A 111,994-nucleotide genomic window follows, 5' to 3' on the forward strand; every position below is an offset into this window, starting at 1 on the left:
GAAAACCCGCTGTTCTTCAAAGAAAACACCCGCATGTTCTACGGCGACGCAAAGGCAAGCCTCGACAAACTACTGCCGATGATCGACTAAGCGGTTCAGGATAAATATCGGAAAGGCGCCCCAGTGGGCGCCTTTTCTGTTTTTGATGTATCCTGAATTCAAAAGGAGGTGCCCGATGGAAAAAGTGAACGGCATAGGCGGGGTGTTCTTTCGCGCTCGTGACCCCGAGGCCCTGAGCGCGTGGTATGAAAAGCACTTGGGTGTAAATCACTATGTCCCAGAGCCATGGAAACAGCGCGAAGGGTACACAGTCTTCGCCCCGTTTGCGCAGGACACCGCGTACTTCGGAAGATCCGTGCAGCAGTGGATGATCAATTTCCGTGTCGATGATCTGGAGGCCCTGATAGCTCAGCTTGAGGCCGCAGGGATCAAGGTTGAAACTAACGCAGAGTGGGACAGTGAGGTTGGCAAGTTCGCGCGCATCCATGACCCTGAGGGCAACCCGATCGAGCTGTGGCAGCCAAATCAATGAGATAGCGGATTTGTATACTGTAGTATCCTTGTAAGTATGTGAAATAAAATGAGAATTGATGAATCTCATAGGTGTCGTATAGTGCCTCGGACGAAACGGAGCCCAAGATGACGCCGATAGATGACCATCCGCTGCGCTATGCGCTGGCTAATGAATTGCACGCCCGTCCGTTTCCGGTGGCGGCAATGCCCTGTACTGTGGTCTTTCTTGCGATCAAGAAATCTGTCGCCGCCGTCGCACGGGATCGCCGCGAGGATCTGGAGCACCTGATCGACCTTCTCGACCGCCACGGTGCACAGCATCCGCAGCCGGACGCCACGCACTATGCTGGGCAAATCGGCCGCCATTGGTTGAAGTGGGAACAACACACCGAGTTCGTAACCTATACGGCCATCGCCCAGAACGTCAGCGAGCGTGCGTTCAACCCGGCTGATTTTGAGGTTTTCCCCCCCGACTGGTTGATGGCCAGCCCCGGTCAGAGGGTCACGTCGGCCATGGTGCGTGTTGTCGAGCGCGAAGGCGACGAGGTGATCAAATCCAAGCTGTTGGATTGGTTCGAACCAGAAAGCCTGGCTGTAGCTCGGGTGCTGGATGACGCAGCTGTTTGTGCAAGTGATTTTCGTATTGATCCGGCAGGGCACATGCGGTTTGCGCTGTTTGTCGCGAATGGCACCGGTCGGCGCAGGACGGGACGGATCGTCCAGCGTTTGTGTGAGATCGAGACCTACAAGGCAATGTCCATGCTGGGTTTTGCGCGGGTCAAACAACTGATGCCTCGCATTGGAAAACTGGATGAAAAGCTGACGCGCCTGATGGGGCAGATGACCGACAATTCTGCCCAGCCCGACGAGTTGCTGCAGGACTTGCTGTCGACCTCGATCGAACTGGAAACTCTGGCTGCGCAGTGTTCGTTTCGGTTCGGAGCCACTGGTGCCTATGAGGCTATCGTAAATCAGCGGATTGAGGTCCTGCGCGAAGAGCGTTTTGAAGGCGGTCAGAACTTTGCGGACTTTATGATGCGCCGATACGACCCGGCGATCCGCACGGTGAAATCCACGGAACGTCGCCTGCAAGCCCTGTCTGATCGGGCCATCCGTGCAGGGGAATTGCTGCGAACCCGCGTCGATGTTGAGCGCAGCGCGCAGAACCAGGCCCTGTTGGAAAGCATGGATCGCCGCGCCGATCTGGCGCTGCGCCTGCAGCACACGGTCGAGGGGCTTTCCGTGGTCGCGATCAGCTATTACGCCGTATCGCTGGTCAGCTATCTGCTCTACCCCCTGACAGGTGCCGGGATCAGTAAAGGGATGTTAAGCGCAGCGGTGACGATTCCGGTTGTCCTGGCGGTATGGTTTGCCGTTCGCAGGATTCGAAAGCGGTTGGGGTAGATCCGTATTTGCCTTTGGACCCGCGCGCTGTACAACAAACGCGTTTGACACCTGGGTCGGGGAATTCTCTGTGATTGGAATCGTGTCGGCGTGGCGGGCAGTGGCCGCCATGTTCATATTGAATGGCGCACTGTTCGGCATCTGGGCATCGCGAATTCCAGCGGTTCGGGACAAACTGGACCTGACGCATGAGACGCTGGGATATGGCCTTTTGTTCATGGCGGCGGGCGCTGTGTGTTCTTTTCCAATCACCGGACGGCTAACCGACAGGTTCGGAGCGGTGGTCCTGACGCGGTACATTGCCGTTCTTTACACGGTTTCCTTGATCCTTCTGGCCCTCGCGGGTGGCTTCTGGTCGCTTGCGGCTTTTTTGTTTGTATTCGGGGCTTTCCACGGCTCGATGGATGTAGCGATGAACGCCTGGGCGGCTGAGGTCGAGCAGGCGTACACGAAACCCGTGATGTCATCATTTCACGCGATGTGGAGCCTTGGGGCAGGGTTGGGCGCCCTCAGCGGATTTGCAGCAGTGCAGATGGGGCTGACAGTGATCCAACACTTTTTGCTGGCGGGCGGGATCGTCGTTGGGCTGGCATTGGCATTGTCATGGGTACGCTGGACATCGCGCCGCGCGGCTGTGTCCGGAGGCAAGGTTTTTGCATTACCTTCAGGCGCATTGATCCTTGTGGGCTTCACCGCTTTGTGCGGAGCTTTGGGGGAAGGTGCTGTGGCGGATTGGAGTGCGATTTTCCTACGGGATGTGACCGACGCCGCCGAAAGCATTGCGGCCCTGGGTTATGCGGTATTCTCCGTGGCCATGGTTGCTTTCCGCTTGGCAGGCGGATTTGTCATTGCGCGCTTTGGACCGGTCGCGACAGCGCGATTTGGCGGGGCTTGCGCCGCTTTGGGTGTGTTCTGTGTTGTGTCCGCTGCCGAGGCAGGGTTGGCATTGGCAGGTTTTGCGATGATGGGGGGCGGATACGCGGTGATCATGCCGTTGGCGTTCAGTCGGGCGGCAAGTGATCCCAACGTGCCGCCGGGGCAGGCGATCGCCAGCGTCGCCACGCTGGGGTACGGAGGCCTGTTGATTGGCCCACCGCTTATTGGGTTTCTCGCAGAGATGCTTACATTGCGCATAGCATTCACGGCGTTGTTGCCGCTGGCCGTATTCATTGTCCTGTTGGCGGGTTCGTTGCGACCCGTCGAAACAGATTGAAGTCATGGCGGAGCCATAGCGGAGCAGCAGGCCGGAAAACCAACAGTTAGGAGACCAACATGCCGATCAAAAACCGGTTCGCCGAGTTGCAGGGTGAAATCACCGAGTGGCGACGCGATATTCATGAAAACCCGGAAATTCTGTTCGAAACCCACCGCACCAGCGCCCTGGTCGCCGAAAGATTGCGGGACTTTGGCTGTGATGAAGTGGTGACAGGCATCGGCCGAACCGGAGTTGTCGGCGTGATCAAGGGCAAGACGGACACAAGCGGCAAGGTGATCGGGCTACGCGCGGATATGGATGCGCTGCCGATCCACGAGGCGACCGGGCTGGACTATGCCTCAAAAACCGATGGCGCGATGCATGCCTGTGGGCATGACGGGCATACGGCCATGCTGTTGGGGGCCGCGAAATACCTGTCCGAGACGCGCAATTTTGACGGCACCGTGGTTGTGATCTTCCAGCCCGCTGAAGAAGGCGGTGGTGGCGGGCGCGAGATGTGCGAAGACGGCATGATGGACCGCTGGGGCATACAAGAGGTCTATGGCATGCATAACTGGCCAGGTCGTCCGGTGGGCAGCTTCGCTATTCGACCTGGGGCCTTTTTTGCGGCAACAGATCAGTTCGATATCACTTTCGAAGGTAAAGGCGGGCACGCTGCCAAGCCGCATGAAACGGTCGACACCACGGTAATGGCTGCGCAGGCCGTTTTGGCGCTGCAGACCATTGCATCGCGCAATGCCGATCCGATTGATCGTCTTGTGGTTTCGGTCACGTCGTTTGAGACGTCGTCAAACGCGTTCAATGTGATCCCCCAATCGGTGAAGATCAAAGGGACTGTGCGCACGATGAGCAAGGAAATGCGCGACTTGGCTGAAAAGCGCGTTCAGGAAATCTGCGCAGGTATCGCCACCACCTTTGGCGGCGCGGCCGATGTGACTTATTACCGGGGTTATCCGGTGATGGTGAACAGCGACGAGCAGACTGATTTTGCCGCGGATGTCGCGCGCTCGGTGTCTGGAAGCTGTGACGAAGCGCCCTTGATCATGGGCGGTGAGGACTTTGCCTTTATGTTGGAGGAACGGCCCGGGGCCTACATCCTAGTTGGCAATGGTGACACGGCTGCTGTGCATCATCCTGAATACAATTTTAACGACGAGGCAATTCCGGCTGGATGCAGTTGGTGGGCCGGGATCGTGGAACAACGGATGCCCGCGGCCTGATAAAGAGGTGGGGAGCGCGAGGGGCCAGCCCCTCACGCTCCCCGGGTTGTTTTTGGCCTGAAGGTGGACCCTTGCTGCGTCAGGCGAGGTTGAGTGTCTCGCACAAGGTGTTGATCACATCGTCCAACGCGGATTTCTGGAGATTTACGCAGGATTTCGCGCCAGCCTGCGCTTTGTCCAGCGCGGTGTCGTCTGACAACAAATTTGCAACGGCATCTGCGAGTTGCGGGGCGGAATTGACCTCGGTCGCGCCGCCGCTTTCGATCAGTGGCGCGAAGGTTTCCGCAAAATTGAAGTACCCCGGACCAGTGATCACAGCGGCACCAGCCTGTGCGGGCTCAAACGGGTTGTGACCGCCGATTTCCTTGAGCGAGCCGCCCAGGAACACGATAGGGCACAATGCGTACCACGTGCCGGTTTCGCCCAGTGTGTCAGCGACGAAAACTTGAGTCTGCGGCGCGATCTTGTCGCCCTTGGTGCGGAAGGCGGCAGACTGCCCGGCGGACTCCAGCAGACTTGCAACCTCTGACCGTCGTTCGGGGTGCCGAGGGATCAGCAGGAGCAGCAGATCGGGCCAGCGTTGCAACAGCTTGGCATGCGCGGCCAGAACCGTTTCCTCCTCACCTGCATGGGTCGAACTGGCGATCCAGACCGGGCGGTCGGCGATTTGAGCGCGGATATCGCTCAGCGTTGTCTGATCGACCGGCAGCGGGTCCGACATCGCCTTGAGGTTGGTGCCGGGCTGTACCCGATCGGGGCGTGCACCCATGTCGATAAGATTTGTCGCAGTATTGTCATTCTGGGTTAGGAACAGTGTGAAAAGGTCCAGAATAAATCGCGCGGTTTGGGGTCGCTTCTTCCATCCCTCGACCGAGCGATCCGATAGGCGCGCGTTGAGCAGCGCCAGCGGAACCTCGCGGCGAGAGGCTTCGACAATCAGGCGCGGCCAGATTTCGCTTTCGACGAAAATGCCAGCGTCCGGGTGCCAGTGATCCAAAAAACGCTTCACCGGTCCGGCTGTGTCCAGTGGTGGGTATTGGTGGCGTGCGCGCGGTGGCATTCGTTTTTCGATCAGCGCGGCCGAAGTTGGGGTTCCGGAGGTAATCAGAAACTCAGCCTTGGGCAGGCGTTCGCCCAGACGCTTGATGAGACTGATGACCGACAGAGTTTCGCCAACGCTGGCGGCGTGGAACCAGATCAGCTGCCCATCCGGGCGGGTTTGCGTGGCGTGGCCAAGGCGTTCCTGCTGGCGCGTTTCCGGAACGCCCGCCGCCTGCAGCTTGTTGCGAACCGTGCGCCATGCCAGCGGGGCCGCAACGGAAGTCAGGCCGCAATACAGCTTGTACAGCAGCGTTGGCTGGTCGGGGTTGTTTGGCACTTTAGCCGCCCGTGTGGCTCATGTGGCGGCTCATCTGGCCGTCGACGGCCTGACGGGAATAGTCGAAATCATGCCCTTTGGGCTTGAGGGTGATCGCGGACCTGATTGCCTCTTCCAATGATTTATCACTGTCGGGATGATCGCGCAGCGGGGCGCGCAGGTCGGCCATATCCTCTTGCCCAAGGCACATGTACAGCTCACCGGTGCAGGTCAGGCGCACGCGGTTGCAACTTTCGCAGAAGTTATGCGACAGCGGAGTGATAAAGCCGATTTTCTGGCCCGTATCCTCAAGCCGTACATAACGCGCAGGTCCACCAGTCCGCTCGGCCAGATCCGTGACGGAATAGTGTTTTTCATATTCCTTGCGCACATCTTCAAGAGACCAGTACTGGTCCAGGCGGTCTTCGTTTCCGATATCGCCCATGGGCATGACCTCAATCCAGGTCAGATCCATGTCACGCTCGGCACACCATTCAGTGATCTTTGGCAACTCGGGTTCATTGAACCCTTTCAAGGCGACCGCATTGATCTTGACCCGGAGACCGGCTTTCTGCGCGGCGTCGATCCCGTTCAGAACCTGTTTGAGCCGTCCCCAGCGGGTGACCTTGGCAAATTTATCCTCGTCCAGCGTATCCAGCGATACGTTCACGCGACGCACACCTGCGGCGTACAGATCATCGGCAAATCGGTGCAGTTGCGAACCATTGGTGGTTAGCGTCAGCTCTTTCAGTGCGCCGCTGTCCAGGTGTCGGGTCATCGAATTGAAAAATGTCATGATATTGCGGCGCACCAGAGGCTCACCGCCGGTGATGCGCAACTTTTCAACACCCATGTTCACAAAGGTCGAGCACATGCGGTCAAGCTCTTCCAGCGTCAGCAGGTCTTTCTTGGGCAGAAAGGTCATGTCCTCGGACATGCAATAGACACAGCGGAAATCGCAGCGATCCGTAACGGATACGCGGAGATAGGTGATGGCACGTGCGAACGGGTCGATAAGCGGAGCTGTCATGCGACATAGGTAAAGCTGCAACCGCCCTGCGACAAGGGCGAACTGCGCTTTGCGCTGGAACAGATGCGCGCAGGGCGATAGGTTTGCGTCATGAGATATGCGCTTTTGGCTTTTTGTGTTCTGGTGGCGGGATGTGACACCGTGCGGTCGACCACCGATCGTGTCTTTGGTGGTGACAAGCCCCCCGAAGAAGCAGAACCAGCCGTTGTAGAAGAGGTGGTCGAGCCGCAACCCGTTGCCGTTGCCGCCACTGGTTGGCTCGGTCCAAAAACCACGATTGCCGGTCTGGGAGATCCCACAACACCTGGTCGATGGCTGGAAACGTCTTTGGTGCAGACTGAATTCACCGGGCGCGTGGTTGTGCCGCGGACAGGCGCGCAGGCCTATATCACGCTGATTCCGGCATCCGGGCCAGCCGGGGGCGGCAGCCGCCTTTCGCTGGATGCGATGCGGGCCCTGCTGCTGCCATTTGATGAACTGGTTGAGCTGGAAGTTTATTCCAACTGACCTTTCAGATATTTACCGGCCTCTTTTCGCGCAAATGGCTTCATCGCGTCGCCGTGTGTTTTCAAAAAGGCAATGACCCGGTCCGGGTCGTGCTTGGACAATTCGCGCAGCCACCAAGCGACGGCTTTTTGAATGAACCAGTCGCGATCGGGCACGTAGCCTGCAGCCCAACCCAGAATGCGGTCTCGGCGTTGCAGGTCTTCCGGTTTGGGGTGGTTCTGTTTGGTCCAGGGCAGGGTCGCCACCAGCGCCGCGCGCCTGGTCCACATGTGGTCCGATTTTGTCCAGCTTTCCACCTGATCCAGCCGCGAAGGGTCGGCTGACAGGCGCTTTTGCATCGCCATGCAGGCGTGATCCGCCACGGCCCAGGCATCAAAATCCGGCAACCAGCTTTGCAGCAGGTCCCAAACGGCATCATCCGGTCGGATGCGCGCCTGTGTCAGCAGTTTTGCGGCGGCAAGACGTCCTTCGTGAATATTGGTTTGCCACAGCGCATCTGCGAGTTCGACGCGCGCTGCCAAATCCAACTCCTGTCGCCAGGTTTTGGTCAGATCATTCAGGATCGGGTTTGCCACGCCCAGATGGGGGCGGTCGGCCTTGTGGTAGGCCGCCATTTGTTCGGCGCGCTCGGGATCGGAATGGGCTTTGATCTGGTCCAGATAGGCTTCAATCATCAATAAACTCAGGGTCGGGTGCGCGTGGGTTTGCCATCAATGGTCTGATGGTTCTTTTCAACCCAGTAGGATTGGATCTGCTCGTCGGACTTGCCATCGACCCATTTCTGCATCGTGTCGCGTTCGGACTGATATTCCATGAACGGCACGGCATAGCCGCACGAAGTCTGGACCACATCGATATCCAGATCATAGATCTGACGCGCACTACGGTGATCGGGGAACAGGCCAGCCAATTCATCCCAGCCCTCATCCCCCACATGCAGCGTGCGCGCGGTGCCATACGTTCTCAGGATCATGGGACGGGTCGTGAACGAACACCACATCAGCGTCATGCGGTTCGCTTCAAGCAGATGACCGGCGGTTTCGTTGCCGCTGCCGGTCAGGTTCATCCAGGCAATCCGGTTCGGGCCAAGAACGCGCAGCGAATCCATGCCCTTGGGCGAGATGTTGACCCGTCCGTTGGGTGCCGCAGTGCCGACGAAGAACATGTGCTGTTCTTCGATGAATTTACGCTGCCCGTCGTCCAGTTCCGGAAATTGCTTGGCCATGTCTCACTCCACTGTAACCGATTTTGCCAGGTTGCGCGGCTGGTCTACATCCGTGCCTTTGGCCACCGCCGTGTGATAGGCCAGCAGTTGCGCAGGCACCGAGTAGAGGATCGGCGCCAGGCTGGGGTGTACATGCGGCATCGGGATGATGCTCCAGACGCCATCTTCAGCCTCGGCAATCCCGTCATCGTCCGAGACCAGAATGACCTTGCCCTTGCGCGCCATCACCTCTTGCATGTTCGACACCGTTTTGTCGAACACGGCGTCGCGCGGGGCCATGACCACCACAGGCATATTCTTGTCGATCAGGGCGATCGGTCCGTGCTTCAGCTCACCCGAAGCATACCCTTCGGCGTGGATATAGCTGATTTCCTTGAGCTTCAGCGCCCCCTCCATCGCCAGCGGATACATCAGGCCGCGACCCAGGAACAGAACGTCGCGGGCTTCGGACAGGCGCTGTGCGGACGTCTTGATGGCTGGATTCTGATCCAGCGCTGCATTCATAACCGTTGGCAAGCCGCGTAGCGCAGCATAGTGGTCGGCCAGTTCTTCGTCGGTCAGCGTACCACGATCCGCAGCCGCCTTGAGCGCCATCATCAGCAGAACGCTCAGTTGACACGTGAACGCCTTGGTCGAAGCCACGCCGATCTCAACGCCCGCATGGATGGGCAGGGCGATATCGCTTTCGCGGGCGATCGAACTTTCGGGGACGTTGACGACCGAGACGATCTTGTCCGCCTTGCCTTCGCAATAGCGCAGTGCCGCCAGAGTATCGGCGGTTTCACCCGACTGGCTGACGAACAGCGCCATCGTGCGCCCCGTGATCGGAGGTTCGCGATAGCGGAACTCGCTGGCGATATCGACCTCGACTGGCATTTGGGCCAATTGCTCGAACCAGTACTTTGCGGTCAGACAGGCGTAAAATGCCGTGCCACAGGCCACCATGGTCAACCGATCCAGTTTGGCGAAATCCAGATCGGTGCCAGGTAGCACCACCTGATCGCCGTTGCCGGGCAAATAAGACCGGATCGCGTCGGCAATCACCACGGGCTGTTCGGCGATTTCCTTAGCCATGTAGTGCTTGTGGCCATTCTTACCGGTCCGCGTGTGATCCAACTTGATCCGACGCGTTTCGCGGTTCGCCAATTCACCGCCTTCGTTACGAATCTCCAGAGAGGTCCGGGTCAGTATTGCTCGGTCACCCTCTTCAAGATAGGTGATACGGTCGGTCATCGGGGCCAGTGCGATGGCGTCTGAACCTACATACATCTCGCCATCTCCGTGCCCGATCGCCAGTGGAGATCCTTTACGCGCGGCGATAATCAGGTCGTCCTCTCCATCGAAAAGGAACGCCAATGCAAACGCGCCCTCAAGTCGATCGATCGTCTTAAACGCGGCTTGAATGGGTGAGAGGCCGGTCTTCAGATAGTGCTCGGTCAACAGAGCGACGGTTTCGGTATCGGTTTCTGTTGTAAAATCGACCCCATGTTCCGCCAGTTCTGCCCGCAGCTCACGATAGTTCTCGACGATACCGTTATGCACCACCGCCACTGGGCCGGCCTTGTGCGGATGCGCGTTGGTCACCGATGGTGCGCCGTGGGTGGCCCAGCGAGTGTGACCGATACCGGATTTTCCGGGCAGGGGGTCGTGCACCAGCAGATCGCTTAGGTTGACCAGCTTGCCTACCGCACGACGACGACCAAGCGTGCCAGCATTGACCGTGGCAATCCCGGCACTGTCATAACCACGATATTCAAGCCGTTTTAGTGCCTCGACCAAAGTTGGCGCGGCCTCATGCTCACCCAGTACACCTACAATTCCACACATAAATCAGGCTCCTCTGTCGCGGCGTGCCTTCTTCGCCTTCAACATCTCAAACAATTTGCGCGCATAGCCGGGCTTGTTGTCCTGCTTGGCACGTGCCACGGCCAGCGCGTCGGGTTCTACATCCTGCGTGACGACTGTACCTGTTGCGGTCATCGCGCCGTCACCGACAGAAACGGGGGCAACTAGCATAGTGTTGGAGCCGATAAAGACGTTCTGCCCGATAGTCGTCTGGTGCTTCATCACGCCGTCATAGTTACAGGTGATCGTCCCCGCGCCGATATTGGTCGACGCTCCAACAGAGGCGTCGCCGACATAGCTGAGGTGGTTGACCTTAGCGCCTTCAGCGATCTGGGCATTCTTTGTCTCGACGAAATTGCCGATACGGGTGTTTTCGGCCAGTTCTGTACCTGGGCGCAGGCGCGCGTAGGGGCCGACGATGGCGCCGCGGCTAACATGGCAGCCTTCCAGATGTGAGAACGCACGGATCGTCGCGCCGCTTTCGACGGTAACGCCGGGGCCGAAGACGACGTTGGGTTCGATCACCGTGTCTCGGCCTACGATCGTGTCAGCGGACAGATAAACCGTTTCGGGGGCCATCAGCGTCACGCCCAAAGCCAACAGCTCATTGCGCGCACGGGTCTGAAACTCGGCATCGGCCGCTGCCAGATCAGCACGAGAGTCCACGCCCAGCGTTTCAGCCTCATCGCACTTGATGGCAGTTGCCGACAGGCCGCGTGCGTTCGCCAGTGCCGCAATTTCAGTCAGGTAGTACTCACCCGACGCATTTTCATTGCTGACCGCGTCAATCAGTTCGAACAGCAATTCTGCATTGCAGGCCAATAGCCCGCTGTTGGTAAAGCGAATGGCGCGCTGTTCTTCGGTTGCGTCTTTGTATTCAACGATTTCGACCAGTTTTTCGCCATCCATGATCAACCGGCCATAGCGGGGCTGAACTTCGGCAATATCAAAGCCCAGCATGACCAGATCAAAGGATGCGCGCGCCTCAATCATACGCTCCAGTGTTCTGGGGGCGATAAAGGGTGTGTCGCCGTAAAGGACGATCACATCGCCATAGAAACCGTCCAGAGCATCCCGCGCCTGCGCAACTGCATGCGCTGTTCCAAGCTGTTCTTCCTGAACGACAATCTGCGCGGCTTCATCCTCGGAAGTGGCGGCTTTAGCAACCTCCTCAGAGCCGTGACCAGTGACAATAACGGTTCGTTCGGGTGACAGCACCGCACCGGCGCGCATCGCGTGTACCAACATCGGCGTTTGGGCAATCGGGTGCAAAACTTTTGGGGTATCCGAATTCATCCTGGTGCCTTTTCCGGCGGCAAGGATAACAAGGGCGATGGTCATAAAAACGATTTCTCTTTGTGTTTTGTTGCAGCCCGTTTTATCCGCTGAGTTCAAAGGCGCAAGCGGTTCGGGCATCAAACAAGATTGCCGTTTGCAACACTTATGGCGAAGACTCGCCGAATTAGGGGGCAAAATGCGTACGGTTATCTTCGATCTGGACGGGACCTTGGCCGATACATCGGGCGATTTGCTGGCCGCCGCCAACCACTGTTTTCGGCATATGGGGCATGGGGATGTGTTGGTTCACGGCGAAGATGCGGGCGTTGCGCTGCGCGGTGGCCGAATGATGCTGACCCATGGGTTGAAACGGGTGGGCGCTTATGACGATGCAACGGTTCAAGACTACTATCCGATGCTGCTTGAAGCGTATTCCGACGATATCGACACGCATACCCATTTCTACCCTGGCGCGCTGGATGTGGTGGAAGCGTTGAAGTCCGCAGGTTACGGGGTTGGCATCTGTACCAACAAGCCCGAGGCATTGGCCCATCAGTTGCTCACGCAGATGGGAGTGCGTGACCTGTTTGCCTCTTTGGTGGGTGCCGACACGCTGCCCGTGCGCAAGCCTGACCCGGAGCCGCTGCGCGAAGCTGCACGCCGGGCGGGTGGTCATCCTGATTTGTGTGTTCTGATTGGCGATTCCGACACTGACCGAAACACGGCCCGTGCCGCGGGTGTGCCGTCGGTATTGGTTACCTTCGGCCCGTCCGGCGATGATATGGCCGCGCTGGAACCCGAAGCCCTGCTGCACCATTTCAATGATTTGCCAAAATTGGTTGCAGAGTTGATTGGCGTGGCCGCGTAATCCCTTGACCCGAACGTTTTGCAGGACCAGAACACTCTTATGACCGAGATATTCACTGGCAGTTTCACCCAGCAGGAACCTATACCAGAAGAGGCGGTTGAGGCCGCGCTGGCGGTACTGCGCCACGGGCGTCTGCATCGTTATAACGTCGTACCTGGCGAATTGGGCGAAACCGCCCTGCTGGAACAGGAATTTGCCGCCCAGACAGGTGCCAAATACTGTCTGGCCGTGTCCTCGGGCGGCTATGCGATGGCAACGGCACTGCGGGCCGTGGGGGTCAACCCGGGGGACCCGGTGCTGACGAACACGTTTACTCTGGCGCCTGTGCCCGGATCTATTGCTTCGGTCAGTGCGCGCCCAGTTTTTGTGGGCGTGACCGAAGACCTTACGATTGATCTGGACGATCTCGAAACCAAGCTGGATCAGGCCCGCGTTTTGATGCTGAGCCATATGCGTGGCCATCTGTGTGACATGGATCGGCTGATGCAGATGTGCGATGCCGCAGGTGTCACGGTGATCGAGGATTGCGCACATACAATGGGGGCCGCGTGGCGTGGGCAGGTTTCGGGCCGGCAAGGCGCGATTGGCTGCTATTCTTGCCAGACCTACAAACACGTCAATTCGGGCGAAGGTGGCTTGCTGGTCACCGATGATGAGGAACTGGCGGCAAAGGCAACGATGCTGTCAGGGTCCTACATGCTGTACGAACGCCACCTTGCGGCACCTGGGCCAGAGGTGTTTGAGCGGATCAAGTATCATACCCCCAATGTCTCGGGGCGAATGGATAATCTGCGGGCCGCAATCCTGCGCCCGCAATTGCGCGATCTGGATCGGCAGATCGAACGCTGGAACGAACGCTATTTCGAAATCGAAAAAGGCCTGCGCGATACGCCGGGCCTGAGCGTTGTAGATCGGCCAGAAGCCGAGACGTTTGTCGGTTCCTCGATCCAGTTCCTGTTGCTCGATTGGTCGGCAGAGCGGGTAAACGAGGTTATCCAGCGCTGCGCGGCCCGGGGGGTCGAGCTTAAGTGGTTCGGCGGGGCCGAGCCGAACGGCTTTACGTCGCGCTATGACAGCTGGCGATATGCCGACAGCGCGCCGATGCCAAAAAGTGATCGAATCCTCGCCGGGATCGTCGACATGCGCGTTCCCTTGACCTTTTCGCTTGATGATTGCGCGCTGATCGCACGGATCATTCGGGCAGAGGTGAGCGCAGTGTATCAGTCGTAGTCCAATCGAGTGCGCGTGACGCGCACGCTTTATTTGTATGAAACCGCCGCCCCGAGCAGGGCGGCGGTTTGTTTTTGGGATGCCGTCGTTGACCCAATTCAGATTCGCTGCTATTTATTGAACAATTGTTCATTAATGCGAAAGGGGAGATCGCTTATGTTCACGGCGGCCATGCAATTTGATCTGGGCGAGGACGTGAATGCCCTGCGTGAAATGGTACACCGGTGGGCGCAGGAGCGGGTCAAGCCGATGGCGGGTGACATCGATGCCTCGAACGCATTTCCAAACGAGCTTTGGAAAGAGATGGGCGATCTGGGTTTGCTCGGCATCACTGTGTCCGAGGAATACGGTGGGGCAGGGATGTCCTATCTTGCCCACACCGTTGCGGTGGAAGAGGTTGCGCGGGCATCGGCCTCGGTCTCTCTGTCTTATGGGGCGCATTCGAACCTGTGCGTCAATCAGATCAAGCTGAACGGTAATGACGAGCAAAAGGCGAAATACCTGCCGCGCCTGATCTCGGGCGAACATGTTGGTGCGTTGGCCATGTCCGAGGCTTCCGCCGGATCCGATGTTGTGTCGATGAAGTTGCGTGCGGAAAAACGCAATGATCACTACCGGCTGAACGGCAACAAATACTGGATCACCAACGGGCCGGACGCGGATACGCTGGTCGTATATGCCAAGACCAACCCGGAGGCCGGATCGAAGGGCATCACCGCGTTTCTGATTGAGAAGGAGATGAAGGGCTTCTCGACCTCGCCCCATTTCGACAAGCTCGGGATGCGCGGGTCGAACACGGCCGAGCTGATCTTTGAAGATGTCGAGGTGCCGTTCGAAAACGTTTTGGGCGAAGAGGGCAAAGGCGTTGCGGTTTTGATGTCCGGGCTGGACTACGAACGTGTGGTTCTGGCCGGGATCGGGACCGGCATCATGGCCGCCTGTCTGGATGAGATCATGCCCTATCTGGCTGAGCGTAAGCAGTTCGGCAAACCGATCGGCAGCTTTCAACTGATGCAGGGCAAGATCGCGGATATGTACACCGCGATGAATTCCGCCCGGGCCTATGTCTATGAGGTTGCCAAGGCTTGTGACCGGGGGGATGTAACCCGTCAGGATGCGGCGGCGTGCTGTCTTTATGCTTCAGAACAGGGCATGTCGCAGGCGCATCAGGCTGTTCAGGCGATGGGTGGGGCGGGGTTCCTGTCCGACTCGGCGGTCAGCCGAATCTTCCGCGATGCCAAGCTGATGGAGATTGGCGCGGGCACCAGCGAAATCCGCCGGATGTTGATCGGGCGGGAACTGATGAACGAGATGCGCTGAGAGAAGAAAACGCTTCGCAGACGAGGGAACTGCGAAGCGCTTTCCTTGTAAGGATCAGAACTTATGAACGTAGGATACGCCGACAAGGAAGGGATCGATATCGGCTTTGCCGATCTTGGTTCCGTTCAGCTTGACGTCCGTGTCAATGTCGAACCAGCGTACGTTCAGACGGACAGCACCATTGTCCGAGACCATATAGTCCAGACCGGCTTGCAGCGAGACACCGAAAGAGTCATCAACCTTCAGATCACCCAGTGCGGATTTCTCGTCGAAGAAGATGGTGTAGTTCAGACCGGCGCCGACATAGGGCTTCCATGCGCTGTTGGTCGGGAAGTGATAGTTCAGCGACAAGGTGGGCGGCAGGTGCTTGACGGTTCCGGCCTCGGTGCTTCCGCCCAAGGTCACAGTGTGCTTGAACGGTGTCGCGGCCAGCAGTTCGATGCCCAGATTGTCACGGATGAAATACTCGGCGGTGAAGATCGGGCGGGTGTCCGAGTCGATCTCGGCCTTTTGTCCGGCCAACGTGCCATTGTCGGATTTGGGGTTGAGGTAACCGACACCGACACCGACGGTCCAATCCCCCTGCGATTGGGCAAAGGCGGGGGCGGCAAGCGCCACCAGCGCGGTGGAAAGTGTCAAAGCGGCGAGTTTGTTGGTCATGGTCTTGCCTTTGGTTCAGTTGATGAGATCGAATTGACAGCCGCGCGGTCCGCGCACTCTGATCTGCATCAAATTTGTGTGACAGGGTCATCGGAGGCTTCTCCGGTAAGGCCCTTGAAAATAAGGGAATTGCAGCGTGCCAGAAGCTAATCGCATACCGGGTTTGCGTTCAGCGGGGGGCTGGGACGTGCCATCTCGTTTGAACATGGCGCGCCAGTGTCTTGATCACGCACCGGATCAGGTTGCAGTGATCGACTTGACCGGAAGCGAAGAGCCGCGCGTCACCTACGGGCAGCTTGCTGAAATGACAGACGGCATCGCGCGCGCACTGTCGAAGAAAGTGCAGCCGGGTGATCGCGTGGGCGTGTTGCTCAGCCAGTCACCGTGGTGTGCGGCGGCGCATCTGGCGATCTGGAAAATCGGCGCGATCTCTGTGCCGTTGTTCAAACTATTCAAACAGGATGCCTTGCGGTCTCGGGTGGGCGACGCCGGAGCGCAAGTTGTGCTGACCGACCCGGACGGCGCGACGCTGTTAGGAGACTTGGCAGAACCGCTCATGGCGGACCAGATTGGTGAAGACGGGGGCGTTGTGCCTTTTGCCGACACCGGGCCAGAGGATCCGGCGGTGTTGATCTACACGTCCGGGACCACGGGCAGCCCGAAAGGCGCGTTGCATGGCCACCGGGTGCTGACCGGCCACCTGCCGGGCGTTTCGATCAGCCATAACAACCTGCAAGAGGGCGACTGCCTCTGGACACCGGCCGATTGGGCCTGGATTGGCGGGCTTTTCGATGTGCTGATGCCCGGTCTTGCGCTGGGAATCCCCGTAGTCGCCGCACGGCTGGATAAATTCACCCCAGAAGCCTGCGCCGATGTGATCGCGCGCGGCGGTGTGCGGAACGTGTTCTTTCCCCCAACGGCCCTTCGGATGCTCAAGGCCTCAGATCAGGCGATTTCCGGGCTACGCTCTGTAGCGTCGGGAGGGGAGCCGCTGGGGGCCGAGATGTTAGCCTGGGGGCAACAGGCGTTTGGTCTGACGATCAACGAATTCTACGGGCAGACTGAGTGCAATATGGTTGTCTCTTCCTGCTCAGATGACTTCCCGGTGCGGCCCGGCTGCATAGGCAAACCGGTCCCGGGCCACGAAATTGCGGTGATCGACGAGGACGGCAACCCGACCGCTGATGAGGGTGACGTGGCCATCCGGCGAGGCTCGGCCTCAATGCTTTTAGAATATTGGAACCGACCCGATGCGACGGCTGAGAAGTTCCGTGGCGACTGGCTGATCACCGGCGACCGTGGCGTTTGGGAGGGTGAGTACCTGCGTTTCGTAGGGCGCGACGATGATGTCATCACCTCGTCCGGTTATCGTATCGGCCCGGCAGAGATCGAGGATTGCCTGCTGACCCACCCGGCGGTGGCGACGGTCGGTGTGGTCGGAAAACCTGACAAGCTGCGGACCGAGATCGTCAAGGCATATGTGGTGTTGAAACCGAATGCTGCGGCTGAGGAACGAGAGTTGCAAGACTGGGTTAAATCCCGCCTTGCGCATTATTCTTACCCTCGTGAAGTGGCTTTTGTGCAAGAGTTGCCTTTGACCGTGACCGGAAAAGTAATCCGAAAGGAATTGAAACGTCGCGCGTCTGAGGAGGAATGCCATGCCGGATAAATCCAGCGTCAGAACGGGAATTGAATTTAGCGCCACCGCAATTGCGGTCATTGGCGCTGCATGGGCAGGCAAGGCGTATTTCGAAAACTGGATGCAGGACACAATCGATAAGGCGGTCGAAGACAAAATTGCAGTCATAGAGCAACTGCAACTGGCTGACCTTCTGGTTTATTATGGCTATCCGGACGAGGCCATCTCCGAACTCAAGCTGATCAGCGATAGAATTTCCGGTCTTGAAGGCGGCAACAAACGCAAAATTGCATTTTACGACAACTATTTGGACGCGGTTGCGCAGTCGGATAACACCTTGAAATACGAACCGGAAATCCGGTTGCTCAAAGATGTATTCAGCACCGAGATGCAGACCGACGGGTGGCATGACGAATACCTCGCATACGTCTCGATGTTCCTGCCGGAGGCCCGTGGAGACGATGCATTCTTTGATGCGCAGGTCATCGGGCGGCTTAACCTCGCGGTGCATCAGTACGAAGTCGAGAGCGACTTTGAGGGGCTGGAAAGTGCGTTCCATACCCTGGCGCTTGCCTATTTGTGTCGCGGTGACCAGGCAAGTGCGCAAGCCTCTATTGAACGTGCCGCCGAGATGCTGCCGTTCGACTATTACCTGATTTACCCGCTAATGGGCATTGACACGATTTCTGAGGATCCAGAGATCGAAAAGCTGAATGCTGTCTGCCCTCAAAACGTATCCCGAGGCTATGGCGAGCTTTTGCAGGAACTTGGCTCGGGTGAGAATCCATTTCGCGACCTGATAAGAGAGTACTCTGAATGAAGCTGCAATCTGCTGCTCTGCCTTCGTCTCAAGGTTTTCAACAAAACCGCGCGGCTCATCTGAACGCGTTGGCGCAAATTGCCGACGCCGCCGAGGCCGCTCGCATGGGCGGCGGCGAAAAATCCCGCGCACGGCATGAATCGCGGGGCAAGATACTGCCGCGTCGTAGGGTGGCGAACCTGTTGGACCCGGGGTCGCCGTTCCTTGAGATCGGCGCGACGGCGGCGCATGCGATGTATGGCGACGCCGCGCCCTGTGCCGGGGTCATTGCAGGGATTGGCCGGGTGCAGGGGCAAGAGGTAATGGTGGTGTGCAACGATGCCACCGTGAAGGGCGGCACCTATTACCCGATGTCAGTCAAAAAGCACCTGCGCGCGCAAGAGATTGCCGAGGAAAACCAACTGCCCTGCGTCTATCTGGTCGACAGCGGCGGCGCAAACTTGCCCAATCAGGATGAAGTGTTCCCCGATCGCGATCACTTTGGCCGCATCTTCTATAATCAAGCGCGGATGAGCGCGAAGGGCATCCCGCAAATCGCTGTGGTGATGGGGTCGTGTACGGCGGGTGGAGCTTATGTGCCCGCGATGTCGGATGTAACGATCATTGTCCGGGAACAGGGCACTATCTTTCTGGCCGGACCACCTCTGGTCAAGGCCGCGACGGGTGAGGTGGTCAGCGCCGAAGATCTGGGGGGCGGAGATGTCCATACCCGCCTATCCGGGGTGGCGGATTATCTGGCCGAGGATGACGCCCACGCGCTGGCTTTGGCGCGGCGGGCCGTCGGATCGCTGAACCGGCGCAAGCCACAGACGGTGGATTGGGCCAACCCCGAGGATCCGGCCTATGACCCCGAAGAAATTCTGGGCGTCGTCCCTGCCGATCTGCGCACACCTTATGACATCCGAGAGGTGATCGCGCGGCTGGTCGATGGCTCGCGATTTGACGAATTCAAGCCGCGCTTTGGTGAAACGCTGGTGACCGGGTTCGCTCATGTCAAAGGCTGCCCGGTCGGGATCATCGCCAATAATGGCGTGCTGTTTTCCGAGGCCGCACAGAAGGGCGCGCATTTTGTCGAGCTGTGTTCGCAGCGCAAAATCCCCTTGGTATTCCTGCAGAACATCACTGGCTTCATGGTTGGTCGCAAATACGAAAACGAAGGCATCGCGCGGCACGGGGCCAAGATGGTGACGGCGGTGGCCACCACCAATGTGCCCAAAATCACCATGCTGGTGGGGGGCTCGTTCGGAGCGGGGAATTACGGCATGTCAGGCCGGGCCTACCAACCGCGATTCCTGTGGACATGGCCGAACTCGCGCATTTCCGTGATGGGTGGAGAGCAGGCGGCGGGTGTTCTGGCTACCGTCAAGCGGGACGGGATTGAACGCCAAGGCGGAACTTGGTCGGCGGAAGAAGAGGCCGACTTCAAGCGCCCCACGCTGGAGATGTTCGAAGAACAATCCCATCCGCTCTATGCCTCAGCGCGGCTGTGGGACGACGGCATCATTGACCCGCGCAAAAGCCGGGACGTGCTGGCCTTGTCGTTGAACGCGGCACTGAATGCGCCGATTGAGGAGACACGCTTTGGCGTGTTCAGGATGTAAGATGAGCACCGACCTGGAAAACATAAAAGCGCGTTATCCCGATGCACAGACGTTCAAATTCGGCGACAGTGCAATCATGAGTGCCGAGCTTTTAGCGCTGGTTCGGGCAGGGCAAAAAACGGCAACCTGCGGCGCTCTGCGCGATTATCCCGAAGGCAGCCTTGATACCCCGGTTGTTGGGCGGCGCGATATTGCCCTTGAATGGGATGATCGCCCAGCATTGGTGATTGAGACGGTCGAGGTTTCGATCTGCCGCTATAGTGACATGACCGAAGACTTCGCCTTGGCCGAGGGTGAAAACGAAACGTTAGACGGGTGGCGTGAGGATCACCGGCGTTACTTTGAGCGTAACGGCGGGTTTGATCCCGAGATGGAATTGCTTTGCGAACGGTTCCGCCTGATCGAAGACCTGGTGGATAAGGGCTAAACTATGTTCAAAAAAATCCTGATTGCCAACCGGGGCGAGATTGCTTGTCGGGTAATAGAAACCGCTCAGAAAATGGGTGTAACTTGCGTGGCTGTGTTTTCTGATGCGGATGCGTCGGCCAGGCATGTGCAGATGGCGGACGAGGCTGTTCATATCGGTGGTGCGGCACCGGCTGAGAGCTATCTCAAGGGCGACGTGATCATTCAAGCCGCGCTCGATACCGGGGCGCAGGCGATCCATCCGGGTTATGGATTTCTCTCGGAAAACCCCGATTTCGTGGATGCGGTCGAGGCGGCTGGCCTGACCTTCATTGGCCCTTCGGCGGATGCGATCCGCAAGATGGGTCTCAAAGACGCGGCCAAGGTATTGATGGAGCAGGCGGGCGTGCCGGTTGTTCCGGGGTATCACGGCGACAATCAGGACCCCGAGCATCTGGCGGGTGCGGCCGACACGATTGGCTATCCGGTCCTGATCAAGGCCGTCGCGGGTGGCGGTGGCAAAGGTATGCGGCTGGTCGAACAGCCCCAGGATTTTACCGAGGCACTGGACAGCGCCCGGGGTGAGGCCCGCACTGCCTTTGGCAATGATGCTGTGCTGGTCGAGAAGTTCGTTTCCAAGCCCCGCCATATCGAGGTCCAGGTGTTTGGCGATGGCACCCATGCGGTGCATCTGTTTGAACGCGACTGCTCCCTGCAACGGCGGCATCAGAAGGTGATCGAAGAAGCTCCGGCTCCGGGCATGACTGTTGAGATGCGCGACGCGATGGGGCAGGCGGGCGTACTTGCCGCCGAGGCCATCGGTTACAAAGGCGCGGGGACGGTTGAATTCATCGTGGATGCCTCGGACGGGCTGCGCCCGGATCGGTTCTGGTTCATGGAGATGAACACACGTTTGCAGGTTGAACACCCGGTGACCGAGGCGATCACCGGCGTGGACCTTGTCGAATGGCAGTTGCGTGTTGCAGCGGGCGAGAGCCTGCCGAAGCAGCAGAGTGACCTGTCGATCTCAGGCCATTCCTTCGAAGCGCGGCTTTATGCCGAGGACGTGCCAAAGGGCTTTCTGCCCGCGACCGGTACACTGACCCATCTGCGCTTCCCGGCGGCATGCCGCGCAGATAGCGGCGTGCGTGCGGGTGATACGATCAGCCCCTGGTATGATCCGATGATCGCGAAGGTGATCGTGCACGGTCCCACACGCGCTGTCGCATTGGAACAATTGTATCGCGCCCTGAAAGGCACTGAGGTTGCGGGGACAGTCACGAACCTTCGCTTTCTTGGCGCACTGACGCGGCATCCGGGCTTTGCCGTCGGTGATGTTGATACTGGCCTGATTAGTCGCGATCTGGACGCGCTGGCCCGTGCAGAGCCGATCCCGGCGCCTTCGATCGTCGCGGCGGCGATGACGGCTTTGGATCTGGTGGATACAGATGAGGAAACAGGGTTTTCGCTGTGGGCACCGCTGCATCGCGCGGTCCAGTTGCGGGCAGGTGATGATATTGATCTGGACGTTCAGGTAGAAGGTCAGAACCGTCAGGTCTGGCAGGTCCGAGAGCAAACGATCCTTGCCCAGCGCGGTCCGGGCGGTTGGATGATCGACGGAGCCCCTATGCCGCGCGTGTCTGTCTCGGGTTCGCAGATCACAGTTTTTGAAAACTATGGTCAAGTCCTGGAAATTGTTGATCCATTGGACCGCGAAGCCGGTGCCGCTGGCGACACCAATGTGATTGAGGCCCCGATGCCGGGTCTGGTCAAAGCTGTCTTTGCGCAGGTGGGTCAAGCCGTGCAGGAAGGCGACCGGCTGGCAATCCTTGAGGCCATGAAAATGGAACATTCCCTGCTGGCCGCCCGTGACGGCATCGTTGCCGAAGTGCTGGCGGATGCCGGGGCGCAGGTCGAGGCTGGGGCCGCGTTGGTCCGGCTGGAGGAGGAATGAACTGTCCCCTTCTCGAACAACGTGGCACAGTCGGATCGAATGCGGCAATAAGAGAAGGACACAGCAATGGGTGAACGGGTCGAAATCTTCGAAGTGGGTCCGCGCGACGGTCTGCAAAACGAAAAGCGCGAAATTGCAGTGGCGGACAAGGTGGCGCTGGTCGATTGCCTGAGCAAGGCCGGTTTTAACCGCATCGAAGTGGCCAGTTTTGTCTCGCCCAACTGGGTGCCGCAAATGGCGGGCAGCGCGGACGTGTTGGCCGGGATCAAACGGGCCGACGGCGTCCGTTATGGAGCGCTGACACCGAATATGCAGGGATACGAAGACGCTTTGGCCGCAAAGGCGGATGAGATCGCGGTATTCGCTTCGGCTTCGGAAGGGTTCTCAAAAGCCAATATCAACGCGACTATTGAAGAATCCATCGACCGCTTTGCCCCGATTCTTGAAGCTGCGCGCCACATCGACCTGCCTGTACGTGGATATGTGTCCTGCGTGACTGATTGCCCCTTTGACGGACCAACACCGCCCGAGAAAGTGGCTGAAGTTGCGGACCGGCTGTTCTCGTTGGGATGTTACGAAGTATCGCTGGGGGACACGATCGGGCAGGGCACGCCCGACACCATTGCCCATATGCTGCTGGCCGTGCGCGAACGCGTTCCGATGACGCGGCTGGCGGGGCATTTCCACGACACCAACGGGCGGGCCATCGACAATATCGACGCTGCGCTGGCGCTGGGCGTTCGGGTGTTCGACAGCGCCGTTGGCGGTTTGGGTGGGTGTCCTTACGCGCCGGGCGCTGCCGGAAACGTCGCCACCGAAGCTGTTGTGGCTCATTTGGAGCGGCTTGGATATCAGACCGGCCTCGACCTTGCGGTCATTGAAGAGGCCGCGCAGATGGCACGCGCCATGCGATCCCAGTAAGGAGCGGACATGTTTGAAACGATTGCGGTGACCACGGACGCGCGTGGTGTGGCCACTCTGACTCTGAACCGTGCCGACAAGCACAACGCCATGTCGGCGCAGATGATCACCGATCTTACGCAAGCCGCGCACCAGCTTGGAACCGACGACGCCGTGCGTGTTGTTGTACTGACCGGTGCGGGCAAAAGCTTTTGTGCTGGCGGTGATCTGGGTTGGATGCAATCCCAGATGGCGGCAGAATCCGAGACCCGGTTTGTCGAGGCGCGTAAGCTGGCCGAAATGTTGCAGGCGCTGAACACGTTGCCCAAACCGCTGATCGGCGCGATCCACGGCAATGCCTTTGGCGGCGGCGTGGGCTTGGCGTCGGTTTGTGACGTAGCGATCGGAGTGGAAACGGTCAAAATGGGGCTGACAGAGACCAAGCTGGGGCTGATCCCGGCCACGATTGGCCCCTATGTCATCGCTCGCATGGGCGAAGCCCGCGCGCGGCGTGTGTTCATGTCGGCCCGGGTCTTCGAAGCCGCAGAAGCGGTAGAGCTGGGCCTGCTGGCCAGAATTGTGCCCGCTGCCGACCTGAATGATGCGGTTGAGGCCGAAGTCCTGCCCTATCTGGCCTGTGCACCCGGTGCGGTTGCATCGGCCAAGCAATTGGTGCGTCAACTCGGGCCCCGCATTGACGATGCTGTGATCGACCACACGATCCGCGAACTGGTCGATAGGTGGGAAACCGGAGAGGCCAAGGAGGGAATCGGCGCATTCTTTGAAAAAAGAAAACCTGCATGGATTAGTAAGGTTTAAGCGCCACTTGTGATGTGGCCGCGATTGTGTGGGTGACCTTCTGTGACAGAGCTTCGATAAGTCGAATATTAACCCCCTGTGCGTTTGTGTTCGGTTGACCCTCTGACCCCGCAGGGATAGAGAATGTCCAGTCAACACGCCAATTGACGGCGCTCCCTTTCAGGGTATGCGCAGGAAAGGAGCTGTACGTGGAAGACCTATTGCGGGAGTATCTCCCGATTCTGGTGTTTCTGGCCGTAGCTGTGGGCCTTGGAATCGTTTTGATTCTGGCGGCAGTCGTTCTGGCGGTCCGCAATCCCGACCCCGAGAAAGTCAGCGCATATGAATGTGGTTTCAACGCGTTCGATGATGCGCGGATGAAGTTTGATGTCCGGTTCTATCTGGTCGCGATTCTCTTCATCATATTCGACCTGGAAATCGCGTTTCTGTTTCCCTGGGCTGTCGGCTTCAAGGACATCAGCGATGTTGGCTTCTGGTCCATGATCGTGTTCCTGGGCGTTCTGACCATCGGCTTTGCCTATGAATGGAAGAAGGGGGCCCTGGAATGGGAGTGATGACGGGTGCAAACACCGCCGGCGTCGACAAAGAAGTCGCCACCCAGGCCCTGAATGCCGAGCTGCAGGACAAAGGGTTTCTGCTGACCTCGACCGAGGACATCATCAACTGGGCCCGCACCGGATCGTTGCACTGGATGACTTTCGGTCTGGCCTGCTGCGCGGTTGAGATGATGCACACCTCGATGCCGCGTTACGACGCGGAACGGTTTGGCATCGCGCCCCGTGCTTCCCCCCGTCAGTCAGACGTGATGATCGTGGCAGGAACCCTGACCAACAAAATGGCACCGGCACTGCGCAAGGTCTATGACCAGATGCCCGAGCCGCGCTATGTGATCTCAATGGGCTCCTGCGCCAATGGCGGCGGCTATTACCACTACTCCTATTCAGTCGTGCGTGGCTGCGACCGTATTGTTCCAGTGGACATCTACGTCCCCGGCTGCCCGCCGACCGCTGAGGCGCTGTTGTACGGTCTGATGCAGTTGCAACGCAAAATCCGCCGTACCGGCACCATCGTGCGCTGAGGAGGGGGTTGATGAGCGAAGCACTCAAAGAACTCGGCACCCAGCTGGAGTTGAAGCGAACTGATTGTGTTCTGTCCTGGGACGTAACCCATGGTGAGTTGAATGTAGATGTGGCGCTGTCGAACGTTGTGGAGTTCATTGAATTCCTGAAGTCTGACCGCAGCTGCCAGTTTTCCACGCTCGTCGATATCACCGGCGTCGACTACCCGGAACGGGCCAAGCGTTTTGACGTGGTTTATCACTTCCTGTCGATGTATCAGAACCAGCGCATCCGCCTGCGGGTCTCGATCCGCGAAGAGGACATGGTGCCCTCAATCGTGGACGTACATCCATCGGCCAACTGGTTTGAGCGCGAAGTGTTCGACATGTTCGGCATCTTATTCTCAGGCCACCCGGACCTCCGCCGCATTCTGACCGACTATGGGTTCCGTGGCTACCCGCTGCGAAAGGACTTCCCGACCACAGGATACACCGAAGTTCGCTATGACGAGGCCCAAAAGCGCGTTGTGTATGAGCCGGTGTCGCTAGTCCAGGAATACCGTCAGTTCGATTTCATGTCCCCGTGGGAGGGTGCAAATTACATCCTGCCTGGCGATGAAAAGCAGGAGGCGGAATAATGGGTGGCATCTGGTGGCTGATCCTGTCTGCGCTGACCATCATTCCGATGGTGAAGATATTGCCGTTTTTCGGGATCAATAAATTCTGGTGCCTTCTCTGTCTGGTTCCCTTTGGCACGATCGTGTTGCTGTGGTGGGTCGGGCTGAAACTGCAAGAGCTGGAGCGCCGATAAGATGCTGATGCTGCTGGGGGAACTGATCGCTTTGGGTGCGCTGGGGGTCCTGCTGGCAGGGGCCGCGGCCAAGGCTGCCGAGGCGGAAAAGGTCCGGGTTCGGGCTGATGCTAAAAAGAAACGGGGGCGTTGATGGACGGCTCAAGATACGATGACGGCAGCACGGACGCGCTGAGCGGAGAACAGAAGATCCGCAACTTCAACATCAACTTTGGCCCGCAACACCCTGCGGCACATGGGGTTCTGCGTCTTGTGCTCGAGCTGGACGGCGAGATCGTCGAACGCTGCGACCCGCATATCGGCCTGCTGCACCGTGGTACCGAAAAGCTGATGGAAAGCCGGACGTATCTGCAGAACCTGCCCTATTTCGACCGTCTGGATTACGTGGCACCGATGAATCAGGAACATGCTTGGTGTTTGGCCATTGAAAAGCTGACCGGAGTCGAGGTTCCGCGCCGGGGCTCACTGATCCGGGTGCTGTATTCCGAGATCGGCCGCATTCTGAACCACCTGCTGAACGTAACCACGCAGGCGATGGATGTGGGTGCTTTGACACCACCGCTCTGGGGCTTTGAAGAACGCGAAAAGCTGATGGTGTTCTATGAGCGTGCCTGTGGTGCCCGCCTGCACGCGGCTTATTTCCGTCCCGGTGGTGTGCATCAGGACCTTCCGCCGGAGCTGCTGGACGATATCGAGGCATGGAGCCATGAGTTCCCCGCCGTTCTCGATGACATCGACGGTCTGCTGACCGAAAACCGCATCTTCAAACAGCGTAATGCCGATATCGGTGTCGTGACCGAGGACGATATCCAGAAATACGGCTTCTCGGGCGTGATGGTGCGTGGATCGGGTCTGGCATGGGACCTGCGACGCGCGCAGCCCTATGAATGCTATGACGAGTTCGAGTTTCAGATCCCCGTCGGCAAAAACGGCGATTGCTATGACCGCTATCTGGTGCGTATGGAAGAGATGCGCCAGTCGCTGTCGATCATCCAGCAGGCCATTGTCAAAATCCGTGACTGCCCCGGTGACGTCCTGGCGCGCGGCAAGATCACTCCGCCGAAACGTTCGGACATGAAAACCTCGATGGAAAGCCTGATCCATCACTTCAAGCTTTACACCGAAGGCTTCCACGTCCCTGCAGGTGAGGTTTATGCCGCCGTCGAAGCCCCAAAGGGTGAGTTCGGAGTCTATCTGGTTGCAGACGGCACCAACAAACCCTACCGCGCCAAGCTGCGCGCGCCAGGCTTCTTGCACCTGCAAGCCATGGACCATATCGCCGGGGGCCACCAACTGGCTGACGTGGCCGCGATCATCGGGACAATGGATGTCGTGTTCGGAGAGATTGACCGGTGAGACGCCTTGTTTTGATCCTGGCGCTTGCAGCCGCCACACCGTTGCAGGCCGCCTCGACCCATCCGACGGCAAAAGTGCTTGGGGTGATGCGTGAAAACGGCTGCCAGCTGGATGTATCGCGCGCCGAGGAAGCCTTTTCTGCCCATGACCTGCGACCCGAAGATGTCAGCGCTGTGATTAATTCCTGGGCTGAACAGGGGGTGGCCGGGCTGGACGGTTCGACATTCGAAATTGCTCCGGCGATCTGCGGTGCGCATGGGCTTGCGCCAGAGGATACGGCGGGCCGTGCTGATGCGCTTTTTGATTTTGTGCGTCTGAACGGGTGCCGCATGGTCGAAGAAGAGGCCCAGATCAAGTTGCGCCCCGCCGGTTTCACACAGGCCGAAACGCCTGATCTGATTGCCCGCCTTGTCGATCAAGGCCGCGCGCATCAGGAAGACCCCTATGTTATCGTGATCGGAGATGCCTGCTAATGCTGCGCCGTCTGCACCCCGAACAACCTGAAAGCTTTGCCTTCACTGCTGCCAACCAGCAGTGGGCCACAGCACAGATCACCAAATACCCTGACGGCCGTCAGGCCAGCGCGGTTATCCCTCTGCTTTGGCGCGCGCAGGAACAAGAAGGCTGGCTGAGCCGTCCCGCGATTGAATCTGTCGCCGACATGCTGGGTATGGCCTATATCCGGGTGCTCGAGGTTGCGTCGTTCTACTTCATGTTCCAACTGCAACCGGTAGGAACTGTCGCGCATATTCAGGTCTGCGGAACGACCTCCTGCATGATCTGCGGGGCCGAAGACCTGATCGCGGTTTGCAAGGAGAAGATCGCTGCCAAACCGCATGAGCTTTCAGTTGATGGCAAATTGAGTTGGGAAGAGGTGGAATGCCTTGGGTCCTGCACCAATGCGCCGATGGCGCAGATAGGCAAGGACTATTACGAAGATCTGACCGCTGACAGTTTTGGCAAGATCATTGACGATCTGGCCGCCGGCAAGCTGCCGACACCGGGTCCGCAGAATGGCAGATACGCGGCGGAACCCCTGAGCGGTCTGACCAGCCTGACTGACCACGAAGCCGGAAAACCACAGTACAACGCCAGTGTCGAACTGGCCGAAGATCTTGGTGATACGGTCAAACGCATCGACGGGACCGAGGTTCCGATCCTGACGCCATGGCTGGGCAAAGACGGCAAGGCTGCGGCGACCAAGGCCGCGCCAAAGCCACCAAAGGCGCCGGCACCCGCCAAACCCGCCGTGAAGCAGGTGGAAGAGGCAAAGAAGGCCCAGATCAAAGAGGATCAGCCCGAAACTCTGACCGCCGCGCGGGATGGCAAAGCGGACGACCTCAAGATGCTGAAAGGTGTGGGCCCCAAGCTTGAACAGACGCTGAACGAACTTGGCTTTTTCCACTTCGACCAGATCGCTGCATGGACGCAGGAACAGGTGGCCTGGGTAGATGCGCGGCTGAAATTCAAGGGCCGGATCGAGCGGGACGGTTGGATCGAACAAGCAGCCCAACTGGCGACAGGCGAAGAAACCGAATTTGCAAAACGTGCCAAAGAAGACGGCACCTACGAAGACTGAATAGGACGGTGCCCGTTCGGGGCATCAAGGTGAGATGGACAAAGAAAAAGAACAGGCCATGGCCCGCAAGGGCCGACATATCGGGGTGGTCATCGCGGTGACCATGCTGTTGTGGCTTGCCATTTCGTTGTTCATCGGCCCTGCACTGGGATTGCCCGGGCGCTATGCGCTGCTGTTTGATTTCGCCGCTTTGGCGGGTTTCATCTATGCGGGCGTGAACATTTTTCAACTCTGGCGCATGCGTCAGGACAGCTGAAGGTAAGACACGATGCTGAAGGATCAGGACAGGATCTTTACCAATATCTACGGGATGCATGAGCGTACGCTGAAAGGCGCGCAGGCCCGCGGGCATTGGGACGGCACAGCTGGCCTGATTGGGAACGGGCGTGACTGGATCATCCAGACGATGAAGGACTCGGGCCTGCGCGGTCGCGGCGGTGCGGGTTTTCCCACCGGTCTGAAATGGTCGTTCATGCCCAAGGAAAGCGACGGTCGTCCGGCCTATCTGGTGGTGAACGCGGACGAATCCGAGCCCGGCACCTGCAAGGACCGTGAGATTATGCGCCACGATCCGCATACGCTGATCGAAGGCTGCCTGATCGCGTCTTTCGCGATGAATGCGCATGCCTGCTATATCTACCTGCGTGGTGAGTACATTCGCGAGCGTGAGGCACTGCAGGCCGCAATTGATGAGGCCTATGATGCTGGCTTGTTGGGCAAAAACGCCGCCGGTTCGGGTTGGGATTTTGACCTGTTTCTGCATCACGGGGCCGGGGCGTATATCTGCGGTGAGGAAACAGCCCTGATCGAAAGCCTTGAGGGCAAAAAGGGCATGCCGCGCATGAAACCACCGTTCCCGGCGGGGGCGGGCCTCTATGGCTGCCCGACCACGGTGAATAACGTGGAATCTATCGCCGTTGTGCCAACAATCTTGCGCCGTGGTGCGGATTGGTTCGCGGGCTTTGGCCGCCAGAACAATGCGGGCACCAAACTGTTTGCGATCTCGGGCCATGTAAACAACCCCTGTGTTGTCGAAGAGGCGATGTCGATCCCGTTTGAGCAACTGATCGAAACCCATTGCGGCGGCATTCGTGGCGGTTGGGACAACCTGCTGGCGGTGATCCCCGGTGGTTCTTCGGTGCCTTGTGTGCGCGGTGAAGACATGCGCGACGCCATCATGGATTTCGACCATTTGCGCAATGATCTGGGGTCCGGTCTGGGGACAGCGGCTGTAATCGTGATGGACAAGTCTACGGACATCATCAAAGCGATCTGGCGTTTGTCGAAGTTCTACAAACATGAAAGCTGTGGTCAGTGTACTCCTTGCCGCGAAGGCACCGGCTGGATGATGCGCGTGATGGACCGTCTGGTGCGGGGTGAGGCCGAAATGGAAGAGATCGACATGTTGTTTGACGTGACCAAGCAAGTCGAAGGCCACACGATCTGTGCTTTGGGCGATGCTGCCGCCTGGCCGATCCAGGGCCTGATCCGCAATTTCCGTGAGGAAATCGAGGATCGCATCAAGGCCCAGAAATCGGGCCGAATGGGCGCGATGGCGGCGGAGTGATCAAGTTGCATGATATCGGATCAAACCCAAACCAAGTTGAGATCAGGGAGTTGGAATAATGGAATCTTTTGCTGAGTATTCACATGCAATCGCATCCCTCGTGGTCTTTACGTTGATCATTCTGGCGCTTGCGCCGTTTTCCGCGCTGGCCAAACAGGGCAAGGGCTTGGCCCCCGGGGCAACGCCGGAACAGGACTATTCCGACAAGGCGTATCGCCTGAACCGGGCTTATCTGAACGGGACCGAGACGTTGCCGGCCTATGTCGCTGTCACGGTCGCGGCCATGTTGCTTGGGGTCAGCCCGTTCTGGGTGAACCTATTGGCATCGGTCGCTCTGATTGCGCGCATCGTCATGCTGGTTATTCACATGCGTGGTATTGGACAACCGCACAGCGGCGTTCGGTCCGTATCCTACGTTGTCGGATGGGCCTGCATGGTTGTGATGGGCTTCATGGCATTGGTGGCGGCGTTCTAATGGAAAAGAAAGGTACTTATCCGTTGACTGGATCAAAATTCAGGATGGGACGTGTGGTACTGACCGCCGCCTTGGGTGCTGCAGTTTTTGTCTCGGCCTGCGGCACATCGTCCAGTGACCGAATCCTCTTTGATGGCAAGGCCTTCCGGGCCAAAGCGAAAGCCGTCGACAAAAGGAACGCCCCGACGGATTTCACAGTTGTGGTGAACGGCGTGTCCGCGTCTTTGGATGGCGCGCGTGAAGCGGGACGGCACGAAGGAACCAAATTCTGTATCGACGCCTTTGGGACTTCTAAAATCAACTGGAAAGTCGGACCTGACACCGAACCGCAGAATTTGCGCATCACCGACAATAAATTGACCTTTGCAGGAACCTGCCAGCGACCATGAACCGGTTTTTCGCATATCAGAGCGTGACGCAGGGCGTGTTATTGAATAGCGCGCCAGTCCTGGATCGTTTTGGCCTGTCCAAGACGAAAGGATTTGTCATGTCTGGTGTGAAACTGCTTGCTGTGCTGTCTGTTCTGGCTATCCCGGCCACGGCCGACGCCAAACCCCCCTTGCGCGAAGTCAAAGAGATTGACGACGAACTCTATTACATCGCTATCGCAAACGAGATTTCGGATTACTGCCCGTCGATCAGCGGGCGCAGGCTGAAGGCGATTGGCGTGATGTGGGGGCTCAAGTCCAAGGCGAACAGTCTGGGGTATTCGGACGGCGAAATCCGCGCTTACGTGGAATCGGATGCCGAAAAGGACCGGATGCGTGCCAAAGGCGAGACGTATCTGGCCGCGAACGGTGTGTCTTATGACAATCCCAAATCTTTCTGCACGCTGGGGCAGTCAGAGATTGAAAGAAACAGCGCCATTGGCGTGTATTTGAGGGCGAACTAGACCATGTCTGACCTCCGCAAAGTGAATATCGACGGGCAGGAAATCGAAGTCGACGGTGCGATGACGCTGATCCAGGCCTGTGAGCAGGCCGGGGTCGAGGTGCCGCGCTTTTGCTATCACGAGCGTCTGTCGATTGCCGGGAATTGCCGGATGTGTCTGGTCGAAGTTGTTGGCGGCCCGCCGAAACCTGCGGCGTCGTGTGCGATGCAGGTGCGCGACCTGCGCCCGGGACCGGAAGGTCAGCCGCCAGAGGTCAAGACGAACTCGCCCATGGTCAAGAAAGCGCGCGAAGGGGTGATGGAGTTCCTGCTTATCAACCACCCGCTGGACTGCCCGATCTGCGATCAGGGTGGCGAGTGTGACCTGCAGGATCAGGCGATGGCTTATGGCATGTCGGGCTCGCGCTTCAAGGAAGCCAAGCGCGCCGTGGACGATCTGAATCTGGGGCCGCTGGTCGGAACCGCGATGACACGCTGCATCAGCTGCACCCGTTGCGTGCGCTTTACGACCGAGGTCGCCGGGATCACACAGATGGGTCAGACCGGGCGTGGCGAAGATGCCGAGATTACGTCCTATCTGAACGAGACGCTGAATTCGAACTTGCAGGGCAATATCATCGACCTTTGCCCGGTTGGGGCGCTGACTTCCAAGCCTTACGCCTTTACCGCCCGCCCGTGGGAATTGACCAAGACTGAATCCATAGACGTCATGGATGCGCTGGGGTCCAATATCCGGGTGGATACCAAAGGGCGCGAAGTCATGCGCTTTCTTCCGCGCAACCATGACGGCGTGAACGAAGAATGGATCAGCGACAAGACCAGGTTTGTCTGGGATGGCCTGCGTCGTCAGCGTCTGGACAAACCCTACGTGCGCGAAAACGGCAAGTTACGTCCGGCCTCGTGGCCGGAGGCGCTGACCAAAGCTGCCGAAGCGCTGAAAGGGGCGGAAAAACCTGCGGGTATCGTTGGTGATCTCGCTTCGGTCGAGGCCGCGTTCGCGCTGAAGCAATTGATCGAAGGGCAGGGCGGTGTTGTTGAATGCCGAACCGATGGGGCCAAGCTGCCTGCGGGAAATCGCGGTGCCTATGCCGGGACGGCCGCAATAGAAGATATCGACACAACCGAGCGTATTCTGCTGATCGGAACGAACCCGCGCGACGAAGCTCCGGTTTTGAACGCGCGTATCCGCAAGGCATGGGCACATGGGACCGAGGTGGCCTTGGTTGGGCAAGCGGCCGATCTGACCTACGCGTATCACCATATGGGCGACGACCGCGCGGCGTTGCAAAAAGTCGTCGATATGGGCGGCGATGTTGAGATCAAGGGCAAAGCCTCGCTAGTCATCGTCGGGCAGGGTGCGCTGTTTGAAGCTGACGGCGCAGCTGTGCTGGCCGCCGCGCAAACGATTGCAGCCAATACCGAAAGTGGATTGCTGATCCTGCACAGCGCTGCGTCTCGCGTGGGGGCGATGGATGTGGATGCCACCAACGAAGGCGGCATGGATGCGGTTAATGCGGCTGACGTGATCTACAACCTCGGCGCAGATGAGGTTGAAATCGGCGAAGGGGCCTTTGTGATCTATCAGGGCAGCCATGGTGATCGTGGCGCGCACCGCGCCGATGTGATCCTTCCTGGTGCCGCGTATACCGAGGAAAACGGCCTGTTCGTGAACACTGAAGGCCGCCCGCAACTGGCGATGCGTGCCGGGTTCGCCCCGGGTGAGGCGAAAGAAAATTGGGCTATCTTGCGGGCGCTGTCGGCAGAGCTGGGCGCTACGTTGCCTTTCGACTCGCTGGCGCAACTGCGCACAGCGTTGATCGAAGCCGTGCCGCATCTGGCCCAAATCGACCACGTGATCGAGAATGAGGTCCATCCGTTGGATGCTGGCCCTCTGGGTCAGGCAACGTTCCGCAATGTGATCAAGGATTTTTATCTGACCAACCCGATTGCACGGGCGTCGCAGTTGATGGCCGAGCTTTCTGCTCAGGCGCAGTCTCGGAATACCGGGAAGATTGCGGCAGAATGAACCAGACCCGTTTCATATCGCTTTCAGAAGCCAACATCGCTTGCGGTGCGGGCACCAGGGAACTGCGCATGAAACGCAATGAAAAAGGTAGCGCGATGGCTGTGGATGCTGTTTACACCTATGCGCCGACCCAACCGCAAGATGCGCAGGCACTTGGCCTGATCATCACCCGCGAAAAATTGAATACCCACGGTGTGAGGACCAATGGCTGATTTCTTTAACACCCCAGGCGGAATAGCCATCATCATTCTGGCGCAAGTGCTTGCAGTTGTTGCCTTCGTGATGATTTCGCTGTTGTTCCTTGTTTACGGCGACCGCAAGATCTGGGCCGCCGTCCAAATGCGCCGCGGCCCCAACGTGGTTGGCGTCTATGGACTGCTGCAATCGGTGGCCGACGCCCTGAAGTACGTGGTAAAAGAGGTGGTCATACCCGCCGGGGCCGACCGCACAGTGTTCATCCTCGCTCCGCTGACCTCATTCGTATTGGCAATGATCGCCTGGGCCGTGATCCCGTTCAATGATGGCTGGGTGCTGTCGGATATCAATGTCGCAATCCTGTATGTCTTTGCCGTATCCTCACTGGAAGTTTATGGCGTGATTATGGGCGGTTGGGCCTCGAACTCAAAGTACCCTTTCCTTGGATCATTGCGCTCTGCGGCTCAGATGATTTCCTATGAAGTCTCCATCGGTCTGATCATTATCGGCGTAATCATCTCAACCGGCTCGATGAATTTCGGCCACATTGTCGAAGCGCAGGACGGCCGGTTTGGGTTCTTCAGCTGGTACTGGTTACCGCATTTCCCGATGGTCTTCCTGTTCTTCATCTCGGCGCTGGCCGAAACCAACCGTCCACCGTTTGACCTGCCCGAGGCGGAATCGGAACTGGTTGCGGGTTATCAGGTTGAATACTCGGCCACGCCTTTCCTGTTGTTCATGGCCGGCGAGTATATCGCCATCTTCCTGATGTGCGCCCTGACCACGCTGCTGTTCTTCGGCGGCTGGCTGTCACCGATCCCCGGCTTGCCGGACGGAGTGCTGTGGATGGTCGCCAAGATGGCGTTCTTCTTTTTCCTCTTCGCGATGGTCAAGGCAATCACACCGCGCTACCGCTATGACCAACTGATGCGTCTGGGCTGGAAAGTCTTCCTGCCGTTCTCTCTGGTCTGGGTGGTTTTCGTGGCCTTTGCGGCAAAATTCGACTGGTTCTGGGGCGCGTTTGCCCGTTGGAGCGTCGGAGGATGAGGGTGCGACTGCAAAAGCTGTTAACGACTTCTGTGTGTATAGTTCTTGGCGCCTCAGCCCTACATGCTGCAGATGCCGAAATGGCGCGGGAAGCGAACTATTTGGAAACGGCACGCTCGTATTGTGCCGCGCAGACCGAAGCTCTGGAGCAGAACGCAAGTAACACCGCCAAGCGCTTGTCCGATGCTCTGATCGAGTGGGATTCTGAGTTTCCCGAAAGTCAGCACCGGGCCTTCAATAAGCTCGGAGCCTTGGCAATTGTGATGGCAGATCAGGCCATTGTGTTTCAATTGTGTATGGGGCAAATTTTCTCTGGTGAACCTGCCTCCGAAAAGTTAACGCATGCAAACAGGGCGATTTTAGAGCTTTCGGAATGTCTGTGGCCATCTCAGGAAGATCGAGACTTGATTGAAGAGATGGTTCTTTCTGTCCCCGCAGAAGACGAAGGCAATGGGTCTGCGTATCCTTCTGCCGATTTCGTCCTTAGTGGGGTGATCCAAGCCGAGTGCATGCGTTGGCTTGAAGCCCACCGCCGCGTACTGGCAATTCCGCCGGACGCCGAGGATACCACAGTCAGATTGGCGGCAATTCAACAAGACACATTCGCTAAGTGCGAGGAGAAATTCGAGCTGCCATTCGAGGGGAAATCGTAAACCATGACCCAAATCGACTACACTCGCGCCGCCAAATACTTCCTTCTTCAGGACTTCTGGGTAGGTATGAAGCTGGGGTTGAAGTACTTCTTCGCCCCAAAGGCCACCATCAATTACCCGCACGAAAAAGGCCCTCTCTCCCCACGATTTCGTGGTGAGCATGCCCTGAGACGTTACCCGAACGGCGAGGAACGCTGCATCGCGTGTAAACTCTGCGAGGCGGTCTGCCCTGCGCAAGCAATCACTATCGACGCTGAACCGCGCGAAGACGGCAGCCGCCGCACCACGCGTTATGACATCGACATGACCAAGTGCATCTATTGCGGTTTCTGCCAAGAGGCCTGTCCGGTCGATGCGATCGTCGAAGGTCCGAATTTTGAATTCGCGACAGAAACCCGTGAAGAGCTGTTCTACGACAAAGAAAAATTGCTCGATAACGGCGAACGCTGGGAAGCCGAGATTGCCCGCAATCTGGAAATGGACGCGCCGTACAGATGAGTGACACGCCCCAAAATCCGTTCGACCTGATGATGAAGCAGGCGCAGGACATGGCCAAGGCGATGAACCCGGCGATGGAGAATTTCTCGCCCAAGGGGTTCGAGGCGCTGTGGCCGACCATGCCCAAAGAGGTCATGGAAATGATGTTCGGCAACACCGTCAACAAGGACGGACTGGATGCCAAGACCCGCCTGCTGCTGACGCTGGCCGGACTGACTTGTCAGGGCGCGCAGGCGGATGCGGCGGTGCGTCAGACCGTGCGCCATGCGCTGGAGGCCGGTGCCAAGAAACAAGAGATCGTGGAAACGATCGGTCAGATGTCGGTCTTTGCCGGCATCCCGGCCATGACCCGCGCGCTGGAATTGGCGCAAGAGGTCCTGGGCGACAACGAGGATGAGGATCAATGACCGTCTTTGCCTTCTACCTGTTTGCCATCAGCGCCATCACCGGCGGGCTGTTTACGGTGATCAGCCGTCAGCCGGTGCATTCGGTGCTGTGGCTGATCCTGTCCTTCCTGTCTTCGGCGGGGCTGTTTGTGTTGCTGGGTGCCGAGTTCGTAGCGATGCTGCTGATCATCGTCTATGTCGGCGCGGTAGCGGTGCTGTTCCTCTTCGTGGTGATGATGTTGGACGTGGACTTTGCCGAGCTCAAGGCCGAGATGGCGCGTTACATGCCGCTGGCCCTGCTGATCGGCCTGGTCATCCTGATGCAGTTCGTCATGGCCTTTGGCGCATGGGACAGCGCACAGGGAGCAGCTAGCAACCTAGCGCAGCCGATCCCCACAGATCGCCACAATACAGAGGCGCTGGGTGTCATTCTCTACGATCAATACTTCCTTCTGTTCCAACTGGCAGGCCTGATCCTGCTGGTGGCCATGATCGGCGCCATCGTGCTGACCCTTCGTCACCGCAAGGATATCAAGCGTCAGGATATCGTCGGTCAGATGATGCGCGACCCGGCCAAGGCGATGGAGTTGAAGGACGTGAAACCGGGGCAGGGGCTTTAAGACGATGATCGGACTTGAACACTATCTTACAGTCGCGGCGACGCTGTTCGTCATCGGCATCTTCGGTCTCTTCCTGAACCGCAAGAACGTCATCATCCTGCTGATGAGCATCGAACTGATGCTGCTGGCGGTGAATATCAACCTCGTGGCGTTTTCCAGCTTTCTCGGCGATCTGGTCGGGCAGGTGTTTACGCTGTTCGTGCTGACCGTGGCGGCGGCTGAGGCCGCGATCGGGCTGGCCATTCTGGTCTGCTTCTTCCGCAACCGTGGCACCATCGCGGTTGAAGACGTCAATATGATGAAGGGGTAAGAGAACATGGAAACCACCATCCTCTTTGCCCCGCTGGTGGGCGCGCTGATCTGCGGGTTCGGCTGGAAGTTCATCGGCGAGAAAGCCGCCATGTGGACGGCGACGGGCCTTCTGTTCCTGGCCTGTCTGCTGTCCTGGATCGTGTTCTTCTCGTTCGACGGTGTGACCCAGCAGATCGAGATCATGCGCTGGATCGAAAGCGGCTCGCTGTCGACAAGCTGGGCGGTGCGTTTGGACCGGCTGACCGCGATCATGCTGATCGTGGTGACGACGGTTTCGGCGCTCGTGCACCTCTATTCCTTCGGCTACATGGATCACGATCCGCAATGGCGCGAGGGCGAGAGCTATAAGCCGCGCTTTTTTGCCTATCTGTCGTTCTTCACCTTCGCCATGCTGATGCTGGTGACAGCCGACAATCTGGTTCAGATGTTCTTTGGCTGGGAAGGTGTGGGTGTAGCCTCGTACCTGCTGATCGGGTTCTATTATCGCAAGCCCACGGCCAATGCGGCGGCGATGAAAGCATTCATCGTGAACCGGGTTGGCGACTTTGGCTTTGCTCTGGGCATCTTCGCGCTGTTCTTCCTGACGGACAGCATCAATTTCTCAGACATTTTCGCGTCGGCCCCTGCGCTGGCCGAAGAGAAGCTGCATTTCCTTTGGGGTGAGTGGAGCGCAATCGAGGTGATCTGCGTCCTGCTGTTCATCGGCGCAATGGGTAAATCGGCACAGCTGATCCTGCACACCTGGTTGCCGGACGCGATGGAAGGCCCGACGCCTGTGTCGGCGCTGATCCACGCCGCGACCATGGTGACGGCGGGTGTGTTCCTGATCTGCCGGATGTCGCCATTGATGGAATTTGCGCCGGGTGCCACCGGGTTCATCACCTTCCTAGGGGCTTCGACCGCGTTTTTTGCCGCAACCGTTGGCCTGGTTCAGACCGACATCAAGCGCGTCATTGCCTACTCGACCTGTTCTCAGTTGGGCTACATGTTCGTGGCCGCGGGTGTTGGCATGTACTCGGCAGCGATGTTCCACTTGCTGACGCACGCATTCTTCAAGGCGCTGTTGTTCCTTGGCGCAGGTTCGGTGATCCACGCGATGCATCACGAGCAGGAGATGACCGAATACGGCGGCCTGCGGAAGAAAATCCCCTATACATTCTGGGCGATGATGATCGGAACCCTGGCGATTACAGGCGTCGGGATCCCGCTGACCCAAATCGGGTTCGCCGGGTTCCTGTCCAAGGATGCAATTATCGAAAGTGCTTTTGCCGGCGGCACCGGATATGCCTTCTGGATGCTGGTGATCGCGGCGGCGTTCACGTCATTCTACAGCTGGCGTCTGATTTTCCTGACCTTTTATGGCGAAGAACGTGGCGACAAGCAAACGCATGAGCACGCGCATGAAAGCCCGATTACCATGCTGGTGCCGTTGGGTGTTCTGTCCTTGGGCGCGGTGTTTGCCGGGATGATCTGGTATGGCAACTTCTTTGGTCACACAGACAAGGTCGGCAAGTTCTACGGAATACCGGTGGCTGAGGCGTCCGAGCATGCAGAGGCCAGTGATCACGGTACTGCTGATGCGACCCATGGTGACGATACGCATGCGGATGAGGCGCACGCGGATGAAAGCCATGGTGATGACGCCGGACACGAAGAAAAAGCGGCTCACGGCGACGACCACCATTACGTCTTTGTGGGTGAGCCGGGCGAGGGCGCAATTTACATCGCGCCGGATAACCATGTTCTTGACGATGCGCATGCTGCCCCCAAGTGGGTCAAGGTTTCGCCTTTCGTTGCGATGTTGCTGGGCTTTGTGGTGGCTTGGTTGTTCTATGTTAGTGACGGGAAGGTCTATATTGCCGGATTCGAAGTGCGTCTGCATCGCGGTAATCTACCTGCGCGTCTGGCCGCCAACCAGCGTCCTCTGTACCTGTTCCTGCTTAACAAGTGGTACTTTGACGAGATCTATGACGCGGTTTTCGTAAAACCCACAATCGCCCTTGGCCGGTTCCTGTGGAAACGGGGTGACGGCAACACCATTGACGGTTTCCTCAACGGCGTGGCCATGGGTGTTGTGCCCTTCTTTACCCGCCTCGCTGGCAAGGCGCAGACGGGCTACATCTTTACTTACGCCTTCTGGATGGTTCTGGGTATCGCTGCCCTTGTCACCTGGATATCGATCGGCGGAGGCGCACACTAATGGATAATATCCTCTCCATCGTCACCTTTATCCCCGCTGTGGCAGCAGGCATTCTGGCCCTGTTCCTGCATGGCGAGGACGTGGCCGCACAACGCAATGCCAAATGGGTTGCACTTGTGGCAACCACGGTGACGTTCCTAGTCTCGATCGGCATTTACACGGGTTTTGATCCGTCCAACACCGGCTTCCAGATGGTGGAAGAAGGCGAATGGCTGCTGGGTCTGAAATACAAGATGGGCGTGGATGGTATCAGCGTTCTGTTTGTCTTGTTGACCACCTTCATCATGCCCCTGACCATTCTGGCCAGCTGGCACGTCACGGACCGCGTCAAGGAATACATGATCGCCTTCCTGCTTCTGGAGACGCTGATGCTGGGCGTGTTCATGGCGCTGGATCTGGTCCTGTTCTATCTGTTTTTTGAGGCAGGTCTGATCCCGATGTTCCTGATCATCGGCATCTGGGGCGGCAAAGAACGCATCTACGCCAGCTTCAAGTTCTTCCTCTATACCTTCCTTGGATCGGTGCTGATGCTGGTGGCGATGGTCGCGATGTATGCGGACGCGGGCACTACCGATATCGAAGCGTTGATGAGCCATCATTTCTCGTCCGAAGGGTTCAGCGTGCTTGGCATCTATGTTGTCGGCGGCATGCAGACGCTGATGTTCCTGGCGTTCTTTGCATCGTTTGCAGTGAAGATGCCGATGTGGCCGGTACACACCTGGCTGCCGGACGCCCACGTTCAGGCACCGACCGCTGGATCGGTCGTTCTTGCGGCGATCCTGTTGAAGATGGGCGGCTATGGATTCTTGCGGTTCAGCCTGCCGATGTTCCCGGTGGGCTCGGCAGTGATGACTGATCTGGTGTTGTGGATGTCGGCGATTGCTGTCGTCTACACCTCGCTGGTGGCGCTGGTGCAGGAAGACATGAAAAAGCTGATCGCATATTCTTCGGTCGCGCATATGGGCTTTGTAACCATGGGCATCTTTGCTGCGAACCAGCAGGGCATTGACGGCGCGATCTTCCAGATGCTCAGCCACGGGTTCATCTCGGCTGCGCTCTTCCTGTGTGTTGGCGTGATCTATGACCGGATGCATACTCGCGACATCGAGGCTTACGGTGGTCTGGTCATTCGCATGCCAGCCTATGCGCTGGTCTTCATGTTGTTCACCATGGCCAATGTAGGTCTGCCGGGCACCAGTGGATTCATCGGAGAATTCCTGACACTGATGGGAACCTTCCAGGTCAACACATGGGTAACAGCTGTTGCGGCTTCTGGTGTGATCTTCTCGGCAGCTTATGCGCTATGGCTGTATCGCCGAGTGGTCTTTGGCGATTTGATCAAGGAAAGCCTCAAGGCGATGACGGATATGAGCTCGCGCGAGCGGCTGATCTTTGCGCCGCTGATCGTGATGACCATCTTGCTTGGCGTCTACCCGTCGCTGGTGACTGATGTGATCGGCAACTCGACCGCCGCGCTGATTTCGAACTATGACATGGCTCTGGCCGCGGCTGAGGCCGCGACCCAGTCAGCCGCATCGCATTAAGGGGGCTTTGGAGACATGATCCAGGCTGATCTGACGATAATCCTGCCAGAGATTGTTCTGGCCGTATATGCGATGGCGGCGCTGTTGGCGGCTGTCTACACGACGAAAGACGGGCTGGCACCTTTGCTGGTCTGGACGACCGCTGGGTTGATGGCGCTGCTGGCGATTTGGATCGCGACCAACGGCGATGGTACCAATGTCGCGTTCAATGGCATGTTTGTCGATGACGGGTTCGCAAGGTTCTCGAAGGTGGCGATCCTGCTGTCCGCGGCGGCCATTCTGGTGATGAGCCAGGAATATATGGCGCGTCGGGATCTGCTGCGGTTCGAATTCCCTCTGTTGGTTGCGCTGGCCGCCGTCGGCATGATGATGATGGTCAGTGCTGGCGATCTGATGTCGCTGTACATGGGGCTAGAGCTGCAGTCACTGTCGCTGTATGTCGTGGCCGCGCTGCGCCGGGATAGTGCCAAATCGACCGAGGCCGGTTTGAAGTATTTCGTGCTTGGTGCGCTCAGCTCGGGCCTGCTGCTGTACGGTGCCTCGCTGGTTTATGGGTTCACAGGCACCACGCTGTTCTCGGGCATTATTCAAACGGTTCAGGATGGTGAGATTTCGGTTGGCCTTCTGTTTGGTCTGGTGTTCCTGATCTCGGGTCTAGCGTTCAAAGTGTCCGCTGTGCCGTTCCACATGTGGACACCGGATGTGTATGAAGGCTCGCCCACGCCTATCACTGCTTTCTTTGCCACAGCGCCGAAAGTGGCGGCCATGGCCCTGTTCGCACGCGTAATGCACGACGCTTTTGGTGGTGTGATCAAGGACTGGCAGCAGGTGATCGTCTTGCTCTCGGTCCTGTCGATGCTGTTGGGTGCGGTCGCAGCGATTGGCCAGCGTGATATCAAGCGGCTGATGGCGTTTTCGTCGATTGCCCATATGGGCTATGCGCTGATCGGACTGGCTGCGGGGACCGAGTTGGGCATCAAGGCTATGCTGATGTATCTGGCCATCTATGTGACGATGAATATCGGCACTTTCGCTTTCATCCTGATGATGGAGAGAGACGGCAAACCGGTCACGGACATCGACGCCCTACGCCAATATTCCAAACGCGAACCGGGCAAGGCGCTGGCGGTGCTGATCCTGATGTTCAGCCTGGCGGGCGTCCCACCAATGCTGGGCTTTTTCGCCAAATTCGGTGTCTGGCAGGCCGGCGTAAGCGCGGGCCTGACCGGACTTGTGATCGCCTCAGCCATCGCGTCTGTTATTGGTGCCTTTTACTATCTGCGGATCGTGTTCTACATGTATTTCGGGGCCGAAAACGAGGACCCGATCGAAACGCATTCTTCGCCAGTTCTGTGGGTTGCTTTGATGGGCTCTGCCGCGTTGATGCTGGTGGGCGTGTTCTATCAGTTCGGTATTGAAGGCGCGGCGGCAGCTGCGGCGGCTACTCTTGTCAACTGATCTGCGTAACACAACAGACTTGGGGGCTCGGTCAACGGACCGGGCCTTTTTGACATGACAGACTGGCCACAGGGATACGGCCTGCACGTGCTGCAAGAGGTCGACAGCACATTGAACGAGGCCACCCGCATGGCCCCGACCACGACCGGTCCGGTGTGGATCATGGCGCATCACCAAACGGCGGCGCGTGGGCGACGGGGTCGGGCATGGGCAAATCCCAAGGGAAATCTTGCCGCGACCCTTTTGATGCGGCCACAGGGAAATCCGAAACAGGCCGCACTGCGTAGCTTTGTGGCTGCGCTGGCGCTGTTTGACGCCTGCGTTGCAGTGACCGGACGGGCGACGGGCTTGTCGCTCAAATGGCCCAACGATGTATTGCTGAACGGCGGCAAACTGGCGGGTATCCTGTTGGAAAGTACTGGGCAGGGGCGCGGCGTCTCGCACTTGTCCATCGGCATCGGCGTGAACCTGTCAGAGGCACCCGGAGCAGATCAAGTAGAACCCAGCGCCGTCCGACCGGTTTCCCTATTGTCCGAAGCTGGAGCCAACGTAACGCCCGAGGATTTCCTGACCGAACTGGCTGTCGCCTATGCCAGATACGAGAACCAATTCGTGACTTACGGGTTCGAACCGATCCGGACCGCGTGGTTGGCCCGGGCTGCCAAGTTGGGTGAGGTCATCACCGCCCGTACCGCAGCGTCGGAAACGGTTGGAACCTTTGAAACGGTGGACGCAGGGGGCAACCTTGTCCTAAACACCGCCAAAGGCCGCGTCAGTATTCCGGCGGCGGATGTGTTTTTCTGAAGGAGGCTCAGATGCTTCTGGCAATTGATTGCGGCAATACGAACACTGTGTTCTCGATCTGGGACGGTGAAAAGTTTCTGTGCACCCTGCGCACATCGACCCACCACGCGCGCACGGCCGATGCTTACTTCACGTGGTATTCGACGCTGGTAAAACACTATGGGATCGAGGCTGAAATTACTGATGTGATCATCGCCTCTACCGTGCCGCGCGTTGTGTTCAACCTGCGGGTCTTTGCTGATCGGTTCTTTGGGTGTCGGCCGCTTGTCGTTGGCAAGCCCGACTGCTTGTTGCCGATGAATCCGCGTGTTGACGAGGGTACAGTGCCCGGCCCGGATCGTCTGGCCAACGCGGTCGCTGCGTTTGACCGGCATGGCGGCAATGTGGTTGTCGTGGATTTTGGCACGGCGACGAACTTTGATGTGGTTGCGGCGGATGGGGCCTATGTCGGTGGGATCATTGCGCCGGGCGTGAACCTTAGCCTCGAGGCGTTGCATCAGGGCGCGGCTGCCCTGCCGCATATTGATATCACCCGCCCTGAAAATGTGATTGGCACGAATACGGTTGGCTGTATCCAATCCGGCGTGTATTGGGGCTATTCCGGATTGATCGAGGGGCTGATTTCCCGGATCAAGGCGGAATATGGAATGCCGATGAAAGTCGTTGGAACCGGTGGGCTCGCGCCGCTGTTCGATCAGGCGGACGTGGGGTTTGACGCAATCGAAGATGATCTGACGATGCACGGGCTTACCGTGATACATCGCTATAACAAGGACAATGGCTCGACATGAGCAGCGAAAGATTGATCTACCTACCGCTGGGCGGTGCCGGCGAAATTGGCATGAACGCCTATGTCTACGGCTATGGCAAACCCGGTCAGGAACGGCTGATCCTTGTGGATCTGGGCGTGACATTTCCCGACATGGACACCACCCCAGGCGTTGACCTGATCCATGCCGACATTTCTTGGCTGCGCGAACGTGCCGACCGGCTGGAAGCCGTGTTCGTTACCCACGCACACGAGGACCACGTGGGCGCTGTGGCCCATTGCTATGAGGCGCTGGGTGCGCCTGTTTACGCACGGGCCTTCACCGCTAACATCGCGCGCCGGAAGATGGAAGAGCACGGACACCCCGAGGATGCCGTGCATACTGCATCGGCCTGGCCCGAACAGATTTCCGTTGGTCCGTTTAAGGTGGGTTTCCTGCCGGTCTCGCATTCGATCCCCGAAAGCGCTGCCCTGGTGATCGACACGCCAGAGGGGCGGATCGTACATACCGGCGACTTCAAGCTGGATGAAAACCCGATCGTGGGTGAGCCTTTTGACCCCAATCTCTGGGCCGAGGTTGCCAAGTCTGGCGTCAAAGCGCTGGTGTGTGACAGCACGAACGTGTTTTCCCCCCATGCGGGCCGCTCAGAATCCGAGGTCGGTCCCGAGATCACCAAGCTGGTTGAGGAAGCCAGCGGCATGGTTGTCGCCACCACATTTGCGTCGAACGTCGCGCGTGTGAAAACATTGGCCGAGGCGGGTGAACGGGCGGGGCGCTCGGTCGTTCTGCTGGGTCGCGCGATGCGCCGGATGATTGAAGCCGCGACCGAAACGGGCATTCTGACCAGCTTTCCACGCGTCGTCAGCGCCGAAGAGGCTGTGGACATGCCGCGCCAGAACCTGATGCTGATCGTCACCGGCAGCCAGGGAGAACGCCGCGCGGCCAGCGCGCAGCTTGCGCGGGGCAAATACCGCGGGTTGGAACTGAAAGAGGGCGATCTGTTTCTCTTCTCGTCCAAAACCATCCCCGGCAACGAGCGCGGTGTGATTTTCATCATGAACCAGCTCAGCGAAAAGGGTGTGGATGTGGTCGATGACAGTGCGGGCCTGTACCATGTGTCTGGTCACGCCAACCGTCCGGATCTTGAGAAAGTACATGGGCTGATCGATCCGCAGATGATCATTCCGATGCACGGTGAACATCGCCACCTGCGCGAACATGCCAAACTGGCCGAAGCTGGTGGGCGTACTGGTATTCTGGCCGTAAACGGAACCATGCTGGATTTGACAGGGAATGCGCCGCGAGTTGTCGACTATGTCGAAACCGGTCGGACCTATCTGGACGGCACGGTCAAGGTTGGCGCTCTGGATGGGGTGGTGCGTGACCGGATTCGCATGGCGCTGAACGGGCACGTCACTGTCACGGTCATTCTGGACGAAGAGGACGAACCACTGGGCGAGCCGTGGTGCGATACGATGGGTCTGTCCGAGATTGGATCGTCCCGTGCCGCATTGGTTGAAGTTCTGGAAGAAGACCTGAATCAGTTCCTGATGCGGGCCGACGCCAAAACCCTGCGCGACGATGACAAACTGGAAGAGGCAATACGCCGGATCGTTCGCCAAACAGCAAAGACCGAGATTGGTAAAAAGCCCGAAGTCACCACGGTAATCAGCCGCATGAAATAACGTGTCTGAGGGCCACTGGCCCTCAGTCTGCTTCTGGCATGGGATAACCGCGAAGCTTGAGGAAAAGGCTTTCCTCCTCACTGTTCAGAAAGAACGGAACAGTTTCAGGGGGCGTTGGGTCTGTCACCCGAGCAGCGATTTCGGCCAGCACCACTTCTGTAATGAACGGCAGGTCGAATTCGCGTGCCCGGTCCAGCGCCACCCATTGCAGATGTGACAGTTCGTCCGAGGCGTGGCTGAAATCATCCAGATCGCCCTGGATTGCAGTGGCGTCTGCCAGGAAAAAGCGTGCATCGAACCGGCGGGGTCGCCCAGGGGGGGTGACGGCACGAAAGACGAACTGAAGCGCTTGTGCCGATGGACGGTATCCCATCTGCGCAAACGTCGCCCAATCTTCGGTCCGCGGGCCCGCCCAATCACCTGGTTGGCCCAAAATCAGTCCGGTTTCTTCCCAAAGCTCTCGGATCGCAGCCGCCGCCAAGGCATTCTGCAGCCCGGCTTGTGATCGTTCCGCAAGGCGATCACAGCACACAGCGGGCAGATCAGTTGACAGTGCAACATCCGCATCAGACGCATCGACAGCGCCGCCTGGGAAGACAAACTTGTTGGGCATGAACGCGGCTTTTGCGCCGCGTTGCCCCATCAGGATGGATGGATTGGTCAGACGATCCCGCAAGACAATGACTGTCGCCGCATCGCGTATGGCTGTTTTGTCCACCGTCATCCGTTGCTCAACTTGCGGTCCAAGATCACGCGGACTGGCCAAAGCCGTGCATGCGACGAGCCCATTGATAGGCGACAACTGCCCCTTTCAATCGTGGCAGCAGGAATAGTGACAGGGCAGTACAGCCAAATGCTAAAACCAGGAACATCGTCAGGGGCTCAGGGCGCCAGTGGACATAAGACAAGTGCAGCGCCGGTGCCAGCAGGTGACCTACCAGAAGAATCGTCAGATAAGCCGGCCCGTCATCGGCGCGATGGTGAAACAGCTCTTGTCCGCAATTCGAACATTCGTTGTTAACCTTGAGGTAGCTGTGCAGCAGTCTGCCTTCGCCGCAATTTGGGCAACGGCAACGGAACCCTTTGACGAGTGCCGGCTTTGTCGGGCGTTCTTCTACATCGTGGGTTTCGATCGTCTGATCTGTCATGTTGATACTCGCGCGTTCCAATGATGAGGATATAACGCTTGTTTGTGGCTTCGGGAAAGGGGGTGCGTCGCTTTGCATCGCCAAGACGTTTCCAAAAAAGTTTCACTTCCTGCGACGGAATGGGATGCCTGTCCCGTTTGAACCTATGTAAGCAGCGGCAATGGCGCCGCGAAAACAAGGGAAAAACGTTATGAAAAGCGCCAAATTCATTCCGGCAATCATTGTGTCAGCACTGGCAATCACAGGCACATCTGTTTTCGCCGCAGGCGGTAAAGATCGCGAACCTGTGACCTTTCAACAGCTCGATGCGAACGATGACGGGCAGGTGACCAAGGAAGAAATGCAGGCTCATCGGAATCAGCGTTTCACCAATGCCGACACCGATGGCGACGGCCAGCTGAGCGTCGAAGAGATGCAGGCAGCAGGTCAAAAGAAGGCCAACGACCGTGTTACTAAAATGTTTGAACGCAACGATGCCAACAAGGACGGTTTTCTGAGCGAGGACGAGTTGCCCAAGCCGCGCCGTGCTGACAAGATGTTTGACCGGATCGACGCGAACGAGGACGGCGCTATCTCGGAAGAGGAATTTGCCGATGCAAAAGATAGAATGGGGAAGCGCCACAAGAAACATGGGAAAGCGGACACTGACGACAGCTGATGCGGGATGGAGGACCTGACCTCTGCTCCACAATACGTTCGCGGCGTGGATTACGCCGCGGACGAGTTGGGCGACGATGTGTTGCTCAGGCAGTTTGCCGATGGCGATGCCGCGGCGGCGCGCGTTCTCACCGATCGGCTTGCGCCGCGCAGCTTATCAGTGGCCCTTCGGTTTCTGGGCAACCGCGCCGAGGCTGAAGATGTGACACAAGATGCGATGATGCGCCTGTGGCAGATGGCACCCGACTGGGTACCCGGTCAGGCCAAAGTATCGACGTGGCTTTATCGCGTGACGCTAAATCTGTGTGTTGATCTGCGCCGCAAAAAGACGCCGGACCGGCTGGCGGATGTGCCAGAGCCAGCAGATGAAAAGGCCAGTGCAGCCGACCGTCTACAGGACGCAGCCCGAAAGGATGCACTGCAAATGGCACTATCACAACTGCCCGAACGTCAGCGGCAAGCTGTTGTTTTGCGGCATATTGAGGAATTGCCCAACCCCGAAATCGCTGGGATCATGGGCATTTCGGTGGAAGCGGTGGAAAGCCTTACGGCACGAGGAAAACGGTCGTTAGCGGCAATTCTGGCCGGGCGACGAGATGAACTGGGGTACGACGATGACTGACGACAAAGACAATCTGGATCTGTTGTTCGCCCAAGCCCGGCAGGATCGGCATGAGTTGCCGGATGATCTGGCTGTGCGCATTCTCACCGACGCGGAATCTGTTCGGCTGGGTCGCCTGAAGCCAGATGAGCCAAAGACAAACTCTCTTTGGGCGCGCCTTCTGGCCGGGTTTGGCGGCTGGCAGGGAATGGGCGGTTTGGTTGCTGCCAGTATGGCGGGTGTCTGGATCGGCTTTTCAGCACCGGCATTTCTGCCTGATCCTGCCAATTACATTTACGCGCAGGATGTTAGTTTCGTGGTCGCTGACCTAAGTCTGGATACGAGTTTTCTGGAGGACGCCGAATGAGCGATAGTCCCAAACCCAAAAACCGCTGGATGTCGATTCTGCTGGTCATCTCGCTGGCCTTGAACCTGTTGATCGTCGGCGTTGCCCTGGGGACCGCGCTGCGGGTCAAAGGTGGGGATCATGCAAAATCTCCGCCAGGTTTTGGTTCGGCGCTGTATCGTGCGCTGCCAAAGGAAGAGCGTAAAGCCATGCGGGGCGAGCTGTTCGATCGACACAAAAAGGGTGCACACAACCGATCCCAGGATTTTGCCCAACTCAGCACTGCTTTGCGGGCAAACCCCTTTGACGCAGTAGCGGTTCAGGCCCTGCTGGACCAACAAGCGCAGTCCATGGCGGACCTGCAGGATGCCCTGCAGCAAGAGTGGTTGGCCCGGGTTGAAGCCATGAGCGATGAAGAGCGTCTGGTCTATGCCGACCGGCTGGAGGAGGTTGTTAAACGAGGCCCGCGTGGCCACAAGAAAAAGGACTGAGGGCTTCAGGCAGCGCTCTGCCTGATCCTTACTTGATTGCGACCAGCCTTCTTGGCTGCATAAAGCGCAGTATCGGCGGATTTCAGCAACCGCTCCACCGGGTCACCAGGGGGCAGGGGCGGGATCGGTGCCGTCAGGCCGATGCTAATGGTGACTGGCACAGGGGCCGAGGTATCGGGCAGAGAAAAAGGTGTCTTGCTGATACAGTCGCGCAGGGTTTTAGCCAAATCCATCGCCCCAGCCTGAGAGCTGTCAGGCAGACCTATCATAAACTCCTCTCCCCCGATGCGCGCGACAAAACCCGCCGCGCCAACCGTGCGCTTCATGCGCTTTGCGGCCTCGGTCAAAACCTGGTCGCCGCTGACATGGCCAAAACGGTCGTTGATGGTTTTGAAATGATCCAAGTCTGCCAGCATGACAACAAAACCGTGACCGGTATGCGATGGTTGTCGTGCCATCTGATCCATAGCTTGCATAGCATAGCGACGGTTGTGCAACCCGGTCAGCGGGTCGACCCATGACTCGGCCAGCCCGCGCTTTAATGAGGCGCGCATTTGGTCCATTCGGGCCTTTCGCGCGATCTGGTTATCCAGATGTAGTTTAACCTCTTCGAGGTAGAACCCCCCCATACACACGGCGTCAGCGCCACGATCCAGCGCCTCGCTCGCCATTGTCGCATTTTCATCGGCCAGGACGGCGATCAATACGGTATGCCGAGTTGCCCCCCGTGACTTCAGGTCCGCCAACGTATTCAGGCCCGCAGCCGTCGTATCTATTTCGATTAGGATCGCGTCTGGCACTGGTCCCGACAGCAAAGCACGCATGTTCGAAGCTGCATGTGTGCTTAGGCTGTGATGCGATCTCTCGGACAACGCGGATTTCCACAATGTCCCGATCCGGGCGCTTTGGGTCAGTATGGCAACATGGGCCGATTTCGACGGCGTAATCAGCACAGTCGAGGGTTCTGCAAATCCGACTGGATGTGATCCGCCGCCCAGCTGAAGCTCCTGCGTATCTGCGCGCGCACGCAGCAGGCTGCGAACTCGCGCCAGGAGCAGGGTGTCCTTGAACGGGGCTGCCAACACGTCGTCCAACCCATCCGACAATGCCTGCAACCTTGCCGCCTTGTCGTTCTGCGGTGCGATTGCAACGACCGGTACATCGGCCAGTTCCGCATTGGCCATCACCAGTCTTTTGACGTCCGCAGCCGAGCCATCAGGCAGCGTTTGTGCCACCAGCACCAGATCGGGGCGCGTACGACTTAGCAGCCCGGCCAGCCCCTGCAGCTTTTCGGCCTGAACCACGTCATACCACGCCGCCGTCAGCTGAACTTTTAGCATAATGCGATTGGTCGAAGTCCCGTCGAGGACAAGAATGGTTCCCTGCACGGACATATCTATCACCGTTGATTGCATGCGTTGCCAAAGTGTTTATGAGTCTGGTTAACAAACCCTTTTCAAGTGCATACCCGAGGCCTCTTTATGCCGATCACCGCCCAATCCGCCGAAACGCTTGCCCTGAACGTCCTTGGCTGGCTGGTCGGGAATGACGAATTGCTGCCGATCTTTTTGGGCTCGACGGGTGCATCCACCGAGGATCTGCGGGTTCGCGCATCAGAGTCGGAGTTTCTGAGTTCGGTTCTTGAATTCTTGATGCTTGACGATTCGTGGGTGATCGCCTTTTGTGACGCCAATTCCGTGCCCTATGATCTGCCGGGTCAGGCGCGGGCTGTTTTGTCCGGTGGCGACGTTCACTGGACCTGATTCAATTCACTGACAGGAGCATGTAATGCCCATCGATGCGATCTTGTTCGACAAGGACGGAACACTGTTTGACTTTGCGGACACATGGGGTGGTTTCGGGCGCAGCGTGTTGGAAAAGCTGTCAGATGGCGACCAAAAGCGGGCTGCCGAACTGGGCCAGGCCATAGGGTTTGATCCGGTTTCGGAAGAATATGCTGACGACAGCATCGTGATTGCGGGGACCGTTGAAGAGATCGCTGTAGCCCTTGCACCCTATTTCCCGGATATGCCCAACGATGAGCTGATCGACATTCTGAACACGGAATCGGCTACGGCGACACAGGCTCCGGCTGTTCCACTGGTTCCCTTCCTCGATGCTTTGCGGCAGGCGGGCCTAAAACTGGGTGTAGCCACGAATGACGGGGAAATGCCTGCGTTGCAACATCTCGCCTCAGTCGGGATTCGCGACCACTTCGATTTTGTTGCTGGCTACGACAGCGGCCATGGGTTCAAACCCGGACCCGGGCAATTGATTGCTTTTGCGACCCATGTTGGCGTCGACCCGTCGCGCGTGGCGATGGTGGGGGACAGCCTGCATGACCTGCAGGCCGGGCGAGCTGCCGGAATGACCACAATCGGTGTGCTGACGGGGTTGGCGCCGGCCGAAGCGCTCGCGCCGATGGCAGATGTCGTGCTGCCGGACATCGGTCACATTCCCGCCTGGCTGGCAGAAAACTGATCCAGCTTCGGCTGAATTCGACTGTCCAAGTAATAAAACCGACAAACCTTGTCGCAGACAGAGCGGCCACTGGGCCGACTTCAGGGCTTGCTTGAAGAAAGCAAGTTCCGGAGGGATCCAATGGCTGACACACAGACTCGCAAACGGCGCGGAGGGGGACGGGCAGGTGCTGCAGCGCGCAGGGGCAGCGCGGTGATCGACCAAATGCCGTGGAACCCGCCGATCAATACCGACAAACCCACCGAACCGCTGGACCAAGCTGGCATCGAAGCGATCCACGAGGGGGCCATGCGCATCCTCGAAGAGATCGGGATCGAGTTCTACAACGAAGAAGCCCTCGGCATCCTGAAAGAGGCAGGCTGTACGATCAATGGCGACAACGTTCGTATGGGTCGTGACTTTGTGATGGAAATGGTGGCCAAAGCGCCATCAAAGTTCACGATCACGCCGCGAAATCCTGACAAGACGATTGAAGTTGGTGGCAAAACCCTGCTGTTCGGGAACGTGTCTTCTCCTCCGAACTACTGGGATCTTGAGATTGGTACCAAGGTGGCCGGAAATCGCGAGATGTGCCGGAATTTGCTGAAGCTGACACAGTACTTCAACTGCATCCACTTTGCGGGGGGCTATCCGGTCGAACCGGTCGATATCCACGCCAGCGTCCGACATCTGGACGTGCTCTATGACAAGCTAACGCTGACCGACAAGGCGATGCATGCCTATTCGCTGGGTAAGGAACGCGTTGAGGACGTGATGGAAATGGTGCGGATCGCTGGGGGTCACAGCCATGAAGAGTTCGAAGCGACCCCGCGGATGTATACCAACATCAACTCGACCTCACCATTGAAACACGACCATCCGATGATTGACGGCTGCCTGCGTCTTGCGCGGCGCGGGCAAGCAATTGTCGTGACGCCGTTCACATTGGCCGGTGCGATGGCGCCCGTTACGATGGCCGGTGCCGTCGCGCAATCCTTGGCCGAAGCGCTGTGCGCAATTGCGCTGTTCCAATATGTCCGGCCGGGAATTCCCTGTGTTATCGGGACGTTCACCTCCAACGTTGATATGAAATCGGGCGCGCCTGCGTTTGGAACGCCCGAATATATGCGCTCAACCCAGATGACCGGCCAAATGGCAAGATACTATGGTTTGCCGATGCGGTCTTCGGGCGTGTGTGCGGCGAACGTACCCGATGGGCAAGCTGTTTGGGAGACGTCGAACTCACTTTGGGCTGCTGTACAGTCGGGTACCAACATGGTGTATCACGCGGCGGGATGGCTTGAGGGCGGGCTGATTGCGAGCCCCGAAAAATTCATCATGGATTGTGAAATTCTGCAGCAAATCCAAAGGTATATGCAACCAGAAATTACAGCGACAGGCCCAGACGAAATCGCGCTGGATGCTATCAAGTCTGTCGGGAACGATGGCCATTTCTTTGGTATTCAACACACCCAGGACCGCTACACGACCGCATTCTACCAACCCTTCCTGAGCGATTGGAAAAACTATGAAGGTTGGGACGTGGCTGGCGGTATCTGGACCGCTGAGCGCGCCCACCACATGTTCAAGGAAATCGTAACCAGCTTTGAGCCCCCGCCGATAGATGACGGGATTCGCGAGGAGTTGGAGGACTTTGTTGCCCGCCGAAAGGCCGAGGGTGGCGCGCCGACGGATTTCTAATGTAACAACAGTGACTTCCAGATTGAGACTCTGTCGGATTGCCGTCAATACAACGTGTTTTTTGGCTATTTGTTAAGGATTATCTGTCCAGATTGGGGCGTAACCAATTTGGGGCATCTCATGCATGGTCTGATCAATCGGGCAATACAATCATTTGTTTGCGCGACTTATGGACAACCCTGCTGGCTGCGGGTGACCGAGGCTGCGGGCCTGGGTTTTGCCGAGTTTGAGGCAATGCTGCTTTATGACGATGCCATGACCGCGCAGGTTTTGGACGTGTTATGTGCTGACCTGAATCGTCCACGGGCCGAGATACTGGAGGATCTTGGGACCTATCTGGTGTCGCACCCCAATATGGAAGATTTGCGCCGACTGCTTCGGTTCGGCGGTGTGACATATGTCGAATTCCTGCACTCGCTGGATGACTTATCGGATCGTGCCCGCCTTGCAGTATCCGATCTGCGTCTGCCAATGCTGGAGTTGTGTGAGGTGTCACCGGCAGAATATCACTTGTACTGCTACCCCGGCCTGCCAGGCTATTCCAGCGTGATGGTCGGCGTATTACGGGCAATTGCAGACGATTATGGAGCATTGGCCATGCTGTCGCATGAAGGGCAGTCCGGCGACGCTGAGGTCATCACGATCGTTCTGATCGAAAGCGCGTTCGCCGAAGGGCGTCATTTCGATCTGGGGGCACGCAAATCATGATGCAAACCTCTGAACTCTCGGCTCTTTTGGACACGTTGTGCCCCATGTTCGTGATGGTGGACGACAAAGGCATGATCGTAAACGCAGGACCAACGCTGCAAAAGCTTCGCCCGGTCCATCCGATGCGGGGTCGCGGTTTTCTGGACGTTTTTGAACTGGTAAGACCACGAGAAGTGACAACGATTTCCGCGCTGCTGTCTCTGACCGGTGGCAAGGTGCATCTGAAGTTTCACGACGAACCCCGGACCGCGCTGACGGGGCTGATCGTGCCTTTGCCAAAAGGGAACGGGGCAATCATTAACCTGTCCTTCGGGATTTCTATCCTGGACGCAGTTCGTGACTATGCCCTGACCAGCGCGGATTTCTCTGGCACAGATCTGGCGATCGAACTGCTGTACCTGGTTGAGGCGAAAACGGCCGCGATGGAGGCATCGCGCTCACTGAACCTGCGACTGCAGGGAGCTATGCTGGCCGCTGAAGAACAGGCTGTGACAGACATGTTGACGGGGTTGAAAAACCGCCGTGCGATGGATGTGGTTCTCGGCCACCTGATCTCGGCCAATTGCGCTTTTGCGCTTATGCATCTGGACTTGGATTTCTTCAAAAGTGTCAACGACCGCCTTGGCCATGCGGCGGGGGACTTTGTGTTGCAACAGGCCGCATGCATTATGGAGGAAGAAACACGAACTGAGGACACGGTCGCCCGGATCGGTGGTGATGAGTTTGTTATCATTTTTAAAGGTCTGGTCGACGAAAGTGTCCTGTCTGACATAGCGGGGCGCCTGATCAGCAGGCTTTGCCAACCCATGATGTTTCAGGGTGCCCAGTGTAAGATTTCAGCTAGCATCGGAACGGCCTTGTCCACGCAATTCGGCACGCCGGATGCGGCAGAGCTGCTGAATGCAGCGGATCAGGCGCTGTACGAGGCAAAGCGGCAGGGGCGTTCGCGGCATTGTCTGTACTCGGCACTTGCGACCACTGGGCTGAAGCCGGCCAGTTCTCAATGACTTATGAATCCGCGCGGGGCGGGTATTTAAGTTAATCCAGCGCAATAGCCCGTGTCAGAATTTCCGCAATATGGCGCTTGATCGGGGGAAGCTCTCCGACAACCGGCATCACGTGGCCTTTGAACCGCGCTCGCTCTAGCTCCTGTGGCACGTCCTCCAAAACATGCCCGCCGGTGCAGGCAAAGAAGGGTAGGCACAGAGAGTGATCGCCAGCCCCGGTCGCGGCTTCGGCAATGGACGGGGCCTCTTCCACAAACCCGACGCGGATGGATTGGAAGGTCATGCACCGGGCCAGTTCCCTGGAAAACTCAATGGCGACAGCTGATGGATTGCGGCTACGGCCCGATCCATGTGCCGCCAGAACCAGATCCGTTTTGTCCGCGTCCCACCCCTTGCCCGATAGCGCATCCAGCAATGCGCCCGCAGCCAAAGCGGGGAGTTCTGGGTCAACGCCCAACGGGTCCAGAATTTGGATGTTTCTATCACCCAGACGCTTGGGCAGCGCACGTGTCACGAACCACCCCTTGGCCATAAAAAGGGGATAGATGACAGTGTCGTCGGGCAGTTCATCCAAACGAGCCTCCAGCATTCCAGGCGCAGCAAGCGTAGCTGAATGAACGCTGACGCCATCGCAATACGCATCGACCTCTGCCGCATAGGAAGCTAGCGCCGCTTCGGCAGGGGCCGGGTCCGAGGGTTGGCCGTGGGCGACGATCAGGGCGTGCGGCATTTAGGAGTATCCTGTGGCTTTTCAGTTAGGTGTGTCCGGCTGGTGCAAAGTCAATCCGTGGGACGTCACGCTATCCCAATAATGTCAGCCAAAGCCAGACTGTCAGGATCGAGACGCCGGTTCCGACCAGAACGGACGAGGCCGCGACCCGTTTTGCCCGTCCGTACATATTGGCAAAGATGTAAGCATTAAAACCGGGAGCCATCGCTGCCGTCAGCACGCCCGAGCGGAACAGGTCTTGCGGCAGACCAACTGTTGAACCGAATAACCAGACAAGACTGGGATGCAGCATTAGTGAAATCGCGCAGACAAAGGCGATGGCGCGCAGGTCACCTTCGGGCTTGTACTTCACAAGCACTCCGCCAAGCGCGAACAGCGCCCCGGGCAGGGCGGCGCGAGTCACAAGGCCCAGCGCTTCGTCCACGACCGCAGGTATGCCAATGCCTGACAGGTTCACGGCAAAACCCAGCGCGATGCCTAGGATCAGTGCGTTGCGGAACATGGCCGACAAGATGGATTTGACCATGCGGGGGCCACCTTGGCCGCGATTTCGAATAACCTCCATCACCGTGATGCCAACGCCGTAGCAAAAGGGTGAATGGAAGGCGATGATCGCATAGTTGCCGGTCAGGTTTTCGGGGCCAAAGGCGCGTTCGGTAATTGGCAGTCCCAAAAGGACAGAGTTCGAGAACAGACAGCAAAACCCGATGGCGACGCAATCTTCCCAATCACGGCCAAAGATCAACCGTGCACCGAACAGACCAGCAGTGAAACACAGGCCAGCTGCTGAGTAGAAGCTGACCAGAAGCCGGGGATCAAAACTGGCACTCAGATCCAGATGCGAGATTGCAAGGAACAGAAGGCATGGGATTGCAAAGCCCTGGGTGAACTTCATCAACCCATCGATGTGGATTTCCTTGAAATACCCCAACCGGGTCGAGGCATAACCTGCTCCGATCACAAGGAAAACCGGCAGAATGACGTCGATCAGACTTTGAAGCATGGCACCGCTTTGCAGGCTGGGCCGACGCAAAATTGCTGCGTCCCAGGTCGGTTGCGTGGGATCTTAAAGCGCCTGATGGATCACCATTCCGTCATAGGCTGGGGTGATGTTGTCGGCGGTTTCCGCATCAACGGTGGCATAATCCAGATCGATATGCATGTTGGTCAGGACCGCGCGCTTGGGGTTCAGTTGTTCGATCCAGCCTAGCGTCCTTTCCAGATGCGCATGGGTCGGGTGAGGTTTCCGACGAAGCGCGTCGATCACCAGGCAATCCAACCCTTCCATCATCGACCAGGCGTCGTCGTAGATTTCCGCCACATCCGGCAGGTACGCCAGGTTGCCCATCCGGAAACCAAGCGAGTCGATCGAGCCGTGGTTGACCTTGAATGGCTGGAACGGGATCGGGCCGCCGGGGCCGTCCACCTCGAACGGGCCGTCGATGGACTTCAGGTCAAGGATTGGCGGGTAGGGTGAACCTTCGGGCTGGACAAAGGCGTAGCCGAACCGTCCCAGCAAGGCGTTCTGCGTGTCGCCATCGGCCCACACGGGCACGCGCTCGCGCATATTGAACACAATCATACGCAGGTCATCGATGCCGTGGACGTGATCGGCGTGCGAATGGGTGTAGATAACACCATCCAGACGTCCGGTTCCGCTATCGAGCAACTGGCTGCGCATGTCGGGGGAGGTGTCGATCAGCACCGAGGTTGTACCGTCCGGGCCGTCCCGTTCCACCAGCATTGAACAGCGGCGACGGATGTTTTTGGGGTTCTTGGGGTCGCAATCGCCCCAATGCCCGCCCAGCCGGGGGACGCCGCCGGATGATCCGCAGCCAAGGATGGTGCATCGCAATTCGGTCATGCAGCCGCCTTGTAGGTCGCTGCTTTGGTGAACAACCGGTCAAAATTTGCCTGCGTTTGGGCAGCAAAATCGATGTAGTCCATCCCAAACACCGCGGCCCCTTTGAGCGCTGTGTGTGCGGTATAGGCGGGCTCGTTCCGCTTGCCGCGATACGGGGGAGGGGCCAGGTATGGCGCGTCGGTTTCAACAAGGATGCGGTCAACCGGGGCCCTGGCAAAGATATCGCGCAGCTCCTGGCTTTTGGGGAAGGCCGCGATGCCGGACATCGACAAATAGAATCCCAACTCAAGGGCGGCTTTGGCCAGTTCGGCAGAAGATGAAAAGCAGTGCATCACGCAGGAATAGGGCGCGTTGCGGTGTTCCTCGGCCAGAATGCGTGCCATGTCGTCATCGGCGGCACGGGCGTGAATGATCAAAGGCAGGCCAGTGCGTTGGGCGGCCTCAATATGCACCCGCAAGGATTGCTTCTGCGCCGCTGCGCTGTCGGCGGTATAGTGATAATCCAGCCCGGTTTCGCCGATACCTACAAATTTGGGGTGCCGGGACAAGGCGACGAGTTCATCGACCGATGCTATCGGCTCATCAGCGGCACTCATCGGGTGGGTGCCGGCAGCGTAGAAGACCGGCGCGTGGGTCTCGGCGATGGCGCGGACGGTTGGTTCGTTCCGCAAGCGGGTGCAAATTGTTACCATGCGGGTCACGCCAGCCTCGGCAGCATTGGCCACGATCTGATCCAGCTGACCTTCGAAATCGGGGAAGTCCAGATGGCAATGGCTGTCGGTGATTTCGGGCGTATTGCTCATCTGCTCTGACCGGCGGTTTCCTGTATCTTGAACACCGTATCTAGGACCAGAGCGGCAGGGTCAAGGTTCACCGCCTGCCCATGACGCGCACGTGCAGTGATCACCGCGGCGACCTCGGCCCATTTGCGGGCCTGCTGCGGTGAGGCAGACAGGCGGGCAAGGGTTTCTGCCTCGTTCGGAGCGGCCTCGGGCATCGGGGCCGCGCCGGTTGCACCGGTCAGCGCAAGCCGGGACAGGGCGACGTCGATCAACGTCAGTAACAGTTCAAACCGCTCGGCCGCGCCGCGTTGGGCAGCAGCCTCAGCCAAGGCCAACGCGCGCTGACGGTCCATTCGGGGCAGGGTGCCCAGAATGGCGATCAGCTCGGCGTAAATCTCAAGCCCGCCCATATTGATCAGGCGCACCGCATCACCCACGGATCCGGCAGCCAGTGCAGCCAAATGATCCGCCTGTCCCGGCATTTCTGTGCCGGTCTGAATAAGCGCGGCTTCCATATCCTCAAATCCCAGCGGAGACAGGCGCAGTGTCCGGCACCGTGACCGGATTGTCGGCAGCAGGCGCGACGGCTGGTGCGAGATCAGTAGCAAGGTAGTCCGGGCCGGGGGCTCCTCGAGCATTTTCAACAGTGCGTTGGCCGCGCTGACATTCATCTCATCCGCGGCATCCACAATCACAACGCGACGGCCACCGTCAGTCGAGGAAAGGCCGAAGAACTTGCCAAGCTTGCGGATATCATCAACCACAATCTCATTACGCAACCGCCCCTGATCGTTCAGAGATCGGGTAATTGCGGCCAAGCCGGGCTCGGCCCCAGCCTGAATACGGTGCGCGACGGGGTGTTCAGGATCGATCTCAAGGCTATCGGGCGGTGGCGGTGCACCAAATAGCCCGTCATCCTCAGTCGGAGGTGTTGCCAGTAGAAATCGCGCGATCCGCCAGGCCAGCGTCGCCTTGCCGACCCCACGTGGACCAGTAATCAACCAGCCGTGGTGCAGACGCTCAGAGGTATAGGCACTCAGAAAAGCCTGTTCCGCCGCGTCCTGACCAAACAGGCGCAGTGTCTCGCGCGGGTGTGGGGCACCGGGTGCCTGATCCGGGGTTGGGGTGTCGTCGCTCATCTACCGTCTATCGCAAAGCTTGCAGAACGATATCTGTCACATCCTGTGCAACACTGTCCATGTCCCGGTTACCATCAACCACGCGGAAACGGTCGGAATACTCATCCGCAAGGGCCAGAAACCCTGCACGCATCTGTTGTTGCAGATCCAGCCCGAAATCTTCGAACCGTTCTTCTGTTCCCTGACGCCCCTTGGCGCGGGACAGCCCGGTTTCGGGGTCCATGTCGATCAAAACGGTCATGTCGGGTTCGCGCCCGATCATCAGGTCGTGCAATTGATCGACCAATCCCCGCAGATCGCCGCGCGACAGGCCCTGATACATGCGGGTGCTGTCGGCGAAGCGGTCGCAGATCACGACTTTGCCCTCGGCCAGCGCTGGCCTGATCGTGCGTTCCAAATGATCCCGGCGGGCCGCCGTAAACAGCAGGATTTCCGTCTCTGCAGACCAGCGATCCGGGTCACCTTCCAGAACAATGCTTCGGATCTCTTCAGCGCCTGCAGATCCTCCGGGCTCGCGGGTCAGAACGACATCGTAACCGAGGCCACGCAAATGTTCGGCAAGCATTCGTGCTTGTGATGACTTTCCAGACCCGTCAATACCTTCGAAGGTCAGAAACAACCCTGCCTTCGTCACATCGCCTCCAGCGGATTGCCGATCACGTCTTCCAGAACAATACCGCCAACGGTTTTCATGCGCACGACAAAGCCGCCTACAGGCACGTCTTTGGCCGCGAACAGTGGGCGACGGATTTCGGGCAATCCTTCGGGTGTGATCACCAGCTCAGCCAGTTTCTGCCCCTTTTCCACAGGCGCGTTGATCGGACCTTCGTAGACGACCTCAGCTTTGACGTCCTTGTCATTGAGAACTGGGAACAACAAGGTCAGATCCCCTTCGGGCACCAGCCCAACAGTTTTTTCGGCGCCCATCCAAATCTGGGCTTCGGCTATCGGCGTTTCGGCGTCGGCAATGGTCCTCTCGACAAAATTGCGAAACGACCAGTTAACCACGGCCTCAGCCTCCTCTGCGCGACGGGCGGTGCTATCGAGGCCGGTCAGGACAAAGACAACCCGACGGTCGCCTTGCTTGGCCGAGCCGACAAGGCCGTAGCCTGCCTCTTGCGTATGTCCGGTTTTCAGGCCGTCGGCTCCGATCCCCAGTTTCAGCAGCGGATTGCGGTTACGTTTGTTAGAAGGCGCACGGCCATCAAACTCAAACTCTTCTTCTGCGAACAGAGGGTAGTATTCGGGGAAGTCGCTGATCAGCCGGTTGGCTAATACGGCAAGGTCATGGACCGACATCATGTGGCCCGCCGCCGGCCATCCGTTCGCGTTGGCGAAGTTCGAGTTGTCCATGCCCATCTGCTTGGCGCGCTGTGTCATGTAGCGGGCAAACCCGGCCTCGGTCCCATCGGGGCTTAGCGCCTCGGCAATCACCACGCATGCGTCGTTACCAGACAATACGATGATGCCACGCAGCAGATCCTCGACGCTGACACGATCCTGCGTGTTCAGGAACATGGTCGAGCCACCATAGCTCATGGCGTGTTCCGACACGGGCAAGGTTTCACCCAGGGTCAGGCGGCCATCGCGCAACGCCTCAAACGCGACGTAGAGCGTCATCAGTTTGGACATCGACGCAGGCGGCAGCGGCTGGTCTGCTTCTTTCGACAGCAGAACCGTTCCGGTCGTCTGATCGATCACATAGGCCGCGCGGGCGGTTGTGTCGAAAGCGTGGGCGGGCAGGGCAAACAGCGCCAGCCCGAGGGTCAAAACAGATGATCGCAGTGAGGACAGCATGGGGGCCTCCTAGGTTTCAATTTTTGACGGTGAACGCGTCGTTAAAGCCCAGGTCTTTGACATCGCGCTGCATGGCATTGCGTTCCGAGCGCGACGTGGCTGGGCCGACCAGGACCCTCCAGACCGTTTTGCCGTCCGAGGTTAGTTCTCGCACCTCGGCAGGCATTCCGTTGCGGCGGATCTTGTTGGCAGCACTATTGGCGTTGGTTTCAACCCCGAAAGTGCCAACCTGGACGAACGGTTTTGACAAGGACGATACCGAAGCCACCGTAGCTGCAGATGCGTCCGCTGTTGCGGCAGAGGGGGTTCCGGCCGGTGTGGGATCTGCCGCGTCAATCGCCGCAGCCGCGCCCGCGATCGGGTCCAGCGGCGTTTCGATGATTTCATCGGGCTTTTTCTTTTGCCACCATTTTCGTTTGGCCGGTTGTTCAGTCAGGGGGGTAACCTCTGGGTCCACCAGTGAAGCCGATGATGTTGCTTCTGCCGTCGTTTCGACCACCTCAGTTGCGGTGTCGGTCGCCGTATCGGTCGCGGCATCAGCGGCCACGGCCGCCGTGGCAGGTTTCTTGCGCTGCCACCATTTGGGCTTGGCCGGTTCTTCAGTCTCTGTGACGGTTTCGACCGCCTCGGCGGCTGTTTCCGACGCTGTGTCGGTTGCCGTGTCGGTCGCGGCATCTGCGGCTACAGCAGGTTTTTTGCGTTGCCACCACTTGAGCTTGGCTGGCTGTTCAGCTTCTGCGGCCTCACTTTCGGCGATGTCGGTCTTGGGCTCATCCGCTGCTGCGGTTTGCGTTTCTTCGACAGGGGTCTCTTCGGCTGCGGGCTTTTCTTCAACCGGCTCAGGTTTTGGCTCGGGCGCTTTGCGACGCAGGGCGACGACATCAACCTTTGTAGGCGCGCCAGCCAGAATGCCCAGTTTTTCGGCCGCAGCAGAGGAAAGCTGCAGTTCAGGACCCGGCAGGTTTCTTTCGCGACGGAACAACGCGGCGGTGATCGTTCTATTGTTCTTGGGGTTTTTGACGCGCACACGTTCAGGCTGTGTCACATCCGGGTGGGCAACCCATATTCCGCCCAAAGACGGGCGGCCGTCCCAAAGCCCGGGCTCAGACAGCTGAAACACCTCGGGCGCTTCGACATCATCTTTCGGGCTTCCGCTTGGAGTGGGGAAAAGGTCGGTCCGTCCGTCTGGTGCGGATTCGGAACTTTGGGTATCTGCCGAGACATTTTCGGGGGAAAGCACCTCATCGCAACCAGCCAAAACCACGGACACAACGGCCAAAGCCGCTAACGCTCGCGGATGTGCGCGTGTCTCTGTCGCTCGCTTCATCTTGTCATCCCTTGCCTGATTGGGCCTCGTTTCCCGAGACCCGCCGCCGATTACTGGTTCTGTATTGCCAGCCTGCTTCGGTCTTTCCTGCAGATCATAACGCGGCCAAAGTGTCATGGAAAGACCGCAGCGGGCGCTTCGGCAAGAATTCCCTATTTGGTCTTGCCACCGGTTCGCTATGGCCTTAGACCCGGCCCCACGCGGGGAGGTGGCAGAGTGGTCGAATGCGGCGGTCTTGAAAACCGTTGAACGTGAGAGCGTTCCCAGGGTTCGAATCCCTGTCTCCCCGCCACTCATACCTAGTTCACTTCAGCTGTGTTTTCTGACCCGGAATTGTGCCGCAATTCCCGTGCGTTGGCGCATGTGCTTTCAATCAGAGACAGAGCAGACCGTACACTCAGGGCGCAATTCCGGCCCTGGTCTCAATGGTGCATTTTGGCGGGGTCGCTTTGGGGCGAATTTCCCTGATACCCGGCAATTTACAGGGAAATTTCGCGAAAAGGCTCTGAGTTCCGTCATTTCTCGGGTCAGAACTGCATATTTTACAGAGGCTTATGCTGCAAATTCCCTAAAACGTTAAACAGGGAATTTTCTTGCGGGAACAGAGAATTGTGCCGACGGATCAGGGAGATCGAACCCCGTATCAGGGACGCCGGATCTGGAGGTGTTAGAAGCCGAACAGGCGCTCTTGCTCGGCCCAGTCAAGTGGGTGAGCCACGCTGACCAGGCGCTTGAGTGTGAGTTCGGGCGGCTGTGTGCCGTCGAGAATCGCGGCTTGAATCTTCGGTGAAAGAAACGCGAGCTGAGCACGGGTGCGGATGAAGGCGCCGGGGACGCGTTCGCGGCGTGCAATCTCCATCAGTTGAACTCCGGCTTTCAGATCGCGCGCCCAGCCATGGGCTCGGATCAGCATGGACCGGAGGTGGGGATCAGGTTGGGGTGCCATGTCTCCAGCGATGACCTTGGTCTCGACGCCGCGGCGGCGCAGATCGAAGGATGCTGTGATGTGGGTGAGATCTGGGTGCAGATGGTCGGCAGCAATGCAAATTGCGCTTGCCAGAGTTTTGGGGTTTAACTCGAGATCAATGTGTCCTCGTGCAATTTTGCCTTTGGTCAGAAGAGCAGCGCCGACCTGACCGGCTTGGCGTTGAAGCCGGGTTACTAAATCCGCAACTGAAGTCTGTACCGCCTCCGCTGACCCGGCCTCCGGCTGCGCCAGTACCTGATGCGCGGCGGCGGCGTCTTGCAGATGTCTGGCGATGACATCAATGACTGCGTGTTCCAGCGCCGGGCCGGGCAGTCGCCAGCCGGAGGTATCCTTGCCGCCCGAGATCAGCCGATTGGAGATGTAGTAGCGCAACCGTCGGCCTGTGCGCGTGGTGTGGGTTGGCGTCAACCGATCACCAGTTTCGTCCTGCAGCAGACCGGTGAGCCAAGCCCCGGGGTCAGTGGAGTGTTGGCGCTCATTGGGTGTAGGGTCTGCACGGGATCGCCGCGACGCTTGGCGCATTTTCTCCTGCACCCGGTCCCAAACGCCCTGGTCGATGATCGCCGGGTGTTGTCCGTTCCAGATCTTATCCTTGTGGCGGATTTTTCCGAGATAGACCGGGTTGCGCAGTAGGTAATAGATTTGGCCGCGTGAAAGTGGGCAATTCCCCTTCACGCTTCCATCCGTCCGAACAACGCGTTTTGACCGCAGGTCTGCTGCCGTTGCCCGTTCTTCTACTTGGCGCAGGCAACCCAGTTCGCCATAAACCCGAAAGAGATGCCGGACCGTTCTGGCCTCCTCCTCATTCACCACCAGCGTTCTTGCCTTCGGATCGGGGTGGCGATCATAGCCCAGGGGCAGGTTGCCACCCATCCAGAGCCCCTTTTTCTTCGACGCCGCTATTTTGTCGCGAATACGTTCGGCGGTGACTTCCCGCTCAAACTGAGCGAAGGACAACAGCACATTGAGGGTCAGCCGGCCCATGGACGATGAGGTGTTGAAGGCCTGTGTAACCGAGACAAAAGAACAGTTCGCCTTCTCCAACCGTTCGACCAGCTTGGAGAAATCGGCGAGCGATCGGGTCAGCCGGTCGATCTTGTAAACCACAACCATGTCGATACGCCCGGCATCGATCTCTTCAAGAAGACGCTGAAGGGCAGGGCGCTCTAGGGTGCCGCCCGACAGGCCACCGTCATCGTAGCGGACTGGCAATAAGGTCCAGCCTTCATGTCGCTGGCTGGCGATATAGGCTGCGCAGGCCTCATATTGCGCGTCCAGGGAATTAAAGTCCTGATCTAGACCATCTTCTGAGGACTTGCGCGTGTATATGGCGCATCGGATTTTGCGGCGCGGGCTCATTTGGCCCCCTTGCTGCTGAGCCCAAAGAAACGCGGCCCTGACCAATGCGCGCCGGTAATCTCTCGGGCGATGGCGGAGAGCGAGCGATAGGACCGACCGTTCCAAGTGAAGCCGTTCCCTGTCACATCGACCATATGGGTCACGCCATTCCACTCGCGCAGCAAGCGCCCGCCGGGTTTTAGGGTAGGACAGGCAGGCCGGGGCTTCTTCTCAGCGCCCTTGTCCAGCGTGGCTTTGAGCTGCCGGGTTAGCCCGCCATGACGGCGGGACTGCATCTCAAAGGCGATAAAACGGCGCAGGAAGGGTTGGCTGAGCATGGCCGGGGTGGGTTGATCAAACAGTTGTTGCCAAATCGTGACCAGATCCGATCGACCCATGGCGGCGAGATCGGCGACATCGCTAGTCGTGGTCATGACTCTTCTCCTGTTCCCACCGTCAGGTGATATGTGGAAGGCCCATGTGGTTTGTCGGATGTCCGCCGTTCAATTGTGACGCCTTTCTTCCGCAGACTGCTTAGAGCCGCTCGGACCGAATGAGATTGCCACCCTGTTGTTTTGCAGAACGCCTCAAGGCTGGCGCTACTCGGGCGGCGCAACAAGGCTTGTACCTTGTCAATTTTGGTTTGTTTGGATTTGGACATGTATTGTCTCCTCTGATCTTGGGTCAGCGAGATGCCGAACCCCGGTACCGAGGAGCGCCCGATTGGCTCGGGCGTAGAACCATTGGTGCGTGGTTTATAGCAACAGTCCAGCCCTTTCTGGAGCAGCCTCAGAAGGGGTGTGTTTTGCAGGGCGCTGCTGTTGTACCCCCGATTATTCGTCAACAATCTTAATTGGTTACGATTTGGTTACTTTTGGTTTGGGGGTTGCGTCTCGTATTGATGACACCTACATTTGGCTCAATCGCCCGGACTATCAGGGCGGGAAACTGCTCCCGCAGGCAGCACTCATTGGAAACACAGGTTTCCGCAGAGAGCATTCGAAGGGGCAACGAACCGGATCGATTGGTCCGGAGAGTTGTTAATCGTGCTCTCTCCGAATTCCCAACACGATCCTTTCTTGTCGACGCTAACGAGCGTCAAACGAAAGGAGGCGGTTATGCCTGCCAAGAAAACACAAAGTGACGTTCAGGCGTCCAACTCGCCGATCTGGATGGCGGACAAAGTCATCCAATCTCAGATCAGCCAGATCAAGCCCTACGCCTACAACAACCGCGTGCACGCGGCCAAGAATATCGACAAGCTGAAAGCGTCGGTGGCCCAGTTTGGCTTTGTCACCCCGATCCTGTTGGATGGTTCGGGCACAATCATCGCGGGGCATGGCCGCTATGAGGCCGCCAAGGCCCTGGGGTTGACGTCCGTGCCGACTGTTGTCGCGGATCACTTGTCAGACGCAGAAGTGCGCGCTCTGCGGATCGCGGATAACAAGCTGGCGGAATTGTCGGACTGGAACGAGGCGGCGCTGCAGATCGAGTTTGCCAAGCTGATGGATCTCAGCCTTGATGGCGAGCTCGATTTTGATCTGGATATCACCGGGTTCGAAACGCCGGAGATCGACATCATCATCGACGCTGCGAGCGAGGCTGCGGAGACCGAAGCTGAAACTGTAGACAACCCGGACCCTGCGGCACCTGTCATCACGCAGCCGGGCGACCTCTGGCTTCTCGGAGATCACCGCATCTTCTGCGGAGATGCCTTGCACGCCCAGAGCTACGACACCTTGCTGGAAGGCGCGACACCACAGATGATCTTCACTGATCCGCCTTACAACGTACCGGTCAATGGGCATGTCCGCTGTGGCACCGATGGCGCTCATCGCGAATTTGCCATGGCGTCGGGAGAAATGTCGGATAGCGAGTTCCGCGGCTTTCTTTCAGGCATGATTACCCATTTGTTTGGCCGTCTGCCAGACGGGGGCATTGCGATGATCTGCATGGACTGGCGTCACATTGAAGAGTTGATTGCGGCGGGCAAGGCAGGTGGATTGGACCTCATCAACCTCTGCGTCTGGAACAAGACAAACGGAGGCATGGGCAGCCTTTACCGCTCCAAGCACGAGCTGGTCGCAATCTTTAAGAAGCCCGGTGCTGCGCATATCAACAATGTCGAATTGGGCAAACACGGGCGCAACCGCACCAATATATGGGATTATGCCGGAGTGAACAGCTTTGGGGCAGAGCGCGAGGCCGATCTTTCAGATCATCCCACAGTAAAGCCAACGGCACTGGTTGCAGATGCCATCATGGATGTGAGCCATCGTGGCGATCTCGTGCTGGACGCCTTTGGAGGGTCCGGTGCAACCTTGCTGGCGGCTGAGAAGACCGGACGCTGGGCGCGATTGATTGAGCTCGATCCGGCTTATGTCGATGTCGCGATCCGCCGTTGGCAGAAGATGACCGGTGAGAACGCCGTGCACGCGGTGACAGGCGAGACGTTCGATGCGCGTTCTGCGGCAACCAATGCCACCTCAGAGCTGGAGGCGGATCATGTCTGCCGATACGAAGGACTATGAGGTGGGCTACGGCAAACCGCCCAAAGCAACCCAGTTCAAGAAAGGCCGCTCCGGCAATCCAAAAGGGCGCCCGAAAGGTGCTAATGCCAGCCTGAAACGCGAATTGGAAGCCAAGATCACCGTCCGCGAAGGCAACCGGGAAGCCCGGATTTCCAAGGCGGAGGCAATTGCCAAGCGGGTCACGGCCAGCGCATTGAAGGGTGACACGAAAATGCTGATGGCGCTGCTGAAGCTGGACACAGATCTGTTCAACACGAGTGACATGGAGCCGCAAGAAAGCGCCTGTGCGGTTGAGCCGGACAGTGTTGACTTTGATATCCTCCGGGATTTCTTTTCCGGCCAACTGGGCAGTGACGGCGGTCCTGAAGATGAGGAGGCGGAAGATGACGGCTCCTGATCCCAGAATGGTCCAGCAAGCCGCGCGCGAGGTTTGCCGGGACAATTTCTTTCCCTTCGTGTGGCGTGTGTTTGACACGCTGCACCAGGGGAGTGACCGCAGCTTTGATCCGGCCTGGCATGTGCGGGCCATGTGCCATGAGTTGGACAACGTTCGCGTCGGCGAGAACAAGCGGTTGATCATCAACATTCCGCCGCGTTGCCTGAAATCGGTCACCGTGGCCGTTGCATATGTCGCTTATCTTCTTGGGCACTCACCGAGCGCCAAGATTATTGTTGCCAGCTACGGGCTGGATCTGGCGCGCAAGCATTCCGAAGATTGTCGTCGGATCATGTCTGCGCGCTGGTACCGGGAAATGTTCCCTGAAACTGTCTTGGCTAAAAAGGGCAACACCTCAGAAGAAATCCGCACCACAAAGGGAGGCAGTCGCAAGGCTGTCTCCATCGGCAGTTCTGTTACTGGCCATGGCGCCGATTACATCATCATCGATGACCTGCTGAAAGCTGGTGATGCGGGTTCCGAGGCCGAGCTGGTCAAGGCACAGGAGTTCATTGAGGGGACCTTGCTGTCGCGCTTCGACAACCCGGCCGAAGGGCGTGTGGTTATGGTTGCACAGCGGCTGCACGAGATGGATCCGCCGGGTTATCTGCTCGAACGCGGCACCTATCGGCATCTGAATCTGCCTGCCATCGCCGAAGACCATGAAACGGTTCCTCTTGGGCGTGGAAGGGTCATGCGCCGCAAGCCGGGTGATCTCCTGTGCCCGTCGCGCCTGGATCAGAACACGCTGGATACCAAGCGTCGTGAAATGGGCGCAGCCGTGTTCAATTGCCAGTATCAGCAGAACCCCATTGCGCCAGACGGATCACCCTTGCGCTGGGAGTGGTTTGGCACCTACGAGACCATCGAAGATCGTCGTTGGTTCCAGCTGGTCGTTCAGAGCTGGGATACGGGCATGTCAGCGGATCCCCGGTCCGACTTCTCGGCCTGTACAACCTGGGGGTTCCGCGAAAATGCGTGGTATCTTATCGACGTCTGGCGCGGGCAGGTAGACTACCCAGACCTAAAAGCCAAGGCACTGCAGCTTGTTCACCGTTGGGAACCGGATCGCGTTCTGATCGAAGATGCTGCCTCAGGCAAACCTCTTTTGGACGAGCTGTTTCGTGATGACCGTCGGCGCTACGAACGCATTAAACCCGACAAGGACAAGGAAACCCGGTTCCAGTCCGCTTGCGGTCCTGTCGAAGAGGGCAAGGTGTATCTGCCTGCAGACGCACCCTGGCTGCCGGTATTCAAACGAGAGCTTCAGTCCTTTCCACGCGGGCGCAACGACGATCAGGTCGACAGCTTTGCCCATTTTCTGAACTGGTCCAAGGGACTGGGATTCTACCGGGCATTGGGCCGGGACCACCGGATCAACATCGAACGTCGGGAGCGCAATCGAGAGAGGGTCAGACGGCGGTAGAACCTCAGCGTCAAGCTTGAAAACTCGTTGAATAGTGCAGGGAGGGCCGATGTCGGACCAATCCTGAGAGCGGCCCCAATGACCGCTCGCAACCACAAACCAGTCTCATCGCTAATGCCGTCGGATGACTGCTTCGAGCCCAAACTAACGGATGCTGCGACACGCACGAAAGGCGGCTTACAAGCGCGGTATGCGATGCGATTAATAACTCTGATCAATAGGTCAAAGAGATAACATGATCGATCAAGAGCAATGAAAAAGAGTTCTCGCTACTTATGATAAGCTGATTAAACAGCGAGGGTTGCCGGGTGTACTTGTGAAACCCGTACGCGCGGAATGGTGTGGTCACGAAATGGCGGATCGTGACAAAAAAATCGCCCTATTGATCATCAAGGAGCTTCAGAAGAGATTTGCAGCGTCACATCTGCACGAACCAAAGATCCTGATACAGGGGTGCGGTGCAAAGATTTATCCCGGTGAAGCCATAGAACGGACCTCTAGTCTGACTGATCAGTCATAGATTTCTACCGACAGCGCATCCATCGCATATGAGGTTTCGATATTTGCCTGGCCGTCCACGTAATTGAGTGACTGGGACCTGCTCAGTGCCCGCATTTCCCCGCTTATCCAGACAGGCTTATATAACTCGTCGATTTCGAAGCCTTGTTCGTATCGCACATAAACCATCTGATTGGCTGGAGGTGGTGGTGTGTGAATGCAGGCTCCAACTGTCGGAACCAGAAGGAATTCGACCGCCTTCTGGTCGACAATATCCAGGGGAAGGAGATAGCCGGGAAGACGCACGTTCTCCCCCAAAAGGTCAAGGTTCGGTTCGCGCGCGGCAATCAACCGTTGGTTCATCACAATTTCGCGTTGTTCAAACAACCAATCTGGGTCAAGGCCTTGAGATACGAGGTCTTCGCGGATCTGAAACGCTTCGGCGCGCTTCTCGTCATCCGCAGTGTCCGCATGCAGAATCTCAATCCGATAAAGCATGGCCAACGCATTGACCTGAGAATACTCTAGGGTGGCAAAAGGATCGTGGTAAGGCCGCTCTTCAGGAAGGAGATCCTGCCAACTTATGTTGCGCGGATCCGCTGCTAGAAGAGGCCCCGCAATCGCAAAGGCGAATAAGATATTCAGAAAATGCGCAATGGTCTTCATTTCAGCGGATCCTTTTATTCAAAGCCGCACCGACAGTCCGTCTGATAGCGTCATACGGTACACCCTTAACGCAGGTATAATACTGGCAAGAAGACCAGAGCAGAAAACTAGGGCTATGAGAAGAACCTCGCGAAAACTCGGCAGGCCAACACCGATGCGAAGCCCAAAATTTGCGGCAAGAATCGGATCTATCACGAGCGTGAGAGCGCTGAGCGCGATTACTCCAAGCACGATGCCGGCCGACAACAATAAAACGGCTTCAAGCAAGATCAGGGAAAAGACGCCGGCTGGTGTTGCGCCCACGGATCGAAGGATCGCAAATTCACGCCGCCGGTTGTCGAGTGAAGCAGACAACATGACCACCATGCCGATCATTCCAGCCACTGCCACAGCGCCTGCCATCAGACGCAGCGCTGTCTCGGCCGTACTGGTAATCGACCAAAGCTGCAACAGCGCAACATTAGGAAGAACAGCGGTCAGTGCCTCGTCGCGATGGTCTGCCAGTTGCCGTTGAACTGAAAGCACCGCCGTTTTCTCCTCCAGCCCGGCAAAAATCGCGTTGATGGTCCCCGGTTCATGATCATGGCCATCGTGATCGTGCCCGTCAGAGGTCGTGACAGTTTGCCCCTCGTCTTCATGGCCGCTTCCGTGAGCATGACGGTCGTCATGTTCCTGATGCCCTTCTTCGTGCTCGTCGGGCTCGTCTAACTCCACATGGTCATGGTCTTCGTGTTCTCTGGCGACTTCTGGTACTTCGATCAAAACGAATGGGTCCGCAACCTCTGACGCAGGTTCTTCGTGCAAGGCGTCAAAACCCTCGAGTGAGACAAAAACCATTCTGTCGACGGCCGTCCCGGTATGCCCCAGCACGCCGGTCACTGTGAATGGCGCTTCGTCGTGCACATCAAAGGCGACTTCCCCTGAGCCATGGGCATTCACGATTTCAGTGCCTGACGTGTACCCGAAAGCCTGAGCAACTTCTGCTCCAATCACTGCACCATCTGGAGATTTAAACGGAACACCTTCAGCAAATATCAGTTGCCGGCCGCCACTATGACGAAAGTGGTCAAAATATTGCTCGGACGTTCCGATCACGGGATATCCACGGTGGTTGTCACCCATCATGATTGGCACTGCCCAGCTTATCTGGGGCAGATCTTCGATCATCTCGTAGCTATCCCAGCTGATACCAGCGCCAGTTGTGCCGACACCAAAAACCGTTGCCATCAGGATCTGCACATCGTTTCCGCGTGCCGCAATGATCAGATCGATCCCTGATGCAGAATTGGCAAAACCCGCTCGTGCCTCTGTTCGCAGTCGTTCAACCCCAACAATCAAAGCCACGCTCAAGGCAATGCTAAGAACAGTTAACGCAGCGATAAAACGGCGATTGAGAAGGCTTTTATAACAAAGATTGAACATCACGTTTTGCCTGCGTTCAGCATCGGCAAGTCAACGCTCCGATCGAATTGTTTTTCTAGGCTGCGATCATGGCTGACAAATAACAAACTCGCCCCTGATGCTTTGCATTCCTTCAACAACAACTGGACAAACGTGTCTTTCGCTTCCTCATCCAAAGCCGAGGTGGGTTCATCCGCCAAAACTACTTCAGGCGCCCCTATCAGAGCACGCGCCGCCGCAACGCGTTGTTGCTGCCCAACACTCAGTGCGCTGGCAGGTCGATCGATCAGCTCAGCATCCTCGAGACCCAGCTCACTTAGCAACCGTGTTGCGGTAGCTTTGGGGTCTGGCCCCGACCGATTGCGCCGTTGCACTGAAAACCGGCAGGGCAGCAACGTGTTTTCAAGCGCACTGAGCCAAGGCAAGAGATTAAAGACCTGGAAAACAATCCCCAAATGATCCACGCGAAAACGGTCACGATCACCTCCGGCCAAAGCCCCGACATCCGTGCCTGCAACGCGAACCGCGCTTTGCGGTACATCGATCACGCCAGCAATTGCCGAGAGCAACGTGGTCTTTCCGCTGCCACTGGGGCCTCTCATAAACACGCTTTGCCCGGCCTCAAGATCGAAGCTATCGACTGAGAGAACCGGGTCAGATTGACCGGGCCACCGAAACACCAAGGATTTGAGCTCTACAGTTTTCATTGATGACACAGATGCTTTGGCTTGGTTTTTCAAAGATAATTGAGCTTTTTAGTGATCCAGAAAAGGATCTCTGCCAAAACACCAATGGCTCCGGCTTTGTCTGTCTTGACCAAAGCTGTTCCTGACGTTCCAAATTGCAAGGAATTACTGTCTGCATCTGCAGGTAGTTCAACCAATACGATGTAGCTGGATATCCCGGCTAGTTCGCGCAATGAGGGAAGACCTGATCTTAGATCAACAGTACCTTCGACAGTTCCGACCGGAAAATCGGAAATACGGCCGGTAATTTCTCCACCGGGTTCCGTTCTAAATGCAAGCCGGATTTCGTCACCGACCGAGACATTAGCGCGACTAGATTGGGGCAGAGTAGCAATTACTGCATAGTCCCCAGGTTTGACAAAAGTTATTGCCCCTTGTAGCGGAGTGGCGCGGTTACCTGGTCGTAGTGATACAGCCGTGACAACGCCGTTTCCCGGCGCTTTTACAACTGTTTGCTCTAAATCCCAAAGAGCTTGCGCAAGTGTCTGTTCGGCCTCCACAACACCTGCGTCACGCCCGTCGATCTTCGCGGCGATACGTCGCTCAAGGCTTGTCTTCCGGGCTTCTGCTGCGCGGATATTCGCGGTCAACTGGTCGATGGTTGAGACGGCCTCTTGCAGTTGGAACGTGGTTGATGCCCCGCGTTCTTCCAAACGGATGATGTCATCGCGACGCTGAATTCCGAAAGTCAGCTGAGCAGTCAGGGATTCAATCTCGGCCTCGGCAGCTGATAAATCTGATACCAGTTGGTCGGCAGATGACTTTGCAGTTTCCAAGACAGCTTCGAGCCGGGAAACCTCGGCTTTGAAAACCTCATTATCTATCCGAAATAGGGTCTCGCCCTTTGCGACTTCCTGGTTTGGCTCCACAACGACTTCTGTAACCGTGCCCGCCACGTTCGGAGCAATATTCGTTGAAACACCCTGAATGGATACCGGGCCAGTCGGAGTTGTGTGGTTCAGCGCACCGATGACCACCAGAGCGATAACAGCGGCTACACCGTAAACTAGAGTTTTCCAGAATCCATTCCAGGGGAGAAGGTGAAACTTGGAAAAGACCAGCCAGACTATTCCAAAGTAGAGGCCAAGTACGATTAACAAGACTTCATTCCTTCGTGATGTTTCCAGAAAAGCTCGAACGACCACCCGAACTTACGAGTGATCGCCCTGTTTGTCATGATGACTTAGTTGTCACCTTGCTCTTCCAACACTTTGCGGTTGGCTTCACGATGGCGCCACGCCGCGCCCATACTCTCTTTCAGATTTTCGGGAAGCGCTTCCAGAGGAACAACAAGGTCGTCATCAACTGGCCACTCTGTCAGCAGCTCAGGATGATATCCCTCGGGATAGTACAGCTTAGGATCGATCTCCATATCGCGCACGTAGGGTTCTTGAATGTCTTCGCGCCGATGGGGTGGCTTCGGCACGATCAGCTGACCATTGCTAAAGTCAAACTGCGGTGCTCGTGAGTTTGGGAACTCGGGTAAGATGCCTTCTCGAACCCATATCTGATCTTTGGTGACGTTCACAACGATCCCGTCAGGCGCTCCAAAGTGATAGGGGCCTTTCCAGTGCTCTCGGATTTCCGCCACGGTTTCCTCGATCTGATAGGGGTCATAGCTCATGTGAGTGTTCATCAGAAGCCTGGGTTGCACCAAGTTGGCAATGTAGCCGGCCGCATAGCTGGGCGTGTGATGGGTATCGACGGTATACCGCCCGAGGAATGGCGGCACGCCTTGAACTCCGGATGAGATTTCGATGATTTCCTGCTGCTGTTCCGTGACGAAGACATCACAGCCTTTGGCAAAAGGAATATCGATCATGTTGGGTCGACCGTCACCTGTCCAGATGAAGCACATGCCATTCCAATCCATCCGGTATCCGGACGCACCGTCCTTGGCATGGCTTCTTTGCCAATGTGTGACTTTGACCCCGTCTTCATCATAGATCACGCCGCCATTGTCACGGAAATCAAATTCGTTGACTTCGATGTCCCAACCTTTGCCAACGGGAAAGACGCTGAACGCATCCCGGTGCCAGCCGGTCATCATTTTCATGCCTTCTACCATAGTTGCGGTGCCGTACTCCTTGGTGCGGCCGGATGGGCCGTGGACCGTCAACTGCTCGTGCCATCCACCTGCCCAGGTTCCAAACATCCACAGGTACGGCAGCCCACCAAAGTGGTCTACGTGCAGGTGCGTGATGAATACATCGGTAATTTCATTCAGTGCATATCCACTGGCAATGATGTTCGCTGGTGAGCCCTCACCAATGTCAAACATGAAGATCTTACCGTTACCCAACTCAACAAGAATCGCCGTGTTCATTTGCCCAGGGCGAATAAACGGGGCAGATCCCATGAAGATAATTCTCATCTCGTTGGGCTGTACATCTTCTGTGCGTGGGAACCAGTTCGCCGCACTTTTCAACCACGGTTGAGGAGAGATGCCCTCAAAGGTCAGACCCTCTTTCCAACGTCCCATTGGCACGCCGCCAGTCAGTGCAGCCTCAATATCTTCTTGGGATGAGGGCTCCTGTACCGGAGGAGCCTGACCGAACGCATTTGTGGCGAACAATGTCGCTGCGACGGCGAGTGCGCTGAGTGACTTAATTGACTTCCTCTGTCTGTCTTGCAGCATATTTTCAGTCCTTTGTTCGAGCCTGGGTGAATATGAGAACCACTTCTGAAATGGCTTTCGGGACAATCTCTGAATTGGTGAATCGAGAGAGATGCTCGGCGATTTCCTCGGCCAGCCCGTCTAGGCTTTCGGTGACAGGATCGATCAGACATGGTGACGTCTGCTCATTGACCTTCCGGACCCTCTCCAACTCGGCTGAGAGCAACTCGAAGTCACCGCAAAGTGCCTCGAACCCACGATGGTTCTTTCGCATGACTCGGATGCGGCTGATTTGGTCCGGAAAAGCGAGCTCTAGTAAGTTGATGTCCGTCATTGCCCTGGCGCCTAGTCCATCTCTGGGCACCAGGCTGAGGGCACATCGCGCAACGCGGAAGGGTTACACCGTGAAATTAGGGTGACATTCAAATATTCATTTGACAGTATGGAGTTGAAAATACAGAGAAACTTGAAGTTTCAGATGCCCGACAGAGAATTGACCCTTGATCCGGAACGTCACGCGACCCGTGTGAAGTACGCGATGAACCAGGTATTGGCGAGTGACATATTTGGCAAGGCGGAACGCCTTCGGAATTTTCTGAGCTACGTTGTCGAAGAAGCCATTGCGGGTAGATCCGAGGCTATTCTTGGCAAAACAATCGCTCAGGATGTTTACTTCAAGAGTTTTGCCAGTGATGACGGCCACATCAACGTTGTTCGTGTGGATGCGGGGCGGTTACGGCGGAAACTTCAGCAGTACTATGAAACGGCAGGTGCTGGGGACGATCTGCGCATTCACATTGATAGCGGCGGCTACGCGCCTTGGTTCGAGGACCGCTCTGGTACAATTCAGAGCAATGTCGATCATACGCCATTCAGGCCAAGATTACCCTGGCTGATTGGCATCCCTGCTGTCACCATAGCGATCATTGCTCTTGCTTACGTCTTGGGCGGGCGCATGGAACAGGTTGTTGATCTAAACCCAAAGACATCCGCGCGCTCACTTGAGCGACAGGCTCTATCCGCTAAATCACCTGCTGCAGTACAGGCGTCAAATTACTGCGATCAAGCTCGGGGCCTGCTCTTTCCAATCGCAACTATCGATAACCAGATCCTGGCCAGCGACATATTTAGAATGGCAATAAATGAGGCCCCCGATTTTTACTGTGGATATGCCGGATTGGCCCATAGTCTGGGAACCCAGGCTCTACTAACGCGAGGCGAGGAAGAGCGTGACGCGCTGATACTGAATTCAGGACAAATGGCACAGAAAGCTGTGGACATTGCGCCCTCAAACGGCTGGAGCCAATCGGCAATGGCATGGGTATCTTACGTTTCTCGCGACTATGACAGAGCATTGGAATATTCAGCACTCGCCCAGTCGCTTCGACCTAATGACGGAAACGTTCTGGACTTTCGCGGCGTGATACTACTGGTTATGGGTCGCTTTGAAGAAGCGTATGACGTCAGCGACCCAAGCCACCCCAGAGAGATAGGAAGTCATCGATTTGCCCACAGGAACATTCACGCGGTTGCCAGTTTTCACATCGGTGAGTTTAGGGAAGCAATCGCGTCTTTGAAATTTGCGAATGACAATGGTGACCCCGTCAGTGCACTGTCTTTGGTATTTTTGGCGGCTTCCTATCAAAGGTTGGGCGAATCCAAAGAGGCACATGCAACCTTGAATAAACTGAAACAGTCGTGGCCAGAGTTCAGGCCGGATCTTGTTCTAGCAGCATTTTATTCCAGTCCAAATCTATCGGACGAAGTGATTTCAGCCTTAACAGATGCGGGATGGCGGTTTTAAGATATTCCTTTTCGAGCCATGGTTGGAGACAGGCACATGTGCGTAAAGTGTGTTTTACCGCCAACACAAGAGAACATACCTTGGTAGTGTTAATGTACGCCGAAAGCGGTCATCGGAAATTGTTGTAGCTAACGGCAGATTTGTCCGCATAGCGGTCATTGACGATGCAATCGGCTGATGGTTGCTTTCACCAAAACCGGCCATTCGTACAAAGCGCAGCGACCGACGGCTTCGAGCCTAAAGTTACAGTTAACTAGTAACGGTGACGTTTTGGGTTTCACCGGACCGATCGTTTGAACGTTCTGGTCTCGATTCTAAAGTTTTCTTGGGGGCCACAGGTGATCAGGTCGCGTTGAATTCGACACAAGTACGCTGGTTGCGCTCACACCTGTTACGGCATTAGAAGCCCGGCTGCAATGAGGGGCGTAGAGTGACGGCGGGTAGGTATCGGTGATTCCTCGTTAACTGACAGCAATCTTAGATCGAGCGTGCCTTTCAAGCACTAAATGATATCGCGATCTTGGTTTCAATAATTGCCTTGACGTGACATGAACTAAGCTAACGGTATCCGCGCAAAGCCCTTGTTTGTAGAAGAAAGGAACGACTCATGACCTCAGCCAAACCAAATGTCGGCGCGCAAATCGAGCAAATGAGTTTTTTAAGGCTGGGGTCTGATGACCAGGTTACGATCGGTCAACAAAAAGACCGCTGGACCATGTTGTTTGTTTATCGAGGTAAGCATTGTCCACGCTGCAAGCGCTTTTTGAACAAGTTGAATGCGGCGCTGTCGGCATGGGCTGACGTTATGGACGTTATTGTTGTCTCTGCCGACACCAAAGAAAAAGCTGCGGCAGACAAAGCAGAATTCGGCTGGGATTTTGATCTTTGCTATGGAATGACTGAAGCGCAAATGCGCGCGCTTGGTCTTTACGTGTCATCGCCTCTATCTGATGCAGAAACGACGGGTCTGTTCGCCGAACCTGGCGCGTTTGCCATCCGTCCGAATGGAACACTGATGCTGGCCGATATCTCTAACGGCCCTGCGGCACGTCCCGATTTGGAAGAGCTTTTGGACGGCATGAAATTCAATATTGATAATGATCGTCCGGAACGAGGAACGGCCTGAGACCACCAGATCGCATGGCCTCGGTTACTCAAAATAGCCTGGGTGCGTCTTGTGGATGAAGTCGATAGTTTCGTCGAGGCGGGACAGGTGTGTTCTGACAGCGGCTTGCGCTTGATCATGGTCTCCTGCCGCCATGGCCTGTGCAATCTCTCGGTGATCGGCGAGGATGGCGTCTGCGGCACTGCCCTTTTCAAGACTGAGCATACAAAGCCGGTCAACCTTTTGCTTGGATTCTAGCATTACATCAAATGCCATCGGATTGCCGCTGAGCACGTAGATCAGTTTGTGAAAATCATAGTCCAGCGCGTGAAACGCCGATAGATCACCGTCACTGATCGCCTGCTCTTGTAAGGCGAGATTTTCCGCAAGTTTTGCTTCACGTGTTGCGTCCCAGACTTCCATTGCTCGATGGACGATCTCCAGCTCCACCGCCATTCTGACCAATCGCGCGAGAGCTACACGCTCCATAGAAAATCCTCGAACTACGGTCGCTTTTTGTGGTCGTATTAAGAGCAGATCTTCGTTGCTGAGCCTTGTGAATGCGTTGCGAACCGGTTGGCGTGATACGCCGAATCGGCTGGCTACCTCAGTTTCGGATAGTTTTGTACCGGGAAGAATTTCAAGCGAAACGATCTCGTCGTGTAGCGCTTCATAGACCGCATCGGTTGTGGTTCGTCTGACAATATTTTCCACGGTATGTTGCTCGCGCCCTCTATCTTAGTCACGTTTCAATTTAATGGTCCACTGTTAGAGCATTGAAATAAAATAATTATTCTACTTTATTTTGCTTGAGTGGACCAATGTAGGCCTGTCACCTATCAAATGCCCTGCGCTTTCGACTGTCAAGCAATCTGACATACTAAAAGCCTACAGTTGACATAACTTGGATACTAGTGTCCCTTTAGGGGCAGCAGCGATTCTGGTTCTTGGGGGAAATCGAAAGCTACGTGGCTTACGGTCTCTGAAATTCCATGAAAGCCAAATCCTGTCCAAAATTAATCGGGGAGGAGAACCCATGACTTTCACGAAATCGTTCTTTGCGACTGCGACCGCTGTGGCACTCATTGCAACGTCTGCTTCAGCCGACAACTGGCGCGCCTGGAACATCCACAACGACGGCCACCCAAACACAGCTGCGATGGACAAGTTTGCCGAACTGGTTGACGCAGCTACAGACGGCGAAGTTACCGTCGATGTGTTCCACGGTGGTGTTCTTGGTTCCCAACCGGACGCCCTTGAACAGGTTCGTATCGGCGCAATCGAGGTCGGTAACTTCAACCTCGGTCCCATTGGCCCAATGGTGAAAGAAGCTAACCTTGTATCGCTTCCTTTCATCTTTAAGGATGTGCCGCACATGTTCCGCGTGCTGGACGGCGACGCCGGTGAGGTTGTTTCGGCTGCGATGGGTGAAGCAGGCGTTCTGCCACTGGCATGGTTTGATGCCGGCGCGCGTTCCTTCTACAGCCAAAAGCCGATCAACACGCCCGCAGATGTCGAAGGTCTGAAAATCCGTGTGATGAACAACGATCTTTATACATCGATGATTTCAGCTATGGGCGGAAACCCGTCTCCAATGGCTTTCTCCGAAGTTCAGCAAGCACTGAAAACCGGCGTTGTTGATGGTGCGGAAAACAACTTCCCGTCGTTCAAAAATGTCGGTCACTATGAAGTGACCACAAATTATTCGTTGTCCGAGCACCTGATTATCCCCGAGTGCATCTGCGTGAACACGGCCAAATTCAATGCGCTGTCTCCTGAGCTGCAGGCCGCTGTGCGCGGTGCAGCAGAAGAAGCCGCACTGGTCCAGCGTGAGCTTTGGGCAGTTGGCTCTGAGCAAGCGCGTAAAGATGTTGAAGCGGCTGGCATCACGGTCAACGAAATTGCCGACAAAGGCCCATTCCAGTCCGCAATGGATTCGGTTTATGCAGACTATTTGGCTGCAAATCCTGACATGAAGGCGTTGGTGGAAATGGCGCAAGCCACTGAATAAGTTGTCTTAACAGTTCAACTTTGAGCGCCCGGCTCCGCCAATTGGATGCCGGGCGTTTTGTCTCAGAGGAAATCCAATGCAAGAGCCCGATACCCCACCTGCCGCCATACGCAAAATGGACAGGATTCTTGATCTGCTTGCACGAGCTTGCATGTTGCTGTCTGGCGTCGCCATTGTTGTTATGACAGCGATCTTTGCCTGGCTGGTTTTCGGCCGCTACGTTCTGAACAACACGCCCACGTGGGTCGAGCAGGTTTCACTGCTGTTGGTCATGGTTATCGCGTTTCTTGGTGCGGCTGCGGGTGTGCACAATCACACGCACCTCTCTGTCGTCGTGTTCCGCAATATAGTTCCGCCCTCTTTGCGAACGGTATTCGTCGTGGTCTCTGATGTCCTGATGGCAGGTTTCGGTGGCATGATGTTTTGGTACGGGATCGAGCTGACCATATTCAAATGGAACACCCTGATCCCGCTCATCCAATGGTCAGAGGGCTTGCGCTCCTTGCCACTGACAATCAGCGGCGCGTTAGTGTTCCTTTTTTCCACTGGCCATCTGATCCGCCTGTTTCTGGGCCGAGACGAACGCCAAGACAACATAGATCAGGGATAGTCATGGGACTCATGATTCTGTTGGGGGTTTTTGCCCTTTGTGTCATCATCGGTGCGCCAGTGGCATACGCCCTTGGTATCGCTGCATTGGCTTCCTTTTGGTTTGAAGGATTGCCGCTGTTTGTTGGATTCCAGCGTATCGTGTCGGGGATCAACGTCTTTTCCCTAATGGCGATCCCGTTCTTCATCTTTGCGGGCGAGCTTATGTTTCATGGTGGTATCGCGATCCGGTTGGTTCGGTTTGCGCAGGCCGCCGTAGGCGCTGTGCGCGGTGGACTTGGCATCGTCAATGTCTTCTCGTCCATGTTGTTTGGTGGCATTTCCGGATCGGCGATTGCCGATATCTCGGCCCTTGGGTCGATCCTGATCCCGGTGATGAAAGACAAAGGTTATGATGCCGACTATGCCGTGAACGTCACAGTGACGTCATCAATTGCCGGGATCATCATTCCGCCCAGCCACAACATGATCATCTTTGCCCTTGCAACGGGCGGTGCTGTTTCAATCTCAAAACTGTTTCTGGCTGGCGTTGTGCCCGGCGTCCTTATGTGTTGCTGCCTTGCAATTGCAGCGTACGTCGTAGCGGTCAAGCGTGGCTATCAGGCCGAGCAGTTTCCAGGTTGGACCGCACTTGCCATTGCTTTTGTGGGTTCGATTCCGGGTTTATTGACGGCCGTGATTATTGTCGGAGGGGTCTTGTCAGGCGTCTTTACGGTGACTGAATCCGGCGCGTTCGGGGCAATGTATGCCTTTGTCGTGACGCTTGTTGTCTATCGTAGCCTGTCCTGGGAAAACTTTAAAACTGCCGTTATCTCTTCGGTACGCACAACTTCTATGGTGATGATTCTGATCGCCTGTGCCGGTGCTTTTGCCTATATGCTGACGTTCAACCGGGTGCCGACGAAAACGGTCGAATTCCTGTTGGGTATCACAGAAAACCCGATCCTGATCTTGTTAATGATCAATGCTGTCCTGTTGCTTTTGGGGATGATCATGGACATGGCCGCGTTGATCCTGATCTGCACACCGATTTTCCTGCCGGTGATGAACATGCTGGGTATCGACCCGCTGCAGTTCGGCATGATCCTTTTGGTGAACCTCGGTCTTGGTCTTTGCACGCCGCCTGTCGGGACATGTCTCTTTGTGGGGTGTGCGGTTGGAAAACTACCGATGGAGAAAGCGGTCAAAACGATTTGGCCTTTCTACCTCGCCATCTTTGCCGCGCTCATGCTGATCACTTTTGTACCGGCAATATCGCTGACGCTGCCGAACCTGATCATTGGCCCGTAAATCAAAGGAGAATGTGGCGATGCTGACAATAAGACGCCTGGACATCGATGACGCGGGTAAGTTGATCGCAGGAGCGCGAGCCAAAGCGCAGGAAATCGGCGTGCCGATGTGTATTGCCGTCACAGATGAAAGCGGCAACCTCATCGCGTTTGAACGGATGGATGGTGGCAAGATTACCAGCATCATTTTGGCCATCGACAAGAGTTTCACTGCAACCGGTATCCAAAAAGGAACCGATGCTCTTGGTGAAGCAAATCAGCCTGGCATGGCCGCACACGGAATATCCTCAACGCTCGGCGGACGAATGGTGACCGTTGCAGGTGGCCTTCCCGTGACGGTCGACGGACAGGTGGTTGGCGGGATCGGTGTCAGCTCGGGTTCGCCAGCTCAGGATCTCGAAGTTGCACAGGCAGGGGTCACGGCGCTCTGCGAAGCCCAATTGGAAAGAGTTTAAGGAGTCAGATATGACAAAACCCGTCATCGGTTTCATCGGCCTCGGTCTTATGGGCGGTAACATGGCAAAGTGCCTGCAAAACAACAGTTTTGATCTGGTTGTTATGGGTCGGAACAAGGAAGCCGTCGCAGCCACTGTCAACCGCGGTGCTGTAGAGGTTACAACGCCACGCGAGCTTGCTGAAAACAGCGATATCGTGATGCTTTGTGTAACAACATCGGATGTCGTAGAAAGCCTGATCTACGGCGATGACGGCATCCTGGCAGGCATCAAAGATAGTGCTGTGGTCATTGACTTTGGCACCTCGATCCCAGCGTCCACACGCAAAATCGGCACAGACTTGGCCGCAAAAGGTGCTGGTATGATTGATGCGCCGCTGGGACGCACACCCGCGCACGCCAAGGACGGTTTGCTGAACATCATGGCAGCGGGCGATATAGCCACCTTTGAGAAGGTGAAACCTGTCCTGGATGTACTGGGGGAAAATGTCTTTCACCTCGGCGAACTGGGTGCGGGCCATGTGACCAAGCTCATCAACAATTATATGGGCATGACGACAGCTTGCACCATGAGCCAAGCCTTTGCTGTGGCTGAACGCTCAGGGGTAAACAAACAGCAGCTTTTTGACATCATGTCAGCTGGACCGTCCAATTCCCCCTTTATGCAGTTTTGTAAGAACTACGCGGTGGATGGTGTCAGCGATTTGGGGTTTTCGATTAACAACGCCAACAAGGATCTTGGATACTTCTTGAAGCTGGCCGAGGACGTGGGCACTCGTGCCGAGATCGCTGAAGGAACCGCGAACAACCTTCAGGCAGCAGCGGACGCAGGCATGGGCGACGGCAACGTGCCGGAAATCTTCGACTATTTTGCCAAGCTTTAGCGTCAGATCCATCAGTCACGCATAGCAGCACCAATTGAACGGGAAAGAGCAACCATGAGACTTCAGGGAAAGACCGCAATTGTCACGGGTGGTGGCCGCGATATCGGGCGCGCCTGCGCTGTCAAATTCGCCTCCGAAGGGGTAAATGTCGCGGTGAACTACTTCGCCAGTAGTGCCGGCGCCGAGGAAACCGTAGCCGAGATCAAAAAGATCGGTGGACAGGCGTTTGCAATGCAAGGCGACCTGAACAAACCCGAAGAGGTCGATGCGTTGATCGCCAAGACGGTCGATACCTATGGCAGCCTGAACATTCTGGTGAACAATGCCGGAGGTTTGATCGCGCGCAAGAAAATCGCCGAGATGTCGCTTGAGCATTGGCAGGCTGTCATGGATCTCAACCTGACCAGCACGTTTCTTATGGTCAAAGCGGCACTGCTGCATATGAAATCCGGGGCCATTGTAAACATCGCCAGTCAGGCGGGTCGCGACGGTGGTGGCCCGGGTGCGTCGGCTTATGCAACGTCAAAAGGCGGGGTCATGACGCTCACCCGTAGTCTTGCAAAAGAACTGGGTCCGGATATCCGTGTCAACGCAATCTGCCCAGGCATGATCGACACGGATTTCCATAACATCCATACTCCCGATGCAGGCCGTCGGGGGCTAGAAGCTGCTGCGCCGCTCAAGCGGCAAGGCCAGTCTCAGGACGTTGCGAACCTCGTGGCGTTTCTGGCAAGCGAGGACTCGGCTTATCTGACCGGGACCAATGTCGATATCAATGGTGGGATGCTGTTCTCGTGACCACTGCAGAACAGGTTACCTAATTGTCGAACGCTACCGTTTGCCAAACTTCGAAGTACTGGAAACCGGAATATGCGAATTCTCGCGATAGGTGAATGTATGGCCGAAATGGCCCCAACTGACGCGCCAAGCACGTATCAAATGGGGTTCGCCGGAGACACGTTCAATACAGCTTGGTATCTGGCCCAACTCACACCCGAAACGCCCTTGTCCTATTTTACAGCCGTCGGAGATGACGCCATCTCATCACGGATGCTGAGTGTCATGCGCGAAAGCGGGGTCAACACCCAGAAGGTGCGGATCGTGCCAAACCGTTCAGTGGGGTTGTATCTTATCACGCTAAACAACGGGGAACGCAGTTTTACCTATTGGCGCGGCCAGTCGGCCGCACGCCTATTGGCCCAAGACAAGCAAGCACTTGCCCACGCCATGACGCAATCTGATCTCATTTATTTCTCGGGCATCACTCTGGCAATCTTGAACCCTGAAGGGCGCGCTGCCTTGCTTGACGTTGCTCGGTCAGCGCGGCGTGCCGGAAAACGGATTGCCTTCGACCCCAATCTGCGCCCGCATCTTTGGGACAGCCCCTCTGAGATGACCGAGAACATCATGCAGGCGGCCGCCGTTAGCGATATTGCCTTGCCATCATTCGAGGACGAGGCACTTTGGTTCAGCGACATGAACCCCGCGGCCACTTTGCAGCGCTATGCAAGGGCGGGTGCAGAAACGATCGTTGTCAAGAATGGCGCAGAAACGGTCATTTTTCGTACTCGCGGCGCAGAGGGCTCTGTCCATGTTCCGCCTCTGGCCTCGGTTGTGGATACGACTGCTGCAGGCGACAGTTTCAACGCTGGCATTCTGGCGGGGCTGGCAACGGAAAAATCCTTACCTGACAGCATAGCACTGGCCTGCAAACTGGCAGGGCATGTCGTGCAAGGCAAAGGTGCACTTGTTCCCGTCAACCAAAGCCTGCTCGATAGTTGCCAACAGCCTTAGCAGAAGGATCCAGCCCTTGCCGAACCCTCAGCCTGCCGAAACGATCAAACTGCATCCGGATACGCTTGATCGCTTGTCAAAGGTCAGCACAGCGACTGTGGCCACGCTGCTTTACAAACGCGGTTATCAAAACGCCTATGTTCAAGGCGTTGCCCCATTGGGCAAGGGCAAGCCCTCCCTTGTCGGCCCGGCTTTTACACTGCGCTACATTCCTGCTCGGCCTGACACCGACCCGATCGAGGCGTTTCGTGAGCCAGATCACCCGCAGCGCGTGGCCGTGGAAACATGTCCTGAACGCGCGGTATTGGTCATGGATTGTCGGCAGGATGCATCGGCGGCCTCGGCAGGTTCGATCCTTTTGACGCGACTGGAAATGCGCGGAGCAGCGGGCGTTGTCACGGATGGTGGAATTCGCGACGCCGACGGTGCCGCAGCACTTGAGATGCCAGTCTTTGCTGCAAAACCGTCTGCCCCAACCAACCTTACGAAACATCATGCGGTAGATATCGGTTTGCCAATCGGGTGTGGCGGCGTGGCGGTCTATCCTGGTGACATCGTTCTGGGTGATGGCGATGGTGTCATGATTATCCCACGCCACCTCGCCGATGACATTGCGATCGAGGCAGGCCCAATGGAGCTGTTCGAACGCTTCGTTCTGGAAGAGGTGCGAAAAAGCACCCCCGTAATTGGACTTTATCCTGCAACCGACCCAGACGTTCTCGAACGATTTGAGGTCTGGCGCGCGCGGCTCTCTGACTGATGTCTGAATCGCTGCAATGTAGGTTTTGTCAGAAGAACTTGGCTTGAGGCGGGCAAGGGGGCATTCATAGCCTTTGTGGATGGAAAGACGATCACCATTTAAATGCTTCAAAACCAGTCCCGAGATCATCCGCTTTGCGGTGATGCTGTACATCCTTTCCCGCTCTCGCTTCGGAATGTCGAAGATCTGCTGCACGAGCGAGGCATCGACGTGCGCCACGAAACTGTTCGATTTTGGTGGCACAGGTTTGGCCCGATGTTTGCTGCTGATATAAGGCGGAAGCGTGTTCAGCTGCTGCGCGCGTTCTCCAAATGGAAGTGGCACGTTGACGAGGTTTTCGTGAAGGTAAATGGCAAGCGGCATTATATTTGGCGGGCCGTTTATCAGTAAGGCGAGGTACTGGAAGCTGTTGTCACCAAGCGCCAAAACAATGCTGCAGCATTGAAATTCCTTGAGAAATTGATGAAGCGACACGGCAAAGCGGAAACCATCGTCACGGATCGCTTTGCCTCATACAGAGCCGCTCTCAGAGAGCTTGGCGTTACCGAAAAACAAAGGACGGGCAGGTGGCTCAACAACTGCGTCGAGAATTCGCACCTGCCGTTTCGAAGACGCGAACGCGTAATGCAGCGGTTCATACGGGTGCGAAGTTTACAGACATTCGCCTCCGTCCATTCCTCCGTCTACAACCACTTTAACAAGGAGCGATCTCACCAGCAGAGATACATTCAAGCTGACCCGCGCCGCCGCCCTTAGCGAGTGGCGTCAACTTTGTTCCGGATAGGTTCGCGGTTTCCGCGACAAACTGAGGCTAGTTCGAATTAGTCGGAAAACATCTAGGGAAATCCGTTTTCGGTCGGGCGGGCAGCGCGACGCCATTTTTTGCGCCAGAAATCGGATCAATGACGGACGACGCCGCAGCTTAGGTTAAGAATTGCGTCCCTCGCGTGCTGATCCGATGCCAAGGATCAGGTCGGCGCATCGTTCGCCAAGCATCATGGCAGGTGCGTTTGTGTTGCCGGCGTTGATGTCAGGCACTGCGGACATGTCGCAAACCCGTAAGCGCTCGATCCCGCGCACACGCATTCTGGCGTCCAGCACTGCCATTCCGTCGCCGTCCCGACCCATTTTGGCAGTGCCCGCCGGGTGATAGTTGGTTTTTACGAATCTCTTACAATGTGCTCGCAGCGTCTGTTCGTCGTCCGCTATCGGAATGACGACTTCGCGAACCCTTTGAGCAAGCGGGCCCGACGTGAATGCCCGGCGAAAGAACCGCTGCCCCCGGATCATCTCTTGCATATCGTCTTCATGCTTCAGAAGGTTGGGCGAGACCACTGGCATGGTGTGAGGATCGGCCGAGCGAAGTCGGACCTCTCCGCGTGATTTCGGTTTGACCACGACGGTCGTAACGGTCAGGCCAAAGTCATCCTGCACCTCGTCCAGAGCGTCGCGATCCAGATAAACAATTGGCACGCAAAAGGCTTGGATGGTCGGTTCTCCATCAGGAATCGACGGATTGACAAACGCGCCGGCTTCGACTCCGGCGGAAGTCACCGGTCCGCTGCCGAACAGTTTGAACTGGATGCCGTTGCGAAGCATCCGCCAGCCCTCACCTTGTTTGAAGTATCCGTAGGGACCGTTGGCAAAGGCGGTAATTGGAACTTCGGGGTGGTCAATCAGGTTCTGGCCAACCCCCGGCAATGGGCAGATCACGGGAATACAGTGATCGGCAAGATGTGCATCAGGTCCGATGCCTGATAGCATTAGGATTTTTGGCGTCACCAGAGCGCCCGCCGCAACGACAACTTCACCATCGCACCGGACCGTGTGGGCTCCGCGTTTGTCTCGATACTGCACGCCGACGGCCTTATCGTTTTCGATGATGACTTTGCTGACCGTTGCGCCAAGCCGGATGGTCAAGTTCGGGTTCGTCTCGAGAGGGGCGAGAAAAGCATAAGCCGACGAACTGCGCTTACCGGCGCGATTGGTGAACTGATAGAACCCGACACCGCGCTGCGTTGCGCCGTTGAAGTCCGTGTTGAATGGTTCGCCAAGGGCCTGCACCGACTGAACGAACCAACGTGACATGTCGTCGATATGCCCCGGATCCGAGACCTGCACCGGACCGTTGCTGCCATGCAGGTCATTGTGAAGCCTGTTGTTGTCTTCCATCCTGCGGAAGTAGGGCAGCACATCATCCCATCCCCAGCCGACTCTGTCGTTGGTCTGTCGGAGCAGGTTTTCCCACGCGTCATAATCAGAAGGGCGGCCACGCATATAGACCTGGGCATTCACAGACGACCCGCCACCCAGCACGTTGGCCTGCGGAATGTCATGCACGCGACCGTCCAGGTGGTCCTGCGGTTCGGTCTGGTGGTAGGTCATGAACTTGGACCCGTTGATCATCTTGAAGATACCCGGCGGCATGTCCAGCAACGGATGGCGGTGCGAATGCCCGGCCTCCAGCACCAGAACCCTGCACTTGCCCTGGTTGACCAGTCGCGCTGCAGCGGCTGCGCCGGCAGAGCCGCCGCCGATGACGATATGATCGAAGGTTTCCGTCACGAGTTCGCCTTCAGGCCCGGCGTTTGGGTTCGCTGATCGAGTCGCGCTCCACCAGTTCGCATTCAAGCTTCACGAGAGGGTGTCGCTGACCATCCGTCGGACCGTGGAACAACTGTTCGATGACCCAGCGTCCCATCGCCCTAGTTGGAAGGATCATCGAGGTCAGGGGTGGCGACAGGTGTCGCGCGGTTTCGTCATCGTCGAATCCGATGACCGAGATGTCCTCGGGGATGGATAGGCCAAGTTCCTTGAGCGCCTCATAGCAGCCGATTGCCATTCGGTCATTCTGACAGAAAATGGCGGTTGGCGGAGAGGGCAGGTCCATCAATTCGCGCGTGGCAGCATAGCCTGCGCTGGGCAGCCAGTTGCCCTCGATGACCAAATCCTCGTCAAATGGGATGTCGGCGGAAGCAAGGGCGTTTCTGTACCCGGTCGTTCGCCCTGCGGCGCATTCCATGAACGGCTCGCCGGTGATGGTGGCGATTCGTTTGTGCCCCGCCTTGATCAGGGCGTTGGTCGCCGTATGTCCAGCGGCGACTTCACCGGGGATCACCGCAGGAAAAGAGAGGTCGTCGCAAAAGCAGTTCAGCAGCAGAACCGGGGTTGCGGTCTGCCTGAGGATTTCCGGAACGACCACCCGCCGGGTGAAAACGGTTGCGTAAATGATGCCCGCAACCTGTTGGTCGAGGAAATACCTAAGCGTTCTGGGTTCGACCTCGGGGTCGTTTTGGGTTTCTGCCAGCAATACAAGATTTCCCGTGTCCCGAACGGCCTGTTTCACGCCATTAAACGCGTTTACCATTTCGGGGCTCGACGCCAGATCGTCCACGACAAAAGCGATGGTGCCGTCTAACGCCGAGGGCCGAGGCGCGCTGTTCTGTGGTTTCCTGAGTTGAGAGGGCATGGCGTATCCAAGCGTGTTGGCGGCGTCCAGGACTCTTTGCTTTGTGTCCTCGGAGATTTTGACGGAATCGTTCTTGTTTAGAACCAGCGATACTGTCGTCTGTGAGCACCCGGCGACGCGTGCAATATCATGCATCGTTATGCGCTGCCGGCCCGCGACTCGTCCCACGCCCCTGTGCTGCCCGGCCTTGTTCGCTTGATCGTTCATCGCTCAACCTTTTTGTTCGCTTCCTTTTTATCGACAATACGGAGGACGCGCAACTAATATTAGTGAATAGTAATTAATATTAGTGTTGACGAAATAATATTATTAGTGTTTTGATCGATGGTGGGGTCGCCAATGTGGTCTGACCGAGTAAGCGCGGGAGGCGAAATTGCGGTCTGTAGTGGGGGAGTTGGGTCAGGTGGTTCGGCATTCGATGTTCATCGATGGCCGCTTTACCGACTCTGACGCGGACACGGTTGGTGTCGAGAACCCTGCAAATGAAGAGATCGTTGCGCAAGTTCCAGATGGCGGTGCCGCTCATGCGGATGCGGCCGTCGAGGCGGCCCATCGTGCTTTTGGCTCGTGGTCCTCGCGCCCGGCGATCGAGCGGGCGCGACTGGTTCAGCGGTTGGCCGAAGCCATCCGGATTGACGCCGGGCGTCTGGCCGCTCTGATCACGGTCGAGCAGGGCAAACCCATCACGCAGGCCCGAAGTGAAGTTGATGCCGCTGTTACCTTTCTTTGCCATGCGGCTGAAGAGGCCCGGAGGATTTCGGGTGACATAGTGGCATCGGACAACAAGTCCGAGGAAATCCAGATCCGGCGTCATCCTTATGGCGTTGTTGTTGCGTTGACGGCTTGGAACTATCCGCTGGCATTGGCCGCCAGGAAAGTCGGGCCTGCGCTGGTCGCGGGCAACACTGTTGTTCTGTTGGGACACGAAATCACGCCGCTGTCCGGTCTCGCGATCGCCGAGCTTGCCGAAAAGGTCGGGTTTCCGCCCGGTGTTCTGAATGTTCTGACAGGCAAGGGGCCGGTGGTAGGGCAGCGGTTGGTCGAACACCCCGATACCTCACTGATCACAATGACCGGCAGCACACGAGCCGGTAAAGAGATTTTTCGCGCCGCGGCCGACCGGATCAAGGTTGTCCGGCTCGAGCTTGGCGGCAAGGCGCCGTTCATCGTGATGGAGGATGCGGATATTGACGCTGCTGTTTCGGCCGCCATTGCCGCCCGGTTTGCCAATTGCGGCCAGATTTGCACCTGCAACGAGCGTATGTATCTGCATCGCGGTATTTCGGATCAGTTCTTGGAAAAATTCGTGACAGCAGCCCGCGCATTGTCGATCGGAGATCCGATGGAGGACTGCGACCTGGGGCCCAAAGTCAGCAAGGTCGAAATGACCAAGGTCGCCGAAATCATCCAGCGCAGCATCGCCGAAGGTGCCACGGTCCATCTGGAAGGCGGGCCTTTGACGGACGGCGCGCACCGCGAAGGGCACTGGATGTCCCCAACGGTTCTCGAGGTCTCCGACAACGGCAATGCCGCGATGCAGGAGGAGGTCTTTGGACCCGTGGCGACAGCCATGCGAGTCGATGATTTTGATCAGGCGATAAGTTTTGCGAATGACACGTCATTCGGGCTGTCCGCCTATCTCTTTACGGCATCGCACCGGCGATTGATGGAGGCCCCGAGCCGTTTGAAGTTCGGCGAATTGTACCTGAACCGCTCCAATGGTGAGGCCGTACAGGGATTTCACACCGGTTGGGGTTTGTCCGGGGTTGGGGGCGAAGACGGCGCGTATGGCTTCGATGGCTATCTGAGGAAACAGACGACTTACATGAATTGGGCATGACCTAAAACTCGCGGTCAAAACGGAGGCGACCGCACCAATGGAGGAGGAATAACCATGAAACGCAGAACTCTTTTGATCTCGACGGTTGTCGCGGGTGCGCTGTTGGGCACGACTGCGATAGCGCAGGATCTGCCACCGCTTGAGCAGAAGGATCGCTACAAGGTCGGCTTTGCGCAGATGGAGTCGAACAATCCGTGGCGCATTGCCGAGACAAAATCGTTCCATGACACGGCCGAGGCCTGCGGCTGGGACCTTATCGCGACGGATGCAGCCGGATCTGCAGCAAAGCAGGTTGCGGATGTGGACAGCATGATCGCCCAAGGCATCGACGTTCTGTTCCTGCCCCCGCGGGAAGAAAAGCCGTTGATCCCAGCCGTTATGAAGGCCCGTGCCGCGGGAATCCCGACCTTTTTGGTGGACCGCTCGGTTGATCCGGCCGTTGCCAAGCCGGGCGAGCATTTTGTGGCGTTCCTTGGGTCGGATTTCATTGATCAGGGCAACCGTGCCGCACAGTGGCTGATGGAGAATTTCGACGGCGACAATGGCGTCATCGTCCAGTTGGAAGGCACGACTGGTTCTTCACCTGCAAATGACCGCAAAAAAGGTTTCGACGACGCGATTGCAACGGATGACCGCTTTGAGATCGTGGCTTCTCAGACCGGTGACTTTGCGCGCGACCTGGGTCGTCAGGTGATGGAAACCCTGCTGCAGGCGCACCCCGATGTGAACGTGGTCTACGCCCACAATGACGAGATGGCAATCGGTGCGATCCAGGCTCTGGAACTGGCCGGTCGCAAGCCTGGCGAGGACGTGACCATCGTTTCGATCGACGGGACACGCGATGCACTTCAGGCTATTATCGATGGCAAGATGGGGGTGACGGTGGAAAGCTCACCCTTCTTCGGCCCTCTGGCTTGTGAAGTCATGAATAAATACGCGGCTGGCGAGGCGATCCCGGAATGGGTGAAAGTCGAAGATCGCATCTTTACCAAGGACAATGCGGCCGATCACATCGACGAAGCCTATTGATTCTCCCTGGTGGGTGGTGCTGGCCTGTGGTCGGCGCCACCTGCAAGCAATCGGAGGAAGACATCTCATGAATGCGCTCGTCTCGATGTCGGGAATTGAAAAGTCCTTTGCCGGCGTGCCGGCACTTAGCCAGGCCAACCTGGAAATCGCGCCCGGCGAGGTTCATGCGCTGATCGGCCAGAACGGTGCGGGCAAATCGACGATGATCAAGGTTCTGACCGGAGTTTACGATCGGGATGCCGGCGACGTTCATCTGGCGGGTGTGCCAAGCCGCATTTCCACTCCGCGCGAAGCGCAGGAATCCGGAATTGCCACCATCTATCAAGAGCTCAACCTGGTGCCGCTGCGGTCAGTGACTGAAAACATCATCATGGGGTACGAACCCAAACGTCTCGGCTTTCTGGTCGACTGGCGCGAGGGCAACAGGCGCGCACGCGAGGTTCTTACGCGCTTTGGCATAGATATCGACGTGACCGAGCCGCTAGGAAATTTCTCGACAGCGATCCAGCAGTTGGTTGCGATTGCGCGGGCTGTTTCGCTGGATGCGAAACTTGTCATCATGGACGAACCCACGTCGTCGCTGGATGCCAGCGAAGTCGAGGTGCTGTTCGGTGTTGTGCGCGAGTTGAAGAAACAGGGCGTGTCTGTTCTTTATGTTTCGCATTTCCTCGATGAGCTGTTCCAAATATGCGATCGAGTCACAACGATGCGAGATGGGCGCACCGTCAGAACGCGTAACGTCCAGGATACGACCAAACTGGAAATGATCGCGGACATGCTGGGCCGCAACAAGGATGAGATCGCGGCAGACGGTTTGACGGACTTCGCAGGTGCCAAGGCCAAGAAAGGCGATATCGTTTTGCGGGCGGACTCTGTTTCAACAGGCCCGCGGCTGACGCATTTCGACCTCACTCTCCACCGCGGGGAAATCGTTGGGCTGGGCGGATTGCTGGGCTCAGGCCGGACCGAGGCGGCGCGCGCTTTGTTCGGAGTGGACGGGAAACGCAGCGGCGCAATCGAGTTGCATGGCGTGGTCGGGCAACCGTCCGGACCGGGTGACGCGATCGTAAACGGCGTCGGCTTTCTGACCGAAGATCGCAAGGCCGAAGGGATCATTCCAGACATGTCCGTGCGCGAGAACATGACGCTGGCCCTGCTGCCGAAACTGGCCAGTCGTGGTCAAATCGACTTTGCCCGCGAGCGCGAGATTGTTCAGGCCTTTATCGACGATCTGGGCATCAAGGCGGCGCATATGGACCAACCCATTCGCGAATTGTCCGGCGGCAACCAGCAGAAGGTGCTGCTTGCCCGTTGGCTGGCGACGCAGCCCGACATCCTGATACTCGACGAGCCGACCCGAGGCGTGGATGTTGGCGCCAAGCGAGAGATCCAATCGTTCATTCGGTCTTATGTCGAGAAGGGGTTTGGCGTCGTTCTCATCAGTTCGGAATTCGAAGAACTGGTGGAAGGCGCCGATCGCATCGTGGTCATGCACGAGGGACGCTCGGTCAAGGAACTGACCAACCCCGGGGTCACCGAGAACATACTGGTGCGCGCGCTTGCGCATCATGAAGAAGGAACTGGTTCATGGAACGCGCAATGAAGTTGCCGCAACGGGTCGCATCAATGACCTTCCGCTTTCACGGCGGCATCGCCGCGTTAGTCGCCCTGCTGGTGTTCAACGCGTTTTTCACACCTAATTTCCTGCAACTGCAAACCCTGTTCGTAAATATCAGCCAGGTCGCTACGATCGCCATCGTGGCCATGGGGATGACGCTGGTAATCGCCACGGGTGGGATCGATCTGTCGGTTGGGGCGGTCATGGCGCTGGCGGGGGCGCTTGCTCCGTTGATCTTTCTGTCGGATCTGGGCTCTGCCAATCCGATGCTAGGCGTCACTTTGGCCATTGTCCTGCCGCTGTTCATTGCGGGGCTATGCGGGGTATTCAACGGCGTGATGGTTGCCGTGTTGAACGTGCAGCCCATCGTTGCGACGCTCATTCTCTTCATCTCTGGTCGCGGTATTGCCCAAGTCCTGACGAACGGGAACTTGCAGACGTTTTCAAACCCTTCATTCAGTTATCTTGGAACTGGAAAAGTGCTTGGATTGCCGTTCCAGGGCTGGCTGGCGCTGGCCATTGCCTGTGTGCTGTTTTGGGTGATCACCAGAACCACATGGGGCCGTTACTTGCTGGCCATAGGGGGCAATGAACGCGCGGCCTATCTGTCGGGTGGTCCCGTCCGACGGGTCAAGATCGGGGCCTATGTCATCTGCGCGGTGCTTGCGGGCCTAGCCGGTTTGATCGTGGTTGCAATCAACTCGGCCTCGGACGCCGCGCGCAACGGCAATCTGATGGAGCTTGATGCCATCGCGGCCGCGGTTGTTGGCGGGGCTCTTTTGCAAGGCGGGCGAGCGCCGATCTTTGGTGCCATACTGGGTGCCGTCATCATCCAGTTGGTCAAATATACATTGTTGGCCAACGGGGTAGAGGACGAAGTTGCACTGATCGCCAAGGCCGTCATCATTATCCTGGCCGTTTGGGTCCAGCAGTTTCGGAGGGCTTAATCGATGTTGGATGAAACGGCTTTTGACTTGCGAAAATACCTTCGGCGTAATTCGGCCTCGGTGACGGTTTGGATCGCACTGCTGGCTTTGATTCTGTTCGGGCTGATGCGCTATGACAACTTTGGCAGCGCCTACAATTTCTCGTCTTTCCTGAATTACAACGCGATGTTCATCGCGATTGCGCTGGGCATGTGTTTTGTGATCATGACCGGCGGGATTGATCTGTCGGTCGGATCAGTGGCGGCCTTTACCTCGGTTGTTGCGGCCTATCTCAGCCCGTATGGGATTCAGGTTGCGTTGCCGGGGGCCGTTCTTGCCGGGGTTGGTTTCGGGGCGATCAACGCCTTTTGCATAATCATCCTTCGGATCCCGCCCTTCATCGCCACGCTGGCCACCATGCTGGCCGCAAAAGGCGGCGCATTGGTGATTTCGGGCGCCCAGACAATTTCGGTCGATTGGGGGTCGAACTTCACCAAGCTTGGCATGGGGCAGGCGTTTGGCCTGTTTCCATGGGCAATCGTCATCGTGGCCGGACTGACTCTGGCACTTTGGCTGGTGCTGGAAAGAACCACCATCGGGCGGACCGTCTTGGCGATCGGTGGCAGCGAGGATGCCTCGAACCTCATGGGCCTGAAGGTCAATCGCGCCAAGGCTTTTGTCTACCTGCTGTCGGGTGGCTGTGCGGGGCTGGCCGGAGTCTTTCTGGCCTCGGGTTTTGGAGCTGGGCAACCCCTTGAAGGCATCGGATGGGAATTGTCAGCTATCGCTTCCGTGGTTGTAGGCGGCACTTTGTTGACGGGTGGGATGGGATCGATCCCTGCGACGGTCGCCGGCGCGTTGTTGCTGGGGCTGGTTTTCAACGTTCTAAACTTTGAAAACGGTCAGGGCACCATCAGTTTCAGTGCCTATTGGCAAATGGTCATACGTGGAGGCTTTCTATTTGCGGTCATCCTTTTACAGTCTCGGGTTATTGCCAGGCAGCAGAAGGTCTTGGGTTAATGAATCGCATAGAAAGTGTATCAGCGCGGCTGTTCAACGTTCCGCTCGCAGAGGTCCTGGTCGACGCCAAACATGGGGATCACACGTTTTTTCAATTGATCACGGTCACCATTCAAACCTCGGATGGGGTCGAGGGGGTCGGGTATACCTATACCGGGGGCAAGGGTGGTCACGCCATTCTGGCGATGATCAAGCATGACCTGTCACCGTTCCTTGTTGGACAAGACGCCGAACAGATCGAAAGCCTGTACGATGCCATGCAGTGGCACGTGCACTACGTCGCACGGGGCGGGATCGCCTCGTTTGCCATCTCGGCCGTGGATATTGCACTGTGGGATATTCGCGGCAGAACGCAGAATGCGCCATTGTGGCAGATGGCCGGTGGAGCGTCGAAAAGGTGCAAGGCCTATGCCGGCGGGATCGACCTGAATTTCTCGTTGGAGAAACTGCTGCGTCAGACCGAAGGGTACCTTGCGCGTGGGTTCAACGCAGTCAAGATCAAGGTCGGTCAACCAGACCTGGCCGACGATCTTGCACGTGCCCGGGCGGTGCGCGAGATGCTGGGGCCGGACCGGTTCTTCATGGTCGATGCGAATTACTCTATGAGTGTCGAACAGGCCATCGTCGCTGCCAGAGGGTTCGCCGACTGCGATATCCTGTGGTTCGAGGAACCGACAATTCCAGACGACTACAAAGGTTATGGCCGAATTGTCGAAGCGACGGGCGTTCCCCTTGCCATGGGTGAAAACTTGCACACCATACACGAATTTGAATACGCCTTTGATGACGCGAAACTGAGTTTTATCCAGCCCGATGCCTCAAACTGCGGTGGAATCACCGGCTGGCTGCGCGTGGCCGCGCTAAGCGCACAACACGGCATTCCGGTTTGCAGTCATGGGATGCAGGAACTGCACGTCAGCCTTGTTTCTGCGCAACCCAACGCAGGGTGGCTGGAAGTACACTCATTTCCGATAGACCAGTACACGACCCGTCCGCTGGTTGTGGAAGACTGTCTGGCCGTAGCCCCGGATACCCCGGGAACCGGAGTGGAGTTCGACTGGGAAAAATTGAATGCGGAACACAAGGAGATGCAATAATGACGACCCAGACGATCTCTGCGGCATACTACAGGGGCGATAAGAGCTTTGCTGTAGAGCAAGCCCAAGCGACTGCTCCGGGCCTAGGCGAGGTTGCCGTTCGCGTTGCCTATTGCGGGATTTGCGGGACGGATATGCACGTCTACCACGGCAACATGGATGCCCGCGTCGGCCTGAACCGGGTGATTGGGCATGAGATGTCAGGTGTCGTCGAAGCGGTGGGCGAGGGCGTCGATACGGTCGAACCCGGCCAGAAGGTCGTTGTCCGACCGCTTGATCACTGCGGAGAATGCCCAGCTTGCAAGCGGGGGCATCAGCATATCTGTCAGAATCTCAAGTTTCTCGGCCTCGACACCGATGGCGCGATGCAAGAGATCTGGACTGTTCCGGCCCACACGTTGCACGTTCTGCCGGATGACTTGCGCATGGATCACGCGGCGCTGATCGAGCCGGTTGCCGTTGCCTGCCACGATGTGCGGCTGTCTGACCTGCAACCTAGAGAGGACGTTGTCGTTATCGGCGGCGGCCCGATTGGCATCCTGGTTGCCATGGTTGCGCGGGACGCGGGTGGAAATGTCGTAATTTCCGAAGTGAATCCGAACCGTCTTGCGATAGCTGAAAAACTTGGCTTTGACACGATCAACCCAACCGAAACCGACCTAGTGTCCACAATCAATGCGCGCACGGGCGACAAAGGGGCAGATGTGGTTTTCGAGGTGTCAGGAACGCAGCCCGGTGTCGATGCAATGACCGCCGTTGCCGCGACTCGGGCCCGGATCGTAATGGTCGCGATTCATGCTCAAAAACCTCAGATAGACCTGTTCCAGTTCTTCTGGCGAGAGCTGCAACTGATCGGTGCTCGGGTCTATGAGCCAGAGGATTACGAGAAAGCCATTGCAGTTGTCGCCTCGGGCGGAGTGGACGCGGATGTTGTGATCACGGACGTCAGCCCACTGGCAGACATTCAGGCCGCGTTCGAAGCACTGGATCGCAGCCCAACCGCGATGAAAAGCCTGATCGAAGTAGGACCGCGTTCATGAGTGTTTTGCAAAGTTTCGACCTGACGGGAAAGACGGCCCTTGTGACCGGGTGCAAACGCGGTATCGGGCGCGGTATGGCCGAAGCATTGGCATCGGCCGGAGCCAATATCATCGGAGTGTCCGCCTCGCTCGAGCTGTCTGGCTCGGATGTCGAAAAAGCCGTGACGGCGATGGGACGCAATTTCCGGGCCTACCAATGCGACTTCTCGGATCGCGCCGCGCTGCATGGGTTCATTGATCAGTTGAGGGCCGACGGACAAATCTTTGATATACTTGTCAACAATGCCGGCACGATCAAACGCAAACCTGCCGCCGAACACCCGGACGACTGGTGGGACGAAGTGATGGAGGTGAACCTGTCCTCGCAGTTCGTTCTGTCACGCGAGATCGGCAAGGACATGCTGGCGCGCGGCTCGGGGAAGATCATCTTCACTGCATCGCTGCTGACATTTCAGGGCGGCATCACCGTTCCGGGCTATGCGGCCTCGAAAGGCGGGATTGGACAGCTGACCAAAGCCTTGGCCAACGAATGGGCCGGGCAGGGCGTAAACGTGAATGCGATCGCGCCTGGCTACATCGCGACTGACAACACCCAAGCCCTGCGGGATGATCCGGTCCGGTCGAAGTCGATCCTGGAACGAACACCCCAAGGCCGTTGGGGTACGCCCGTTGATTTTGCCGGACCGGTGGTCTTTCTGGCCTCTGCTGCGTCGGACTTCGTCAACGGTGAAATCCTTGTAGTCGACGGGGGCTGGATGGGGCGTTAGCACTGACAACGCTCCATGTCATCCAAGGCATCACGTCCCGATGTAGTGCACCTTCAATCGGCGTGCATTGGGTGCTTCCCGATGTTCGAACAGGTACAGGCTTTGTACGCGACCCAGCGGAAGCTGCCCCTGTTCGACCGGGATCGATACCTGAGTTTGCGTCAACAGCGCCCGCAGATGCGATGGAGCGTTGTCGTCCTCGGTCGGGCGGTGGTGATACTTGCCTGGTGACTTGGGTACGAGTTTCTCGAAGAACGTCTCGATATCCTTGAGCACTTCGGGATCGGCATTGGCCTGCACCAACAGCGCGGCACCGGTGTGGGCGCACCAAAGGGTCAGCAAGCCCGAGAAAAATTCGTGTTCGAACACCGCACGCTGAACGATCCCGCTGATGTCGATGAGGGATTTGCCCGGCGTTTCAATGGACAGGTCAAAAAACTGTTGTTTCATCCAGCAGGCCCTTTCCTTGATTTCACGCGAACGCGCCCAGCTTTCTACATCTCACTTGGCATTCAGCAATGGGGGTCAAACTTTTGATTTTGAACGCATATTGACTGCATTTTCATGCAAACAGGCTTTTAAACTGGTCCACACACAGACGAAAACCATCTTCGAAGTTCCCGTTGCCGGGTTGATAAACGCTTTCGAAAGAAATGACGCCATCATAGCCGTCGGATCTGAGCGCGTCCGCGATGGGTTGGAACAAAGGCGCAAGCTGACCTTCCCCCATGCGGCGCACTTCCAGCGTTGCCCGCGGCGTGTCGACCTTTACGTCCTTGATGTGAATGTGACCCAGGTAGCCGCCGCGCAGTTCTTCATAACCGTCTGGGTATGCCAGTTCATGGCACCAGCAGTTGTTTCCGGGGTCCCACAGCACTTTCAAAGAGTCTTTTGCGTCTAACTCGTCAATCAGCTTGCGGGCTGTATAGTTGGAATTGACCAGCGTGCCGTTTCCGGTTTCCACGACAAGCGTCACGCCCTCAGCTCTTGCCAGTTCAACCGCCGGCGCGATCAGCGGCGGCATCGAGTCCCATACCCCATGCGCCACGTTCCACTTCTCGGCGCCGTTTTTTCCCCAGAGTATCTGCTCTTTTCGTTGCGTCATGATCCGAACCAGCGGAGACGCAACAACATGCGCCATGTCGATCACGCGTTTCAAGGCGTCCATATGCCGAGTGTGCAGGTCGTCGCCGGGCTTGTTGGCAGCAGTCATCCCCGCAAAGATATGGCGCGACAGACACGACACAGGCTTGCCCCGGTCGCGCAAAAGCGCGTCGATCTCGGCAATTTCCTGCGGGGAATGGTCTCCGACCTCTGAATCGCCAACGAATTGAAGCTCTGCATAGTCCAGACCGAATTCGTCCATTACGTCCACGGCATGCCGCAGATCGCGGGAAATGCCGTCGCAAATTACACCTAATTTCATGTCCGGTCCCCTCAGCGATGCAATTCTGCGCCAACGATCTCTTCGATGACGCGAGTACACACCCAGTTGTCGCCATTCGGGTACTTGGTTTTTCCGGCGTGAAAGATCTGCATTGCGGATGACGCTGTGTGCATGGGAACGCCCAATGCACCGGCCAGTGCTAGAGAGATCGTCAGGTCCTTATGCATGGTTGCGATATGACTACCGGTGGCTTCGAACTTGCGATCAATGATGTTTTCAAGGGCGGTATTCACGACGCCGCACCCCGCGCTGGATGAGGAGAACACATCAAGCAATGCCTGACCGCTGACACCGGCTTTGGCCGCCAGGGCCGCAGCCTCGAATGTGGCGGAAAAGATCGATCCGATAAGGGATTGCAGGCAGGCTTTCACGGTTTGCCCGTCGCCGGCGTTTTCTCCAACCCGATGAATGGTTGCCGACACTGCCTGCATGACTTCGGCATTTTGGTCCAGCACATCCGCAGCGCCGGCAGCCATCATCGTCAATGTGCCGGTCTGCGCGCCGGGAAATCCACCCGAGACCGGAGTGTCGATCAGGTGGATGCCTGCGCCCTCCATGTCTTGCCCGATAGCGCTTGCTTCGGCCGGGGTAATGGTCGCCGACAGGATGACAGTTCCGCCTTTGGCCATGTTCGCAACCAAGCCATTTTCACCCAGAATGACATCGCGGGCCTGATCTCCGTTCATCACCATGACAAACACAGCGGCGGCGTGACGGCCGACCTGCCCCACGCTGTCCTTGGCCAAGCCGCCCATGTCGGTAAATGCCTTCATGCGCGTCTCGCTCAGGTCGAAACCTGATGTTTCAAAGCCATTCTTGATCAGGTTCTTGGCAAGGCCGCTGCCCATGTCGCCAAGACCGATTACGCCTGCAGTTTTCATAAATAATCCTCCCGTTTTCCGCCATCTCCGTATGGCAGACGTTTCGAAAAATGATGCCCAATCGCATCGGTTTTCGCGGGAGTTTCACGCGTCTTGAACAGACGTCGGGCGAGTCCGGAAGACACCCCGCTGCCCGTATACGTAATGTAAGTAAACGAAGAATGCGGCGCGCAGGCAAGCAAAGAAGTGTTGCGGGTGGAAAGAAACTGTCTGATCCGACGCGTTAGGAAAACGCCGCCATGATGCCGCGCAGTTCCGCCAGCCCGCGCATTCGTCCGATCAGCGGATAACCGGGAGTACTGTGTCCGCCCAGATCGCTCAGCAGTTCTTGTCCGTGGTCAGGCCGCATCGGAATTTGCCAGTCGCCACGCCCTTGGGATTTGCGGCGGCGCTGTTCGTTCATCAACTCGCGAATGGTGCCGACCATGTCGGTGTCGCCCTCCAGATGCGGGGCCTCAAAGAAGTCTGGCTTCTGGCTGTATGACCCCGCGATGCGTCTGGTGTTCCGCAAGTGAACAAAGTGAATCCGGCCGCCATGTCTACGCACGAAGTCCGGCCCATCGAATTCGGGGGACACTCCCAGCGAGCCGGTACACAACGTTGCGCCGTTCGCCTGCAAATCAACCGCATTCAGAACGGCGCCGTAGTCATCGGTGCTGGACATGACCCGCGGCAGACCGAGCAACGAGAACGGCGGATCATCCGGATGACAGCACAAGCGTAGATCTAGTTCTTGGGCCTCTGGGGCGACCTCGGAAAGGAAGTCTATGAGGTTTGCGCGAAGCTGGTCACGGCCTATGTGCGCATATGTCCGCAACAAAGAGCGTACGTCCTGCACGCTCCACTGATCGTTGGCGCCGGGCAGCCCCGCAGTGACATTGTGCTGCAACTGGGCTTTGGATTCATCCGACATGCGCAAGAAACGATCCTTGGCCGTTTGCTGGACGTCGCTGGAATAGTCTTCCGACGCACCTAGACGTTCGAGAATATATATGTCGAATGCAGCAAAATCGGTCAGGTCGAACAGCATGGCCGTTCCGCCATGCGGCTGCGGGGCGCGAAGGGCGGTGCGTGTCCAATCCAGGATTGGCATGAAGTTGTAGCAAACGACTTTGACTCCACGGGCGGACAGGGCTCTGAGGCTGGACTTGTAAGCCTGGAGATGTTCGGCCATGTCTGTGGATTGCGTCTTGATCGCCTCGGAGACGGGCAGGCTTTCGACAACGTCCCAACTGTACCCGTCAGCGGTCAGAACGGCCTGCCGGTCGGCGATGCTCTGTTCGTCCCAGGGCTGTCCCGGTGGGATGTGATGCAGCGCGGTGACAATGCCCTGAACCCCGACTTGATGGAGATCGACCAGGGCGATCGGATCTTCGGGTCCGAACCAACGCCAGCATTGTTTCATGGCAGCCATCCTTCATACAGAGGGTGATCGGGCTCGATGGGAAGGGCAACACGCTGCCCGGTGCGCGCCGCGTGATAAATCGCCGTCACAAGGCCGATGGACGCAGCACCGTCCTGCAGTGTAACGACTGAATTTGCCTCGGACCGTAGCGCCTTGCCGACTTGGGTAAAGAACCCTTCGAAACCTGTTGGCTCCATAGCGGAGGCGGCAAGAGCGTCGTCGATAGTGGCTTGATTCAACGGGTCCCGCGCGACGAATGTCCAAGGCATTTGACCCGGGGCATAGGGTTCCGTGCCAGAGGTGGCGGTCACTTTTTCAAAGACGAACCGCAGGCGGGTTTCGTCCTTAGCGGCGCCTAGTGTGATGTTGCTTGTGCACAAAGCTCCAGAAGTCATGCCAAAGCAGATCGCAGCGCAGTCTTCCGTCTCGATCGGGTTAACTCGCGTTGTGGCCATTGCGGACACCCAGGCGATATCACCCGCAATATGAGTCAGCAGATCATGGTTGTGGATGGCATGGCCCAGCACTGCGCCGCCGCGTTCACCGGCCCATGTTCCCCGCCACGGCACCGCGTAATAGTCTGCCCCCCGGGACCAATGAGTTTCAAGCGCGGCAGTTTGGACCGCTCCGGTGAGGCCTGAACGTTGCAACTGGCGCAATTGGGCCAGTGACGGGCCCCACCGGTATTGAAAGACCGGAAACACATGCTTGCCCGTGCTGCGGGCGGTTTCCGTGATCCGATCTACATCCTGCATAGAGGTCGCAAGGGGCTTTTCGCATACAACGTGTTTTCCTGCGGCCAGTGCCGCAAGGGTGGTCGGTACATGCAGATGGGGTGGCAGGCAGTTGTCGATGACATCAATCGCCGGATCATCCAGAGCGTCTTGAATGTTGGTCAGTGCTTGAAAATCCGAGTTTTGTCGAATCTGCTCGATCCGGTCCGTATTCTGGTCGACGACGGCGGCTACGCGGAAGGTGCGGTCAAGCCGTTCCAGTGCGCTCAGATGTTGCGCACCGATACCTGCGCCAAGGATCGCAACGTTGATCATTTTCGTTCCGCCATTTCCTGTGCACGCAGCGCCAGTTCCATGACCGTAAAGCAGTGGGTCTGCGCCATTGCGGTTTCGGTCCGGTTACGGACGTCATCGGCGAGGCGCGAAAAGTAGGGAAGGTCGGCGTTGGTTGCGTCGATCTTTTGGCAGGTTTCACCATTGACGAGGATCAGATGGTCTGTTCCCGAGGCACCACCCACATCGACGTATTTCCGCAACTCGATATAGCCTTCGGTGCCTAGGATCGTCAGGCGACCATCCCCCCAGTTTGGCAAGGCATCCGGAGTGAACCAGTCAACCCGGATGTACCCGGTGCCATTCTCGCTTCGAAGATTGAGCTCTCCGAAATCCTGCAATCCGGGATCATTGGGGTTTGCGTAGTTCGCTACATAGGCGTTTGTGATTTCTGCGGTTTTCGAACCTGTGTAGTGCAAGAACTGATCGATCTGATGCGAGGCTATATCGGTCAGAATGCCGCCATAGCGGTCACGCTGAAAAAACCATTCCGGCCGGGTTGCGCGGTTCAATCGGTGCGGGCCAAGTCCGACCGTCTGGATCACGCGCCCGATGGCACCGGCCTCGATCAACTCGGTCGCCCGGGTGCTGACCGGCGTTTCAAACCTTTCGGAAAAATCCACCGACCAGATTCGACTGGTGTCCGCAACCGCCCGTTTGATCTGGTAGAGTTGCTCGAACGACGTGCAGCCCGGCTTGTCGCTCATGACATCCATACCGTTCTGCATGGCACGGATCGTCAACGCGGCCCTATCTGCCGGAATTGCGGAAATCAGCGCCAAATCCGCCCCGCAGGCTAAAGCGTCTTCCAGTCGGGCCAATCGTGGAATATCGGGAAACCTTTTGACGTAGCCCGCCAGCGTTTCGGGTTCGCCTTGTGTCCAATAGCCAACGCAGTCCACGCCGATTTTGCGCATGTTTTCCGTCATGCCATAGATATGGCGGTGGTCCAGGCCAAGGGCGACGCAGGTTAGGCTCATGAGATGACTCGTGTTTTCTGGCCGGTTCGATTGGCGATCTGCATCGCGTCTATGACGGCGTGGGTCAAAAGGGCACTGCGTCCGGTGGCCATGGGTCGCGTTCCACCGGCGAGTGCGTTGGCAAAATCCTCTATGACCGCCTGGTGCCATTCATGGGTGAACGCCATGGGATCGGCCCCGCCGCCTGTGGCGGACGTTTCGCCAACCGTGGATTTCTGACCGTCGAAAGTGGTCAAGGTCAGAACACCTGATTCCAGATGCGCTTTGGCGTGCGTGCCCTGGATCGTGATAGATTCAGCGGCCCCGGGATATACGGCGGTGGTTGCCATCAACGTTCCCACCGCGCCGTTATCCATTTCAAAGATTGCACCTGCCCAATCCTCGGCCTCGAGATCGTGCAACGGAGTTTTTCTCATCATGGTTTGAATGTCCGAGATCGGCCCCAGCAGCCACATCGCGAGGTCAAGCGTGTGGATTGCCTGCGAAATCATGACACCGCCTCCGTCGCGTGCATAAGTGCCGCGACCTGGCTCGTCATAGTAGCTCTGATTGCGCCACCAGGGGACATGGATTTCCACCGTGGCGATCGCGCCCAACTCACCCTGTACAATGGCTGATTTCAGCGCCTGCGAGGCGGTGCGAGCGCGGTGCTGAAAAACGATGCCCAGCAGCACGCCAGACACCTCGCACTGCTCGACTATGGCTGTCGCGGCGCCCAGCGTTCTTTCGATAGGCTTTTCCATTAGGATCGGTTTCGAAGCGGTCGAAAGAACCCGCACCAACTCTGTGCGCTGATCAGGCGGGGTAGCGATGATCGCAAAGTCGACGTTTGAGTCGTTTGCGATTTCCTCAACCGAGCTGAACGCGCGGGTGTCGTTTCGCTGCGCGAACTCAGCTGCTTTTTCAGGATTGCGCCCTAGGACGCCAGCAAGATTGAGACCTCGCTCCGATGCCTGAATGGCAGCAACATGCGTTCCCGAAACCATCCCCAAACCAATCAGCGCAATATTCATTCATTCCCCCGGATCACCCGGTCAGTCTGCGGGTTCGAACGGGAAAGATGCAACCATTAAAAACTGTGTTAACAATTGCGGGCAGCAGTATCGGAGGCAGAATTGACTGGTAATTTGAATGGGATGGCAGAAGGCCTGTACCTGGGCATCAAGGACCTCCCGATCGTGTCTCCGCATGGTCACTGCGATCCGGGGTGGTTCGCAACCGATGCGCCGTTTCCCAATCCGGCAGAGCTGCTGGTGGTTCCCGACCATTACGTGTTCCGAATGCTCTATTCGCAGGGTGTTCCCTTGTCCGAACTTGGCGTTGGGGAAGAGGGGCGAAAGAATGATCCTCGCGACGTGTTTCGCACCTTTGCCGAGCACTGGCATCTGTTTCTGGGAACGCCATCCCGGATCTGGGTGAACTACGTGCTGCATGAAACGCTGGGCGTGTCTGAGGAGTTGTCTTCACGCACAGCAGACCTGATCTATGATAAGATCGCCGAAAAGCTGGCGCGACCCGAATTTCGCCCGAGGGCTTTGTTCGACAAGTTTGGGATCGAGGTTCTGGCCACCACGGATTCCGCTCTCGACGGCCTCGCGGAGCATCGGGATATCCGTGCAAGCGGTTGGGGCGGGCGAGTTATTCCGACGTTCCGCCCAGACGGGGTTTTGGATGGGGCAGACCCGGAGTTCGTACAGAACCTGAACAAGTTGGCCGAGCTGACAGGCTGCGATCTGGGCAGCTATGATGGCTACCTCAATGCGCTGCGAATGCGGCGGGCTTATTTCATCCGGCTGGGCTGTACGGCTACCGACCACGGTATCGAACGTGTGCAGACCGAGTGGCTGGAAGACCCGGATGCGCTGTACCAACGGCTGAGACGGCGGGAAGGGGCCGAACAGGATGCTCGCCGTTTCTACGGGCATATGCTGATCGAAATGGCGCAGATGTCTGTCGATGATGGTCTAATCATGCAGATACATGCGGGCAGCAAGCGCAACACGAACGACGCGGTAATGCGGGACTTCGGACGGGACAAGGGGGCTGACATTCCAATCGCGATGGATTGGGTCACGGGCCTTGAGGCGCTGTTGAACCGGGTCGGAAACTCGCCGGAACTGCGGATCATTCTCTTCACATTGGACGAAAGCACCTATGCCCGTGAACTGGCGCCAATGGCGGGGCATTGGCCGTGCCTTCGGATCGGGCCGCCTTGGTGGTTCCACGACAGCCCAGCCGGGATTGCGCGGTATTTCGATCAGGTCGTTGAAACGGCCGGATACTACAATCTGGCCGGATTCAATGACGACACGCGGGCTTTTCTGTCCATTCCAGCTCGTCACGACCTGTGGCGACGAGGTGTTTCTATTCATTTGGCCGAGCAGGTTGCGCGCGGCTATTTCGGCCGGGACAGTGCCGAGCATCTGGCGCGATTGCTGGCGGTCGATCTGGCGAAACAGGTTTACGGGTTGCAAAGCTAGATGGGTACCATTCTTCACTTCGGTCTTGGAAACTTCGCCCGGGCGCATTTGCTGGACTACACCGATCAAGCGGGCGGATGGGACGTTGTCGGCGTTAGCCTGCGTTCATCCTCGGTTCGGGATGGATTGGCCGGCCAGGGTTTCGAGTACGATTTGTGCGTACAGGGGCAGGGCGTCCGGCGCATAAAAGCTCTGCGGGACGTTCTGGTCGCGCCCGAGGATCGCGCCGAGATTCTCAATGTGATGGCGGATGCCGAGATCATCTCGGCGACCGTCACCGAAAAAGGTTATCACTTGGACGCAGCGGGCAATCTGAACCTTCAGGACCCGGCGATTGCTGCCGATCTGGCGGGGCAGGGGCCCGCAACGCTGATCGGGTTTCTCGCTTTTGGCCTCGCGGAACGGCGCAAGCCAGTGACGGTGCTAAGCTGCGACAATCGCATGGAAAACGGCAAAACGCTTGAAACGGCAGTTGCCGATTTTGCAAATGCAGCCGGTCTGGACGTGAATTGGGACGCAGTTCGCTTTCCCAACGCGATGGTCGACCGGATCACCCCGGCTACCACGGACGCCGTTCGCGCAATCAGCGGCGATCCTATGGCTGTTCCAACCGAGGCGTTCTCGGAGTGGGTGGTCGAGGACAATTTCGTCGGGCCACATCCGGATTGGCCGGGCGTGCAACTGGTCGATGACGTGGCCCCGCACGAGATGCGAAAGCTACGCATGTTGAACGGTGCCCATTCCCTCTTGGCTTATGCCGGGTTGGAGCGAGGCCTGACCTACGTTCACGAAGCGGTTCAAGACCCGGTTTTGCGCCCGCTGGTTACCGAGTTGATGAAGGATGCGGGCGCAACGCTGCCCGCAGCACTGCAAGTACAGGTTCCGGACTATGCCGAGGCTTTGTTGCGCCGCTTTGAAAACCTCGAGCTGGCGCACCGTCTGGACCAAATCGCGATGGATGGCAGCCAGAAGCTGCCGTATCGGTTTGTTCCCACACTCCGTGAGACCGGCTCTCAGGCGGTGATCGCAGGGATGCGGGCCTGGATCTCCTTTTGCATGTCCGAGATCGCCAAGGGCAGGACGCTGAACGATCCTTGCGCGTTGGAAATCGCCTCGGCTGTCACACAGCCAGATCCGGTAGTGCCGCTTTTGGACCTTGTTGGCGCTGAGGATCTCGCGTCACTTATCCGGGAGTGATCGCGCCGCGGAACTGAACAACGGTGGACGCCAGATTGTGTCCGGCCATCAGGGCCTTGGCCTGCGATTTTCCTGTCAGCAAGGCTGCGAGGTACCCACCGTTGAAACTGTCGCCCGCCGCTGTAGTATCCAGCACGTTTTTGGCAGGCTCATAGGTTTGGTCAATGTTCTGACCAATGGACAGAGGGCCATCCTCTCCGCGTTTCAATGCACCGACACCGTGATGATCGGTAAAGCGTGCCGCCACTTGATCCGCGCATTCCCCGAACAGTGCCATCTCGTCGTCGATAGATGGTAGGGCAATATCTGCACGCTGCCAAAGCCGTTGGTTGATCTGCCGGGCGTGTTCGGCGCTGTCCCAAAGACGCGGACGAAAATTGCTGTCATAGACCAACCGGACTGAAGAGCCTTCGAGCCAGTCCAGAAGCGCAAGCCTTACTGAATGCGGAAGAATGGCCACGGAAATCCCTGACAAGTACAGCACGTCGTAACCTTTCAGCGAGCTGAAGTCATGATCGGCAAAAAGCTGGCGGGCGGCCGCCTCGCTGCGCCAATAGGTGAAGCTGCGTTCACCGTCCGCAGAGGTCGTGATCGCGTATAGTCCCGGAGAAGCGTTGGGAATGATGCGGATGCCGGATGTCCCGATGCCATGGCTGGCGACAAAGTCCGCGATGCGCCCTGAGAACGGGTCGTCGCCCAGACATGTCACATACTCCACCTGCAGATCAGGAGCCGCGCGGTGCATGTAGATGGCTGTGTTCAGCGTATCCCCCGCGACGCCCACCTTCGCGCCGGTCTCCAGCATGGACAATTCGATCATTGCTTCGCCGATGCAGGCAATTCGCGTCATTTCTTTTCTCTTTTCCAGATGATGAGCCCGGCAACCATGATCAGCGCAGCCCCTGCCAACGTGAATGCGTCCGGTACAGTGTCAAAGAACAGATAGCCCCAGATCGCAACGTAGATCAGGAACGAATAGGTGAATGGCATCAACTGGTTCGCCGTTCCGAACCGATGCGCGTTAGTCAGCAGTTGATGCCCGCACCAGCCAAAGACGCCAAGGCTAATCAGGACTATCAGACTCCAGGTGTTTTCCGGCTGGACCCAAAACCAGATGGCGAAGGGCAGCAGGACCACCGTCCCGGTAAGCCCGAGGTAGAATTGCATGGTATCCACCGCAACAACCCCGGACAGCCTGCGCGTCATGATCGAATACAAGGCCAGCGCAGTGGCGTTATAGACGATCAGCAGCATGGTCGGATGAAAGGCCGAACCAAACGGCCGCACGACAACCAACACCCCCAGAAAGCCCAGGATGATAGCCGCCCAACGCCAAGGTCCCACTCTCTCCTTCAAAACGAAAACGGACAGGAAGCACACGATGACCGGGCTTGAGAACATGATTGCCGACACGACGGTCAGAGGCAAAAACCGCAAGGCATAAAAGTTGAAAACGGTCGCCGAGATCAGCAGTAAGGCCCGGCTAATGACCTGCCATGGATGGTCGGTCTTGAATCGGCTGGCCTCAATCCCGCCTTTGGCGATCACACCCACAGAGATCACAAAGTGCCCCGCGTAGCGCATGAACGCCAACTGAAATGCCGGCACGCCGGCCAACGCCAACCACTTGGCCCCAAGGTCTACCAGCGAAAAGAACAGCCACGCCGTCAGCATCAGCACGATGCCAAGGCGCGGCAGGTCCGCATTGGGGTTGGCGGTGACAGCCATCGATCAGGTGTTGAAACGCTTGACGTAGTAGTCAACCATCTGGCTGACCATGTCATCCGCCTGACCGTGGTCGCGCGCGTCATTCAGCGCTAAAAGCGCCCCCTGCGACATCACGCTGGTAACGCCTGCTTCGCGCGCCATGCGGTCATAATACCCAAGGTCTTTCGCCGCGTTCTTGATGGCAAAGGCCAGCTGGTTTGGGTCATTCTCGACGCTGTAGGCTTTGACGAAATCCATCATTCCGGAATGCAGCGGCCCAGCGGCCATAACGTCATACACCTGCTTGCGGTCAACTCCGGTGATATCTGCCATGGCGAAGGCTTCGGCCATCGCGTTTGCGACGGTCATTCCGAAGAAGTTGTTGATCAGCTTGATCGTGTGTCCCGAGCCAACGGGGCCAAGGTAGAAAACGTTTTCGCCCAAATCCTTCAGTGTCGGCTCGGCCTTGTCAAAGGCAGCCTTGTTGCCGGACGTCATAATGTTGAGCTTACCTTCTAGCGCGTGCGAAGGCGTCCGACCAAGCGGCGCATCCAGGTAGCTTCCGCCAGCTGCGGCAACCTCCTCGGCCAAGGCGCGTGTGCTGCCTGGAAGCGAGGTGCCAAAGTCGATGACGATCGCCTCGGGTTTCAATCCCGCGATCACTCCATCTGCGCCGCGCATACGGCTTTCGACCTGTTCCGAGGTGCCCATGCACAACATCACGATGTCGCTGGCTTCAGCCAGTTCTTGGGCGTTTTGCATCTCGCGGGCGCCACGGTCAATCGCGGCGTCCAGGTATGTGCGGTCGCGGTTTCCCAATACAGCGACCGAGTATCCTTGGTCCAACAGTCGGCTCACCATGGCTCCGCCCATTAGTCCCAAGCCGATAAACCCGATTGATGGTTTGCTCATTGGTTTCCCTTTCCGTGAATGTGTCTGGTTTTCATTCTTGTGTCTGGCGCGTGCGGCTTTGCAGTTTGAATGCTCATATTGCCCGACGGATAATCATTGGTCTTTGGGTGGTCCGGTATTTTGCCGGGCCGCATGTCAATCAGGCCGGCGCCCGCGCTCGAGCTGTTCGCGCCTTCAGCCCCTGTTCGATCCATGATGTGACCTCGAGCGTCCGGGCTGCATCCTCGACATCGATTAATGGAGGGACGCCGTTGATCACGTCAAGGAAGTGATCCAGTTGCGCTTCAAGCGGTGCGCGTTGTTGTTCCGGTCGTGTAAGTTGGTTTTTTTGGGCCGCAGTGCCCCAATCCTTTCCACGCCACAGAGTCATGGAGGGAAAACTCACAGCGCCGCTGGTTCCCGTGATCCACATCATGTCCTGATGGGTCGTGCCGATGTTCGGGTTTTCGCCGGTTCCGGCTTCAAACCCCCAAGGGCTGGGTGCGGTGTCGGCAAAACTGATAGTGCCCGTCGCGCCGTTTTCGAACGCAATCGCAACAGCCCCGCTTTCTATCCGATCCGATCCGCGGATCGACGCGCCAGGCAGGGCGACGACATCCGAGATTTCCCCGATCACAAAGCGCAAGACATCGATATCATGCACCAGATTGATCATGACTGGACTGCCATCGGAAGTCCGCCAGTTCTGTTCAAAATAGCTCTCGGGTTTACGCATGGCCCACAGCAACGAGACGTTGATGACTTGTCCGATCGTACCTTGCTTGATCACTTCTTTCAGGCGCTGCAAGGTTGTGTGATACCGCCGATGGTGGCCTACAAGGCTGCGGACATCGGCCTTGCGAACGGCCGCCCTAAGGCGCTGGGCATCATCGACCGATGCGGCAACCGGCTTTTCGATCAGCATGTGCCAACCGCGGGATGCGGCCAGAATGCCATGTTCGGCATGCAGGCGGGTCGGCGTCGCGATGATGACGCCATCCACCGGGCCCTTCACCTCGTCCATACTGGCAAAACGCGGCGCGTCGATCTGGATCGAGCCATCTGGATCGGCCAACCCGACCAACACGCAGCCGGGGTGCTCGATCACGGCGCGCACGTGGCGGATACCGATCAATCCACCGCCGGCTACAAGGATCCGTTTCACATCACCGCTCCGATTTGCCAGGGAACGAATTCGTAGTCGCCCAGGCCCTGCGCCTCGGACTTGGTTCGCGCGCCCGAGGCGACTTGGAGCAGCCGTCGGTATATTTCC

115 protein-coding genes, 1 tRNA gene and 2 pseudogenes (1 of these 118 cut by a window edge) are annotated in these 111,994 nt (G+C 57.4%); 76 read left to right on the forward strand and 42 right to left on the reverse strand.

The genetic code is table 11. The annotated features are described in order from the left end of the window. Positions 1-175 precede the first annotated feature (175 nt). From AC2FIB_RS16005 to AC2FIB_RS16020, 4 genes are all read left to right on the forward strand, one after another. Complete coding sequence (locus AC2FIB_RS16005) at positions 176-532, forward strand: VOC family protein (RefSeq protein ID WP_496736372.1); 357 nt, start codon at positions 176-178, stop codon at positions 530-532. Between the two features lie 107 nt (positions 533-639). Next, positions 640-1,917, forward strand: coding sequence for a DUF3422 family protein (locus tag AC2FIB_RS16010; protein WP_496736373.1), 1,278 nt, complete (start codon positions 640-642; stop codon positions 1,915-1,917). 70 nt (positions 1,918-1,987) lie between these two features. Then, positions 1,988-3,130 (forward strand): MFS transporter, encoded by a 1,143-nt coding sequence (locus AC2FIB_RS16015; protein WP_496842383.1) that lies wholly within the window; start codon positions 1,988-1,990, stop codon positions 3,128-3,130. 59 nt (positions 3,131-3,189) lie between these two features. After that, on the forward strand, positions 3,190-4,353 hold the full coding sequence (locus AC2FIB_RS16020; RefSeq protein WP_496842384.1) for a M20 aminoacylase family protein: 1,164 nt from the start codon (positions 3,190-3,192) through the stop codon (positions 4,351-4,353). 79 nt (positions 4,354-4,432) lie between these two features. Here AC2FIB_RS16020 and AC2FIB_RS16025 read toward each other — a convergent pair whose 3' ends face one another. Both AC2FIB_RS16025 and moaA read right to left on the reverse strand, forming a co-directional pair. Beyond that, the gene (locus tag AC2FIB_RS16025) at positions 4,433-5,731 is read right to left on the reverse strand and encodes a 3-deoxy-D-manno-octulosonic acid transferase (RefSeq protein WP_496842386.1); all 1,299 of its coding nucleotides are present in this window, start codon (positions 5,729-5,731) and stop codon (positions 4,433-4,435) included. A 1-nt stretch (position 5,732) separates the two neighbouring features. Continuing rightward, positions 5,733-6,740: a GTP 3',8-cyclase MoaA gene (gene moaA / locus AC2FIB_RS16030; protein WP_058274374.1), complete on the reverse strand. Its 1,008-nt coding sequence runs from the start codon at positions 6,738-6,740 to the stop codon at positions 5,733-5,735. 90 nt (positions 6,741-6,830) lie between these two features. Here moaA and AC2FIB_RS16035 point away from each other — a divergent pair, with 90 nt between their 5' ends. Continuing rightward, complete coding sequence (locus tag AC2FIB_RS16035; RefSeq protein WP_496842387.1) at positions 6,831-7,247, forward strand: hypothetical protein; 417 nt, start codon at positions 6,831-6,833, stop codon at positions 7,245-7,247. Here AC2FIB_RS16035 and AC2FIB_RS16040 read toward each other — a convergent pair. Genes AC2FIB_RS16040 through glmU form a run of 4 tightly spaced genes read right to left on the reverse strand, consistent with a single transcriptional unit; the run spans position 7,235 to position 11,658 of the window. Further along, positions 7,235-7,921: a DNA alkylation repair protein gene (locus tag AC2FIB_RS16040; RefSeq protein ID WP_496842388.1), complete on the reverse strand. Its 687-nt coding sequence runs from the start codon at positions 7,919-7,921 to the stop codon at positions 7,235-7,237. The two genes, AC2FIB_RS16035 and AC2FIB_RS16040, sit on opposite strands and share 13 nt — an antisense overlap. Positions 7,922-7,929: 8 nt before the next feature. Then, complete coding sequence (locus AC2FIB_RS16045; RefSeq protein ID WP_496724457.1) at positions 7,930-8,472, reverse strand: pyridoxamine 5'-phosphate oxidase family protein; 543 nt, start codon at positions 8,470-8,472, stop codon at positions 7,930-7,932. Positions 8,473-8,475: 3 nt separating this feature from the next. Beyond that, complete coding sequence (glmS, locus tag AC2FIB_RS16050) at positions 8,476-10,299, reverse strand: glutamine--fructose-6-phosphate transaminase (isomerizing) (protein WP_496736388.1); 1,824 nt, start codon at positions 10,297-10,299, stop codon at positions 8,476-8,478. 3 nt (positions 10,300-10,302) lie between these two features. After that, positions 10,303-11,658, reverse strand: coding sequence for a bifunctional UDP-N-acetylglucosamine diphosphorylase/glucosamine-1-phosphate N-acetyltransferase GlmU (glmU, locus tag AC2FIB_RS16055; protein WP_496736390.1), 1,356 nt, complete (start codon positions 11,656-11,658; stop codon positions 10,303-10,305). A gap of 133 nt (positions 11,659-11,791) precedes the next feature. Here glmU and AC2FIB_RS16060 point away from each other — a divergent pair, with 133 nt between their 5' ends. From AC2FIB_RS16060 to AC2FIB_RS16070, 3 genes are all read left to right on the forward strand, one after another. Next, positions 11,792-12,463: an HAD-IA family hydrolase gene (locus tag AC2FIB_RS16060; protein ID WP_496736392.1), complete on the forward strand. Its 672-nt coding sequence runs from the start codon at positions 11,792-11,794 to the stop codon at positions 12,461-12,463. 39 nt (positions 12,464-12,502) lie between these two features. Next, a complete protein-coding gene (locus AC2FIB_RS16065; protein WP_496736394.1) occupies positions 12,503-13,693 on the forward strand; it encodes a DegT/DnrJ/EryC1/StrS family aminotransferase in 1,191 nt (396 codons plus the stop codon). Positions 13,694-13,849: 156 nt separating this feature from the next. After that, on the forward strand, positions 13,850-15,013 hold the full coding sequence (locus AC2FIB_RS16070; protein ID WP_496736396.1) for an isovaleryl-CoA dehydrogenase: 1,164 nt from the start codon (positions 13,850-13,852) through the stop codon (positions 15,011-15,013). Positions 15,014-15,067: 54 nt separating this feature from the next. On the opposite strand, the gene AC2FIB_RS16075 is transcribed toward AC2FIB_RS16070, so the two are convergent. After that, on the reverse strand, positions 15,068-15,673 hold the full coding sequence (locus AC2FIB_RS16075; RefSeq protein WP_496724467.1) for an OmpW/AlkL family protein: 606 nt from the start codon (positions 15,671-15,673) through the stop codon (positions 15,068-15,070). A gap of 205 nt (positions 15,674-15,878) precedes the next feature. On the opposite strand from AC2FIB_RS16075, the gene AC2FIB_RS16080 reads away from it, so the two are divergent. The 34 genes from AC2FIB_RS16080 to AC2FIB_RS16245 all read left to right on the forward strand — a co-directional run bounded on the left by AC2FIB_RS16080 (position 15,879) and on the right by AC2FIB_RS16245 (position 45,745). Then, the gene (locus tag AC2FIB_RS16080; protein WP_496842429.1) at positions 15,879-17,342 is read left to right on the forward strand and encodes an AMP-binding protein; all 1,464 of its coding nucleotides are present in this window, start codon (positions 15,879-15,881) and stop codon (positions 17,340-17,342) included. Next, positions 17,332-18,132 (forward strand): hypothetical protein, encoded by an 801-nt coding sequence (locus AC2FIB_RS16085; protein ID WP_496736397.1) that lies wholly within the window; start codon positions 17,332-17,334, stop codon positions 18,130-18,132. Before AC2FIB_RS16080 ends, AC2FIB_RS16085 begins: the two co-directional genes overlap by 11 nt. After that, positions 18,129-19,733 carry a carboxyl transferase domain-containing protein gene (locus AC2FIB_RS16090; RefSeq protein ID WP_496736399.1) on the forward strand — a complete coding sequence of 535 codons (1,605 nt, stop codon included), beginning with the start codon at positions 18,129-18,131 and terminating at the stop codon, positions 19,731-19,733. The genes AC2FIB_RS16085 and AC2FIB_RS16090 overlap by 4 nt, the downstream gene beginning before the upstream one ends. A gap of 1 nt (position 19,734) precedes the next feature. Further along, entirely contained in the window at positions 19,735-20,160 is a 426-nt protein-coding gene (locus AC2FIB_RS16095; protein ID WP_496736401.1) for an ASCH domain-containing protein, read from the forward strand. Between the two features lie 3 nt (positions 20,161-20,163). Next, entirely contained in the window at positions 20,164-22,092 is a 1,929-nt protein-coding gene (locus tag AC2FIB_RS16100) for an acetyl/propionyl/methylcrotonyl-CoA carboxylase subunit alpha (RefSeq protein WP_496736403.1), read from the forward strand. 66 nt (positions 22,093-22,158) lie between these two features. Next, positions 22,159-23,013, forward strand: coding sequence for a hydroxymethylglutaryl-CoA lyase (locus AC2FIB_RS16105; RefSeq protein WP_496736405.1), 855 nt, complete (start codon positions 22,159-22,161; stop codon positions 23,011-23,013). Positions 23,014-23,022: 9 nt separating this feature from the next. Beyond that, a complete protein-coding gene (locus AC2FIB_RS16110; RefSeq protein ID WP_496736407.1) occupies positions 23,023-23,811 on the forward strand; it encodes a crotonase/enoyl-CoA hydratase family protein in 789 nt (262 codons plus the stop codon). A gap of 188 nt (positions 23,812-23,999) precedes the next feature. Continuing rightward, the gene (locus tag AC2FIB_RS16115) at positions 24,000-24,365 is read left to right on the forward strand and encodes an NADH-quinone oxidoreductase subunit A (RefSeq protein WP_058274389.1); all 366 of its coding nucleotides are present in this window, start codon (positions 24,000-24,002) and stop codon (positions 24,363-24,365) included. Continuing rightward, positions 24,356-24,889, forward strand: a complete 534-nt coding sequence (locus tag AC2FIB_RS16120; protein WP_037307875.1) for a NuoB/complex I 20 kDa subunit family protein — start codon at positions 24,356-24,358, stop codon at positions 24,887-24,889. Before AC2FIB_RS16115 ends, AC2FIB_RS16120 begins: the two co-directional genes overlap by 10 nt. Positions 24,890-24,900: 11 nt before the next feature. Beyond that, positions 24,901-25,506, forward strand: a complete 606-nt coding sequence (locus AC2FIB_RS16125) for an NADH-quinone oxidoreductase subunit C (protein WP_113788460.1) — start codon at positions 24,901-24,903, stop codon at positions 25,504-25,506. Continuing rightward, positions 25,506-25,679 carry a hypothetical protein gene (locus tag AC2FIB_RS16130; RefSeq protein WP_496736409.1) on the forward strand — a complete coding sequence of 58 codons (174 nt, stop codon included), beginning with the start codon at positions 25,506-25,508 and terminating at the stop codon, positions 25,677-25,679. The genes AC2FIB_RS16125 and AC2FIB_RS16130 overlap by 1 nt, the downstream gene beginning before the upstream one ends. Position 25,680: 1 nt before the next feature. Further along, positions 25,681-25,812: a hypothetical protein gene (locus tag AC2FIB_RS16135; RefSeq protein ID WP_267885496.1), complete on the forward strand. Its 132-nt coding sequence runs from the start codon at positions 25,681-25,683 to the stop codon at positions 25,810-25,812. Then, complete coding sequence (locus AC2FIB_RS16140; RefSeq protein ID WP_282154006.1) at positions 25,812-27,035, forward strand: NADH-quinone oxidoreductase subunit D; 1,224 nt, start codon at positions 25,812-25,814, stop codon at positions 27,033-27,035. The genes AC2FIB_RS16135 and AC2FIB_RS16140 overlap by 1 nt, the downstream gene beginning before the upstream one ends. Next, positions 27,032-27,508, forward strand: coding sequence for a hypothetical protein (locus AC2FIB_RS16145; protein WP_496736412.1), 477 nt, complete (start codon positions 27,032-27,034; stop codon positions 27,506-27,508). The genes AC2FIB_RS16140 and AC2FIB_RS16145 overlap by 4 nt, the downstream gene beginning before the upstream one ends. Further along, a complete protein-coding gene (gene nuoE, locus AC2FIB_RS16150) occupies positions 27,508-28,614 on the forward strand; it encodes an NADH-quinone oxidoreductase subunit NuoE (protein WP_496736413.1) in 1,107 nt (368 codons plus the stop codon). The genes AC2FIB_RS16145 and nuoE overlap by 1 nt, the downstream gene beginning before the upstream one ends. Before the next feature lie 34 nt (positions 28,615-28,648). After that, positions 28,649-28,870 carry a DUF5337 domain-containing protein gene (locus AC2FIB_RS16155; protein ID WP_058274396.1) on the forward strand — a complete coding sequence of 74 codons (222 nt, stop codon included), beginning with the start codon at positions 28,649-28,651 and terminating at the stop codon, positions 28,868-28,870. Between the two features lie 12 nt (positions 28,871-28,882). Next, positions 28,883-30,181, forward strand: coding sequence for an NADH-quinone oxidoreductase subunit NuoF (gene nuoF / locus AC2FIB_RS16160; protein ID WP_496842390.1), 1,299 nt, complete (start codon positions 28,883-28,885; stop codon positions 30,179-30,181). 58 nt (positions 30,182-30,239) lie between these two features. Continuing rightward, a complete protein-coding gene (locus AC2FIB_RS16165) occupies positions 30,240-30,656 on the forward strand; it encodes an MAPEG family protein (RefSeq protein ID WP_109310434.1) in 417 nt (138 codons plus the stop codon). Positions 30,657-30,700: 44 nt separating this feature from the next. After that, the gene (locus AC2FIB_RS16170) at positions 30,701-31,045 is read left to right on the forward strand and encodes a hypothetical protein (protein ID WP_472724657.1); all 345 of its coding nucleotides are present in this window, start codon (positions 30,701-30,703) and stop codon (positions 31,043-31,045) included. Next, positions 31,042-31,548: a DUF5333 domain-containing protein gene (locus tag AC2FIB_RS16175; RefSeq protein WP_496736417.1), complete on the forward strand. Its 507-nt coding sequence runs from the start codon at positions 31,042-31,044 to the stop codon at positions 31,546-31,548. Before AC2FIB_RS16170 ends, AC2FIB_RS16175 begins: the two co-directional genes overlap by 4 nt. Positions 31,549-31,551: 3 nt before the next feature. Further along, positions 31,552-33,573, forward strand: a complete 2,022-nt coding sequence (gene nuoG / locus AC2FIB_RS16180; RefSeq protein ID WP_496736419.1) for an NADH-quinone oxidoreductase subunit NuoG — start codon at positions 31,552-31,554, stop codon at positions 33,571-33,573. Next, positions 33,570-33,785 carry a hypothetical protein gene (locus AC2FIB_RS16185; protein WP_108861577.1) on the forward strand — a complete coding sequence of 72 codons (216 nt, stop codon included), beginning with the start codon at positions 33,570-33,572 and terminating at the stop codon, positions 33,783-33,785. Before nuoG ends, AC2FIB_RS16185 begins: the two co-directional genes overlap by 4 nt. Then, entirely contained in the window at positions 33,778-34,815 is a 1,038-nt protein-coding gene (gene nuoH / locus AC2FIB_RS16190) for an NADH-quinone oxidoreductase subunit NuoH (protein WP_480470301.1), read from the forward strand. Before AC2FIB_RS16185 ends, nuoH begins: the two co-directional genes overlap by 8 nt. An 80-nt stretch (positions 34,816-34,895) precedes the next feature. Further along, on the forward strand, positions 34,896-35,468 hold the full coding sequence (locus AC2FIB_RS16195) for a hypothetical protein (RefSeq protein ID WP_496842393.1): 573 nt from the start codon (positions 34,896-34,898) through the stop codon (positions 35,466-35,468). Positions 35,469-35,471: 3 nt separating this feature from the next. Next, a complete protein-coding gene (gene nuoI / locus AC2FIB_RS16200) occupies positions 35,472-35,966 on the forward strand; it encodes an NADH-quinone oxidoreductase subunit NuoI (RefSeq protein ID WP_170558477.1) in 495 nt (164 codons plus the stop codon). Further along, on the forward strand, positions 35,963-36,373 hold the full coding sequence (locus tag AC2FIB_RS16205; protein ID WP_281994869.1) for a carboxymuconolactone decarboxylase family protein: 411 nt from the start codon (positions 35,963-35,965) through the stop codon (positions 36,371-36,373). Before nuoI ends, AC2FIB_RS16205 begins: the two co-directional genes overlap by 4 nt. Next, positions 36,370-36,972, forward strand: coding sequence for an NADH-quinone oxidoreductase subunit J (locus tag AC2FIB_RS16210; protein ID WP_496842395.1), 603 nt, complete (start codon positions 36,370-36,372; stop codon positions 36,970-36,972). The genes AC2FIB_RS16205 and AC2FIB_RS16210 overlap by 4 nt, the downstream gene beginning before the upstream one ends. Positions 36,973-36,976: 4 nt before the next feature. Beyond that, positions 36,977-37,282, forward strand: a complete 306-nt coding sequence (gene nuoK, locus AC2FIB_RS16215; protein ID WP_005984024.1) for an NADH-quinone oxidoreductase subunit NuoK — start codon at positions 36,977-36,979, stop codon at positions 37,280-37,282. A 6-nt stretch (positions 37,283-37,288) separates the two neighbouring features. After that, the gene (gene nuoL, locus AC2FIB_RS16220) at positions 37,289-39,484 is read left to right on the forward strand and encodes an NADH-quinone oxidoreductase subunit L (RefSeq protein WP_496736422.1); all 2,196 of its coding nucleotides are present in this window, start codon (positions 37,289-37,291) and stop codon (positions 39,482-39,484) included. Further along, complete coding sequence (locus tag AC2FIB_RS16225) at positions 39,484-41,028, forward strand: NADH-quinone oxidoreductase subunit M (protein ID WP_109310429.1); 1,545 nt, start codon at positions 39,484-39,486, stop codon at positions 41,026-41,028. Before nuoL ends, AC2FIB_RS16225 begins: the two co-directional genes overlap by 1 nt. Positions 41,029-41,043: 15 nt before the next feature. Next, on the forward strand, positions 41,044-42,486 hold the full coding sequence (gene nuoN, locus AC2FIB_RS16230) for an NADH-quinone oxidoreductase subunit NuoN (RefSeq protein WP_058274407.1): 1,443 nt from the start codon (positions 41,044-41,046) through the stop codon (positions 42,484-42,486). 54 nt (positions 42,487-42,540) lie between these two features. Beyond that, positions 42,541-43,290, forward strand: a complete 750-nt coding sequence (locus AC2FIB_RS16235) for a biotin--[acetyl-CoA-carboxylase] ligase (protein ID WP_496736424.1) — start codon at positions 42,541-42,543, stop codon at positions 43,288-43,290. Between the two features lie 11 nt (positions 43,291-43,301). Further along, positions 43,302-44,081, forward strand: a complete 780-nt coding sequence (locus tag AC2FIB_RS16240; protein WP_496736426.1) for a type III pantothenate kinase — start codon at positions 43,302-43,304, stop codon at positions 44,079-44,081. Continuing rightward, positions 44,078-45,745: a ribonuclease J gene (locus tag AC2FIB_RS16245; RefSeq protein ID WP_496842396.1), complete on the forward strand. Its 1,668-nt coding sequence runs from the start codon at positions 44,078-44,080 to the stop codon at positions 45,743-45,745. Before AC2FIB_RS16240 ends, AC2FIB_RS16245 begins: the two co-directional genes overlap by 4 nt. Positions 45,746-45,767: 22 nt before the next feature. Here the strand turns inward: AC2FIB_RS16245 and AC2FIB_RS16250 are convergent, their stop codons facing one another. After that, on the reverse strand, positions 45,768-46,469 hold the full coding sequence (locus tag AC2FIB_RS16250) for an NUDIX hydrolase (RefSeq protein WP_496842397.1): 702 nt from the start codon (positions 46,467-46,469) through the stop codon (positions 45,768-45,770). A gap of 25 nt (positions 46,470-46,494) precedes the next feature. Next, positions 46,495-46,893, reverse strand: a complete 399-nt coding sequence (locus tag AC2FIB_RS16255; RefSeq protein WP_496736429.1) for a DUF983 domain-containing protein — start codon at positions 46,891-46,893, stop codon at positions 46,495-46,497. A gap of 190 nt (positions 46,894-47,083) precedes the next feature. Between AC2FIB_RS16255 and AC2FIB_RS16260 the strand changes: the two genes are divergently transcribed. From AC2FIB_RS16260 to AC2FIB_RS16275, 4 genes are read left to right on the forward strand one after another with little or no spacing between them, the layout of a single operon-like run. Further along, the gene (locus AC2FIB_RS16260) at positions 47,084-47,551 is read left to right on the forward strand and encodes an EF-hand domain-containing protein (RefSeq protein WP_496842399.1); all 468 of its coding nucleotides are present in this window, start codon (positions 47,084-47,086) and stop codon (positions 47,549-47,551) included. 6 nt (positions 47,552-47,557) lie between these two features. Continuing rightward, entirely contained in the window at positions 47,558-48,172 is a 615-nt protein-coding gene (locus AC2FIB_RS16265; RefSeq protein WP_282119195.1) for an RNA polymerase sigma factor, read from the forward strand. Continuing rightward, positions 48,165-48,518: a hypothetical protein gene (locus AC2FIB_RS16270; protein WP_109310457.1), complete on the forward strand. Its 354-nt coding sequence runs from the start codon at positions 48,165-48,167 to the stop codon at positions 48,516-48,518. The genes AC2FIB_RS16265 and AC2FIB_RS16270 overlap by 8 nt, the downstream gene beginning before the upstream one ends. After that, the gene (locus AC2FIB_RS16275) at positions 48,515-48,988 is read left to right on the forward strand and encodes a periplasmic heavy metal sensor (protein WP_496736433.1); all 474 of its coding nucleotides are present in this window, start codon (positions 48,515-48,517) and stop codon (positions 48,986-48,988) included. The genes AC2FIB_RS16270 and AC2FIB_RS16275 overlap by 4 nt, the downstream gene beginning before the upstream one ends. Before the next feature lie 5 nt (positions 48,989-48,993). Here the strand turns inward: AC2FIB_RS16275 and AC2FIB_RS16280 are convergent, their stop codons facing one another. Continuing rightward, complete coding sequence (locus AC2FIB_RS16280) at positions 48,994-50,382, reverse strand: diguanylate cyclase (RefSeq protein WP_496842400.1); 1,389 nt, start codon at positions 50,380-50,382, stop codon at positions 48,994-48,996. Positions 50,383-50,469: 87 nt separating this feature from the next. On the opposite strand from AC2FIB_RS16280, the gene AC2FIB_RS16285 reads away from it, so the two are divergent. From AC2FIB_RS16285 to AC2FIB_RS16305, 5 genes are all read left to right on the forward strand, one after another. Next, positions 50,470-50,751: a DUF3572 domain-containing protein gene (locus AC2FIB_RS16285; RefSeq protein ID WP_058279646.1), complete on the forward strand. Its 282-nt coding sequence runs from the start codon at positions 50,470-50,472 to the stop codon at positions 50,749-50,751. Between the two features lie 25 nt (positions 50,752-50,776). Then, positions 50,777-51,469, forward strand: coding sequence for an HAD family hydrolase (locus tag AC2FIB_RS16290; RefSeq protein WP_496736436.1), 693 nt, complete (start codon positions 50,777-50,779; stop codon positions 51,467-51,469). A gap of 120 nt (positions 51,470-51,589) precedes the next feature. Beyond that, positions 51,590-53,149, forward strand: a complete 1,560-nt coding sequence (locus AC2FIB_RS16295; protein WP_282119200.1) for a trimethylamine methyltransferase family protein — start codon at positions 51,590-51,592, stop codon at positions 53,147-53,149. A 120-nt stretch (positions 53,150-53,269) separates the two neighbouring features. Beyond that, entirely contained in the window at positions 53,270-53,857 is a 588-nt protein-coding gene (locus AC2FIB_RS16300) for a heme NO-binding domain-containing protein (RefSeq protein WP_496736438.1), read from the forward strand. Continuing rightward, entirely contained in the window at positions 53,854-54,864 is a 1,011-nt protein-coding gene (locus AC2FIB_RS16305) for a diguanylate cyclase domain-containing protein (RefSeq protein ID WP_496842401.1), read from the forward strand. The genes AC2FIB_RS16300 and AC2FIB_RS16305 overlap by 4 nt, the downstream gene beginning before the upstream one ends. Positions 54,865-54,895: 31 nt before the next feature. Here AC2FIB_RS16305 and AC2FIB_RS16310 read toward each other — a convergent pair whose 3' ends face one another. From AC2FIB_RS16310 to AC2FIB_RS16345, 8 genes are all read right to left on the reverse strand, one after another. Next, complete coding sequence (locus AC2FIB_RS16310; RefSeq protein ID WP_496736441.1) at positions 54,896-55,594, reverse strand: CbiX/SirB N-terminal domain-containing protein; 699 nt, start codon at positions 55,592-55,594, stop codon at positions 54,896-54,898. Positions 55,595-55,664: 70 nt separating this feature from the next. Further along, positions 55,665-56,597 carry an AEC family transporter gene (locus tag AC2FIB_RS16315; protein ID WP_496736442.1) on the reverse strand — a complete coding sequence of 311 codons (933 nt, stop codon included), beginning with the start codon at positions 56,595-56,597 and terminating at the stop codon, positions 55,665-55,667. Positions 56,598-56,660: 63 nt separating this feature from the next. Beyond that, entirely contained in the window at positions 56,661-57,458 is a 798-nt protein-coding gene (locus AC2FIB_RS16320; RefSeq protein WP_496736443.1) for an MBL fold metallo-hydrolase, read from the reverse strand. Continuing rightward, entirely contained in the window at positions 57,455-58,261 is an 807-nt protein-coding gene (locus tag AC2FIB_RS16325; protein WP_496736445.1) for a TatD family hydrolase, read from the reverse strand. The genes AC2FIB_RS16320 and AC2FIB_RS16325 overlap by 4 nt, the downstream gene beginning before the upstream one ends. After that, positions 58,258-59,379, reverse strand: coding sequence for a DNA polymerase III subunit delta' (locus AC2FIB_RS16330; RefSeq protein ID WP_496736447.1), 1,122 nt, complete (start codon positions 59,377-59,379; stop codon positions 58,258-58,260). The genes AC2FIB_RS16325 and AC2FIB_RS16330 overlap by 4 nt, the downstream gene beginning before the upstream one ends. A gap of 7 nt (positions 59,380-59,386) precedes the next feature. Further along, positions 59,387-60,013 carry a dTMP kinase gene (tmk, locus tag AC2FIB_RS16335; protein ID WP_496736449.1) on the reverse strand — a complete coding sequence of 209 codons (627 nt, stop codon included), beginning with the start codon at positions 60,011-60,013 and terminating at the stop codon, positions 59,387-59,389. Next, positions 60,010-61,176 (reverse strand): D-alanyl-D-alanine carboxypeptidase family protein, encoded by a 1,167-nt coding sequence (locus AC2FIB_RS16340; RefSeq protein ID WP_496842402.1) that lies wholly within the window; start codon positions 61,174-61,176, stop codon positions 60,010-60,012. Before AC2FIB_RS16340 ends, tmk begins: the two co-directional genes overlap by 4 nt. 16 nt (positions 61,177-61,192) lie before the next feature. Further along, positions 61,193-62,503, reverse strand: coding sequence for an SPOR domain-containing protein (locus tag AC2FIB_RS16345; RefSeq protein ID WP_496842403.1), 1,311 nt, complete (start codon positions 62,501-62,503; stop codon positions 61,193-61,195). A gap of 202 nt (positions 62,504-62,705) precedes the next feature. Between AC2FIB_RS16345 and AC2FIB_RS16350 the strand changes: the two genes are divergently transcribed. Further along, positions 62,706-62,795 (forward strand) — tRNA-Ser (locus AC2FIB_RS16350). 375 nt (positions 62,796-63,170) lie between these two features. Here AC2FIB_RS16350 and AC2FIB_RS16355 read toward each other — a convergent pair. The 3 genes from AC2FIB_RS16355 to AC2FIB_RS16365 are packed head-to-tail and all read right to left on the reverse strand — an operon-like array spanning position 63,171 to position 65,490. Next, positions 63,171-64,850, reverse strand: a complete 1,680-nt coding sequence (locus AC2FIB_RS16355; RefSeq protein ID WP_496842404.1) for a recombinase family protein — start codon at positions 64,848-64,850, stop codon at positions 63,171-63,173. Then, positions 64,847-65,263, reverse strand: coding sequence for a DUF2924 domain-containing protein (locus tag AC2FIB_RS16360; RefSeq protein ID WP_496842405.1), 417 nt, complete (start codon positions 65,261-65,263; stop codon positions 64,847-64,849). The genes AC2FIB_RS16355 and AC2FIB_RS16360 overlap by 4 nt, the downstream gene beginning before the upstream one ends. Continuing rightward, positions 65,260-65,490 carry a DUF3489 domain-containing protein gene (locus AC2FIB_RS16365; protein ID WP_496724548.1) on the reverse strand — a complete coding sequence of 77 codons (231 nt, stop codon included), beginning with the start codon at positions 65,488-65,490 and terminating at the stop codon, positions 65,260-65,262. The genes AC2FIB_RS16360 and AC2FIB_RS16365 overlap by 4 nt, the downstream gene beginning before the upstream one ends. A 457-nt stretch (positions 65,491-65,947) precedes the next feature. Here AC2FIB_RS16365 and AC2FIB_RS16370 point away from each other — a divergent pair, with 457 nt between their 5' ends. The 3 genes from AC2FIB_RS16370 to terL are packed head-to-tail and all read left to right on the forward strand — an operon-like array spanning position 65,948 to position 69,222. Beyond that, positions 65,948-67,360, forward strand: coding sequence for a site-specific DNA-methyltransferase (locus AC2FIB_RS16370; protein WP_496842406.1), 1,413 nt, complete (start codon positions 65,948-65,950; stop codon positions 67,358-67,360). After that, the gene (locus AC2FIB_RS16375) at positions 67,335-67,757 is read left to right on the forward strand and encodes a DUF5681 domain-containing protein (RefSeq protein WP_496842407.1); all 423 of its coding nucleotides are present in this window, start codon (positions 67,335-67,337) and stop codon (positions 67,755-67,757) included. The genes AC2FIB_RS16370 and AC2FIB_RS16375 overlap by 26 nt, the downstream gene beginning before the upstream one ends. Further along, positions 67,744-69,222, forward strand: coding sequence for a phage terminase large subunit (gene terL, locus AC2FIB_RS16380; RefSeq protein WP_496842408.1), 1,479 nt, complete (start codon positions 67,744-67,746; stop codon positions 69,220-69,222). Before AC2FIB_RS16375 ends, terL begins: the two co-directional genes overlap by 14 nt. 510 nt (positions 69,223-69,732) lie before the next feature. Here terL and AC2FIB_RS16385 read toward each other — a convergent pair. The 6 genes from AC2FIB_RS16385 to AC2FIB_RS16410 all read right to left on the reverse strand — a co-directional run bounded on the left by AC2FIB_RS16385 (position 69,733) and on the right by AC2FIB_RS16410 (position 75,484). After that, positions 69,733-70,386, reverse strand: coding sequence for a DUF3299 domain-containing protein (locus tag AC2FIB_RS16385; RefSeq protein ID WP_271950326.1), 654 nt, complete (start codon positions 70,384-70,386; stop codon positions 69,733-69,735). A gap of 18 nt (positions 70,387-70,404) precedes the next feature. After that, positions 70,405-71,808 carry an ABC transporter permease gene (locus AC2FIB_RS16390; protein WP_496736460.1) on the reverse strand — a complete coding sequence of 468 codons (1,404 nt, stop codon included), beginning with the start codon at positions 71,806-71,808 and terminating at the stop codon, positions 70,405-70,407. Further along, the gene (locus AC2FIB_RS16395) at positions 71,808-72,494 is read right to left on the reverse strand and encodes an ABC transporter ATP-binding protein (RefSeq protein ID WP_496736462.1); all 687 of its coding nucleotides are present in this window, start codon (positions 72,492-72,494) and stop codon (positions 71,808-71,810) included. The genes AC2FIB_RS16390 and AC2FIB_RS16395 overlap by 1 nt, the downstream gene beginning before the upstream one ends. A 29-nt stretch (positions 72,495-72,523) precedes the next feature. Further along, on the reverse strand, positions 72,524-73,633 hold the full coding sequence (locus tag AC2FIB_RS16400; RefSeq protein WP_282121415.1) for an HlyD family secretion protein: 1,110 nt from the start codon (positions 73,631-73,633) through the stop codon (positions 72,524-72,526). Positions 73,634-73,716: 83 nt separating this feature from the next. Next, on the reverse strand, positions 73,717-75,171 hold the full coding sequence (gene gntH / locus AC2FIB_RS16405) for a guanitoxin biosynthesis MBL fold metallo-hydrolase GntH (RefSeq protein ID WP_109312726.1): 1,455 nt from the start codon (positions 75,169-75,171) through the stop codon (positions 73,717-73,719). A 4-nt stretch (positions 75,172-75,175) separates the two neighbouring features. Next, positions 75,176-75,484: a hypothetical protein gene (locus AC2FIB_RS16410; RefSeq protein WP_496736465.1), complete on the reverse strand. Its 309-nt coding sequence runs from the start codon at positions 75,482-75,484 to the stop codon at positions 75,176-75,178. 81 nt (positions 75,485-75,565) lie between these two features. Here AC2FIB_RS16410 and AC2FIB_RS16415 point away from each other — a divergent pair, with 81 nt between their 5' ends. After that, positions 75,566-76,954, forward strand: coding sequence for a tetratricopeptide repeat protein (locus AC2FIB_RS16415; protein WP_496736467.1), 1,389 nt, complete (start codon positions 75,566-75,568; stop codon positions 76,952-76,954). A 607-nt stretch (positions 76,955-77,561) separates the two neighbouring features. Then, entirely contained in the window at positions 77,562-78,080 is a 519-nt protein-coding gene (locus AC2FIB_RS16420) for a redoxin domain-containing protein (protein WP_170750418.1), read from the forward strand. Positions 78,081-78,104: 24 nt separating this feature from the next. Here the strand turns inward: AC2FIB_RS16420 and AC2FIB_RS16425 are convergent, their stop codons facing one another. After that, positions 78,105-78,773, reverse strand: a complete 669-nt coding sequence (locus tag AC2FIB_RS16425; protein ID WP_496736469.1) for a GntR family transcriptional regulator — start codon at positions 78,771-78,773, stop codon at positions 78,105-78,107. Positions 78,774-79,095: 322 nt separating this feature from the next. Here AC2FIB_RS16425 and AC2FIB_RS16430 point away from each other — a divergent pair, with 322 nt between their 5' ends. The 9 genes and pseudogenes from AC2FIB_RS16430 (at position 79,096) to AC2FIB_RS16470 (ending at position 86,644) form a co-directional block, all read left to right on the forward strand. Then, positions 79,096-80,070 carry a TRAP transporter substrate-binding protein gene (locus AC2FIB_RS16430; RefSeq protein WP_496736471.1) on the forward strand — a complete coding sequence of 325 codons (975 nt, stop codon included), beginning with the start codon at positions 79,096-79,098 and terminating at the stop codon, positions 80,068-80,070. Positions 80,071-80,146: 76 nt separating this feature from the next. Further along, positions 80,147-80,680 carry a TRAP transporter small permease gene (locus AC2FIB_RS16435; protein WP_496842411.1) on the forward strand — a complete coding sequence of 178 codons (534 nt, stop codon included), beginning with the start codon at positions 80,147-80,149 and terminating at the stop codon, positions 80,678-80,680. Between the two features lie 2 nt (positions 80,681-80,682). Further along, on the forward strand, positions 80,683-81,969 hold the full coding sequence (locus tag AC2FIB_RS16440) for a TRAP transporter large permease (RefSeq protein WP_058272447.1): 1,287 nt from the start codon (positions 80,683-80,685) through the stop codon (positions 81,967-81,969). Between the two features lie 19 nt (positions 81,970-81,988). Beyond that, a complete protein-coding gene (locus AC2FIB_RS16445; RefSeq protein ID WP_170519537.1) occupies positions 81,989-82,423 on the forward strand; it encodes a GlcG/HbpS family heme-binding protein in 435 nt (144 codons plus the stop codon). Further along, positions 82,371-83,306, forward strand: coding sequence for an NAD(P)-dependent oxidoreductase (locus AC2FIB_RS16450; protein WP_496736473.1), 936 nt, complete (start codon positions 82,371-82,373; stop codon positions 83,304-83,306). The genes AC2FIB_RS16445 and AC2FIB_RS16450 overlap by 53 nt, the downstream gene beginning before the upstream one ends. 54 nt (positions 83,307-83,360) lie before the next feature. Continuing rightward, complete coding sequence (locus AC2FIB_RS16455) at positions 83,361-84,104, forward strand: SDR family NAD(P)-dependent oxidoreductase (RefSeq protein ID WP_496736475.1); 744 nt, start codon at positions 83,361-83,363, stop codon at positions 84,102-84,104. Between the two features lie 72 nt (positions 84,105-84,176). Then, entirely contained in the window at positions 84,177-85,100 is a 924-nt protein-coding gene (locus AC2FIB_RS16460; RefSeq protein ID WP_480720339.1) for a sugar kinase, read from the forward strand. Between the two features lie 16 nt (positions 85,101-85,116). Then, on the forward strand, positions 85,117-85,860 hold the full coding sequence (locus AC2FIB_RS16465; protein WP_170750430.1) for a ribonuclease activity regulator RraA: 744 nt from the start codon (positions 85,117-85,119) through the stop codon (positions 85,858-85,860). A gap of 79 nt (positions 85,861-85,939) precedes the next feature. Then, positions 85,940-86,644 (forward strand): annotated as a pseudogene (locus tag AC2FIB_RS16470) (IS6 family transposase). 143 nt (positions 86,645-86,787) lie between these two features. On the opposite strand, the gene AC2FIB_RS16475 reads toward AC2FIB_RS16470, so the two are convergent. Together AC2FIB_RS16475 and AC2FIB_RS16480 are read right to left on the reverse strand one after the other, a co-directional pair. Further along, the gene (locus tag AC2FIB_RS16475) at positions 86,788-88,425 is read right to left on the reverse strand and encodes a GMC family oxidoreductase (RefSeq protein ID WP_496736477.1); all 1,638 of its coding nucleotides are present in this window, start codon (positions 88,423-88,425) and stop codon (positions 86,788-86,790) included. Positions 88,426-88,435: 10 nt separating this feature from the next. Next, positions 88,436-89,536 (reverse strand): LacI family DNA-binding transcriptional regulator, encoded by a 1,101-nt coding sequence (locus tag AC2FIB_RS16480; RefSeq protein WP_234899403.1) that lies wholly within the window; start codon positions 89,534-89,536, stop codon positions 88,436-88,438. Positions 89,537-89,702: 166 nt separating this feature from the next. On the opposite strand from AC2FIB_RS16480, the gene AC2FIB_RS16485 reads away from it, so the two are divergent. From AC2FIB_RS16485 to AC2FIB_RS16520, 8 genes are all read left to right on the forward strand, one after another. After that, a complete protein-coding gene (locus tag AC2FIB_RS16485) occupies positions 89,703-91,169 on the forward strand; it encodes an aldehyde dehydrogenase family protein (RefSeq protein WP_496736479.1) in 1,467 nt (488 codons plus the stop codon). Positions 91,170-91,223: 54 nt separating this feature from the next. Continuing rightward, on the forward strand, positions 91,224-92,198 hold the full coding sequence (locus AC2FIB_RS16490) for an ABC transporter substrate-binding protein (protein WP_170558391.1): 975 nt from the start codon (positions 91,224-91,226) through the stop codon (positions 92,196-92,198). A 67-nt stretch (positions 92,199-92,265) separates the two neighbouring features. After that, positions 92,266-93,801: a sugar ABC transporter ATP-binding protein gene (locus AC2FIB_RS16495; RefSeq protein WP_496736482.1), complete on the forward strand. Its 1,536-nt coding sequence runs from the start codon at positions 92,266-92,268 to the stop codon at positions 93,799-93,801. Next, positions 93,786-94,763, forward strand: coding sequence for an ABC transporter permease (locus AC2FIB_RS16500; RefSeq protein WP_496736484.1), 978 nt, complete (start codon positions 93,786-93,788; stop codon positions 94,761-94,763). Before AC2FIB_RS16495 ends, AC2FIB_RS16500 begins: the two co-directional genes overlap by 16 nt. Positions 94,764-94,766: 3 nt before the next feature. Continuing rightward, positions 94,767-95,762: an ABC transporter permease gene (locus AC2FIB_RS16505; protein ID WP_170403549.1), complete on the forward strand. Its 996-nt coding sequence runs from the start codon at positions 94,767-94,769 to the stop codon at positions 95,760-95,762. Then, positions 95,762-96,859 (forward strand): mandelate racemase/muconate lactonizing enzyme family protein, encoded by a 1,098-nt coding sequence (locus AC2FIB_RS16510; protein WP_058277402.1) that lies wholly within the window; start codon positions 95,762-95,764, stop codon positions 96,857-96,859. Before AC2FIB_RS16505 ends, AC2FIB_RS16510 begins: the two co-directional genes overlap by 1 nt. Beyond that, a complete protein-coding gene (locus AC2FIB_RS16515; RefSeq protein ID WP_496842414.1) occupies positions 96,859-97,899 on the forward strand; it encodes a zinc-dependent alcohol dehydrogenase in 1,041 nt (346 codons plus the stop codon). The genes AC2FIB_RS16510 and AC2FIB_RS16515 overlap by 1 nt, the downstream gene beginning before the upstream one ends. Beyond that, complete coding sequence (locus AC2FIB_RS16520) at positions 97,896-98,666, forward strand: SDR family oxidoreductase (protein ID WP_496736489.1); 771 nt, start codon at positions 97,896-97,898, stop codon at positions 98,664-98,666. The genes AC2FIB_RS16515 and AC2FIB_RS16520 overlap by 4 nt, the downstream gene beginning before the upstream one ends. A gap of 30 nt (positions 98,667-98,696) precedes the next feature. On the opposite strand, the gene AC2FIB_RS16525 is transcribed toward AC2FIB_RS16520, so the two are convergent. The 7 genes from AC2FIB_RS16525 to AC2FIB_RS16555 all read right to left on the reverse strand — a co-directional run bounded on the left by AC2FIB_RS16525 (position 98,697) and on the right by AC2FIB_RS16555 (position 105,459). Then, positions 98,697-99,116 carry a secondary thiamine-phosphate synthase enzyme YjbQ gene (locus AC2FIB_RS16525; protein ID WP_496736491.1) on the reverse strand — a complete coding sequence of 140 codons (420 nt, stop codon included), beginning with the start codon at positions 99,114-99,116 and terminating at the stop codon, positions 98,697-98,699. A gap of 112 nt (positions 99,117-99,228) precedes the next feature. After that, positions 99,229-100,092 (reverse strand): sugar phosphate isomerase/epimerase family protein, encoded by an 864-nt coding sequence (locus AC2FIB_RS16530; RefSeq protein ID WP_058277405.1) that lies wholly within the window; start codon positions 100,090-100,092, stop codon positions 99,229-99,231. Positions 100,093-100,103: 11 nt separating this feature from the next. Next, entirely contained in the window at positions 100,104-100,994 is an 891-nt protein-coding gene (locus AC2FIB_RS16535) for an NAD(P)-dependent oxidoreductase (protein WP_058277406.1), read from the reverse strand. Between the two features lie 223 nt (positions 100,995-101,217). Then, positions 101,218-102,399 carry a mannonate dehydratase gene (gene uxuA, locus AC2FIB_RS16540; protein WP_496842416.1) on the reverse strand — a complete coding sequence of 394 codons (1,182 nt, stop codon included), beginning with the start codon at positions 102,397-102,399 and terminating at the stop codon, positions 101,218-101,220. Next, the gene (locus tag AC2FIB_RS16545; protein ID WP_496736493.1) at positions 102,396-103,448 is read right to left on the reverse strand and encodes a Gfo/Idh/MocA family protein; all 1,053 of its coding nucleotides are present in this window, start codon (positions 103,446-103,448) and stop codon (positions 102,396-102,398) included. The genes uxuA and AC2FIB_RS16545 overlap by 4 nt, the downstream gene beginning before the upstream one ends. Then, positions 103,445-104,446, reverse strand: a complete 1,002-nt coding sequence (locus AC2FIB_RS16550) for a Gfo/Idh/MocA family protein (protein ID WP_496736495.1) — start codon at positions 104,444-104,446, stop codon at positions 103,445-103,447. The genes AC2FIB_RS16545 and AC2FIB_RS16550 overlap by 4 nt, the downstream gene beginning before the upstream one ends. Continuing rightward, positions 104,443-105,459, reverse strand: a complete 1,017-nt coding sequence (locus AC2FIB_RS16555) for a Gfo/Idh/MocA family protein (protein ID WP_058277409.1) — start codon at positions 105,457-105,459, stop codon at positions 104,443-104,445. Before AC2FIB_RS16555 ends, AC2FIB_RS16550 begins: the two co-directional genes overlap by 4 nt. Positions 105,460-105,582: 123 nt before the next feature. Here AC2FIB_RS16555 and uxaC point away from each other — a divergent pair, with 123 nt between their 5' ends. Both uxaC and AC2FIB_RS16565 read left to right on the forward strand, forming a co-directional pair. Further along, positions 105,583-106,926 carry a glucuronate isomerase gene (gene uxaC / locus AC2FIB_RS16560; protein ID WP_145974934.1) on the forward strand — a complete coding sequence of 448 codons (1,344 nt, stop codon included), beginning with the start codon at positions 105,583-105,585 and terminating at the stop codon, positions 106,924-106,926. Beyond that, complete coding sequence (locus AC2FIB_RS16565; RefSeq protein WP_480720320.1) at positions 106,927-108,123, forward strand: mannitol dehydrogenase family protein; 1,197 nt, start codon at positions 106,927-106,929, stop codon at positions 108,121-108,123. Here AC2FIB_RS16565 and AC2FIB_RS16570 read toward each other — a convergent pair. The 5 genes and pseudogenes from AC2FIB_RS16570 to AC2FIB_RS16590 all read right to left on the reverse strand — a co-directional run. Beyond that, entirely contained in the window at positions 108,110-108,973 is an 864-nt protein-coding gene (locus AC2FIB_RS16570; RefSeq protein ID WP_496736497.1) for a sugar kinase, read from the reverse strand. The two genes, AC2FIB_RS16565 and AC2FIB_RS16570, sit on opposite strands and share 14 nt — an antisense overlap. Next, positions 108,970-109,851, reverse strand: a complete 882-nt coding sequence (locus AC2FIB_RS16575; RefSeq protein ID WP_480671558.1) for a DMT family transporter — start codon at positions 109,849-109,851, stop codon at positions 108,970-108,972. The genes AC2FIB_RS16570 and AC2FIB_RS16575 overlap by 4 nt, the downstream gene beginning before the upstream one ends. A 3-nt stretch (positions 109,852-109,854) precedes the next feature. Further along, positions 109,855-110,781 (reverse strand): annotated as a pseudogene (locus AC2FIB_RS16580) (NAD(P)-dependent oxidoreductase); the annotation flags it as partial. 100 nt (positions 110,782-110,881) lie between these two features. Beyond that, positions 110,882-111,886 (reverse strand): Gfo/Idh/MocA family protein, encoded by a 1,005-nt coding sequence (locus AC2FIB_RS16585; protein ID WP_496736499.1) that lies wholly within the window; start codon positions 111,884-111,886, stop codon positions 110,882-110,884. Next, on the reverse strand, positions 111,883-111,994 hold the 3' portion of the coding sequence (locus AC2FIB_RS16590) for a UxaA family hydrolase (protein ID WP_496736501.1). Its footprint extends 1,391 nt past the window's final position; the window shows 112 of its 1,503 coding nt (coding positions 1,392-1,503); its start codon lies off the right edge, out of view — the gene reads right to left on this strand; the stop codon is at positions 111,883-111,885. The genes AC2FIB_RS16585 and AC2FIB_RS16590 overlap by 4 nt, the downstream gene beginning before the upstream one ends.

This window comes from Ruegeria sp. YTSA072, from assembly GCF_059610285.1.

What these genes read in the sequence shown, in the direction of transcription:
- AC2FIB_RS16005 (WP_496736372.1), top strand. Translation starts at nt 176, where the DNA reads ATGGAAAAAGTGAACGGCATAGGCGGGGTGTTCTTTCGCGCTCGTGAC.
- AC2FIB_RS16010 (WP_496736373.1), top strand. Translation starts at nt 640, where the DNA reads ATGACGCCGATAGATGACCATCCGCTGCGCTATGCGCTGGCTAATGAA.
- AC2FIB_RS16020 (WP_496842384.1), top strand. Translation starts at nt 3,190, where the DNA reads ATGCCGATCAAAAACCGGTTCGCCGAGTTGCAGGGTGAAATCACCGAG.
- moaA (WP_058274374.1), bottom strand. Translation starts at nt 6,740, where the DNA reads ATGACAGCTCCGCTTATCGACCCGTTCGCACGTGCCATCACCTATCTC.
- AC2FIB_RS16035 (WP_496842387.1), top strand. Translation starts at nt 6,831, where the DNA reads ATGAGATATGCGCTTTTGGCTTTTTGTGTTCTGGTGGCGGGATGTGAC.
- AC2FIB_RS16040 (WP_496842388.1), bottom strand. Translation starts at nt 7,921, where the DNA reads ATGATTGAAGCCTATCTGGACCAGATCAAAGCCCATTCCGATCCCGAG.
- AC2FIB_RS16045 (WP_496724457.1), bottom strand. Translation starts at nt 8,472, where the DNA reads ATGGCCAAGCAATTTCCGGAACTGGACGACGGGCAGCGTAAATTCATC.
- glmS (WP_496736388.1), bottom strand. Translation starts at nt 10,299, where the DNA reads ATGTGTGGAATTGTAGGTGTACTGGGTGAGCATGAGGCCGCGCCAACT.
- glmU (WP_496736390.1), bottom strand. Translation starts at nt 11,658, where the DNA reads ATGACCATCGCCCTTGTTATCCTTGCCGCCGGAAAAGGCACCAGGATG.
- AC2FIB_RS16060 (WP_496736392.1), top strand. Translation starts at nt 11,792, where the DNA reads ATGCGTACGGTTATCTTCGATCTGGACGGGACCTTGGCCGATACATCG.
- AC2FIB_RS16065 (WP_496736394.1), top strand. Translation starts at nt 12,503, where the DNA reads ATGACCGAGATATTCACTGGCAGTTTCACCCAGCAGGAACCTATACCA.
- AC2FIB_RS16070 (WP_496736396.1), top strand. Translation starts at nt 13,850, where the DNA reads ATGTTCACGGCGGCCATGCAATTTGATCTGGGCGAGGACGTGAATGCC.
- AC2FIB_RS16075 (WP_496724467.1), bottom strand. Translation starts at nt 15,673, where the DNA reads ATGACCAACAAACTCGCCGCTTTGACACTTTCCACCGCGCTGGTGGCG.
- AC2FIB_RS16080 (WP_496842429.1), top strand. Translation starts at nt 15,879, where the DNA reads ATGGCGCGCCAGTGTCTTGATCACGCACCGGATCAGGTTGCAGTGATC.
- AC2FIB_RS16085 (WP_496736397.1), top strand. Translation starts at nt 17,332, where the DNA reads ATGCCGGATAAATCCAGCGTCAGAACGGGAATTGAATTTAGCGCCACC.
- AC2FIB_RS16090 (WP_496736399.1), top strand. Translation starts at nt 18,129, where the DNA reads ATGAAGCTGCAATCTGCTGCTCTGCCTTCGTCTCAAGGTTTTCAACAA.
- AC2FIB_RS16095 (WP_496736401.1), top strand. Translation starts at nt 19,735, where the DNA reads ATGAGCACCGACCTGGAAAACATAAAAGCGCGTTATCCCGATGCACAG.
- AC2FIB_RS16100 (WP_496736403.1), top strand. Translation starts at nt 20,164, where the DNA reads ATGTTCAAAAAAATCCTGATTGCCAACCGGGGCGAGATTGCTTGTCGG.
- AC2FIB_RS16105 (WP_496736405.1), top strand. Translation starts at nt 22,159, where the DNA reads ATGGGTGAACGGGTCGAAATCTTCGAAGTGGGTCCGCGCGACGGTCTG.
- AC2FIB_RS16110 (WP_496736407.1), top strand. Translation starts at nt 23,023, where the DNA reads ATGTTTGAAACGATTGCGGTGACCACGGACGCGCGTGGTGTGGCCACT.
- AC2FIB_RS16120 (WP_037307875.1), top strand. Translation starts at nt 24,356, where the DNA reads ATGGGAGTGATGACGGGTGCAAACACCGCCGGCGTCGACAAAGAAGTC.
- AC2FIB_RS16125 (WP_113788460.1), top strand. Translation starts at nt 24,901, where the DNA reads ATGAGCGAAGCACTCAAAGAACTCGGCACCCAGCTGGAGTTGAAGCGA.
- AC2FIB_RS16130 (WP_496736409.1), top strand. Translation starts at nt 25,506, where the DNA reads ATGGGTGGCATCTGGTGGCTGATCCTGTCTGCGCTGACCATCATTCCG.
- AC2FIB_RS16135 (WP_267885496.1), top strand. Translation starts at nt 25,681, where the DNA reads ATGCTGATGCTGCTGGGGGAACTGATCGCTTTGGGTGCGCTGGGGGTC.
- AC2FIB_RS16140 (WP_282154006.1), top strand. Translation starts at nt 25,812, where the DNA reads ATGGACGGCTCAAGATACGATGACGGCAGCACGGACGCGCTGAGCGGA.
- nuoE (WP_496736413.1), top strand. Translation starts at nt 27,508, where the DNA reads ATGCTGCGCCGTCTGCACCCCGAACAACCTGAAAGCTTTGCCTTCACT.
- AC2FIB_RS16155 (WP_058274396.1), top strand. Translation starts at nt 28,649, where the DNA reads ATGGACAAAGAAAAAGAACAGGCCATGGCCCGCAAGGGCCGACATATC.
- nuoF (WP_496842390.1), top strand. Translation starts at nt 28,883, where the DNA reads ATGCTGAAGGATCAGGACAGGATCTTTACCAATATCTACGGGATGCAT.
- AC2FIB_RS16165 (WP_109310434.1), top strand. Translation starts at nt 30,240, where the DNA reads ATGGAATCTTTTGCTGAGTATTCACATGCAATCGCATCCCTCGTGGTC.
- AC2FIB_RS16170 (WP_472724657.1), top strand. Translation starts at nt 30,701, where the DNA reads ATGGGACGTGTGGTACTGACCGCCGCCTTGGGTGCTGCAGTTTTTGTC.
- AC2FIB_RS16175 (WP_496736417.1), top strand. Translation starts at nt 31,042, where the DNA reads ATGAACCGGTTTTTCGCATATCAGAGCGTGACGCAGGGCGTGTTATTG.
- nuoG (WP_496736419.1), top strand. Translation starts at nt 31,552, where the DNA reads ATGTCTGACCTCCGCAAAGTGAATATCGACGGGCAGGAAATCGAAGTC.
- AC2FIB_RS16185 (WP_108861577.1), top strand. Translation starts at nt 33,570, where the DNA reads ATGAACCAGACCCGTTTCATATCGCTTTCAGAAGCCAACATCGCTTGC.
- nuoH (WP_480470301.1), top strand. Translation starts at nt 33,778, where the DNA reads ATGGCTGATTTCTTTAACACCCCAGGCGGAATAGCCATCATCATTCTG.
- AC2FIB_RS16195 (WP_496842393.1), top strand. Translation starts at nt 34,896, where the DNA reads ATGGCGCGGGAAGCGAACTATTTGGAAACGGCACGCTCGTATTGTGCC.
- nuoI (WP_170558477.1), top strand. Translation starts at nt 35,472, where the DNA reads ATGACCCAAATCGACTACACTCGCGCCGCCAAATACTTCCTTCTTCAG.
- AC2FIB_RS16205 (WP_281994869.1), top strand. Translation starts at nt 35,963, where the DNA reads ATGAGTGACACGCCCCAAAATCCGTTCGACCTGATGATGAAGCAGGCG.
- AC2FIB_RS16210 (WP_496842395.1), top strand. Translation starts at nt 36,370, where the DNA reads ATGACCGTCTTTGCCTTCTACCTGTTTGCCATCAGCGCCATCACCGGC.
- nuoK (WP_005984024.1), top strand. Translation starts at nt 36,977, where the DNA reads ATGATCGGACTTGAACACTATCTTACAGTCGCGGCGACGCTGTTCGTC.
- nuoL (WP_496736422.1), top strand. Translation starts at nt 37,289, where the DNA reads ATGGAAACCACCATCCTCTTTGCCCCGCTGGTGGGCGCGCTGATCTGC.
- AC2FIB_RS16225 (WP_109310429.1), top strand. Translation starts at nt 39,484, where the DNA reads ATGGATAATATCCTCTCCATCGTCACCTTTATCCCCGCTGTGGCAGCA.
- nuoN (WP_058274407.1), top strand. Translation starts at nt 41,044, where the DNA reads ATGATCCAGGCTGATCTGACGATAATCCTGCCAGAGATTGTTCTGGCC.
- AC2FIB_RS16235 (WP_496736424.1), top strand. Translation starts at nt 42,541, where the DNA reads ATGACAGACTGGCCACAGGGATACGGCCTGCACGTGCTGCAAGAGGTC.
- AC2FIB_RS16240 (WP_496736426.1), top strand. Translation starts at nt 43,302, where the DNA reads ATGCTTCTGGCAATTGATTGCGGCAATACGAACACTGTGTTCTCGATC.
- AC2FIB_RS16245 (WP_496842396.1), top strand. Translation starts at nt 44,078, where the DNA reads ATGAGCAGCGAAAGATTGATCTACCTACCGCTGGGCGGTGCCGGCGAA.
- AC2FIB_RS16250 (WP_496842397.1), bottom strand. Translation starts at nt 46,469, where the DNA reads ATGACGGTGGACAAAACAGCCATACGCGATGCGGCGACAGTCATTGTC.
- AC2FIB_RS16255 (WP_496736429.1), bottom strand. Translation starts at nt 46,893, where the DNA reads ATGACAGATCAGACGATCGAAACCCACGATGTAGAAGAACGCCCGACA.
- AC2FIB_RS16260 (WP_496842399.1), top strand. Translation starts at nt 47,084, where the DNA reads ATGAAAAGCGCCAAATTCATTCCGGCAATCATTGTGTCAGCACTGGCA.
- AC2FIB_RS16265 (WP_282119195.1), top strand. Translation starts at nt 47,558, where the DNA reads ATGGAGGACCTGACCTCTGCTCCACAATACGTTCGCGGCGTGGATTAC.
- AC2FIB_RS16270 (WP_109310457.1), top strand. Translation starts at nt 48,165, where the DNA reads ATGACTGACGACAAAGACAATCTGGATCTGTTGTTCGCCCAAGCCCGG.
- AC2FIB_RS16275 (WP_496736433.1), top strand. Translation starts at nt 48,515, where the DNA reads ATGAGCGATAGTCCCAAACCCAAAAACCGCTGGATGTCGATTCTGCTG.
- AC2FIB_RS16280 (WP_496842400.1), bottom strand. Translation starts at nt 50,382, where the DNA reads ATGTCCGTGCAGGGAACCATTCTTGTCCTCGACGGGACTTCGACCAAT.
- AC2FIB_RS16285 (WP_058279646.1), top strand. Translation starts at nt 50,470, where the DNA reads ATGCCGATCACCGCCCAATCCGCCGAAACGCTTGCCCTGAACGTCCTT.
- AC2FIB_RS16290 (WP_496736436.1), top strand. Translation starts at nt 50,777, where the DNA reads ATGCCCATCGATGCGATCTTGTTCGACAAGGACGGAACACTGTTTGAC.
- AC2FIB_RS16295 (WP_282119200.1), top strand. Translation starts at nt 51,590, where the DNA reads ATGGCTGACACACAGACTCGCAAACGGCGCGGAGGGGGACGGGCAGGT.
- AC2FIB_RS16300 (WP_496736438.1), top strand. Translation starts at nt 53,270, where the DNA reads ATGCATGGTCTGATCAATCGGGCAATACAATCATTTGTTTGCGCGACT.
- AC2FIB_RS16305 (WP_496842401.1), top strand. Translation starts at nt 53,854, where the DNA reads ATGATGCAAACCTCTGAACTCTCGGCTCTTTTGGACACGTTGTGCCCC.
- AC2FIB_RS16310 (WP_496736441.1), bottom strand. Translation starts at nt 55,594, where the DNA reads ATGCCGCACGCCCTGATCGTCGCCCACGGCCAACCCTCGGACCCGGCC.
- AC2FIB_RS16315 (WP_496736442.1), bottom strand. Translation starts at nt 56,597, where the DNA reads ATGCTTCAAAGTCTGATCGACGTCATTCTGCCGGTTTTCCTTGTGATC.
- AC2FIB_RS16320 (WP_496736443.1), bottom strand. Translation starts at nt 57,458, where the DNA reads ATGACCGAATTGCGATGCACCATCCTTGGCTGCGGATCATCCGGCGGC.
- AC2FIB_RS16325 (WP_496736445.1), bottom strand. Translation starts at nt 58,261, where the DNA reads ATGAGCAATACGCCCGAAATCACCGACAGCCATTGCCATCTGGACTTC.
- AC2FIB_RS16330 (WP_496736447.1), bottom strand. Translation starts at nt 59,379, where the DNA reads ATGAGCGACGACACCCCAACCCCGGATCAGGCACCCGGTGCCCCACAC.
- AC2FIB_RS16340 (WP_496842402.1), bottom strand. Translation starts at nt 61,176, where the DNA reads ATGCTGTCCTCACTGCGATCATCTGTTTTGACCCTCGGGCTGGCGCTG.
- AC2FIB_RS16345 (WP_496842403.1), bottom strand. Translation starts at nt 62,503, where the DNA reads ATGAAGCGAGCGACAGAGACACGCGCACATCCGCGAGCGTTAGCGGCT.
- AC2FIB_RS16355 (WP_496842404.1), bottom strand. Translation starts at nt 64,850, where the DNA reads ATGAGCCCGCGCCGCAAAATCCGATGCGCCATATACACGCGCAAGTCC.
- AC2FIB_RS16360 (WP_496842405.1), bottom strand. Translation starts at nt 65,263, where the DNA reads ATGACCACGACTAGCGATGTCGCCGATCTCGCCGCCATGGGTCGATCG.
- AC2FIB_RS16365 (WP_496724548.1), bottom strand. Translation starts at nt 65,490, where the DNA reads ATGTCCAAATCCAAACAAACCAAAATTGACAAGGTACAAGCCTTGTTG.
- AC2FIB_RS16370 (WP_496842406.1), top strand. Translation starts at nt 65,948, where the DNA reads ATGCCTGCCAAGAAAACACAAAGTGACGTTCAGGCGTCCAACTCGCCG.
- AC2FIB_RS16375 (WP_496842407.1), top strand. Translation starts at nt 67,335, where the DNA reads ATGTCTGCCGATACGAAGGACTATGAGGTGGGCTACGGCAAACCGCCC.
- terL (WP_496842408.1), top strand. Translation starts at nt 67,744, where the DNA reads ATGACGGCTCCTGATCCCAGAATGGTCCAGCAAGCCGCGCGCGAGGTT.
- AC2FIB_RS16385 (WP_271950326.1), bottom strand. Translation starts at nt 70,386, where the DNA reads ATGAAGACCATTGCGCATTTTCTGAATATCTTATTCGCCTTTGCGATT.
- AC2FIB_RS16390 (WP_496736460.1), bottom strand. Translation starts at nt 71,808, where the DNA reads ATGTTCAATCTTTGTTATAAAAGCCTTCTCAATCGCCGTTTTATCGCT.
- AC2FIB_RS16395 (WP_496736462.1), bottom strand. Translation starts at nt 72,494, where the DNA reads ATGAAAACTGTAGAGCTCAAATCCTTGGTGTTTCGGTGGCCCGGTCAA.
- gntH (WP_109312726.1), bottom strand. Translation starts at nt 75,171, where the DNA reads ATGCTGCAAGACAGACAGAGGAAGTCAATTAAGTCACTCAGCGCACTC.
- AC2FIB_RS16410 (WP_496736465.1), bottom strand. Translation starts at nt 75,484, where the DNA reads ATGACGGACATCAACTTACTAGAGCTCGCTTTTCCGGACCAAATCAGC.
- AC2FIB_RS16420 (WP_170750418.1), top strand. Translation starts at nt 77,562, where the DNA reads ATGACCTCAGCCAAACCAAATGTCGGCGCGCAAATCGAGCAAATGAGT.
- AC2FIB_RS16430 (WP_496736471.1), top strand. Translation starts at nt 79,096, where the DNA reads ATGACTTTCACGAAATCGTTCTTTGCGACTGCGACCGCTGTGGCACTC.
- AC2FIB_RS16435 (WP_496842411.1), top strand. Translation starts at nt 80,147, where the DNA reads ATGCAAGAGCCCGATACCCCACCTGCCGCCATACGCAAAATGGACAGG.
- AC2FIB_RS16440 (WP_058272447.1), top strand. Translation starts at nt 80,683, where the DNA reads ATGGGACTCATGATTCTGTTGGGGGTTTTTGCCCTTTGTGTCATCATC.
- AC2FIB_RS16445 (WP_170519537.1), top strand. Translation starts at nt 81,989, where the DNA reads ATGCTGACAATAAGACGCCTGGACATCGATGACGCGGGTAAGTTGATC.
- AC2FIB_RS16455 (WP_496736475.1), top strand. Translation starts at nt 83,361, where the DNA reads ATGAGACTTCAGGGAAAGACCGCAATTGTCACGGGTGGTGGCCGCGAT.
- AC2FIB_RS16460 (WP_480720339.1), top strand. Translation starts at nt 84,177, where the DNA reads ATGCGAATTCTCGCGATAGGTGAATGTATGGCCGAAATGGCCCCAACT.
- AC2FIB_RS16480 (WP_234899403.1), bottom strand. Translation starts at nt 89,536, where the DNA reads ATGAACGATCAAGCGAACAAGGCCGGGCAGCACAGGGGCGTGGGACGA.
- AC2FIB_RS16490 (WP_170558391.1), top strand. Translation starts at nt 91,224, where the DNA reads ATGAAACGCAGAACTCTTTTGATCTCGACGGTTGTCGCGGGTGCGCTG.
- AC2FIB_RS16495 (WP_496736482.1), top strand. Translation starts at nt 92,266, where the DNA reads ATGAATGCGCTCGTCTCGATGTCGGGAATTGAAAAGTCCTTTGCCGGC.
- AC2FIB_RS16500 (WP_496736484.1), top strand. Translation starts at nt 93,786, where the DNA reads ATGGAACGCGCAATGAAGTTGCCGCAACGGGTCGCATCAATGACCTTC.
- AC2FIB_RS16505 (WP_170403549.1), top strand. Translation starts at nt 94,767, where the DNA reads ATGTTGGATGAAACGGCTTTTGACTTGCGAAAATACCTTCGGCGTAAT.
- AC2FIB_RS16510 (WP_058277402.1), top strand. Translation starts at nt 95,762, where the DNA reads ATGAATCGCATAGAAAGTGTATCAGCGCGGCTGTTCAACGTTCCGCTC.
- AC2FIB_RS16515 (WP_496842414.1), top strand. Translation starts at nt 96,859, where the DNA reads ATGACGACCCAGACGATCTCTGCGGCATACTACAGGGGCGATAAGAGC.
- AC2FIB_RS16520 (WP_496736489.1), top strand. Translation starts at nt 97,896, where the DNA reads ATGAGTGTTTTGCAAAGTTTCGACCTGACGGGAAAGACGGCCCTTGTG.
- AC2FIB_RS16525 (WP_496736491.1), bottom strand. Translation starts at nt 99,116, where the DNA reads ATGAAACAACAGTTTTTTGACCTGTCCATTGAAACGCCGGGCAAATCC.
- AC2FIB_RS16530 (WP_058277405.1), bottom strand. Translation starts at nt 100,092, where the DNA reads ATGAAATTAGGTGTAATTTGCGACGGCATTTCCCGCGATCTGCGGCAT.
- AC2FIB_RS16535 (WP_058277406.1), bottom strand. Translation starts at nt 100,994, where the DNA reads ATGAAAACTGCAGGCGTAATCGGTCTTGGCGACATGGGCAGCGGCCTT.
- uxuA (WP_496842416.1), bottom strand. Translation starts at nt 102,399, where the DNA reads ATGAAACAATGCTGGCGTTGGTTCGGACCCGAAGATCCGATCGCCCTG.
- AC2FIB_RS16545 (WP_496736493.1), bottom strand. Translation starts at nt 103,448, where the DNA reads ATGATCAACGTTGCGATCCTTGGCGCAGGTATCGGTGCGCAACATCTG.
- AC2FIB_RS16550 (WP_496736495.1), bottom strand. Translation starts at nt 104,446, where the DNA reads ATGAGCCTAACCTGCGTCGCCCTTGGCCTGGACCACCGCCATATCTAT.
- AC2FIB_RS16555 (WP_058277409.1), bottom strand. Translation starts at nt 105,459, where the DNA reads ATGAATATTGCGCTGATTGGTTTGGGGATGGTTTCGGGAACGCATGTT.
- uxaC (WP_145974934.1), top strand. Translation starts at nt 105,583, where the DNA reads ATGGCAGAAGGCCTGTACCTGGGCATCAAGGACCTCCCGATCGTGTCT.
- AC2FIB_RS16565 (WP_480720320.1), top strand. Translation starts at nt 106,927, where the DNA reads ATGGGTACCATTCTTCACTTCGGTCTTGGAAACTTCGCCCGGGCGCAT.
- AC2FIB_RS16570 (WP_496736497.1), bottom strand. Translation starts at nt 108,973, where the DNA reads ATGACGCGAATTGCCTGCATCGGCGAAGCAATGATCGAATTGTCCATG.
- AC2FIB_RS16575 (WP_480671558.1), bottom strand. Translation starts at nt 109,851, where the DNA reads ATGGCTGTCACCGCCAACCCCAATGCGGACCTGCCGCGCCTTGGCATC.